Below are 115,343 nucleotides of genomic sequence, written 5' to 3'. Positions count from 1 at the left end.
TTTGGTCGATTACTTTTATTTCCAGTAATTCTTCTAACGATTTGCTGCAAATTAATTCTAGGCATCACAACGGACTTAATCTGTTTGTCAACTGCCATTGAAAGATCACCACGATATTGGCTATAAACATCCCTTAACAGACTATCAATTGATTTCTTTCTTTGGTCATAGCCTTGATTACTGATATTGCCATCCTCATTAAAGTATCGATGATTATCAACAATTCGTAGGTTGGCGTTATCCAATTTACCAACCCCATCTTGTTTATCCTGACTAAACAAATCATAAAGCTGCTTAGCATACTGACTAGAATCCAGATTAGGTTTCATATCAAGATTGTATTGGTAGTTAAGCTTATCTAAAGTCCATCCCTTGGAATAAACATCTGAGACGTATTGGTTAACCGCTACATCGGAGGCCACGTCGTTCAATTGGTTGTGATTGAAGTATCTGAGGGGATGCAACCAAATGATATGCATCGCTAGATGCTCCAAGATAGCAATCAAATCATTAGCATCTGCCAAGTCATCTTTTAAATGAGTAGGATTATATGCCAATTCCAATCGGTTATTTGACCACTTCAATGCTAGAAATGAATCAATCGTATCATCTGCATTCCTGTTTAAATGAAGCAAAATTTCGCCATAGAAGCTCTTATTACGAATTAAGGATAAAATCCCTTTAGAAATGATTCCATCTACCTCAGTTGGACTATTTTGCTGTGAATCGATATTAATTAGGTTGTAAATATCACTATTGAGTGTCATATTAATCACCTGTATGCATTAAAACTAATTTCGGTTAACTTATCATATAACTGTTTAGCAGCTAAACTGGTTTCGGCCATGTTGTAGATATCATCGATTAAACCACTGTCGTTAATCAATGTTCGAGCAATTGCGTATTGACCATCTGAACTTAATAAATCGATAAAATTTGTTAAACGGTGACAAACATCATCGCTTAATGTTGATACTGATTTTACATATTCACTGACTAATGATTGCTTAGTAATCTCATCTTTAGATGCTAGTTTATCAACAATATCCTGTAAGTCACCATTTAATTCAATCTTGTCATCGATAGATTGATGCATAAATTTAACAAAGGATTCTGCGATGGATGGACCGACATTTCCTGAGACGACCTCGATTAAAATGTCTTCATCATAATCGTCATTGTATTGATTAACGATATTGGACACACGGTGCCAAGATCTAGGCGTTGGTTTAATCTCATCATTCCCATGGTCTAAAAACTCTGGATTGTCGCTAATAAAATTAATGACTTGTTGATTAACTTTGTTATCTTTTGCCCACTTTAACCAGTCATTAACATCTGTTTGCATGTTAACTCGCACAGTTCTATCAGTAATGGCATCATCACTAGCATAAACATCATAATTAGCATTCATGTCATCTGGGTTTTCAGCAATGATGATGTGGACTTGTTTTGGTAACACCACCGAATTAATGCGGCGTTGTAAAACCAGATTCATTAACTCACTTTGGACATCAGAGGTTCCACGATTGAATTCATCTAGGAACCAATAAATTGGTGTATCAGGATTGGCCTCGGCATATTTGATAATTTCAATAATGGTGTGGGAGTATCCGAATTTAACATCCGCTAATGTCCCATAATTATCAGTCTCAATAAATGATTTGTCTGTTAATGGTGGCACCGGAATCGCCAAGTCACCTTTCTCGGATAAACTCACGACCGTAGTAAATAATCTGGCATGATTTTGTTCAGCTAATTGATTTACTAATGCCGACTTACCAATTCCGGCAAGACCAACAATATTTGCCACAGCACCACTTTTTTCAATCAAATTTACTGCTTGCATTGTTTTAATAAAACCTAATGCCATAAAAATCCCTCCTAAAAAAGACACAACTACCCAGGGTAATTATGCCTTTTCCATTATTTACGCTTCTTGTTACGTTTGCGCTTGTTTTTATTCATTTTCTTGCTAATTTTTCTGCTCATACGTTTCATTGCCATTTGTGAGATCTTGCCACCTAGGCCGCCACCCATTCCTGGCATTGAAGGCATTCCATCCATGCCCATGTTACCCATCATTTGTTCCATACCAGACATGTTACCGTTAGACATCTTATTCATCATGTCCTTCATTTGATTAAATTGCTTAATCATACGGTTAACTTCTTGAATTGGACGTCCACATCCACGTGAGATACGACGTCTTCTTGATGGATTTAATAAATCAGGGTTATTACGTTCTTCATAGGTCATTGAATAGATAATTGCCTTGATGTGTTCTAAATCCTTAGGATCCATGTTCACGTTCTTCAAGGCAGGATTATTAGCCATCCCTGGAATCATCTTCATGATTTCATCCAAAGGACCCATCTTTTGAATTTGTTCTAGTTGGTCTAAGAAGTCTTCAAATCCAAAAGTGTTATTTTGCATCTTTTCGGCTAATTCTTTTGCTTGCTTTTCATCATAATCGTTTTGAGTCTTTTCGATTAATGATAAGATATCACCCATTCCAAGGATACGAGAAGCCATTCGGTCTGGATGGAAGACATCAAGTGCTTCCATCTTTTCACCTTGTCCCACAAACTTAATTGGTTTTTGGGTTACTTCACGAATTGAAAGGGCAGCCCCACCACGAGTGTCACCATCTAACTTGGTTAGAACAACACCGGTAATATCTAGTGCATCGTTAAAACCTTCTGCGGTATTAACGGCATTTTGACCGGTCATGGCATCAACAACCAATAGAATTTCGTCTGGATGAGTCAATTCCTTAATGTTCTTTAATTCGTCCATTAAGGCTTCATCGATTTGTAGTCGACCAGCAGTATCAATTAATACATAGTCATTATGGTCTTCTTTGGCCTTAGCCATCCCATTTCTAACAATTTCAACTGGATCGACGTCAGTTCCTTGTTGGAAAACTGGAACATCAATTTGCTTACCGACTGTTTCCAATTGGTCAATGGCAGCTGGACGGTAAACGTCGGCTGCGATTAGTAATGGACGAGCATTTTCTTCTTTTTTAAGTTTTAAAGCTAATTTACCAACAGTGGTAGTTTTACCTGCCCCTTGTAAACCAGCCATCATGATAACAGTTGGAATCTTTTCAGACTTGTTCAATGGGACTGCTTCTTCACCCATTGTCTTTGTTAATTCTTCATTAACAATCTTTACGATTTGTTGAGCTGGATTCAATCCTTCCAATACTTCCGCTCCACGAGAACGTTCTTGGACACTCTTAACAAAATTTCTTACAACTGTGAAGTTAACATCGGCTTCAAGTAAAGCAAGTCTAATTTCACGCATTGTTTCTCTTAAGTCAGCTTCAGAAACTTTACCTTTACCACGTAAATTACGCATTGCTTTTTGAAGACGTTCTGTTAATCCTTCAAATGCCATTTATTTCACCACTTTCATTTTTCTTCAGTTATTTCTAAATCATCAACTAATTGATTTAGTTTATCGTCATTTGGATAGTTATCCTTAACGTAATTTCTAATTGCATCAGTTTGATCATTTCGTTTCACAAAATCTGCATACAAATGAAGTTGTTCTTCATATTTTTCCAGAATCACTTCTGTTCTTCTTATGTTATCATACACAGCCTGTCTACTGACATTAAACTCTTCAGAAATTTCTCCCAATGAGTAATCGTCAGCATAATAAAGTTGAATATAACTATCTTGCTTATTTGTTAATAATGGACGATAAAATTCGAATAAAGAGTTAATTCGATAATTTTTTTCCATTTCCAATTAAATCAAGTCCTTTCAGTTCAGACTATTTAATTAGACCCTTAAATAATCCATATACAAAATCATTTGCGTTAAATTCTCTTAAATCTTCTACCTTTTCACCTAAACCAACGTACTTAACTGGAACGTGAAGTTCGTTTCTAATTGCTAAAACAATTCCACCCTTGGCGGTACCGTCTAGCTTAGTTAGTACGATACCAGAGACATTGGTTGTTTCCTTGAATAGCTTAGCTTGGTTTAAGGCATTTTGACCTGTGGTTGAATCTAGAACTAATAAAACTTCATGAGGAGCGTCTGGGATTTCTCTAGTTAAGACCTTCTTCATCTTAGCAAGTTCGTTCATCAAGTTAACCTTGTTTTGAAGTCTACCAGCAGTATCTACGAATAAAATATCATAGTTTTCATCCTTGGCCTTATGAACTGCTTCATAAACAACTGCGGATGGGTCACTTTGTTCCGGCTTCTTGACAATATCAACGCCATCACGTTTTGCCCATTCATCTAATTGTTGAATAGCACCAGCTCTAAAGGTATCAGCCGCAGCTAATAATACCTTCTTGCCTTGTTGTTTATACATATTAGCCATCTTACCGATGGTAGTTGTCTTACCAACACCATTAACCCCAACGAATAAAATAACAGTTGGACCTTGGTCAGCAAAATGAATTTCTGTGTTTTCATCATTACCATTTTGATCGTAGATATCAATCATCTTTTGAATGATAACGTTTTGCACGTCGTCTTTGCTTTTGGCATTTTGTAACTTAACTTCATCTCTTAATTGGTCTGTTAAGTTAACGGCCATATCAAAACCAACGTCTGATTCAATTAAAGTATCTTCTAAATCTTCGAAGAAGTCTTCGTCAACACTTCTAAAGTTAGCAAACAAACGGTTTAGACGTTCACCAAATGTACTTCTGGATTTTTCTAGTCCTTCAGTAAACTTAGTTTGATCATCTTCAACAGGCTTTTCAAAAGCAGGTTGTTTCTCATCAGTTTGTTCTTCAAATTTTTCTTCGTCAGCGTTGTCATCAACGTCTGATTCTTTTGAAGATTCTTCTTGGTCAGATGATTGTTGTTCTTCTTCACTAGTTACAGTTTTTTGTTCACTAGCTTGGTCGACTTTATCATCTGTTTTTTGTTCATCATCAACAGCAGCATCAGTTTCATCGTTTTTTACTTCTTCAACTTTACTATTGTTGTTTTCTTCTTCGTTATTACGCTTTTTAAAAATATCAAATAATCCCATAGCTTATTCCTCCGCGGCATTAAATTTATTTAGGTTAGCTGTAACCACTTTAGAAACTCCGGAATTTTGCATGGTAACTCCATACAATGTATCGGCATAAACCATTGTTTCTTTTCTATGCGTGATAACGATGAATTGAGTTCCATCATCTAGTTTAGTCATGTATCGAGCGTATCTATCGACATTTTCTGCATCCAATGCGGATTCAGCTTCATCCAAGATACTAAAAGGTACCGGCTTAACTTTTAACACGGCGAAAAGTAATGCAATGGCTGTTAATGCTTTTTCTCCTCCTGATAATAGAGACATATGACGGTACTTCTTACCAGGTGGCTGTGCCATAATTTCAATTCCAGTAGTTAACAAATCATTTGGATCCGTAAGTAATAACTTCGCTTTTCCACCACCAAAAATTTCGTTATAAACTTTTGAGAATTGGGTAGCGATTGCATCGAAAGTATCCTTGAATTTCTTTTCAACGGTAACATCAATCTTGTTCATGGTATCAGTTAGTTGTTGGCTAGAATTCTTCAAATCATCTGATTGTTGTACTAGGAATTCGTATCGTTTTGATACTTCCTTGTACTCATCAATTGCGGATACATTGACAACCCCTAGATGGTCGATGGAACGACGTAAATCGTCGATATGAGCCTTAATGTTATCGATAGTATCGTCGACAACGATATCATCAATTTCATTTAGGTTAACCTCATACTTACCAATTAGTTGTTGTTTTAGACTAGCAAGTTGCTTTTCCAATTGATCAAACTTATTAATTTGTTTATTTAGATAATTTTGTTGGTTAACAGAATCCATTGTTTGCTTATCAATTTGGTCTTCGACTTTCTTGATTTCAGCTTGGTGTTTATCAATGGATTCTTTGCATTCTTGTAGATTACTTTGGATTGATTGAATTTGTTGGTTAACTAACTTAATTTCGTCATCTTGGTTTACTGAAAGCATATTATTACTAATTGCTTCGTTTAACCCATCAATGTTTTCTTTTTCGTCATCAATGTCAGCATCTAATCGGTCAAAATCTTCAATTAGATTTGCTTTTTGGTCACGGAAATTGGATAGTTTTTCCTTCAAGACAATCAACTTTTCACGAGTTGATTGTACCTTTGAAGAGTTATTATCCTTCATTGATTCCAAAGTTTCAATCTTTTCTTGAATATCTTTTGATTTAGTTTGATTATTGACCAAATCAATATTCAATTGTTCTTTTAGTTTCTTGTTTTGACGTTGTTTTTCATCAATATCATCATCAAACAATCCACCATTAGACATTCTGATTGCCTTTAGTTCACGTTGTTTTCTAACTAGGGATTCCTTGGCAAATGTCAATTTGTTATTGATTGAGTCTAATTGACCATCGTATTGACGCTTGTTGTCATAGAAAGAGTCTGACTTCGCATTTAACACTTTTAGTTGATCTTGTAATTCAACCAGCTTAGCCTCAGTTTGCTTAGCAACCTCTTGGCTTTCCTTAAATTGCTTTTCTAAATCTTCTAACTTATTCTTTTGGGTCAAGACACCATCATATTGACGTTTGTTAGAACCACCGGTGATTGAACCACCAGCATTAACGATTTCACCCCTTAGGGTCACAATTCGGTTAGAATGTCTAATCTTGTTACTAATATCAGTAGCAGTATGTAAATCTTTAACAATTAAAACATTACCTAGCAAATGACTAGTAACAGATTTAAGCTTGTCATTAATTTGGACCAATTCATTGGCTACACCAACGAATCCATCGCTATTTTGGCAGGTACTTAAAACGTTATTGTTAACGCTGCGTTGTGAAATCTCATTAACGGGCAAGAAAGTAGCTCTTCCCAAACGATTATCATTTAAAAACTTAACCGCTTGTCTAGCTGAAGCATTGTTAGTGACCACAATTTGTTGTAATTGATTACCTAAGGCAGTTTCAATTGCTGTGGTATATTCAGCAGGAACTTTGATAAAGTCGGATACTGAACCCAATACACCATTAAGATGGTCTTTATTGTTTAAGACACTTTGGGCACCACGATAAAAATTACTGTGATCGTTTTGCAAATTATTCAAACTATTGTATTTAATTTTTAGGTTTTGCGTATCTTCTAATTGCTTGTACCAAATGGCTTGTTGATCATCTACTTGTTTCTTTAGACCGTTCACCTGAGCTTGATAGTCGTTAAAATCGCTTTGCACCTTTTGAACTTCTTCGTTCTTCTTGTTATAAGCTTGATTTAACTCTTCAACTGATTGTTCTAATTGATTGATTTCATCGTTTACTCCAGAGATCTTTTGACGATTGGAATCATTTTGAACATCAGCTTGTTTTTGGGTCTTTTCTAGATAAGTAGATTCATTGTTAACATTAGCAATCTTTTGCATAATTGCTAAATATTCACCACGAACATCTTCATACTCTGCTTTTTTATCAGCAATCATTTTGTCAATCTTATCTTCATCGATTTCTTCAAGATATTGTTTATGCTTATCAATTTCTTGATTTAACTTGTCGATTTCAGAGTTGATTTCTTTTTCTTTTGCTTGTAAATCAGTAACTTGTGAATTTAACTTTTCTAGGTTGGACTTATGTTCCTTCAAGCTAGTCTTTTTAAATTCAATTTCTTGCTTAGAAAGATTTTGTTGACCAGATAACTGTTCAATCTTCTTAGAGTAGTTCAAAAGATTATCTTGTTGTTCTTCCTTCTTGGTTAGAAGCACCTCAAGTTGTTCATTCAATGACTTCTTTTGACCGGTAAGCTCATTTAAGTGTTTGTTAATATCTTCGGCGTTTTGCTTTTCTTCAGCAATAATCGCCTTGGTATTATTCCAGTCAGCCCCAACTTGATTTAATTCAAGCACAATTCTTGAAACATCGTATTTTTTCAATTCTTTTTTTAAATCTAAATACTTAATTGCTGTTTCACTTTGCTCTTTTAATTGGTCATTTCGATCTTTAAGTTCGAAAATAATGTCTTCAACACGATCAAGATTTTCATGAGTTTGTTGAAGCTTTAAGTTGGCATCATGTTTTTGTTGTTTATACTTAAAAACACCGGCTGCTGTTTCAATAATAGAACGACGATCTTCAGGTTTACTGTTAAAGATATCTTCAACACTACCTTGAGAAATGATTGAAAATGAACCAATTCCCATCCCTGTGTCCATAAATAAGTTATTGATATCTTTTAATCGACATTCAGAATTATTAATTAAGTATTGGCTTTCACCACTACGATACAAACGTCTTGTAATGATAATTTCTGAATATGAGCTATTAATGTATTGGTCGGTATTGTCCAAGGTTAACTTAACTTCGGCACGATTGACCGGTTTATGAGTACTAGAACCAGAAAAAATAACGTCGGACATCTTTGAACCACGTAAAGTCTTAGAAGATTGTTCCCCAAGTACCCATCTGATAGCTTCGATAACATTACTTTTACCACTACCATTAGGACCAACAATCGCAGTTAAACCATCTGTAAAGTTAATGGTTGTTTTGTTTGCAAAGGATTTAAATCCAGCAATCTCTAATGATTTTAACTTCAAAGCGATTTCCCCATCCTGTTTTTATTCTGTAAGGTTTTTAATTGCCTTCTTAGCAGCACCTTGTTCTGCATTCTTCTTGGAGTGACCTAGGCCAACACCTTTTTCAACACCATCGATGGTAACGGATACCTTAAAGCGACGGTCGTTTTCCGGACCATTTTCGTCTAATAAGTGATATTCAATATCGACTGGTCCATTTGATTGTGCTAATTCTTGTAATTCAGTTTTGTGATCAAAGAATTCGTCGAACCATCCCTCGTCTAATTTAGGGAAAATTACTTGATGACAAAACTTAACTACAGGTTCCATTCCTTGGTCAAGGTATACCGCACCAATGAATGATTCAAAAATATCACATAATAGTGAATCTCTAGTTCTAGCTTGAGCTTTTTCTTCACCCTTACCTAAACGAATGTATTTATCAAATTCACATTCTCTAGCAAAACTACTAAAGCTGTGTTCATTTACCATTGCGGCTCTTAATCTAGTTAAGCGGCCTTGTGGTAAATTTGGATAACGTTTGTAAATGTATTCTGATACTACTAGTTCGTATACAGCATCACCCAAAAATTCAATTCGTTCATAAAATTTTAAATTCTTACCTGGATGTTCATTAACGTATGAAGCTTGAGTAAAGGCTTCATCTAATAATGATTCATCCTTGAACTTAATGTTAAATCGTTTTTCTAATAAATCATCAAATTCTTTTTCCAAGTCTTTCCCTCCAGTGAATAATACAACAAAAGACGATTACTATTGAGTAATCGCCTTTTTAATTATTTGTTATCAGCGTTAGACATAACGTAGTCTACAGCTTCATCAATAGTCTTAATGTTTTCTGCATCTTCATCTGAGATATCAGTACCAAAAGTACTTTCTAGAGATAATACAAACTCAACAAAATCAATTGAATCAGCGTCTAAATCGTTTTGAAAGTTTAAATCACCTTTGATGGTATCTCTATCAATACTGAATTGATCAGCAACCATATCAGCAATTTTGTTAAATACTTCTTCTTTTGTCATAATCTATCTCCTTAAAATCGTAATTGATAATTCTAATTATAACAGATTTTTAGTTATTTTTGGCGTTTTGTTTGATTTGTTGCATATCATCAGCATGCTTATCAAAGTATTCAACAACGTCATCAATAGTCTTATTATCAATCATTGTCTTAATTTGGAAAATAGTGTTCTTGATTGTAACAGCTTCACTACTACCGTGAGCCTTAACAACAGGAGCCTTAGTACCCATTAATACGGCACCACCATATTGTGAGTAATCCATTTCCTTAGCAATCTTCTTAAATGTTGGTTTAAGCATTAAAGCACCAACTTTTGACTTCACGCCACCAGACATGATTTCACCCTTGATTAGAGTAAGTAATGAAAGTGCAGTTCCTTCGATTGCCTTCAATGCAGCGTTACCAGTGAAACCATCAGTAACAACAACATCAGCAGCACCATTTAATAATTCACGTGATTCAACGTTACCAATGAAGTTTAGGTTTTCATCCTTAGAAAGCATTTCGTTAGCTGCCTTATGTAATGAATCACCTTTATCTGCTTCAGTACCGTTGTTTAATAGACCGATACGTGGGTTTTCAATATGTCTAACAGTTTCAGCATAGTACTTACCCATGAATGCGTATTGGTATAGGTTGAATAGTTTTGATTCAGCATTAGCACCAACATCTAGCATAACAAAGTTATCATGATCTTCATCATTTACGATTGGTAAAGTAGTTGCAAGACCTGGACGGTCAATTCCCTTAATTCTACCAATAATAAATAGACCAGCAGCTAGGATAGCACCAGTGTTACCAGCTGAGAAGAATGCATCTGCTTCTTTGTCCTTAACAGCTTGAGCAGCCATGTCTAGACTTGAGTTTTTCTTCTTCATAACAGCCTTAACAGGTTCTTCACCCATTTCAATAACTTCGTCAGATTGAACTAGTTCAATTCTTTCTTCATTTTGAATTAATGGTTTAACTTTATCGATTTGACCGAATAACTTGAACTCAATATCAGGATATTGGTCTCTTGCCATTTCTACCCCTTTAACAACTTCTAGTGGGGCGTTGTCTCCACCCATGGCATCAATTGCGATTTTCATTTATAAAACTCCTTTAATCAAACATTTTCTTATTATTTTTTTGGTGAACGTAACTATATAATTTACTATACATTGGATTGTTTTGCCAATCATTTGTACTTACGATCTGAATTGCCTCTTGTTGAGCAACACTTAGCATCGTTAAATCTGCAACCGGATCTCCTACCTTAAAATCAGGAAGACCAGATTGTGCTTTCCCCATGATATCACCAGGTCCTCTAAGTTCTAGGTCCTTTTGCGATATAACGAAACCATCGTTACTTTCGACCATGACATTCATTCGTTTAACACCTGTCTCAGTTTTGGGATCAGATACTAATAAACAGTATGACTGACTACTTCCTCTTCCAACTCGACCTCGTAATTGATGTAACTGAGCCAATCCAAAATGATCAGCATTAAATACGATCATCATAGTGGCATTACTAACGTCCACACCTACTTCAATAACTGTCGTAGAGACCAAAATTTGAAACTCATTGTTTTTAAATTCTGTCATCACCAAATTTTTATCTTCATCTTTCATTCTACCATGAAGTAGACCAACTTTGAATTCTGGTTCAAACATATTCTTAAAATTGTCATAGATGTTGATGGCATTCTTCATGTCGACAGCTTCTGATTCTTCAACCAATGGTGTTACCACGTAAATCTGTTCTCCGGCATTCAATCTTTCTTTAATAAAACCAACAGAATTATTGAATTGACCTTCCTTTATCCACGCTGTTTTAACCGGTTGGCGACCATTAGGAAGTTCGTCAATAATTGAAACATCCATTTCTCCATAGGAAGTAATGGCTAAGGTTCTAGGAATTGGGGTTGCCGTCATTGCTAAAACATTAGTTCCATCGTTTTTCTGCCTTAACTTGGCACGTTGGTTTACACCAAAACGATGTTGTTCATCGATGATAGCTAAACCTAAATTCTTGTATTCAACGCTATCCTGAATCAAGGCATGAGTTCCAATAACCAAGTTAATTTCACCAGACTTAATTCTTGGTAAAAGTTCTTTTCTGGCAGCTTGTTTCGTATCTCCAGTTAACAACGCAACATTCACTTTTGTATCTTTAAAAAGTGTTGCTAGTTTATTGGCATGTTGTTCAGCCAATATTTCAGTCGGTGCCATTAAGGCTGCTTGATATCCGCCATCAATACATGCCAGGATTGCTAAAGCAGCCACAATTGTTTTACCAGATCCTACATCCCCTTGAAGCAAACGGTTCATCTGACGAGTAGATGATAAATCGTTTTGGATTTCATTTACCACACGCTGTTGCGCGTTTGTTAATGAAAATGGAAGTTGATTAATAAAAGTATCCATATCGTCTTGATTAAACTTAATGGCTAAACCAGCATCCTTTTGTTCTTCACTCTTTAATGCTTGCAAACGCATTTGAAATAAGAAGAATTCATTAAACTTTGCGGTTCTTCTAGCTAGGTATGCATCCTTAGTGTCATTAGGGAAATGCATATCCTGAATAACTTGCTTTTGTGATTCCAATTTATATTTTTCAATGATGTCTTCTGGAACGACATCATCAATTACATCCTTGTATTCATCAAACGCCAACTTCACCAAATCACTGATTGTCTTTTGACGAATATGCTTATTAGCCGGATAGATTGGATTCATTTCATTACCATCAACGGCTGATAAAATCTTGATTCCAGATAATGACGCTTTGGCCTTATCAAACCGACCGTATATAAGAACTTCTTTTCCAACAGGAAGCTGTTTCTTTAACCATGGTTGATTAAAAAATGTAACCTTTACGACATCGTTATTAACCAATAGTCTTATGTTCAATAGATTTCTTTTCCGACCGAAGTGTGCAACCACTGGATCAGCTGCAATCTTACCTTTAATCGTTACCTTTTCTTGGTCTTCAATTTGCGATAAGTCTTTTACTTGAAAATCATCGTATCTAAATGGGTAATATGTCAATAAATCATATATAGTATCGATACCCAATTCATCCAAAGCTTCGACCTTTTTAGGACCAACACCCTTTAAAACGGACACACTATCGTTTAAATCTTTCAACATATCACCTCATTTTACTTATGTAATAAAAAAATCGGAGAAAACTCCGACATTTTATTCAACAGAAATTAAGTATGGGTAGACTGGTTGTCCTCCCGGATGAACTTCAACTTCTAAGTCATCATCAATTGCTTCAACTTGTTCAGCTAATTCATCAGCTTGATTTTGTGTCATGCCTTCACCATAAATAATGGTTACGACTTCACTATCTTCATCAAGCATTTCCTTAATCATATCGATAGTAGTTTCATTTAAGTCGTCTTTAACAACCTTAATCTTACCATCGATAATTCCCATGTAATCGTCTTTCTTGATTTTAACACCATCAATTTCGGTGTCTCTAACAGCGTTAGTAACATCTCCACTAACTACAGTGTCTAACATATCTTCCATTTCAGATACGTTATAGTCTAGACTAGCATCAGGATTGAAAGAAAGCATTGTTGTTAAACCTTGTTGAATTGTCTTTGCGTGAACAATTTCAACAGGAATTTCGGCAACATCAGCAGCTTGTTGAGCAGCCATGAAGATATTACCGTTATTTGGAAGAATAATTGCTTTCTTAGCATTGCTATTATTAATAGCATCTAGAATGTCTTGAGTACTTGGGTTCATGGTTTGACCACCCTTGATAACATCAGTAACACCTAGACTGGTAAATAGTTCACCAATTCCGTCACCAGAAGCGACTGCAATAATTGCTGTTTCTTTTGGTTCTGACTTAGTTTCTTTCTTAGATTCATCGTCTTTTTCAATAATTGTTTCTTGTTGTAAACGCATATTATCAATCTTAACGTTGGCTAAGTCACCGAACTTTTGTCCCCATGAAATAACTTCACCAGGTTGTTCAGTATGAACATGGACCTTAACAATTTCATCATCATTAACAACTAATAATGAGTCACCTAAACCGGCTAAATGATCATAGAACTTATCGTAGTCAAAGTCGTATTCAACTTCCTTACCGCGACCAATTCTCACCATGATTTGGGTACAGTATCCAAACTTAATGTCGTCTGGGTTTAACTTACCTTGTGCACTTTCATGACTTTGTTCATGGCTTGCATCAATCATTTGATCCATTTCACCAGTATTTGGTTGATGGCTAGTTTCAATTTCTCGTCCATTTAAAACATCACTAAATGCTTTAACAACGAAAACTAAACCTTGTCCACCTGAATCAACAACACCAACTTGTTTCAATACTGGTAACAAATCAGGTGTTGATTGAAGAGCTTGTTCAGCAGCATCAGCTAAAATATCAAATAATTCAGCTAGGTCGCTTGTGGTTGCACTTTGACCTGCTTCAGAAATCCCTCTAATAACTGTTAGAATTGTTCCTTCAGTTGGTTTCATAACTGAACCATAAGCTGTTTTTTCACTGTTTTTAAAAGCTTCTACGATGTCTTGAGCAGAAAGGTTATCCTTTTCAGCAACAGACTTTGAAAAACCTCTAAATATTTGTGACAAGATAACTCCAGAGTTACCTCTTGCTCCCATCAATAGCCCTTTAGCTAATGATTGAGCTAATTCTCCAACAGATTCGCTAGTATCACGACTAACGTAATCAGCCCCACTTTGGAAAGACATACTCATATTAGTACCAGTATCACCATCTGGAACTGGGAAAACATTAAGTGAGTTTATAAATTCTGCATTATTATTAAGGGTAGTAGCAGCGGCTTGCACCATTTGATCAAATTTTGATCTATCTATATTTGAAATAGACACAAAAATGAACCTCCTTTTAGTCTAGAACTCTTACACCTTGAACAACGACATTAACAGAACTTGCACTAATGCCAAGCATAGATTCCAAATTGTACTTAACCTTGCTTTGAACATTTTTACATACTTCTGAAATTTTAGTACCGTAGCTAACAATAATATTTACTTCAATTGCAACATCATTGTCTTGTTGTGTTACCACAACTCCACGGGAATAGTTATCTTTTTTCAAAATATCGTTTACATTGTCTCGAATTTGATTTTTACTTGCCATACCAACAACTCCGTAGTTATCAGTAGCAGCTCCACCAACTACGGTGGCAATTACATTGTTATCAATATCAATTAATCCATAATCAGTTCTCATTTTTACGGCCATCACAATAGCCTCCTTAAAAGATAGATTTCTTAATATATTCGTAATATAATATTACCACATGTTTAAAAAAAGCTAAAGTATTGATATAATGAATATCGAAGGCTGTCAAGTATATTCACTTGAAAGAAAAGCATTGCAAAACAGGCTTCAATATGCTAAATTATTAGAGTGAGATGTAATAAAAGCAACGCTTTTGACTAGAAATCAATTAAAGGAGGAATTTACCAATGGCTAAAGATTTTATTAATGGTAAAAGAACTCATTATGGTAACAAACGTTCCCATGCTTTGAATTCTTCACGTCGTAGCTGGAAGCCAAATCTACAAAAGGTTCGTATCCTTGTAGATGGAAAGCCTAAGAAAGTTTGGGTTAGTGCCCGTACTCTAAAATCAGGTAAAGTTACTCGTGCCTAACAATATTTAAGTCTGACTCTTAATGTCAGACTTTTTTTATACCCTAAATAACAAAAAAGAGAACTGATATAATCAGTTCTCTTTTTTCTATGCATCTTTACTTTGGATTACACATAATACCCCATCATCAAAATCGAAGTGACATTTATCACCATCGAATTGATTGCTGGAATAAGCAAACGGTCTTTCAACATAGTAGTTAGCCAGTTTATATACCGCATCAAGAATTGATAAGTGCATTGCATTCATTGGAATAAACGCTAAGTAATGCATCATATCAATCTTTGTAATTTCATGTTCTCCCGGAGTAAAGTATTGAATTACATTTTGTTTATCAATAATTCTAATTTTTTCAACGATATCCCTAAATTTAGGTTCAGTCGCCAATAAGTAGTTAGAAATAAAGTGATCAATTCTACCACCAGTAGCACCAAAGATATTAATAACATCCGCCTTTAATTCATCAGAAGCAATTTTTAATGCTAGTTGGGTATCAGTATAGTCTTTATCAGGATTATAAGTTCGAATATCAGAAACGTTGTTTGAAATAATTTCAAATTCCGATTGATCCATTGAATCAAAATCACCAATTGAAATTAATGGTTTAATTCCCATTTGAACTAACCACACATTTCCTCGATCGACTCCAATCCAATCACCATTGATTTTGCCTTGTCTTAAACTATCAGGCCATAAATCAGTTGGCCCACCGACTAATAAATTGATCGTTTTCATAATTATTTAGTAGCGTCCTTAATTGCTTGAATTCTTTCAGCAGGATTTTCAGCACCGAATACGTATGAACCAGCAACTGCAACAGTTGCACCAGCTTTGGCAGCAGCTTGAACAGTTTCGTTGTTAACTCCACCATCAATTTCGATGTCAAAGTCGTATCCTTCAGCCTTCTTGATGTCGTCTAATTGCTTAATCTTCTTAACAGTTTCGTCTAGGAACTTTTGACCACCAAAACCAGGGTTAACAGTCATTACTAGAACTTGGTCAACCATGTATAGTACTGGTTTGATAGCTTCTACAGGAGTACCTGGGTTGATTACTACTTCAGCCTTAACACCCTTATTCTTAATCATTTGTAAAGCACGGTGAATGTGTGGAGTTGCTTCAACATGCACACCAATAATGTCCGCACCCTTGTCTGCAAATTCATCAACGAATCTTTCTGGGTTAACTACCATCAAGTGAACATCTAATACTAAGTTAGAAATCTTTCTGATTTGTGGAACCCAATTTGGACCGTATGAAATTGCTGGAACAAATGAGCCGTCCATTACATCAATATGTAATAGTTCTGCGTCCTTTTCAACTTTTTCAATATCTCTTTGTAGGTTTAAGTAATCTGCACTTAAGATTGATGGTGCTACTTTAATCATTATTAATTCCTCATTTCTTTTTATTATAAATTGGTTTTTTATTCTTTAATAAATCATATAACTGAACATAATCATGATAGCGTTCATGTGATAGTTCATCTTCATCTAACATTGCCTTGATTGCACAACCAGGTTCGTTGATGTGAACACATCCCCTGAATTTACACCTATCAGCATTTGCTCTGAATTCAGGGAAGTAATCCCTTAGTTCTTCAGGTCTGATGTCAAAAGCTTCGTAAGATGAGAAACCAGGTGTATCAGCTACTAATCCATTATTAATTTGAATAAAGCTAACTTTTCTAGTTGTATGTTTCCCACGGTTTAATGCCATGGAAATTTCACCAGTTGCTAAATTTAAATCTGGAGAGATTTGATTCAACAATGTTGATTTACCTGCCCCTGTTTGACCCATAAAGACAGTTTCTTTATTTTCAAACAATGATTTAATTTCATTAACTGATTCGACTTTATCCTCGCTGTTGCTAGGAAGGATAACCTTATATCCAGCTTGTTCATAAACCTCTTTAACACCCTTAAAGTACTCAAACTGTTTATCATCTAATAAATCAGTCTTAGTAAAGTAAATGATTGGTGTAATTTTGTTAATTTCAACCGCAACTAATTGACGGTCTAACAAATTATATGAAAAATCTGGCTGAACAGCGGAAGTAACAACTACGGCTTGATCAATGTTTGCAATTGGAGGTCTCACCAATGAATTTTTACGGTCAAAAATCTTTAGTAAGTATCCTTCTTTTTGTGAACTAGATTCAAACTCGACGTCATCACCAACTAAAGGAGTTATTTTTCTTTTTCTAAAGTTACCTCTAGCTCTTGTTCGGTATATCTTTCCGTCACTAATAATATCATAGAATCCACTTAGGGATTGGAAAATTTTTCCTTCAGCCAATGTATCACCTCGTTAATTTATTTACTATTTTTATTATACCTTGCATTACTTCATTATCAAATCACCATTTCGATAAATTCGATATTGTGGTTTTTGATTTTTCTTTAAACTGTAAGGAATGCTGATGGTAGTATCTTTATTTATATAGACGGTTCGATAAAATTTTTCGTTACCGCCATCCTTATTAGAGTAGATTGTGATCTTATTTAGTCCACTGCTATCAACCTTTTTATAAGGTAATTTTACCGATACGTTAACGCTTCTTCTTAGATTTTGGTTATCAGAGCTTCCCTTCGATATCCAAAGTTCTACCTCGTCTCCGTAACTTAACAATAAACCAGTTGATGGACTTTGTTGATAGACTTTTCCGGCAGGTTGACTCTTAGAATTTTCGTAGAAAACCTTAACATTTAAATGGTTTCCCTTCGCGTAGTTTCTTGCCTGTTCTTCGGTCTTACCAATTAAATTAACCATCTTAAAATTTCTAGTGTTAATTGCCACTACCAGGTTAATTGTTGTGTTATGTGGTTCCACCAAAGTTCCAGGGCGAATGCTTTGGCTAAGAATGGTGTCAGACTTAAATGAAGTATCATAACTGTATGATTTTTTAACCGTGAATCCCATTGTTGTCAATGAATGTTCAGCAGAATCGATTGAATCACCTAGGTAATTATCCATCTTGACCTTCTTATAACCACCCGAAACCTTCAAAACGATTCCAGAATGGTTAATCATCTTGGTTCCCTTGGCTGGATCAGTACCAATTACCTTATTCACAGCAACGTCAGTATTATAAGTGTATTTCACCTTGCTGACGATTAAGTGGGACTTCTTTAAAACCTTCGTAGCTTTACTAATTGACATGTTGGAAACGTTTGGTACCGTTACTCGGGTGAAGAAAGTGAAGTTAAAGAATAAGAATATTCCCGAAATAAACGCAAATAGTATCACAATTAATGTAAGTAATTTAAAGATACGATATTTATCCTTATATTCATGTTCTTCATCTACATGATGATCATGATATTTGTTTAAATCCTTTAGGTCCAAGACCTTGGTTTCACCATCATCGATTTCAGTCTTCGGAATCATAAAGTGTAATTTCGCTTCATCCATTCTTTCTTTGCTCATTGAAGTAAGAAGGTCTTCCTTCATGTCTAAAACAGAACTGTAACGATCCGATAATTTTTTGGCAGTTGCCTTAATCACAACATTTTCTAGCGCTTGTGTAACTAGACTGTTTTGTTCAATTATCGAAGGCAAGTTTTCCTTGGTATGCTTCATTGCAATGTTTACTGGTGAATCACCATCAAAAGGAACTTTCCCTGTAAGTAATTCGTACAAGATAATTCCCAATGAATAAACATCCGATTGGGTAGTAACCTTCTTGCCCAATGCTTGTTCAGGTGAAATATAGTGAATTGAACCAACAACTGCATTGGTTTGAGTTAATGCATTTTGACTTTCAATTAAGGCAATCCCAAAGTCTGTTACCTTAACGACACCCTTCTTATCAATTAACACGTTCTGTGGTTTTAAATCACGATGAATAATTCCATGACTATGCGCTTCATAAACCGCATCAATTAGTTGCGTCATGATTGCAATAACTTTATCAATACTGATTGGATAGTGCTTTTGAATGTAATTCTTTAAGTCCTGTCCATCAACGTATTCAGTTACCAAATACTGTAAATCACCTGATTGATTCAAGTCGTATACCTGAGCAATATGCTTACTATTTAATTTATTAATAGCTAGTTTTTCATACTTAAAATGACGTTTAGCTTTTTGACTACCTTGAAAATCAATTCGAATAATTTTAATTGTAACAAGACGGTTTTCCTTCATATCATATGAAAGATAGACATTAACCATCCCACCTTCACCAATCTTATCGATGATTTTATAGCGGTCATTTAAAACGTATCCTTTTTCCATAAACGATCACTCCTAACCCAAATCATCGATTAAAATAGCGGAAATATTATCTTTTCCACCGTTATCATTGGCAGTATCGATTAAACTATCAACCTTTTGTTTCCCACTTAATCGCATGTTTAAAATTTTTGAGATTGTCTCATCACTAACCATTTTGGTTAAACCATCACTACATAATAATAGTTGATCACCTGGTCTAAATTGAATGTTTGAGATGTCGACATCCGCATCTGAAGAAACTCCCAATCCCTTTACAATTACGTTTTGTAAATTGGAATCGATGCTTTCTCCATCTTTAACTTCGCCTTTTTCAATTAAAAAGTTAATGTATGAATGATCAACGGTAAGTTGCTTAAGTTGACTACTTCTTAATAGATAACAACGACTATCACCCAGATGGGTTAGTAGATATTGATTTCCAAAGAACAATGCGACAACAACAGTGGTTGCCATTTTACTTAAACTTTCATCCTTAATTCCCATTTCAACAATCTTATTATTTACATCGCTAATCGTTTGAGATAGCCATGATTTAGTATCAATAATTGAACTAATATGATGATTTTGAAAAGCTTGTCCAATAAAATCAACCGCTGTTGAAGCAGCAATTTCACCACCATTGCTTCCCCCAACTCCATCGGCTAGTATTGCAATTAAAGCGCCCTGTTGATTTTTAAAATAGCCAACATAATCTTCATTACTAATTCTTTGTTTACCAATAACAGAATTAGCAGCAACTTCCATTTCTATTCACCACCATTTTTTATTAAATTACATACGAAGAATCCGTCTGAATCGTAATCATCTGGGTAGATTCGAATGTAACCATCATTTAGCGGAATACCCATTTTGGAAACTGGATCAACACGTTTAAAATCAGGATTTTGCTTTAAGAATTCAGCAATCACGTCTGAATTTTCTTGATTTAGGATGGTACAAGTACTGTAGACTAGCTTACCACCTTTTTTAAGTTTTTTGGCCGCAGAAGTTAAGATGTCCAATTGGATGGATGCTAACTTTTTAACATCTTCCATCTTCTTTTCGTATCTAATTTCTGGTTTTCTTCTAATCAAACCAATTCCTGAACATGGTGCATCAATTAAAATTTGGTTGAATGTTTCATCATCATATAAATCATCAAGCTTTCTAGCATCACATGCTTGAGTGGATAAAACATCACTAACACCTAGTCGTTTAGCATTCTTTTGCACTTGTTTCAAACGATTATTGTGCAAGTCCAACGCTTCAACGTGGCCACCAGCTTCTTTGGATAGGTGTTCTGCAATTTGAGTGGTTTTTCCACCAGGTGCTGAACAAGCATCCAGAATTACATCGGACTCTTTAATGTCCATGGATTCCACTGGTAGCATTGCACTTTCATCTTGAATTGTCATTTGACCGTTCTTAAAAGTATCACTGTAACTAGCAGACTTCTTGGTTAAGATTAGTCCTGAATCAACCAGCTTACTGTTTTGTACACCATAACCATCAGCTTTTAGTTTATCTGATAATGATTGCTTACTAATTAACTTAGAATTAAAACGCACTGACTGCTTTGAAGGTTGATTAATACTCTTTAGGATGGAAAGTGTCTTCTCTTCACCCACTTGTTTATTCAATTCTTCAATCATCCATTCAGAAATACTGTATTCGATTGAAAGTTTCTTAATCGGATCATCAATGTCAGAAAAGTCCGGTAACCCTTTTCTTTCAATTTGATGGAGAACACCGGTAACTAAGCGTCTAATACCATCATGGCCCATTTTCTTCGCAATCTTGATGGTTTCATTAAAGACGGCTCTAGTAGGAATTTTATCCAAGTATTCCATTTGATAAATCGCTGAATACAATAATTCCTTGACCCAATCATCAACCTTATTGGCATTCTTTAGGAAGCGGTTTAACTGGTATTCTAATGTTAAACGATGTTGAATAACACCGTAAACAATGTTGGTAAGCAATGCGATATCACGACTGCTTAAGTCACTATTTTCAATGACTTGATTTAATTGTAGGTTGGAGTATGCTCCGTTTGAAATTTTACTAAGCGTCTTTACAGCCAGTAATCTAGGGTTACTTGACATCTTCTATCACCATATCTCCTTGTTGAATTGATTGACCTGCACCATTTAAGAAGGCGTTAATTGGTTGTTTTGGTTTACCTGAAGGTTGGATTTCCAAAAGTTGTAGAACAGTTCCATCTCCACAGGCAATCTTCAAGGCTTTCTTTGTCTTTTCGACCACTTGGCCAGGTTTTAAGTCAGTGGTTTCGTCTAAAGGTTTAGCACTCCAGAACTTAGTACGTTTGCCTAACATCATGGCAAATGCATTTGGTGATGGACGTAGCGCTCTAATCTTTCGATCGACTAGAAAGGCTGACTTAGAAAAGTCTAGTTCTTCTTGTTCTCTTGTGATGTTTGGTGAAAATACCACCTTGTCTTCATCTTGCGGAGTTGGGTTAACATCCCCAGCTGCCACCTTAGGTAAGGTTTCAAGAAGTAAATCTCGTCCAATGATACTTAACTTATCAAATAATGATTGGGTATCATCATCTGGTTGAATATCCAATGCCTGTTGAGATAATACATCCCCCGCATCCATCTTCTTAACCATGTACATGATTGAAATTCCTGTTTGCTTATCACCATTAATCAATGAATATTGAACTGGTGCACCACCGCGGTACTTTGGTAACAATGAACCGTGAACGTTAACTGCGGCAATCTTAGCAGCATTCAATAGCTTTTCCGGTAAGAATTGACCAAAAGCAGCAGTGATAATGAAATCAGGATTAATTTCTACAATCTTAGCCATTTCATCGCTACCACTAATTTTTTCAGGTTGTAGCACTGGAATCGATAATTCTTGTGCCGCTTCCTTTACCGGTGATGGTTTTAATACTCTTTTTCTTCCGAAAGGTCGATCTGGTTGGGTCACGACAGCTTGTACATCATAGTCGTTACTTTCCACTAACCCTTTTAATACAGGAACTGCAAACGATGGAGTTCCCATAAATACAACTTTTTTCATTTTATCTACATCCTTACATAAAGTTCAAAGGATCAGGGTCTATGTTTACATATAGTCCCTTTTGAGCATCCTTTTGATAATGATTTAATATATATTCCAAACATGGCTTCATATTTGGTTCGTTTTTATACTTAATAATAATTTGATAGTAGTACTTATTCTTTAATTTTAAGATTGAACTAGGAGATGGTCCTAACATAATTGCTTGGTCACTTAGCTTGGCCTTTAAAATCTTCGCAATTTCGTACATCTTTGCAGCTGCCTTAGCTTCGTTGACATCAGAAGCTGATATCTTAACAGTGAAATAATAAGGCGGATAGTTAGTCTGATGTCTAACATTCATTTCCTTACGATAGAACAATTCATAGTCCTGTCTTTGCGCTAGTCTAATTGCATAGTGATCCGGATTAAAGGTCTGAATATAAACCAATCCTTTTTTCTCTGCACGACCAGCACGTCCACTCACCTGAGTTAACAAATTAAATGTTCTTTCACTAGAACGAAAATCAGGTAAATCCAGTGAGGTATCAGCATTTAAAACACCGACAAGTGTAACGTTAGGAAAGTCTAGTCCCTTCGCAATCATTTGAGTTCCAAGTAAGATGTCGGCTTCACCGTTACCAAACTTTTGTAAGATTCGTTCGTGTGAACCTTTTCTTCTTGTGGTATCAACGTCCATTCTTAGAATCCGAGCGTTGGGTACCAATGATTGAAGTTTTTCTTGGACCTTTTGAGTTCCAGTACCGTAGTATCTGATTTTTTTACTACCACAGTTTTTACACTTATTAGGAATTGGTTCCTCGTGACCACAGTAGTGACACTTCATCGTTCTTGAATCCATGTGTAGAGTAAGTGAGATATCACAGTTTGGACAATGCAATACGAAACCACAACTACGACACATGACAAATGATGAGTATCCTCTGCGATTTAACATCAACACAATCTGTTCGTGTTTTTGTAAACGATTGTTAATCGCAGATAGCAATTCAGATGAAAAATCTTCTTGACCGCTATTTTTAACCTCTTCCTTCATGTCAATAACCCTAACCTCTGGTAGGGCTTGGTTATTTATTCTGTGTGGAAGTTTGATTAGTTGATATACGCCCTTGGTAGCTCTTGCTCTTGATTCCAATGAAGGAGTCGCACTACCTAAAACTAACGGACAGTTGTGAAAAGTTGCTCGCCATTTAGCAACGTCTCTTGTATGGTATCGAGGTGAATCATCCTGCTTATAACTAGCTTCATGTTCCTCATCCATGATGATGATACCGATATTATCTAACGGAGCAAAGATGGCAGAACGGGCTCCAACGACCACGTCAGCTTCACCATTATTGACTCTGCGCCATTCATCGTACTTTTCACCATTTGATAAACCACTATGTAACATCGCTACTCGATTACCAAATCGACCTTTAACTCTTTTTACCATCTGAGGAGTTAACGAGATTTCAGGGACTAGCATTAATGCCGTCTTTCCTAATTCAAGCGCCTTTTGGATTGATTGAAGATATACTTCAGTCTTTCCAGAACCAGTAACACCTTCTAGTAAAAAGACCGTATCCTGGTTCCGCTTAGTTGCTGCACTAATTCTATCGACAGCACTTTGTTGATCGGCGTTTAATTTTAACGGTTTGTTTGTGCCAACTTTACCTTGGTATGGATTACGGTATTCTTCTTGCAAGAACCTAGTAAACCATCCCTTGTCAACCGCACTTTTAATCGCAGCTTCAGGAATATCAAAGTCATGAACCAACTTACGTTGAGCAATCTCTTTATCATTATGATTGACGATAAAATCTAGAATTTTAATCAGGTTCTTTGAGTTCTTACGGACCTTAGTTAACTCTTTTTTTGCTTGTTCAGTTGTTAGACTTGGTTTAATGGCATAAATCTTTTTAGCCTTGGCACCATCTGAAACCTTGTATTCGACAGAAAGTTTATTTTCTTTACGATATTGAATAATCTTCTTTAATACTGCTGCTGGATATTCATCCACGTCAAAATCAACGACAGTATCATCACCAAAAATGGCTAAAATATCGTCGTCGATTTCACTTGAAGCATTTAACACTAGTTGTTTTTGATACTTCGCTCTCATTACACTTGGGAGCATTGTTAAAATACAACTAATTTGAAAGGAATAGGTGTTTTCTGCCATCCATTTAGACATGTCCAGTAATTCAGTATTCAATACCGGATCCAAATCCAATAGTCCTGAAATTTCCTTTAATTCACCGTCAAAGGTTCCATTATTATCGATATCCCAAACGATTCCCTGGATTTTGCGTCCACCATTTCCAAATGGAACAATGACACGCATCCCTTTTTGAAGCTTATCGCTTAACTCATCTGGCACTAAATAAGTATATGGTTCGTTAGTTTGCATTGTTGGCACATCAACAATTACTTTTGCTAAATTCAATCTAACTCCCCCTTTAATTTAATCGATTCTTTCACTAATGATATCAATCAATTCATTAGCAATTTTATCCTTACTTTCTACATCGCTTTTCTTAAATACCCCGTTTTCATCGATAAATGAAACTTGGTTATTATCACTGTTAAATCCGATTGCCTTGTTGCTAACATCATTAGCTAACAATAAGTCTAATTTTTTCTTGGCTAGTTTTTGTTTGGCGTTATCCAATAGGTTTTGAGTTTCTGCAGCAAAACCTACGACAAATTGATCATCCTTTATCTTTGATAATTCCTTTAAAATATCAGGTGTTTTTACCAAATGGATGTCTAATTCATCACCATTTTTCTTGATTTTTTGTTCTGAATATTTGGCTGGTGTGTAGTCAGAAACAGCTGCAGCCATTACTAAAACATCAGCATCATTGAAGTTATCTTCAATCGCACTCTTCATTTCACTGGCTGAACTAACATTGATAACGTTCACATTACCGTTGATATGTTGAGTTTCTGAAGATGAAATTAAAGTCACATTGGCGCCAGCATTCATGGCCGCTCTGGCAATCGCATATCCCATCTTACCTGATGAATTATTACTAATGTATCTAACCGGATCAATGGCTTCTCTTGTTCCACCAGCTGTGACAATCATCTTCTTACCATCTAATCGATTATCTTGTTCAACCATTAATTCTAGTCTTTCGATGATCTCTTCTGGTTCAATCATTCTACCCTTGGCTTCGTATCCTTCAGCTAAGAATCCTGAAGTTGGATAGATAATTTTACAACCATCAGCCTCGATTCGTTGAATATTTCTTTGGGTTGCAGGATTATCCCACATATTATTGTTCATTGCTGGAACAATCACTTTTGTAGAAGGTGTTGCAAGCAGTGTCGTAGTAACTGCTTCGTCACCAATCCCATTAGCCAACTTGGCAATAGTGTTTGCTGTGGCTGGGGCAACAATTGAAATATCAGCCCATGTTGCAATATCAATATGAGTGATTTCATTAGCATCCTTTTCGTCAAAAGTATCAGTGAAAACAAAGTTTTTAGTCAATGTTTGAAAAGCCAATGGTGTAACGAATTGTTGTGCACCACCGCTCATAACGACTCTGACATCGTTTCCATTTTTAACTAATAATCGCGCTAAGGTTAATGACTTATATGCGGCAATACTTCCGGTAACATATAGTGCTATTTTTTTATTATTCACCAATCAAACCTCCCATATCTTAAGAACTTATTACCTATATTGTATCAAAAAATCAAAATAAAAACCCTTGCATTGCTGCAAAGGGTTAATTTATTTATTATTTGTTATCTCTAGTTAGTTCAACCTTGCCGGCAACGATTTCTTCGAAAGCCTTACCAACAGATTTTCTAGATTTGTATGAGTCTAATAATAATGGTGATCCAGCATCAATATCATGAGCTCTCTTACTTGCTAGCATGATTAATGAGTATCTTGAATCAACTCTTTCAAGTAGTTTGTCAACAGATGGATATAATAGCATTAGTCTTCTTCTCCTAACATTGATAGATAATCCGGCATTACGCGGTTAACTTTTAGTCTTTCGCTGTTAACGATAGTCTTAATTCTATCTACAGCATTTTCAACTTTGTCGTTTAATACAGCATAGTCATAATTTCTCATCATCTTGATTTCAGAAACGGCTGTCTTGATACGCTTATCGATAACGTCCATGTCATCAGTTCCACGACCAATTAAACGATTCTTTAGCACAACTAAATCAGGTGGGGTTAGAAATACAAATACTGCTTCTGGGCAATTAGCTCTAACCTGCATTGCACCATTAACTTCGATTTCTAAGAATACGTCATGACCTTCATCCAAAGTCTTATTAACATAGTTCAATGGAGTTCCATAGTAATTGTCAACGTACTTTGCATATTCTAGCATTTCACCATTTTTGATATGGTCTTCGAATTCCTCTTTACTAACAAAGAAATAGTCTTTACCGTTTACTTCACCTTCACGAGGACTTCTAGTAGTCATTGAAATTGAGTACTTGAAATCAACGTCTGGTTCGTTAAACAATGCTTTTCTAACAGTACCTTTACCAACACCAGAAGGTCCTGAAAGAACAATTAGCATTCCTCTTTTTGCCATTTTAAAACCCCTCAAAATTTTATAATACTACCATTATGGCCTATTTTACTGATTTTTTCAAATTTATTTTTTAGTTTCATCAGCTAACTTTAATAATTCGTTAGCGTGTTGAAGTGTTAAATCAGTGACCGTTGTACCAGATAACATTCTAGCAAGTTCATCAACACGTTTTTGAACTGATAACTTGATGATACTTGTCTTGGTACGATTCTTATCAATCTTCTTTTCAATAAAGTAATGATGATCAGACATTGCAGCAACCTGTGGTAAATGCGTAATACATAGAACCTGAGATTTTTGCGCAATCTTGCTGATTTTTTCGGCGATTGCTTGAGCAACTCTACCGGAAACACCAGTATCTACTTCGTCGAAGATGATTGAAGTAACACCTTGCATATTAGTGAATAAAGTCTTTAATGCCAACATAATTCTAGATAGTTCACCACCGGAAGCAATCTTTGATAGTGGCAACATTGCTTCACCTGGATTGGTTCTCATATAGAATTCAACACGTTCTGTTCCGTATCTGTGAAATTCACCGATTGGTAACTTTTCAAAGTTAACTTTGAATTCGGTCTTAGCCATATATAAATCAGATAGTTGATCATGCACTGCTTCTTCAAGCTTGGTTGCGACAGCGTGACGCTCTGTGTTCAATTCATCAGCTAAATCACTCAACTTGTTTACGGTTGATTCATATTGTTCATTTAAATCTTCACCAGTAGTTTGGTCGGCTTGCATGGTTGAAAGTTCCTTAACCACATTATCGTAATGCTTTAGGATTTGTTCAATTGAATCACCATACTTACGTTTTAAACCGTAGATGACATTCAATCTTTCTTCGATTTCTTCTAAATGACCTTGGTCGAATTCTTGTAAGTCCATTTGATCAGAAATGTTGTCAGAAGCATCTTGTAGTAAGTAAAAAGCATTCTTGATGTTGTCAGAAATTTCTCTAAATTGAGGGTCAACTTCTTCAATTGATTCCATTGAATTCTTGGCTTCACCAATTACATCTAAAGGATTGAATGTTTCATCACCGTTAATGGAACTAAAACTCATGTTTAAGGCATCAACAATTTTTTGATAGTTAAGCAAATGGTCTCTTTGGCTAACTAGTTCTTCTTCTTCGCCAACTTCTAGATGAGCATTGTTAATTTCATTTTCCTGAAATTCCAACATATCAAGACGTTGTGACCATTCTTTTTCATTACCACGTTTTTCTTTGATTGATGCTTTCAATTGTTGGTAGTGATCAAAAGTTTCTTGGTACTTAGTTAAAGTATCGCCAATTTGTTTATGACCAAATTCATCAAGTAAATGAACGTGTCTTTCTGGTTGCATTAATTCTTGATGTTCATTTTGACCATGAATGTCAACGATTGTCTCACCAATTTTCTTTAGCATTGTGGTATTAACAAGCATCCCATTGACACGACAAATATTACGACCATTTCTATAGATTTCTCTTTGTAAAATGACGCTATTATCGCTATGATCAATTCCCATGTCATCTAACACTTTATAGGTTAGACCATCTTCAGGGAACACAAATAAACCTTGAATTAATAACTTGTTACTACCAGTTCTAATAAAGTTTTGTGAACCTCTGCCACCAGCTAATAGGCCAACGGCATCGATAATAATTGACTTACCAGCACCAGTTTCACCAGTTAAAACAGTCATTCCATTGGAAAAATCAATTTCCAAATGGTCGATAATCGCAAAATCGCTAATTGATAGGTTTTCAAGCAATCAAAAGACTCCCTCTCATTACTTTAGTTCGTCAGCTCGTTTGATAGTATCTTCAATCGAAATATCTGGATTAATTGAAGGATTATCAACAGACTTTAAGTCTACTAAGAATTCAATGTTTCCTTCGCCACCCTTGATTGGTGAGAAGTCTAATCCTTCAACTGAGTAACCAGCGCTAACGGCAAATTTTATAATATCTTCCAAAACTTCGGCATGAACAGCGTGATCTCTAACGATACCGTGTTTACCGATTTTATCTCTTCCGGCTTCAAATTGTGGCTTAATTAACGCCGCAACGTGGCCATTTTTTACAAGAATATCTTTTAGTGGTGGCAAAATCAAGTGAAGTGAAATGAAAGAAACGTCAATTGAAGCAAATTCTGGTTGACCTTCTGTAAAATCATCTAGCTTTGAGTATCTAAAGTTGGTGTGTTCCATCACAACAACTCGTGGATCTTCACGAAGCTTCCATACTAGTTGGTTACTACCAACATCCAAAGCGTAACTTTTTTTAGCACCATTTTGTAACATCACATCAGTAAATCCACCAGTGGATGATCCGATATCTAAAACAGTCTTATCTTTAACATCAAGATTAAATACCTTCAAGGCTTTTTCAAGCTTTAGACCACCTCGACTAACGTATGGCATTGGTTTTCCTTTTAAATGCAACTTTGTGTCTTCAGGAATCTTAACACCTGGTTTATCCAAACGTTCTTCGTTTTTACCTAAAACTTCTCCGGCCATTACGGCTCTCTTGGCTTTTTCTCTTGTATCAAAAATACCCTGTTGAACAAGTAGCACGTCTACTCTTTCTTTTTTCATGCGAACTACTCCTATTTTTCTATTTTAAAGTAATCTAAAAATGATGATAACAATTCTGTATCGACATCATTTTCATCTTTTAATTCGTCTAAAATTTGACGGCTATGACTAATCGTGTCTTCTAAGTAAGAATATGCCTTATCTAATCCTAAATGATTAGTATAAGTGTTTTTGACGCCATCTTGGTGCACTGGTTTTCCTAGTTCTTCTTGACTGGAGACAACATCTAAGATGTCATCGTAAATTTGAAAGGCCAAACCATAGTCGGCACCAAACTGATCTAACTTATCAATCACATCATGATTAGCATTTGCCAAAATACCACCAGAAATCATGGCATATCTAATCAATGCACCAGTTTTTCCTTCGTGTAATTTCTTAATTTCATGCAAGGAAAGCTGTTTGTTTTCATTCAAAATATCCATTGATTGACCGGCAACCATCCCTGATGGGCCAGCAAATTTAGATAGATAATAAACTAATTGAGCCTTTTTATGCTCATCTAGGTCATTATCGGTTAACCATTGAAAGGCTAATGTTAATAATCCGTCACCGGCTAATGTGGCTAAACCGGCACCATAAATAACATGATTAGTCTTCTTACCACGTCTTAAATCATCATCATCCATAGCGGGCAAGTCATCATGGATTAATGAATAAGTGTGTAGTAATTCAAGTGCACTAATCGCCTTTAAATCATCGTCTGTCATTTCGTGATTTAAAGTATTTAATGTCGCAATGCTCATTAGTGGTCTTAGTCTTTTTCCACCGGCCATCAATGAATATCTCATTGAATCAGCCAGTTGATCATTGCTAACATCTTTTTTTACTTGATTAGCTAGTTGACTTTCAATTTGTGGTTTATATTCATCAATAAAATCAGATAAAACTACAGATTGACTCATTACTTATCTTCACTTTCTTTTTCGAACGCAACTTCAGAATCCTCATCTGTCATTTCTTTAGCTAATGTCTTTTCAGCATTCTTCAAAGTACTTTGTAGTTCGCCACTTAGCTTAACACCTTTTTGGAATTCACTTAGTGCCTTTTCCAAAGGAATGTCACCTTGTTCTAATTCGGAAACGATTTGTTCTAGTTTGTTCATGTTATCTTCAAAACTTGCTTTTTCAGCCATTATTTACTCTCCTTTTTCACTTCGTTAACAGTTGCTTTCGCATATCCATCAATTAATTTTAGTTCAATATCATCATTTTGCTTAATGTCGTCAACTTTCTTTACGACCTTGCCTTCGCTGTTAGTTGTAAAAATAAATCCACGAGACATAACTTTTAATGGGCTTAGATGATCTAACGCATCAACTCTTTGTGTTAGTTGATTTTGTTTATTTTGAATCAACAACATAATGTTTCTCTTTAATTGGTCATCTTTTACCTGTAAAACTTGTTGTTGTTCTTTGATTAAGTTCTTTGGTGAATTGATTTTTAGATTATATACTAAGTCATTTAGCTTTCTATCGGACTGGTTGATTGTTTCCTTTAGGGCGTTCATCAATCTTTCGTTTAGCATGTCAATCTTTTGGACGTATGAATCATACAAGCGTTCAGGTTGCTTGAAAATGTATGATTGTTGGATTTTAGCTAAACGTTGTTGTAATTGACTTAATTTGTTTCTAAAAGCATTAAAAATTCGTACTTGGTCATTTTTAATATCAGTCATGACATCAGTCAATACTGGTACCGCTAGTTCGGCAGCGGCAGTTGGTGTCGCTGCTCTTACATCCGCGACTAAATCAGCAATTGTTGTGTCTGTTTCGTGTCCAACTGAAGAGATCACTGGAATCTTACTATCAAAGATTGCTCTGGCAACGATTTCCTCGTTAAATGGCCAAAGGTCTTCAATCGAACCTCCACCACGTCCAATAATCAATGTGTCAAAATCACCGCGTTCATTCACACGATTGATTTGTCTAACAATATCGGAAGCGGCTGCATCACCTTGCACTACGGCAGGATATAAAACGATTTGAGCAATTGGATATCTTCTTTTAGTAGTTGTAATAATATCTCTAATAACAGCCCCACTAGGTGAAGTAACTACCGCAATTCTCTTTGGATACTTTTCCAAGGCCTTTTTAGGGGCGTTGAATAATCCTTCAGCAGATAGCTTTTTCTTTAATTGTTCATATGCTTGATACAAGGCACCAACACCATCTGGTTCCATGTGATCAATATAAATTTGATAGTTACCGGTTGCTTCATAGACTGAAATTCTACCAGTAACTAATACTTTCATTCCTTCTTCGGGTTTAAACTTAACCTTATCGAAAGCGGATTTAAACATGATAGCGCTAATCTTGGCGTTATCATCCTTCAAGCTAAAGTATTGATGTGCCGGTCTCAATCTAAAGTTAGAAATTTCACCAGTTAAATAAACCTTATCTAGATAAGGATCACGATCAAACTTTTTCTTAATATAGCTTGTTAAATCGCTAACACTTAGGTAATCATTACCCATTAATATCACTCCACTTTGATAGTTCTACGGTTTGTCTCATCAATGTAGCGATGGTCATTGGACCAACACCACCAGGTACAGGAGTTATGTATGAGGCTTTTTTAGCAATACCATCATAATCAACGTCTCCAACTAATTTACCTTCATCATTCACGTTTTGACCAACGTCAATTACAACTACGCCATCTTTTACATCACTTTCTGTTACTGTATTAACCTTACCAGTAGCAGATACGATAATATCCGCGTCTAATGTGTATTCTTTAATATTTGCATAATGATTTAACACTGTTACTTCTGCACCAGCATTGATTAATAAAGCTGCCATTGGTCTACCAACGATGGTACTTCTACCAATTACAACTGCTTTTTTACCCTTCAAATCAATACCATATTCTTCAAACATAGTCATGACACCCTTTGGTGTACATGCCACGGGATAATTACTTTGTTCATTTAAGAATAATTTACCAGAATTAATCACTTGGAATCCATCCACGTCTTTATCTGGGTTAATTTGACTCATAACGTATTTTTCGTTGATGTGTTTTGGTAGTGGTGATTGAATCAAAATTGCATCAATATCATCGTCATGGTTGTAGTCGTTCAATATGTTCAATAATTCGTCTTCAGTGGTTTCTGCAGGAAGAGCCTTAACGATTGACTTAATTCCTAATTGTTGAGCTTTCTTATGCTTGCTTCTCACATAGCGGTGGCTAGCTTGATCATCGCCGACGATAATCACAGCTAGACAAGGGTTCTTACCTTGTTCGTTTAATTCTGAGACCATATCTGCAGTCTCTTGATTAACTTTCTTTGCTAAAGATCTTCCATCAATAATATTGCTCATCGTAAAACCTCCAAAGGATTATTTAATTCTCTTTTATTTTAGCATATAAAAAAATGTTTATGTATTAAAAAAAGACTCGCTTTTACGCGAATCATTTTTCTTAAGCAATTGTGTTTGATAAAACTCCATTAACAAATTTTCTCGAGTGATCATCACTGTATTTCTTTGTTAATTCCAACGCTTCATTGATTGCCACCTTTGTAGGGACATCGTCAACGTATTTAATTTCAAAAAACGCAAGTCTTAGAATTGCAAGGTCTGTCTTAGCAATTCTGTTAATGGACCAACCGGAAACAAGATATGAGATTATACTATCGTCTAAGCTATCCTTATTTTCGATAACTCCATCTACTAAAGTGTTGTAGTATGATGGAATTTCTGTTTCTTCATCGGTTCTTGAGATAGCATGAAAAAATAGTTCTTTATCGGTTGTATCATTTGCATTGATAGCAAACAATGTTTGAAATGCATACTCTCTTATTTTATGTCTAGTAAATTCCACTATTTTTCACCCTTATCGCTACTATTGCCGTTTAATAAACTTTTTGAATTAGCTCTTTTATCTTGTTTTTCATGAACGACACCTTCTACATGAACATTAACTTCACCTAAATCAAGTTCGGTCATGAATAGAAGTTGTTGTTTTACTTGTTCTTGAATTTCTAGAGCAACTTTAGGAACAGAAACCCCGTAATTTAGATATACGTAAACATCAACGATTAATTTTTCATCTTTAAAATTAAGTCTAATGCCCTTACCCATTTCTTTACGACCGAATAGTTCATTAACACTTGTTGCCAATGAGCCACGCATGCGCTTTACGCCCTTTACTTGGACAGAGGCAATACTTGCGATTACTTCCAATACGTTTGGTGATATTTGAATATCCCCAAACTTTGAACTAGCCTTTGGTAAAGAAATATTTGTTTGTTCTGCCATAAAAATTACCCTCCAATCAAAATAAAAGCATCAATTATTTATTAATTAAGCTCTTGAGATGTATGTTGCATCATTGGTGTTAATAACTAGCTTGTCACCAGCGTTAACAAAGAATGGTACTTGTACAATTAAACCAGTAGTCATAGTAGCTGGCTTGCTTCCACCTGAAGCAGTGTTACCTTTGATACTTGGTTCAGTTTCTGCAACTTCTAGAGTAACAGTGTTTGGTACTTCGATACCGATAACTTCATTTTCGTATTGAACGATACTTACGTCCATGTTTTCTTGTAAGTAGTTTAAAGCATCCTTGATCTTATCACCAGGTACAGTAATTTGTTCGTATGAATCCATATCCATGAATACGTAACCTGCACCATCTTCGTATAGGTATTGCATGTTTCTAGTGTCAATTTGTGCTTGTTCCATCTTAGCACCGGCACGGAAAGTCTTGTCTTGAACAGCACCTGTTCTTAGGTTCTTAAGTTTAGTACGTACGAACGCACCACCCTTACCTGGCTTTACGTGTTGGAAGTTGATGATACGCCAAATTGCGTTATCTACTTCAATAGTTAATCCTGTTTTAAATTGGGCAGTTGAAATTGTTGCCATGATTAAAACTCCTCCTAGTATTACTAATATGTTTTATATGATAGCAATGTTAGTGCAGCGATTGCAATCGTAATCGTTACTACCATTGTATCATGTTAGCTTTATTTAAATAAGTCTTTGGTAATAAAAAAAGCCTGAAAATAAATCAGGCTTTTTCTACATTATTCACTAATTACTTAGCAACTGCTTCAGATACTGGGTATACTGAAACTTGGCGCTTGCTGCGGCCCATACGTTCGAAACGTACAACACCATCAACTAAAGCAAATAAAGTATCATCACCGGCACGCTTAACGTTTTTACCTGGGTAAATGTGAGTACCACGTTGACGGTAAATGATTGAACCAGTAGTAACTTTTGATCCATCAGCAGCCTTTGTACCTAGACGACGACCTGCAGAGTCACGACCATTAGCTGTTGAACCTCCCCCTTTATGGTGAGAGAAGAATTGTAAATTCATTTCTAACATTGGATTACACCTCCGTACAATTTAATCTATTGTAATATCTAATTTAATATAATCAGCATAACTTTGAGAAATATCCCGCATTCCATTTTGGAATGTTGATAAAATTGCTTGAGCAGCAATCTCATCTTCGGAAGAATTAGCCTCAGGAACTGTAACTTCCATAAAACCACCTTCGATGTCATCACTGACAACTTTAGGTTCTAGGTTAGCAACTTCGGTTAACCCATTTACAGTAGAAATGGATAAAACAGAAACCGCAGCGCATACAATGTCCTTACCATACTCACCTGAATCAGCATGACCGGATAAACTAAAACTAGTAATTCGATCACTTTGCTTATCATGAATAATATTTGCTAATATCATTTTTAATCCTCTAATTAAGCCTTGATTGAGTCAATCATAACCTTAGTGTATGGTTGTCTATGACCCTTCTTAGAACGAGAACCCTTCTTAGGCTTGTAACGAAGAATAGTAATCTTCTTACCACGGCCTTGCTTTTCAACAGTACCTTCAACTGAAGCACCGTCTACAAGTGGAGTACCAACCTTAGCTGAGTCACCACCAACGAAAACTACTTGATCAAAAGTAACCTTTTCACCTTCGTTTGCGTTTAGCTTTTCAACGTAGATTGCTTCACCTTCAGCAACTTTGTATTGCTTTCCGCCTGTTACGATAATTGCGTACATAATGTGCACCTCCTTGAATAATATGCTTAGACTCGCCGAACATAAGCGCTTCAATAAGAAGACTTAATACTCAGTCCGTGCGGTTGTAGCTGTGAAAGTCCACAAATACAACAAAGTAAGTATACATATTTTGAATAATTTAGTCAAGAAAAAAAGCATATCATAAGTGATATGCTTCAACAATTTATTCAAATGTCGCGAGAGAGATTCGAACTCTCGACCTACGGTTTAGAAGACCGTTGCTCTATCCAGCTGAGCTATCGCGACATCAAAACTCAACAAAAAACATTATATCGGATAATCGACATGGTGTCAATATCATTTTTAAATCAATTAAAATTTTTATAATGAATTAATTTCACTAAATTGAGCTGACAATGATTTATCATCAACGCCAAGGTCTACTATACCAAATTTTAGGAACATTTTCCAGGAAAATTGGAAATCTTTTTTAGAATGATTATAAAAACCGTTAAACATCATTCGTTTAATTGATAAATATACTTGGTTAAAGTCACGATCAGCATCAATGTTTGTAATTTTGTTGTAATCTTCTTCATCAATAACGATTACGTCCAACCAGTTATGAACGCTAGCAAACAACAAGTAATACTTCATTACGTTGGCAACGTCTTTAGTAATCATTTCCTTATAGTTTTTTACATCAATATTTTCTTGATCTTTTTTGTATACAGAGAAACGCTTTGAATCCTCTGCTAATTTAGCTAAAGATAAATCCAATTGGATAAATAGCTTTTGTTGCTTATTATTGCCGTTTAAGAGCAATTGTTGCTTTTGCCCCATGTTATTGAACTTGGCAACAGCTTGTTGAATCATTTCGTCAAATTTTAGCAATCTAAACACCTCACATTCTATTTTATCATTATGACAAACGTTTGAAAAATAAAAAAGAGCCGGCAAAAAGCCGACTCTTTTTAAATTGTTATTAGTATTTTTCCATGTATTGGTTACGTTCCCAATCAGAAACTTGAGCACGGTAAGCATCGTATTCTAAATGCTTAGCAGCTAAGTAACTGTTGAAGATCTTTGAACCTAATGCATGTTTCATTGTTTCATCAGCAGATAATTCTTCTAGAGCATCTAGTAAGTCATCTGGTAAGTTAACAATTTCGTTTTCTTTTCTTTCTTGAGCATCCATTCTGTAGATGTTACGGTCAACACTCTTAGGAGGTACGATACCGTTCTTCAAACCATCTAGACCAGCTTCTAGAACAGAAGCAATTGCTAGATATGGGTTTGCTGAAGCATCAGCACTTCTTAATTCAAGACGTGTAGCTTGTCCACGAGCATTTGGTACTCGGATAAGTGGAGATCTGTTTGAACCAGACCAAGCAACGTAAACTGGTGCTTCGTATCCAGGAACAAGACGTTTGTATGAGTTTACTAATGGGTTACAAATTGCAGTGTAACTCTTAGCATGTTTGATTAAACCACCTAAGAAGTGGTAAGCAGTTTCTGATAACTTCAAGTCACCATTTTCGTCGTAGAATACATCACCACTGTCGTCAAATAATGACATGTTTAAATGCATTCCAGAACCATTGATACCACTTAGTGGTTTTGGCATAAATGTAGCGTATAAGCCGTATTTTCTTGCGATTGTTTTAACAACTAATTTAAATGTTTGAATATTATCAGCAGCGTTTAGAGCATCTGCATATTCGAAATCAATTTCATGTTGACCAGGAGCAACTTCGTGGTGAGCTGCTTCAACGTCAAATCCCATTTCTTCCAAAGTTAGAACGATTTCACGACGACAGTTACCACCTAAGTCAAGTGGTGCCATATCAAAGTAGCTACCTTCGTCATTTAATTTAACAGTTGGTTTGCCATCTTCATCCATCTTGAATAGGAAGAATTCAGGTTCAGGTCCAATGTTAAATGATGTAAATCCAGCATCCTTCATGTCCTTTAGAACACGGATTAAGTTATTTCTTGGATCACCTTCAAATGGTGTTCCATCAGTCTTGTAAACTTCACAAATAACTCGAGCAATCTTACCGCGTTCTGAACTCCATGGGAAAATCATCCAAGTTGATAAATCAGGATGTAAATACATGTCACTTTCTTCGATTCTTACGAATCCTTCGATTGATGATCCATCAAACATAATCTTGTCATTTAATAAATCATCTAATTGACTGATTGGAACTTCAACATTCTTTAAAGTTCCTAAAACATCAGTAAACATTAAACGTAAGAATTTTACGTCCTCTTCTTTAACAATACGACGAATGTCGTCTTTTGAATAATCATGCTTTGTAGCCATATACACCTACTCCTAACGTATTCAACATTAAATTAGTTAAAAAGAATTATTTGCAGCATCATGTGAATTTAATCCACCGATGTTCAAAAGTTCATCAGATAAAATTTTACGTGCTTCTTGATCAGTTAATTCCTTCGTATCGTTATTCTTGTTATCTTCTTTACGCTTCTTGTAGATTTCTTGAATCTTAGCAATATTTAAACCTTCGTCTAAATAATCCTTAATTTCTAAAATCACATCGATATCATTCAAAGAATACATACGGCGGTTACCATCATTTCTTTCAGGTGAAACCAATCCCTGTTCTTCGTAATATCTAATTTGTCTTGCGGTCAAGCTAGTTAACTTCATAACAGTTCCGATTGGAAGTACTGAAAGCGAACGTCTTAAATCCTTTTCTTTCATATCTAACTCCTTCTAACAACATTATAATAACATTATATTTTAATATGTCAATATTTAATGTAACAACTTCTAACATATTATGGCACTTTTTTATCATTTAGCCAATTAAATACATCTTTTTCGATGTTTTTTACAACTTCCATGTTAGATATTATGTCATACCAGTTAACTTTCATCTTATTTCTAAACCAAGTTAGCTGTCTTTTAGCATAATGTCTAGAATCTTTCTTAATTAATTCGGAAACATCCTCTAAGTCTAAATCACCATGGAAATAGTTGATGAATTCCCGGTAACCAATTCCCTTATATGCTGGTAAGGAAATGTCACCTTTTTGATTCAACCATTTCGCTTCGTCGATTAAACCTTCTTTAAACATAATATCAACACGTTTATTGATGCGATCATACAATACCTTTCTATCGGTATTAAGTGCAATAATATATGGATCAATTGATACGGCATTATTGGTTTGTTCTGAGAATTTAATACCTGTGTTGTGATAAACTTCTAGAGCTCTAATTACTCGGCGTTCATTTTCTTCACCAATCTTTTTGGCGGATACTTCATCAACGTTCTTTAATTTAAGCCACAATGCATGCTTGCCGTTTTCTTCGGCAAACGCATGCATTTGATTTCGATAGGCTTCATTATCATAGTGATCACCGCCAAGGTTCAATCCATCGACAAGTGATTGAATATAAAATCCAGTTCCTCCCACAATAATTGGAAGTTTTCCCCGTTTATGAATATCATCAATTAATTTATTAGCCGATTCAACAAAATCAGCCGCTGAATATCTTTTGTCGACATCAATAATATCGATTAAATGATGAACAATTCCCTCTGATTCTTCTTTTGTCACTTTGGCTGTTCCAATGTCTAAGTGTTTGTAAACCTGCATAGAATCACCAGAAATAACTTCACCATTTAATTTCTTAGCCAACTTAATTGATAAACTTGTTTTTCCGACCGCTGTTGGTCCGACAATTATTAGCACTTTTTGCATATTATCCCACCATTTCTGCCTATATAAGTTTAGCATATAAAATATTGAATTAAAATATACTTAAGACTGGATAAATAAATAAAAAAACATCATAATGGTAAGTGTAAAGCAAATTATTATATAGGAGGACTTAAAATGAAAAAATTCGCTAAAGGATTCTTTGTTGGTGCATTAGCAACTTCAAGCGCAGTTGCTGGAGCATTATTCTCTTTCAAGAAAAAAGTTGTAGACCCTGTTGAAGGTCAAGCTGATAAACTAGAAGAAAACAGAAAAAGAGTTGTTCGTAAACAACGTTCCGCTCATTTAAACTAATATGAAATAATAAAAAAAGCACTTTACGAATTGTAAAGTGCTTTTTTTATTTACTTCTTAGTCTTTCCATTCCAGTTTCTAAAACCTGATTTTAGGATATAAATATCTTTGTATCCATTCTTACCAAGTAAAATAGCTGTCTTAATACTCAAAGTCTTACCTTGGTCGTATAAGTACACTGGCATGTCTTTTCGAATGTTCTTATAAAACATCTTGATTGTTGAGTAAGGAATACTTCTGGCACCTAAAATGTGACCAGATTCAAAGTCTCTGTTTTCTCTTAAGTCAACAATTTGTCCCTTGTGACTACCTTGCTTGAATTCTTCTTCATCAACAAAAGTAGCAACACGGTTTGCTCTCATTCTAGTAATGCTGTTATAGATTAGGATTGCTAATAGAATAACAACAATTAAAAGCATGGATGGAATCATGTGTTATTACACCCCTAATGTTATTTGTTAATGTTTCTTAAAGCTAATGAACCAGCACCAATTACCCCAGCATCGTTACCTAATTGAGCTAGACGAATCTTGGTAGAATCTCTAACAGGTCTAAATGCATTTTCTTGGAAGTACTTAGTTGTTGGTTGTAATAATGTGTTTCCAGCGTTTGAAACACCACCACCGATAACAATGTTGTCAGGGTTCAATGTGTTACCAACGTTAGCTAATGCAAGACCTAAGTAGTAACATACGTGATCTACGACTTGGTTTGCAAAAATATCACCGTTGTCAGCTAGGAAGAAGACAACCTTTGAAGTTACTTCTTCACCTGAATTAATCATTTCCTTTAGTCTTGATTGACCAGTGAATTCGCTTGAAAGGTTCTTAGCAACCTTAACAACACCAGTAGCTGAAGCGTATTGTTCTAGACAACCGCGCTTACCACAAGTACATTCGAATCCACCTGGTTCAACAGTAATGTGACCAATTTCACCGGCACCACCGTTAACACCGTGAGCTAATTCACCGTTAACGATAACACCTCCACCAACACCAGTTCCTAGTGTTACGAATACAACGTCTGAGTCCTTACTTCCGGCACCCTTCCAGTATTCACCTAGTGAAGCAACGTTAGCATCGTTATCTAAAGCAAATGGTAGGCCCAATGCTTTTTCGATTTGATCCTTAATATGTTGGGTAGTCTTCCAGTTTAGGTTGTAAGCCCCAATTACAGTACCTTCCTCACGGTTTACTGAACCTGGAGTTCCCATTCCAATTCCAATAAAGTCGTCAATTTTATGATCAGAGTCCTCCATCTTTTTTGCGATAGAGTTAATGATATTTGGAACAATATTTTCTCCGTTAGCGCTTACATCGGTGGTAATAGCCCACTTATCTAAGATTTCACCGCTATCAGTTAGGAATGCCAACTTAGTTGTTGTACCTCCTAAATCGATTCCAATTAACTTACGTACCATTTTAGTTTCCTCCTAAAAATTGTATTATTTCTTTTCTTCGATTCCATGTTCATGTTTTAATACAAGCTTTGCCTGTATGAACTCTTCTTTAGTTACGAGTCCAGCATCATGTAGATGATCAAGCTCTAATGCCATAACCTCTATATCCCACAATCTTTTGCCAACGTAAACATAGATTCCAAATTTTTTTAAAAGTTGTTGAACATCGTACAACGTCTTCATTTTCCCACATCCTAACGAAAAATGCACTAATTAATTTGCAAAATAACCAGTTTTTAAGCAAAAATATGCAAATACTAGCAATACAATTAATGCTAATATTTTCTTTACCATTGGAATTTTAAACTCTGATGGTAGTCCTACTACGTAAGGCAATAAGAACCCAGCAATTAAACCACCAATATGACCTATTATATCAATATCTGGTGACATTAAGTCGAATCCAATGTTCAAGACGATTAGTAATAGAAAACTTTGTGACATTCTTCTGACATACATATTATCATGAAATGTTTCACCTAACATCAAAAATACACCGAACAATCCAAAGATAGCGGTACTTGCACCAGCACTTGCTCCATTTGAGAATGCAAATCCGGCAATGTTACCAAATATTCCTGACAACATGAAAATCACAAGAAATCTAATGTGTCCAAAAATCTTTTCAAGCTGAATCCCTACATAGTATAAACTAATTCCGTTCATTAAAATATGTAGAAATGATAGATGAATAAATATTGGTGTGATGAATCTCCACCATTGACCAAATTGGACTAGTGGACGATACATAGCACCATAATTAATAATTGCATCCGTTGAATTTGTAACGATACCAAATAAATATACGAATATAATTATTGCTAAAATTCCTTCAGTCATAAAAGGAACATCATCTATTTTTCGATATAAACGATTATTTGAAATTTGAGTGAATAATTGTTTCAACTTGTTGATCAAACTCATCTACTTTCCATATTGATTTTTCATACATTCTAATTCTATCAGCAAGTGCAATAGTATTTCCAGGATAATCAACTAAAACTCGGTCATAGTATCCACCACCATAGCCAAGTCGATTATTATTAGACATATCAAAAGCCATTCCCGGAACAATCAACAAATCAATATCATTGACGTCGACGCCTTGACCATCAACTGGTTCAGAAATCCCCATTTTATTAACAAACAACTTGGTTTCATGGTTGTACTCAATGAAATCCATATCGCTCTTATTAATCACCTTGGGAACATATACTCTTTTGTTATCACTTAGTGCTTTTTCAATGATTGGATCAGTATCAATCTCGATATCAGTACTAAGGGTTACTCCAATTGAAGTTGCCGCAATCCACTCATTAGTTTCAAACAACTGATTATATAAATATTGTACATCTTCTCTATTATCTAAATTTTTAAGTTTATTTAAAATTTCACTTCGAGCTGCTGATTTATCCATCTATTCACTTCCCAGAATATAAAAAAAGGATTTGGGCCTTTAAACCCGAATCCTTATTTTGTTTCACGATGTAATGTAACTTTTCTTTCACGTGGACAGTATTTCTTTAATTCCAAACGATCAGGGTTGTTACGACGACTCTTAGTTGATAAGTAATTACGTTCGTGACATTCTGTACATTCTAAAGTAATGTGTACTCTCATCTTAGTTACACCTCCAAGTTAGTTGTATTTTTAATTTTTATATAAACAACTTTCAACTCTTAATATATTATCATTTTTTCTTTGATTTGACCAGAGTTTATATAAATATTGTTAAGGAAAATTACTTAACAGCAATTATTTCAAGCCACTGTCGGATTGAACGTACTTCCAGTATGCTTGATAAATCTTTTGAGCTAAGTCAATATTATTGCTTTCTGCGTTACTTGGCAAGTTTGGAATTGCAACTACAACTACCACTTGTGGATTATCTGAAGGAGCAAATGATCCCAAACTCAAAGTAACAGTTTCAACTGGTTTTGAACCCTTCTTTCCACTTGAGTAGAATGTTTCGGCAGTACCAGTCTTAGCTGAAATTGAAGGTTTAACAGTATTTAAAGTAATACCGGTTCTGTATTCGTTAGTACCATGAACCACCTTGTAGAAACCATCAGTAACAACTTTTCTTTGTGCAGCTGTCATATCAATCTTGTTTAGTACAGTTGGTGTAACAGTGTATTTAACTCGACCTAACTTACCACTCTTATTTGAAGCACGGATGCTTTGAACGATGTGAGGTTCAATTCTGTATCCACCATTAGCAATTGTAGAAATGTATTGAGCAACTTGCATTGGTGTGTAAGCATCATAGTTACCGTAAGATAAATCAAGTGCCTTACCAATGTTTGCTGAACCACTAGGACCTTGAATACCCTTTGTTTCACCAGGTAAATCAATTCCAGTGTATACACCTAAACCAAATTGGTTGAAGTAACCTCTCATAATATTGAAGACAGCTGGATTCATTGTTAATGCTCCACCTTCAACGTAGTTGAACTTAGCTTCTTTCATTGCTAATTGCATCATGTAAGAGTTAGATGAAACTTCAAGCGCTGTTGAAGCATCGAGTGCAATATCATGATTACCATTTTGGTTAAACCATGATGCCTTTCTGATTCCACCAGTTAAAATTGGCTTATCAGTTAAAGTAGAGTTAGTTGGTGTAATAACCTTGTCCATTAAAGCACCAGAAATCATGGCACCTTTAACAACAGAACCCATAACGATTGAACTGTTAATTGTTCCAAGAGCATTTGGAGTTTCTTTTCCAGTTTCTGGATCACGACTAACCCCAGCTAAACCGATAATTCCACCAGTATTAGGGTTCATAACAACTGCGTATGCACCTGTTGAATTACCAGTACCTTGATCAGCTTCTTCAACTAGTGATTGAATCTTCTTTTCGAATTCAGAGTTAATAGTTAATTGAAGGTTATCACCCTTTTGACCACCATATTGTTTAACAGCTTTATCTAAGCTACCACCCTTGATTAAGGTTTGTGATTTTGAACCACGTAAAGTAGCTTCGTATTTTTCTTCTAGGTAACTTTGACCAACACTATCATTTCTGGAGTAACCTTCTGCTAATAGTGTATTGATTCTGTCACTTGGCAAACCAACTTTTTCAGAAGAAACAGTTCCAACAATACTTTGAATGGCGTTTCCATTTGGATATTCTCTTGTCCAACTATCACCAATTTGGACACCAGGCATTTCATCTAAATGTTCACCAATTTCGGCAATTTCCTTATTAGTAACATTGGTTGTCTTGATGTATGTAGTTGATAATTGGTAAGAACCACTCATCTTTTGGAAGATTGATGCAGCATTCTTAGTTGCTTTATCTGTGCTGTATAGCTTGTCATTCATAACTTTTTGAAGTTCTAGAGCGTATTCTTCACTAGTACTTGCGCCCTTAGGAAAAGTAATACTAGAGCTTACTTTCTTAAGGTTATCGGCATTAGCTAAGTAAAAATCAGCTTCTTGTCTAGGAGTTAATGCTGAAGTGTCAACAGTTAAGTATTTGCCTAATGTGTTGGCAATCTTATATAAGTCAGCACTAGTTACTGATAATCCCTTAGTGTATTGAATAGCTTGGTGGGCTTTATTTCCAACAAGTACACGACCGGTAGAATCGTAAATCATCCCTCTTTGCACATTTCCATACTTAACGGAATTATCAGATCGGCTAACTTCAGCCTTATATTGGTTTCCATTAATAACTTGTAAATAACCCAACTGGATTATTAGAATGGCAAATAAAACTCCGACAACTGTCAGAATAATATTTAATCTAAATGGTACCTTTGAATTTTCCCCACGATCACTGTGGTGGAATATTTTTTGCAAAAAACTATTCAAAACAATCTAACTCCTTAATTATTATATGTTAATCAGTCATTTAGTCTGGTTTATTGTATACTATAGTTGGTTACTTTATAAGTAACAATCAAAATACATAGGAAGTATTAACTATGATTAATTCAATTAAAAAAATCATAAAAAAACACCGCTTATACTTATTAAGCTTTTTTATTCCATTTATTATTATGTCATGTTATTTTGCTTACCGCAATATGTTTCCATTTGGAAATAGTAGCATTTTAACTGTGGATCTAGGTCAACAATATGTAGATTTATTCGCATATTTCCGTCGAACAATTCTATCTTTAGACCTACATAGCATATTATACTCATTTTCAAACGGATATGGTGGAGAAATGATTGGAATTTGGGGATATTACCTATTAAGTCCGCTTAATATCATTTTATTAATCATCCCTGCTAAGTTTATCAACTTTTCAATTCTTTTGATAACACTATTTAAATACGGTTTATCAGGATTAACTTTCAGCATTTTTCTAAAGCATAAGGGAATCAAAAAAGACCTAATTATTTTATCAATGGCAATTACCTATGCTCTTAATGGATGGATGATTGCTAACCAATTAAATGTAATGTGGTTGGATGGTGTTATCCTACTACCAATTATCATTATGGGTATTGATCGAATTTTTAAACACAACAAATATAGCCTATTCATTATTAGTTACACGGCAATGTTAGTCATTAACTACTACATTGCATACATGATTACGATTTTTTCTGTTATCTATGTAATTGGCAAGTTAATCAATGATGACCATTCGTTAAAAATGCGTCTTGGTAGATTAATCTCGATTGGTGTTAGCTATTTCGTATCATTACTGCTTTCAGCATTCATCTTTTTACCAAACCTAATCGAACTTAAAAACGGTAAAGGTGCATATACTCTATCAACATTTAAGTGGAAGGTTGAATATAGCCCATTGAAAATGATAAGTAAACTTTTCGATGGTAGCTTCAACTTTTCTCAAATGCCAAGCGGTTACCCTAACATCTTTATTGGTGCGATTGCCGTAATTGGTTTCATAATATTCTTCTGCAATAAACAAATTCAGTTAAAACGAAAAATCACTGCACTTGCCATCACAGTTATCCTAATTGTTTCGATGTTCTTTGAACCATTAGATTTACTATGGCACGCAATGCAGTTCCCAATTTGGTATCCATACCGTTTTTCATTCATTTTTTGCTTTTGGATTATTTATATCGCTGCAATTGGTTTGGATAAGCAAGCTGGACACATTAACATCAAAGAAATTATCATCTCCGGAGTTATTTTGATTGCTGGTTTAATTTATACAGCTCTAAACATTAATAGCTTTAACTACTTATCACTAACCAAGTATTTAATTTCATTGGCATTTGTTGCCATTAGTTTTATTGTCATTCATGTATCAAACAAAGATAATAAGTACTACCTACTCTGCTTGGTAGTTATTGCAATTGGTGATACGGGAATGAATGCATTTAACTCCTTAAACGCCATTAGTTATGTATCAAATGATGATTACATGAAGTACACAGCAACGTTAAATCGTCACGTGAATGATATTAAACAAAAGGATGATGGTTTCTATCGAATCAGTAAAGATTTCTATCGAACTAGAGATGATCCAATCGAATCAAACTTTTACGGTGGTTCGACATTCTCATCGACACTTAGAAAATCAACACCGGATTTCAACCAAAAGATTGGTAATGCATATACTACCGGATCAATTGATTATTCAAACGGAACCATCGTAACTGACTCATTACTTTCATTTAAGTACTTCATTAATACGATTAACTACAATAAGACATATCCGATGATTCAAAAGAGTAGCAATCGTTATGATATCGTCAATAATGATGTGCAAAAGATAGATATCTTCCAAACCTTTAAATCAAACAATGCATTCCCACTTGTTTACACAGCATCTGATAATGTATTTTCAAAAATCATTGCATCAGATCCTATTAAGTACCAAAACTCGATGGTTAAACAAGTCACTGGTAATAATAGCGACGTGTTCAATGAAAACATGCACTACACTATTCTTTCTGAAAACACTAATGCATTAACTGGCTTAAACAACCAAGTAATCGCTAAAAACAATCTTCTAAAAGATGGCGAAATCGTAATCAAGTATAAGCACCAAAATAACAAGGTGCCTTACATGATAGTTCCAGCTTCAATGAATCAACAAAAATGTAGCATTAAGGTTAATGGTGAAGAATTAAACCTTCCAAGCGAATTTCAAAGTACTTTCGTTGTAAGCTTGCCAAACAACAAGGATAATAAAATTACCATCAAGCTATTAAACGGCAAAGTATACACTAACGAGTTTAATATCGCTTCCTTAAACCTACCTAAATTCCTAAGTGAAACAAAGGCAATTAGAAAACAAAACAACAATATTAAACTTAACGGTAATACCGTTTCTGCTGATATTAACGTATCTACAAAGCGTCAAGCCGTTGCAACCTCAATTCCATACTCCAATGGATGGACGTTGACTGTCGATGGTAAGAAACACCCTATTAAGGTGATCAATGATGAATTCATTGGTTTTAATAATCTTTCAGTCGGCAAACACAAAATCAAGTTATCATTCTATCCTTCAGGATTAAACGCTGGAATAACAATCTCAGTACTAACCTTGCTGTTTGTAGTTGGATTTTATATTTACAAGAAAAAAAGATAATAAAAAAGGACTCGTCTAAACGAGTCCTTTTTATTTTATAAAATTATTCAACAGAAATAATCTTAACTTTCATGTCACCGGCAGGAATTTCGATAACTACTTCATCGTTAACCTTGTGGCCTAATAGCCCTTTAGCAATTGGTGAATCGTTTGAAATTTTACCTTCCAATGGATCTGCTTCAGCAGCACCAACGATTTGGTAAGTTTCTGGGTCTTCATCTGGTAGTTCTTTAAAAGTAACCTTCTTACCAACGTTTACCATATCACTTTCAACGTCATCGTTATCAACAACGTCAGCGTATTGTAGCATGTGTTCTACAGTTGTAATACGGCTTTCTAGCATACTTTGTTCGTTCTTAGCTGATTCATATTCAGAATTTTCTGATAAATCACCATAACTTCTGGCAATCTTGATTCTTTCAATGATTTGTGGACGTTGATTTAATCTTAAATCTTCCAATTCAGCTTCAAGTTTTTGTTTACCTTCGACTGTCATTGGGTAGCTTTCATCTTTAGCCATTATAAACTCTCCTTTAAATTAATTAGATTGTTGTATCAATATTATTGAAAACCTTGTTGTTACCGTGTTTTACCAAGATTGATTGAATCTTAGTTGTTAATAAATCAATCGCAACTTGGTTCTTACCACCTTCTGGAACGATGATATCTGCGTAACGCTTACTTGGTTCAACAAATTGGTTGTACATTGGGCGAACAGTTTCCAAGTATTGTTGGATAACTTCATCCAATGTTCTGCCACGTTCCTTGGTATCTCTTTGAATTCTTCTTAAAATACGAATGTCGTCGTCAGTATCAACGAACACCTTAATGTCCATTAAATCTCTAAGACGCTTGTCGTCTAGGATTAAGATTCCTTCTAGGATGATAACATCACGTGGTTCTTGAGTAACTGTTTCAGTACTACGATTTAATTTAGTGTAGTCATAAACCGGTTTTTCAATTGCTTCATAGTTTAGAAGCTTATTCAAATGTTCTAGTAATAAGTCACTATCAAAAGCTAATGGATGATCGTAGTTAGTTTCTTCTCTTTCAGCCATTGTCTTATGTGATTGATCCTTGTAGTAAGAATCTTGTTGCAAAATCATAATTGAATGACCCAATAGTTGGTTAAAGATGGCACGACTAACAGTAGTTTTACCACTACCTGAACCACCAGTAACACCAATAACAACGGGACGCTTTTTCTTTTCTACCATAATAATCTCTCCATAACCGATTTATCTCATAACACTATCATTGCCGATTAAGTCATCGACATCTTTATCTGAATTATAATACTTAACCTTCTTATCATTCATATTAACACTATATGCTAAATAAAAAGTAGTCATATCCTTTGGATTCAAAATTGAATCTAGTGACTTAACCGTTGGGTTATTAATTGCACTAGGTGGGAATCCAATATTCTTATATAAATTATAAGGGGTATTAGCATCATAATCTTTCTTTGAAAGTTTTTGTCCAGAAACTTTACCATTAGCATACCTAATAGAAGATTGCACTTCAAGAGGTAAATTACTATTTAGACGATTATATAATATTCCCGCAATCTTTTCTTGATCTTTTTTATCAACATGATTGTGTTCAATAAATGAAGCCAAAGTAATTGCTTCATCGACTGTTAGGTTTTGTTTCTTTATTTCCTTGAAATATGGACTAAATTCATAATTAGTCTTTGCAACCATTTGGTTAACAATTTGTTTCAAGGTGACGTTCTTTTGTGAATTGTATGTGGCTGGATATAGGTATCCTTCTAACACATACTTTCTATTCTTAGCCTTAAATGCTGAATCTAAAAGCTTAGGATATTTTTTCTTCAATTGATTCAAGAAATCAGTATCCTTCATTAGCTTTTTGAAGTCAGCACTTGAATATTGACTGCTTTGTTCTACTGATTGGGCAATTTCATCGATGTTATCACCTTCACGAACAAGCAAGCGACCATATTTACCTTGTAGCGGTTGAGCTGTTCCACCCTTTTTCAACTTGTCAGCAATCTTTTGTAAACTCATTGAAGGTGAAAGTTCATAATAACCCGCTTTTAGACCAGAATAGTTATGACTATTAACAAAATAGTCGAATACTAAACCACTTTTGACAATTTTACTTTCTTGTAAGATTGATCCAATTTTCTTATCGGAAGCACCCATTGGGATTTGAACTTGAATTAATTCTTTATCCTTAGGATTCAATGGTTTTAGTGATTCTTTAACGTATTGATGTCCAAGAATAAATATAAAAATTCCCAAAACTATTAAGATGGCGATAATACTTAGTGAAATCTTTTTGCCTAAATTAGTGTGCTTCTTTTCGAAATCATTGGAGTTCTTTTCTTCATTCAAATCCATTTCCTCCATTTAAAAATTAACGTATTTCTACATTGAATTCTTTTTCAAGATTTCTTTGCACTTTGTCCATTGCATTATTTACATCATCATCAACCAAAGTATCATGCTTGTTTTGGAATGTTAATGAATATGCTAATGACTTCTTGTCTTCAGGAACATGTTCACCTTCGTATAAGTCAAACAACTTAACATCTACTAAGTATGCTCCACCACGTTTTTCAATTACCTTAACGATTGAATCGTTTTCAACATCCTTATCGATTAACATTGCGATATCACGCTTGATTGAAGGATATTTTGAAACTAATTCGTAGCTTTGTTCTTTCTTAGGTAAGTCAATGATTGTTTGTAGGTTTAGGTCAAAGACATAAGTTTCATTAATCTTAAATTGCTTTGCAATCTTTGGATGAACTTGTCCCACAAAACCAACATAGTGACCGTGAACAAAGATATCAGCAGTTCTACCTGGGTGCATTTCTGGGTAAGATTCGTTAGCAACATAGCTAATTTCACCGTTTAGACCAATTGTTTCCAAGTATTCGTTAACAATTCCCTTAATTTGGAAGAAATCAACGTTCTTTGCAGGTTGGTTCCATGAATTATCAACTAGTGAACCAGTCATTGCACCAGCTAAATGTTCAATTTCATCTGGTTTAACAACATCTGCATTTTCCTTATGGAAAACACGGCCTTGTTCGTATAAGGCAACGTTATCAACTTTTCTAGCCTTGTTGTAAGCAATGTCATCTAAAAGTCCTGAAACTAGGTTCATTCTTAATGTAGTGTGATCACTGCTCATTGGGTAACTTAAATCAGTTTGTGCTGATTCACCCATCATGAACATCTTAGCTTTTTCTTCAGTAGTTAAAGCATATGAGATGGCATGAGTTAAACCTAAACCTTCTAGAATATGACGACTGTCTCTGATTAATTGTTGTTCAGCATTTAAACCACCAGTTGTCATAGTAGTTGTTGGTAAGGTGCTTGGTAGGTTATCGTATCCGTAAATTCTAGCAACTTCTTCAATTAAGTCAGCTTGAATATGGATATCACCACGTCTAGTTGGAATTGTAACAACTAAATCATCACCATTAGCCTTAACTTCGAAACCAAGTCTTTCAAAAATATCTGTCACATCAGCGGCACTTAATTCCATACCTAGGACATGGTTAATACGAGAAACTGAGATTTCAATAACAGCCTTCTTGGCATCGTACTTGCTACCAACTAAAACATCACTTGTAACTGAACCGTTGGCAATTTCTCTTGCCATTTCACTAGCTGAAGATAAAACATCTTCAACAGCCATTGGATCTACACCACGTTCGAAACGTTGAGATGCTTCAGTATGAATAACGTGTTTTCTAGCCATTTTTCTAACTTTAATTGGGTCAAAGATAGCACATTCGAACAATACGTTCTTAGTATCAGCAGTAATTGAACTATCCATACCACCAATTACACCAGCCATTGCGATTGGGCCGTTGTCATCAGCAACTACTAAATCGTTTGAATCTAATTCCACTTCGTTTTCATCTAAAGTAGTAATCTTTTCACCGTCATTAGCGTATCTAACTGATACATTGCCTGAAAGTTTATCTAGGTCATATGCGTGCATTGGTTGACCAAACTTAAGCATTGAGTAGTTTGTGATATCAACGATGTTATTTACTGGTTTAATTCCGGCATTCCAAAGTCTAACTTGCATCCATAGTGGACTTGGTTTTACTTCAACATCATTAACAACACGGTTTAGGTATGTCCAAGCAATTTCTTCGTTAACATCACTTTGGATTTGATCAGATGTTAATTTATCTGAAGTTTCGCTAACTTTATCTAAATCAAACTTGGCTGGCTTGTTGTAGATAGCAGCTAAATCATGAACAGTACCGTAAATGCTTAGCATGTCACCACGGTTAGGAGTTACATCTAAATCAATTAGTGCGTCATCCATACCAAGGTACTTGTAAACATCGTCACCCAAGGTAGCATCTTCTGGTAAGAAGTAAATACCGTCGGCCCATTCCTTTGGCACAACATCTTTAGGGTAACCAATTTCATCTAGTGCACAAAGCATCCCATTGGATTGAACTCCACGCATCTTTGATTTTTTAATCTTCATGTTATCAGCAACTCTGGCACCAGATAATGCTGTAATAACATTCTTGCCTACTTGAGCATTTGGAGCTCCACAGACAATTTGAACTGGTTCGTCTTCACCAACATCAACTTGGCAAATGTGTAAGTGATCTGAATCTGGATGGTTTTCCATTTCCACAATCTTACCTACAACGATTTTTTTAAGTCCATCGCTAGGTTTGATAACAGAGTCAACTTCGACTGATGAACGTTCAATTTTTTCGGCTAATTCGTCAGCAGGAATATCTAAGTCAATGTATTCCTTTAGCCAATTGTATGAAATTTTCATTAGTATCTCTCCTTAATTAAATTGCGATAAAAATCTAACATCGTTTAGGTAGAAATCACGAATATCTTCTACACCGTATTTCAACATTGCAAAACGATCTGGACCTAGTCCAAATGCGAAACCACCGTATACGTCAGCATCTACACCGGCCATCTTCAATACGTTTGGATGTACCATTCCGGCACCTAGGACTTCAATCCATCCTGAGTGCTTACATACATCACAACCCTTACCATCACACTTGAAACAAGTAACGTCTGCTTCAACTGATGGTTCAGTGAATGGGAAGTAACTTGGTCTCAAACGAATATCGTACTTGTTACCAAATAATTGGTGTAGTAAGTATTCAAGAGTTCCTTTTAAGTCACCCATTGTAATGTTCTTATCAATCACGATTCCTTCTACTTGGTGGAATTGGTGTGAATGAGTAGGATCATCTGTATCACGTCTGTATACGACACCTGGTGAAATCATCTTCAATGGACCATTACTGAAGTCGTGTTTTTCAAGAGTTCTTGCTTGCATAGGAGAGGTTTGAGTTCTCATCAAGATTTCTTTAGTAATGTAGAAAGTATCTTGCATATCTCTGGCTGGATGATCCTTTGGTAGGTTCATCATTTCAAAGTTATACTTGTCTTCTTCTACTTCTGGACCACTTTTAACTTCGTAACCCATACCGATGAACATGTCACAAATTTCATCAATAATTGATTGGATAACATGTGGATGTCCCTTAGCCACTGGAGTACTTGGAAGAGTAACATCGATTTTTTCAGCAACTAGTTGTGCTTCTAAGGCCTTGTTTTCTAATTCTGTTAACTTTGCATCCAAGGCATTTTGAATTTCATCTCTGATTTCGTTGGCATAACTACCAACTTCAGGTCTTTTTTCAACTGGTAAGTCCTTAATACCTCTTAGTGCCTGAGTAATTGGACCTTTTTTACCAAGTAAATTAACTTTAATTTCTTTAGTAATTTCGTTAACGTCGGTTGCTTGATTTATTTGAGCAATTCCATCATCACGCAACTTGGTTAAATCATCTTTTAATGACATAGTATTCTCCTCTCATTTCAACAAAAAAAGCCTCATCCCAAAAGGGACGAAGCTTCGCGGTACCACCCTAGTTTATAAATTGCGGTTCGCAATTCATACACTCTAAATCCATAACGGTGGAATACCGGATTATTTTTCGTTAATTGTAACTCCCAATATCAGTTCAGAAAATGAATTCAGCTGACTTGTGACTACTCTCATCAAATGCAGTCTTTCTGTATTGTTTGTCGCCTACTAATTTTTCTTCAACACATTTAATTAAATAATATCTTAAAAACATTAGTCGGTCAAGATTAATCGTTAATATCACACCATTGATCTGACCAGTCATGGATTTGTTCCATGATTGGACCCAATGCTTCTCCTTTTTCAGTTAATTCATATTGAATTAATGAAGAATCGCAAAATGTTTTACGAGTAATGATACCGTCTTCTTCAAGTTCCTTTAGTCTTTCAACTAATACACGATCACTGCACTTAGAAACTACGTTTGCGATACATTTGAAACGTTGTGGTCCATTGACCAATAGTGTTTCAATAATTAAACCATTCCATTTCTTACCTAGCATTTGAAAAGTTTGTTCAAACTTAGGACACAAATGAAAATCGATTGTGGTGCTCATTTGACTTTCTTTTGCCATGAACTAACCTCCTTTTTATAGTGTCTATTTTTAATTTTGTTTTTTAAATTTTGGTATTTTGGTGCGAAATATTCTCGAATAGCATCGTAATCATCGATAAGTGAAACGACCACACTCTCAGCATACTTGGGCTTGGTTAAAGTCAATCCCCACATATGCTTAGTGATAATATCTCTTTCCTTATCGTTTAGCTTAGTTATTTTTTCAGCATTTCTAAGCGCCACTCTTGGGTGCATATAAGCATGGGAACCCAAGCGGAACTTGCTTACTCGCCAATCGTAGAAAAACAGGTCATGCAGTAATCCTCCACGGGCTGTGGCTTTAGCATCTAAACCGAATTTCTTAGCGATTAAATAACTTTCATATGACACATGAATACAATGTTGTAAACGAGTTGATGAATGATGTTGGATATAGTTATCTAGTCTCAAGACTTCTGGACTGCTTAGTAAATCAGAAACATAGCTAACATATTCTTTATCATTTCGCCATGCATCTTCTTTCAATATACTATCTCCTAACTCAATAATTTATTTTTTAAGATGGAACATTGCGATTCCAGCAGCAATCGCTACATTAAGTGATTCTGCCTTTCCCTTGATAGGAATATATAAATTTTTAGTGGTTTGGTCAAGTATTTTATCTTGCATACCATTACCTTCATTTCCCATTACTAAGGCAAAAGCATCCTGTTTTTCAATCTGATCATAACTCACTGCTTGAGGATTTAATTCTGTTCCATAAACCGGCACATTGTTTTCCTTAAACTTGCCAATCCAATCAAGTAGGTCACCTTCCAGTAACTTCAAATGGAATTGACTGCCTTGCATTGAACGTAATACCTTTGGATTAAATTGACTGGATGTTCCTTCACCAAAGATAACGCCGTCGAAACCGGCAGCATCTGCAGTTCTAACCATTGTTCCGATGTTACCTGGATCTTGAATTTGGTCTAGCAATAGCCAAGAACCATTCATGTCTAATGAATCAAAATGATCCTCTTTTGGTAATTCAACAATTCCAAAGATTCCTTGTGGAGTTGATGTTGAACCCAATGCCCTTGAAACATCGTCGGTAATTTCAATTACTTCACCGTTAAAAGCATCAATTTCAGCTTGATGTAGTTCGTATTGCTTGTTTGTAGTTAATACAACTTCAACGTTTTGGTTAGCATTAATCGCTTCAGATACTAGATGCCAACTTTCCAAAATGTATTGGTTACTATTTAAACGGCCCTTTTTAGTTTTTAACTTTGACCATTTTTTTACTCGTTCATTTTTTGCAGAAACAATTTTTTCCATTACTGGATATGACCCCTTTAAATTATTTATCTTTCCTATTATTTTAGCATAATAATCGAATAAAACATATATGTTACTATTGTTTAGTAAGGAGGAATCAATATGACCAATAAAAATATTGAAATCATTGTTTTAGGAAGAGTTCAAGGTGTTGGTTTTAGATACAGTACCAAGAAAGTCGCAGATAGAATGAATCTAAATGGTTTTGTCCAAAACTTAAGAGATGGAAGCGTCTTGATTCACGTTAACGGCGAAACATCCATAGTTGATGAATTCGTTTCTAAAATTAAAGATTCACCTACACCTTATGGACGAGTAGATAATATGAAAATAACTAATATCAATGAAATTCACGATAAAGGGTTTATAATAAAATAATTCGGGTTTTTATCTGATATAATTCCAATTTTCTGGTATTATTGTAAATGAAATTTACAGGAAAGGTTTTTTGTAATGAAAAAATTAAAGAGATTCAGTGCCCTATCTTTGATTGGAGTAATGGCTTTAGTCTTATCAGGATGTGTACGTGTGGATTCAAACGGTAAACCATATGGTCTTACATATGAATACCTTGCTCTACCAGGTCAACACATTCTAGACTTTATTGCTAGATTCTTCGGTGGATATGGTTGGGCGATTATCATTTTAACTATCATTGTTAGAATGATCTTGCTTCCTGCAATGATTAGTCAAACTAAGAAGTCTACTATCATGCAAGAAAAAATGAGCTTCATCAAGCCTAAGATGCAAGAAATTCAAGAAAGACAAAAAAATGCTTCTTCAAAAGAAGAACAAATGAAGATTCAACAAGAAATGATGCAACTATATAAGGATAACAACATTAGCATGGCCGGTGGTATTGGTTGTCTACCATTAATCATTCAAATGCCAATTTACCTTGCCTTATATAACGGAATTCGTTTCTCACCAGAAGTTTCACACACTATGTTCTTAGGTGTAAAACTTGGTGACAAGAGTTTAATCTTGGTTGTATTGTCATTCTTAGCATACGTTCTTCAAGGATACTTGATGACTTTAGGTCTTCCAGAAGATCAAAAGAAACAAATGAAGATGATGGCATACTTCACACCAATCATGATTGTATTGGTAACATTCAGTGCTCCTGCCGGATTAGGTATTTACTTCTTCATTAGTGGTTTGTTTGCTTGTTTACAAACATTAATCATTAACATGTACCGTCCAAAGATTAGAGCAGAAGTTGCAGCACAAGCAGCTGCTCAAGCACAAAGCGATGAAAAAGTCATTCTACACGATGTAGAAGAAGAAGATTCATCAGATGAACCTGAACAAATCGAAACAGTTGATGAACATGATACTCATGACGATTTAAGAAAACGTAATTCAGGAAAACAAAATAGATAAAACAAAAAACACCTTTTAAAAAGGTGTTTTTTTGTTACATATTTTTTAGAAGAATAATAAATCATACTTAGCAGTGAACTTTTTGTCTGGGCTAATCTTATTAATGCCGACTTTATGTTCAATCTTTCCATCTGTATGAACATCGTCTGCAATTCCCCACCATGGTTCAAGACAAACGAATGGTGCGTCTTTTGCAGACCATAATCCACCGTATTCAATATCGTAGGCAGTCATAGATACTCCATGATCTGAAACGTCGTTAGATAGAATAGTGGTAAACTCTTTATTCTTAATTTCAACCACTTTAGCATCATCATAAAACAATTCATGCGATAGTTTAATTGGTTGATCTAATTGAATTTTTTCGACTTTTTCAAGGTTGGCATATGGAACATCAAATTGAATTTGATCATATGTTCCTTTGTTAGCGAACTTAACTGAATAATCGTCATATTGTTCACTTCCATCCTTCACCAATGGCACGTTGAATGCTGGATGGGCACCGACTGAAAAGTACATTTCTTTAGTGTCGGTATTAAACACGTTAATGTTAGTAGACAACTTATGATCATCCAATTGATAGTGAATAACTAATTTGAAAGCAAATGGATACATCTTCTTAGTTTCTTCGTTACTAACAAGTTGCAAGTCAATCCAATCACTACCTTGGTCTAAAACATCAAATTCCATATCCCTTGCGAATCCATGTTGACCCATTTCATAAGTCTTGCCGTCATATGTGTATTGATTATCCTTTAGACGTCCAACAATTGGAAACAAAATTGGCGCATGACGAGCCCAATACTTTTTTTCACCGGACCAAATGTATTCTAATCCATGAGTACTTTTAACGCTGTTAATTTCAGCACCATGCGTATTAATTTTCACTTTTAGGTATTCATTACTAATTGTTTTAATCATAGTCTCCCCCCTAACAAATTTATAACTATATTTTACAATAAAGCGCTTTCATTATGCAATTATTATGTTAAGATCTTGGAAAAAACTTATTATAATCACGCAATAAATGTTCATTAGAAACGTGAGTATAGATTTGTGTCGTTGACAAACTGCTATGTCCTAATAATTCTTGGACTGTTCTTAAATCAGCACCATTATTAAGCATTTCGGTAGCAAAAGTATGTCTTAACATATGCGGATGAATATTGGTTGTTAAAGATGTTTGTTTAACAATCTCATCTAAGATGTATTCTACTCCACGACTCGTTAATTCGTCTCCGTATTGGTTTACAAAAACATAATCATGGTGTTTGTGATACTTATTAACTAACAAATCACGACAGTTAGTTTGATATTGCTTTAACGCTTTAATCAAATAGTTACCAAATGGTAAGTATCTTTGTTTATTTCCCTTACCAATCACCTTAATAATCCGATTATCAAAGTCGATATCGCTAAACTGTAAGTTCACACATTCGCTTACACGCATCCCCGTATCGTATAGGATTTCAATAATTGCATAGTTTCTGTAACTAAGCATCTCATTTTTACCATGCTTGGCTGCTTCAAATAGCTCATATAGTTCCTTTTGATAAAAGAAACGAGGCAAATGATTAGGATGCTTTTTTAAGTTCACCTGATCAAACGGATTTTGTGAGACGACATCATTTCGTTCCAAAAAATGGAAGAAAGAACGAAGTGATGAAATCTTTCTGATGACAGTATTTCTACTTTCATCGCGTTTCTTCAAAATCGTAAGATAATTACTAACATCCAAATCATCGGTTTGCTGTAAGCTACGATCTTCTTCCTCTAATGTTTTTACAAATTCATTGATATCAGATTGATAAGCAATTGCTGTATTATCAGAATATTGACGTTCATTGATTAAATATTCCATGTACCATTCAATTAATTCTTCATCTTGATATTTTTTCATTGGCTATCTCTCTTATCTTATTAAACTAATAGCCCCTAAGAGTTTTAAATCTTTAGGGGCTATTAACTATTTTTGTACGGCTTCTTCGTAATCACCGTTAGGACATACCACTTGGGTACCACCTTTAATCTTCTTTTCTACCAAGAAGTTTCCATCCTTAGGACAGTCTCTTCCGATTGGTTTATCCCATGTAACAAAATCACATTCAGGGTATCTTGAACAACCATAGAAGATTCGATTCTTCTTTGATTTACGTTCAATAACATCGCCCTTCTTACATTTTGGACATGTAACGCCAATCTTTTTAACGATAGCTTGTGTGTTTCGACAATCTGGGAATCTGGAACAAGCATAGAACTTACCATATCTTCCCATCTTGATAACCATTGGAGCACCACAGACTTCACAGTTGTAACCAGCTGGTTCGTCTTTAATTTGAACATCTTCCATGTTCTTTTCGGCGTTCTTAACTTCTTTTTCAAATGGTCTGAAGTACTTATCGACCACTTCAACCCAGTTTTGCTTAGCTTCTTCGATTTCATCTAAGTTATTTTCAAGGTCGGCAGTAAATTCAATGTTAACGATGTCAGGGAAGTATTCTTCAATGATGTTATTAACGATTTCACCTAATTCAGTAGGTTCGAATCTTCTACCAACTAACTTAACATAGTATCTCTTTTGGATTGTACTCAAAGTTGGTGCAAAGGTAGATGGTCTACCTACACCGTTTTCTTCAAGTGTTCTGATTAGCTTAGCTTCACTGTATCTGGCAGGTGGTTGAGTGAAGTGTTGATCTGGATTGTTCTTAGCCATCTTCACTTCGTCACCCTTGGCTAGGTCAGGTAAGATATTGTCTTTTTCTTTTCCCTTGTTGTAAACCTTTAGGAAACCTTCGAACTTAAGCTTTGAACCGTTCGCTCTGAAATCAACACCGTTTTGTTCCATGTCTACTGTCATGGTGTCCATGATAGCAGGTGTCATTTGACTAGCCATGAATCTAGACCAAATCAAATTGTATAACTTGTATTGATCGTTGGTTAGGTATTGCTTTAGGCTTGCTGGAGTTCTCTTAACAGAAGTTGGACGAATTGCTTCATGGGCGTCTTGAGCACCTTCTGGCAACTTACCCTTAACTGGTTTAGTTGCAGCAAACTCTGCACCGTACTTATCATGAATAAATTCGGATGCTTCGTGCTTAGCTAAAGCAGAAATTCTAGTTGAATCAGTTCTCATGTAAGTAATCAAACCTTGGTTACCATCTTTACCAATATTGATACCTTCATACAATTGTTGAGCCGCCATCATTGTCTTACCAGTCTTGAAGTTCAACTTAACATTGGCGTCTTGTTGCATTGTACTGGTAGTAAATGGTGGTTGAGGTTGTCTCTTACGTTCCTTTTTAACAACGTTTTGAACCTCAAATGGTTTGCTCTTATCGAATTTAGCTAACACAGATTGAACTTCATCATTACTGTTTAATTCAGCCTTCTTAGCATTCACTCCGTAAAAACTGGCCTTGAATGCTTCTCGACCCTTCTTCATGTCGGCATCGATGGTCCAGTATTCCTTTGGAACGAATTCTTTGATTTCACGTTCTCTTTGGATGATCAACCATAAAGCGATTGATTGAACACGTCCAGCACTTAGACCCTTTTTAACCTTTTTCCATAGTAATGGAGAAATGGAATAACCAACTAAACGGTCTAAAACACGACGAGCTTGTTGAGCATCAACTAAGTTCATGTCAATTTCTCGAGGGTTCTTAAATGCTTCCTTAACGGCATCCTTGGTAATTTCATGGAAAGCAACACGATTCTTATCGTCTTCTTTCAAGCCAAGTAAGTGTGATAGATGCCATGCGATAGATTCTCCTTCTCTATCCGGGTCAGATGCAAGGTAAACATTTTTGGCTTTTTTAGCTTCAGCCTTTAGTTCCTTGATTGTTTCACCCTTACCACGAATAGAGATGTAGTGAGGTTCAAAATCGTTGTCGACGTCTACACCCATCTTACTCTTTGGTAAATCTCTAACGTGACCCTTACTAGCAATAACACGGTAGGTTCTACCTAGGTATTTTTGAATGGTTTTAGCCTTGGTTGGAGATTCGACAATCACTAGTTTCTTTTTTGCCGACTGTCTTTTTTTCTTTGTTGTTGATTTTGTAGTAGTCGCCATTTACATCCCTCGTCATTTTATTTCTTTTTTAATATCTCCCAAAGGCTAATTATTAATATTTATATTCTTCTAATATGTCTTTGGCAGTAATTACTGGTTTGGCACCAGCTTGAATTAAATCATTACAACCAACCGATAACGGACTATCAATCCTCCCTGGGACTGCTAAGACGTTTCGGTTATTTTGTAGTGCTAAATTAGCGGTGATTAAACTACCGGATCTATACTTGGCTTCCGTTACCAGTATAGAACGTACCAATCCAGCTATAATTCGATTTCTTTCCGGAAAATGGTACCTAGCTGGTCGACAGCCAACTGGATATTCGCTTAGCAACAAATGATTTTTGGCAATTGTTCGTTGTAGCGATTCATTTTCTCTTGGATAATATTGATCTAAACCGGTTCCAATCACAGCAATCGTTTTACCATGATTGGCAATTGCTGCCAAGTGAGAAAGTCTATCAACCCCCTTGGCTAGTCCAGAAACAATCGTTATTCCGTTACTAACAATCTCAGGCACTAATCGCCTAATGACCTCAACGGAATATTCAGTATTATTTCTAGAACCAACAATTGCTAATGCTTTATTTTCTAAAAGCCTTAAATCACCAAAATAAAATAACACAATTGGTGGCAAATATGCTTCTTTTAAATTCTCCGGATATAAGTCATCTATAATGGTTATCCATTTAACATGATTTATATGATGATCAAGTTCACTATTTAATTTATCACTATTATAGAAATTAATAAATGTTTTTGATTTATTTTTAGATAACATTAATGTTTCTGCAATCTCTTCAGCAGTCATATTTAACTCGTCAGGAATTACGTCATAAGCGCTTTTTAACCATCGATAAAATCGATATTCAGATTTAATACCGATGCCCTTAGCTAATTTTAGTTTTAATAATAATTCTCTTGTTTTCATATATACCTCCACTTTTACAAGGTATATACGATAAAAGTGACTACAATAAATCAGAAACTGGTTTAAAACTTCTTCGATGAATTGGGGTTGCGCCGTACTTGTGTAAAGCGTCTAAGTGCTTCTTGGTACCATAACCGGCATTGTTAGCAAAATCGTATTCTGGATATTGCTGATCGTATTCTTTCATTAAGTCATCACGATAGGTCTTAGCTAAGATGCTGGCAGCAGAAACACTAGCACTCTTTGCATCCCCCTTGATCAATTTAAGTTGATGGATATCAACATCAATTTGCATTGCATCAACGATGATTTCCTGTGGTAATGCCTTTAATCCTAATACCGCTTCTTTCATCGCTACTCTAGTTGCTTCATAGATATTAATATCATCAATTAACTTGTTATCAGCAATTCCATATGAATAATCAATGGCCTTAGCTTTAATTTGGTCAGCTAATTCATATCTTTTCTTTTCAGAAAGTTGCTTTGAATCATTAACTTCGTAGACATCAAAGTCATGGGGTAATACCACTGCACATGTAACAACCGGTCCAGCGAGTGGTCCTCTTCCAACTTCATCAACTCCCGCAATGACATTAATTCCTTCATTCCAAAATTCATGTTCATACTTTAAGCGTTGGTGAAATTCCTCTATCTCATGATTTCTTTTCTCAATCTGTTTAACACGCTGTGTGATTAATTTTTGAACGCCGATTCTACTATCATCTTGATATTTTTGCAGTAGTTTGGAGTTTACATCATCAACAGATTTTAAAATTTCTTTGATATCTTTGATTGATTCAGCCATATTTATTCTTCCTCTTCTGTAGATAGGTCGTTAACATCATCTAGAGTAAAACGGCCGATCTTACCTTTTCTGGAATCTAAAATAATTCTCATTGAAGCTCTTTCGTAGTCATCTTGCATGCCGACTTTTTTAGTAATCTTTAGTAGTAAATCAACATCAGATAATTCCATATCATCTTCTGATAGATGGTAACGATCGATTAACTCTTTTGGATTAGTGCTTCTAAAGAAATGAAGAGCAAACAAACCAACATCATCACTGTGGTAAATGCTATCCTTAATCGCTCCTGTCATCGCTAGCTTGTTAGCAATGTCGTCATTTTGGAACTTAGGCCATAAGATACCTGGGGTATCCAATAGTTCTAGCTCGTCACTAGATTTTAGCCATTGTTGACCCTTAGTAACTCCGGCACGGTTACCAACTTGAGCGGCACGTCTCTTAACAATTTGGTTCAATAATGTTGACTTACCAACGTTTGGCACCCCAACACAAATTGCACGAATAACCTTCTTATCGAATCCTCTTTCCTTAGCATCATCAATCTTATCGGCTAAAAGATCCTTAACAACCTTGGTGATGTACTTACCTGTGGTGTTTTTCTTTGAATCAATTGCGATTGCTGCATATCCTTGATTCTTAAAGTATGATAACCATTGGTTGGTAATGTTTGGGTTTGCCAAATCTGCCTTTGTAAGAATCATTAATCTAGGCTTACCTTGACTAATTCTTGCTACTTCCGGGTTGATTGAACTAAATGGGCATCTTGCATCCACCAGTTCAAATACAATATCTACTAAATGAATATTTTCTTCAAATTGACGAATTGCTTTCGCCATATGTCCTGGAAACCATTGAATCATATTTTATCCGCTCCTAACTTATATATATTAATTGTACTATATTAATCACCAAAAAATGAACCTAAATTCATAGGTTCATTTTTTTAGTGTTTACTATTTTGAAAATCCATCCAAGCATCATCAAAAATTGTCATACTTGGTAGATAACTAGCATTTTCTTCCAAGTATTCTGAAATTTCATCATAATCAGTCGATTGCTTGGGAAATGATTGATCGTAAAATGCGTTGTTTGCAAATTGAGCAACCGCTTCGGTACTCTTAGGATTACGTTCAGTCATTAAATACTGGTAAAAACTTTTCATAGTTGCTCCTTTATTGATTAGGAATTAAGACTTTAAATTCAAAGTCACCGTCACCATTCATATCAATTTTATTAGCTTGGTATGAAAGTTCTTTCTTACCACCTAATTTGTTGACATGTAAGATAATGCGACTGTTCTTACTATCTAATTCAACCCACTTTGGAATGTTGTAATGCTTACCAACATAACCAATTACAAAACGAGGTGGTACGTTTAACTTACCAACTTCAAGCTTACTTGCGGTTAGTTCTACATCACCGTTGCTTAATAGATGTGGATCCAAACTTAAAAGGTATCCAACTTTGGAACCCAAGATGGTAATCTTACCATAAACGTAGGCTTGTTTGTCTACCCAGAACTTGTAGTCCATGTTTTTTTCTTTCTTTTCGAACTTTTCTAGGTAGTAACTTGATAATGCGTTAATTTGTTTTTTATTCAAACTAACACTAATTGGTGTATTATTTTTTGACGCTGTTCCCATTTGTGGATTTACGGTTTCACTATTCATTTCTTTCCAAGCATAGAATGCACCACCAAGTAGTACGATGACTAATAAAATAAATAGGTACTTAAATAGTTTTTTCTCTTTTGCTTTTTCCATTACAATTGCCTCTAATTCCAGTCATTAAATCTAAATAATTGTGATACAAGTCTGTCGGTCATGTAGTTATATCCCTTATCATTTGGATGGAAATGATCATCTGGGGAAATATAATTATTTAACTCACCCTTTGTATCATCTAATTTTAAAATGTCCAACGGATCAAAAGTTACTTCATCACTTGATTCAACTAATTTTTCTTTTTGAGCCTTACTCTTATATTGTCCATATGATAACGGTGTGATGTCAACAAAATGTGCTTTTTTATTTCTTAGCACAACACCAGAAGTAATTTGATTATACTTCTTAACGTATTGATTAATCACATCAACGTTTGCAAAGTATACATAGATTGGATTATAGATACCAAACACATAGATTGGTGCTTTTTTATTTTCTTTTCGAATATCATTCATTAATCTATTCACTTTGGCTTGATAAGTGATAGAAGCTTGCTTCATCCTGCTATTAAACTTAGTTTTACCATCAACTAAAGCGTTACTTTGTAAGCTTTGTAGTAAGTCATTACCACCAACGGTTAGAACAATAATGTTGGCCTTTTTCAAACTACTTGAAAGACCTTTAACATTGTTTTGAACACGCTTATCGATTTGATCACTACGTTGTCCCGCAATTCCGTAGTTAACTGTTGTGACGTGCTTATACCCCTTTTTATTAAATGCCTGTTTAGTTCTTGAGACATACCCACCGGCCTTTTTAGGGTCACCAACTCCTTGTGTTAATGAATCACCTAAAGCAACGATTGATACTTTTTTGTTCTTGCTAACATTCGTAATTTTGGCCTTATGTCTAACGTTTGAATATACCTGGTAGCTCACACCGGCAATTCCAAATACTACAATCAAAAATAGTATGAATTTAAATATTTTTTTCATAATAATCACCCCATAAAAAAAGGTTATGCAGCAATCCATAACCTTTCTTTATTATTTTATTTACGTTCAAATATTTCAAAACGGTATGGATAAATGTTCTTATCATCAATGATTCCTTCTTTGGTTGATACCAAATCAAATTGACTGTAATCAATTTCTGGCATTTGAGTATCACCTTCAAAGTCGTGGTCGATTACTGTCTTGTATAAACGATCAACGTATGGAAGTAATTCAGCAAAAATCTTAGCACCACCAACAACGAAAATTTCCTTATCGCTAAACTTTTTAGCAAAAGCTAGAAATTCATCTAGAGTGTTAAAGACAACAACGTCGTTAGGATATTCACTTTTATCATGACTGGTTAATACTGTGTTTAAACGATTTGGTAGTGGTCGCTTAAAACTTTCGTATGTTGTTCTTCCTGCCATGATGATTTGATGTGTGGTAGTTTCCTTAAAGTACTTCATATCAGCTGGTAGATGCCATGGCAATCCACCATTTAAACCAATAATATGATGATCTGATTCAGCCCATAAAAATGAAATCATTAGTAATAGTCCCCTTTATTATTTATACAGCAACTGGTGCCTTGATTGGATCATGGTGCTTATAATCGATTACCTTAATGTCGTCCATATCGTAATCAAAAATACTTTCCTTGTCAGGGTTTAACCATAACTTAGGAGCTTCGTATGGTTCTCTACTCAATTGTTCTTCAATTTGAGAAACGTGGTTTGAGTAAATATGAGCATCCCCTAAAGTATGGATAAATTCACCAGGTTCTAATCCACATTCCTTAGCGATTAGTGAAGTTAATAATGCGTAACTTGCAATATTAAATGGTACTCCTAAGAAGATGTCACCAGAACGTTGGTATAATTGGCAGCTTAACTTACCGTCGTTCACGTAGAATTGGAACATTGTGTGGCAAGGTGGTAACGCTACAAATGGAATGTCTTCTGGATTCCATGCTGAAACAATTAATCTTCTTGAATCAGGATTTGTCTTGATTTGATCAATTACGTTTTGAATTTGGTCGATGGTGCCACCAGTAGTGGTCTTCCATTTACGCCATTGGCTACCGTAAACAAGTCCTAAATCACCGTATTTCTTGGCAAAGTCATCATCTTCAACGATTCTTTGACAGAACTTTTTCTTTTCAGCTAGGTATTGTTTCTTAAATTCTGCATCCTTTTCAGCTCTCAAACCGAAATCGGTCATGTCTGGGCCAGTGTATTCATCTGATTCAACCCAGTTTTTAAAAGCCCATTCATCCCAGATATGGTTCTTGTGCTTTAGTAAGAATTGAATATTAGTGTCCCCGCGTAAGAACCATAATAATTCACTCTTGATTAATCCAAAAGGAACCTTCTTGGTAGTTAATAAAGGAAATCCTTCTGATAGATCAAAACGCATTTGGTAGCCAAATGTACTAATTGTCCCTGTTCCTGTTCTATCTTCCTTACGATGGCCATTTTCTAAAACGTACTTGGCAAGATTTAAATAAGCATCTTCTAACATGTCATTACCCCTATTCAACATATTCGCTTAAATATTCCCAGCGACTAATCTTTTCGTCGGACTGTTTATTTAAGTCGTCAATCTTTAATTGTGTTTCAGCTAGTTTATCATAATCATTTCCCAAATGGGTCATTTCTTCTTTCAATTGACTGATTTGTTGATCTAAATCATCAATGTCTTTTTCTAACTGATCGTATTCCATTTGTTCAGCATAAGTTAGTTTCTTCTTGGTAGTCTTTTCTTCTGCTGGTTGTTGCTCTTCTTTTTTCTTTGCAGCATGTTCAACATGTGCTTGTTTCTTTTCTGTCTTGTTTTGTTCGGCTGCTTGCTTCAAGTAGTCAGTGAACAATCCGACATGACTTTCGATATCACCATCACCGTTAAAGATTAATAGACGGTTTGCAACCTTATCTAAGAAGTATCGGTCATGAGAAACAGTAATTACAGTTCCACTAAAGTGTGAAATATAGTCTTCTAGCACCGTTAATGTGGAGATATCCAAGTCATTGGTTGGTTCATCAAGTAGTAAAACGTTTGGTTGTTGCATCAATAGTTTTAATAAATACAAACGACGTTTTTCACCACCGGACAACTTACGAATCAATGTTCCGTGCATGAACTTTGGAAATAGGAATTGTTCCAATAAGTCGGTAACACTAATCTTATTTCCAGTGTTATCTGTAACGTGTTCACCAACATCTGTTAAATAGTTAATTACACGCTTGTCTTCTGGAATTGGTTCGGTTTGTTGTGTATAGTAAGCCATCTTAACGGTTTCACCAATTTCAATGGTTCCACTGTCTAGTGGTAACTTCCCGGTAATTACGTTTAGTAGTGATGATTTACCAGCACCATTTTCACCTGAAATACCGATTCTTTCGTTTCGTTGAACCAAATCACTGAAGTTCTTCAAAATCGTCTTATTGTTTAGGGTTAGGTTAGCATCCTTAATTTCGATAACCTTTTTCCCTAGTCGTTGTTGGCCTAGGTTGATGTCGATATCTTCTTCTGTTTGTAGGTTACCAACATTTTCCTTTAGGTCATTAAAACGATTAATTCTGGCTTGTTGCTTGGTGGTTCTGGCCTTAGCACCCTTTTTCATCCAAGCTAATTCTTGTTTGTAAAGCTTTTGCTTTTTATGTTCGGCAGCAACTTCTAGGTCAACTCGTTCGGCCTTTTGTTCCAAGTAATCTTGGTAGTTACCTGTGTATTCGTAAAGACTTCCAAATGATAGTTCCCAAATCTTGTTAGCAATTTGATCTAAGAAGTATCTATCATGGGTTACGAATAGTAAAGCACCCTTATACTTAGCTAGGTATTCTTGTAACCATTCGATTGAGTCAAAATCTAAATGGTTGGTAGGTTCGTCTAAGATTAACAAATCAGGTGATTGAATTAATACTTGGGCTAAACCAACACGTCTCTTTTGACCCCCTGATAGTGTGCTAACCACTTGGTTAACGTCATCAATCTTTAGTTGGGTCAAGATGGTCTTAACGTCGTTTTCAGCATTCCATGCATCTTCTTCGTTCATCTTGGCTTCGGCATCAAGATATTGTCTTTCTGCCTTTGGATCATCTGGATGATTGGAATAGTTTTGTAAGGTTTGTTCATATCTTCTGATGGTGTTAAAAATATCCTGACTTCCGGCAAACACAGCTTCTAAAATGGTTAATGATTCGTCCAACCTAGGTTGTTGTTTTAAGTAACCAATTGTGTATGTCTTTGAGGTAATAATTTCACCAGTAGAATCAATATCTTCCTGTGATAAAACATTTAAAAGTGATGACTTACCACTACCATTGGTCCCAATTAAACCAATTCGATCTTGTTCGTTGATGATGAAATCTAGATCCTTGAATAAGGTCTTTTCACCATATGTTTTAGTTAAGCCTTCCGCTCTTAACGTTTGCATGTAATCACTCTTTCACAATTTTTTTCGCAGCTTCAATTAATTCAGCTTTTTCGTTTTGGAATTCTCCGTTCACGATTCCAGTTTCAATTGCATATAATATTTTACCCAATGCTGGACCCGGTTTGACAATACCGCTCTTAATTAAGTCGCCACCATTGACTGCAATTTCTTTTTTGTTTTTGATTGGTAAAGCATCGTATTGAGATACTAAATCTTCTTCGGATTCGGCAAAACCATACATTTTAGCAATGTGGTTAGCCAAAATTAGAAGTTCCTTACCAGTTTCATACATCGCCCATTTGTCTAAAGAATCATCCCTTAGCTTTTCTACGGCCTTTGTACAAATTTCTGTATTCTTAATGATGTCATTAGAAGCCTTCCATGACTTTAGAAAACTGGTAATACCAGTTCTATCAAGGCCAAATTCAAAAGATAGCAATGACCATACTGAAACTTCATCGGATAAGTCTAAATCATCAATCTTAGCAATTGCTTCTAATTCGTTTTGATGACTAGCAAATCCGGGAACGTATTTATACATGTCTGTATTAAGCATGTCTGAGATACCTTGCTTAGGTCTTTTGGCCATCATCATCTTAACAAATTCGGTATAAATTCGTTCTACCGCAATTTTTTCTAACAACGCACTGTTTGATTTGATTGCCGCTAGCGTTTCTGATTCGATATCAAAATCTAGTTTGCTGGCAAATCTCACCGCACGCATCATTCTTAATGCATCTTCATGGAAACGTTCATTGGGGTTGCCAACCGCTCTAATTAGATGATTTTTTAAGTCGGTTAAACCATCGAATAAATCAGTAACATCCCCGTTTTCTCTCATCGCGAATGCATTAATTGTGAAGTCACGACGCTTTAAGTCTTCCGCTAGTGATCTTACAAATTCAACTTTGTCCGGGCGTCTATAGTCTTGGTATCCTGACTCAGTTCTAAAGGTTGTAATTTCATAACCATTTTTTTCATGAATTACCATTACAGTACCGTGTTCAATTCCGGTATCCACAGTTTTTTTGAATATCTTTTTAATTTCTTCTGGGTAAGCACTCGTTGCGATATCAACATCATGAATGTCTAGTCCTAATATTGTGTCACGAACACTTCCGCCAACAAAATAAGCTTCAAAACCAGCATCTTCAATTTTTTGCATCACTGGACGAGCTTTTTTAAATTCGTTCGGTAAGTTTTCTATCTTCATCTTTATACCTACTCTCAATACAATCTATATTAAATATTAACAGATTAGCATTACAATTTACAGATTGAAGTTTGCTAACTTTAGTGCTGTAATAGGAATAAATAACTATTAGGAGTTGAACTAGCCAAATGTCTAATGATTATCCATATCAAGATACTTTTGAGATTGATTTACAGAATAAAGGATTAGCAAAAGTAACTATTAACGAATACACCAAAATCCTTTCTGACATGTTTGACTACCTATCCGATTTCAATAAGGGCTATCAAGAAAATCATAAAGTTAGTAACTTGTTTAATCGTGATATTGAAGAATACCTTCAAATGCTTTTAGACGAACGCAAAATCAACCATAACACCTATAACAAGGTCCTATCACACATTAATGTCTATTTTAACTACCTGTTCACCCATCAATTGAATAATAATTTACCGACAATTGATATTAAGGGCTTAAAACACGAACCTAAGAGTGAATTAGATACTTCCTGGTTAGATAAGCTAAATGACATTCTAACTGACGCAAACGTCCATTTTTACGCTAGAATGACCGTTTTATTAATTAGTAAGGGATTCAAATCTGAGGAGTTCCTCCAACCTGGTTTTTATCGATTATTTAATCAGATTACATTCTCTGATGAAGAAAAAGTGTTCATCAACTTATTTGATAAGTTCATTGAGCCAATTCAGTTAAAGCAAAACAGTCAAGATATCTTTTTAAAACAACGACTTACTAAGGATCCACACATCACTTCTGCTGGATTGCATAAATACCTAACCCCTAGTGAACAATATCTAGGATTTTCACTTAGCCCATCTGAACTATTCAAGAGTTATGTCGTTGATTTTATCAAAAAAAATCCAGACCTAAGTGACTCAAAACTATCAAGTCAATTAAATCTGGATTTATCATCGATTAATTACTACAAAGGATTAATCAAAAAAGACTAATCATCCATGTATTCATCAAGCATAAATGCAGCTTCATCATCATTTGGTTGAAGTTGAACATACTTTTTAAGAAGTTCATACGAATTATCGCGATCACCATATTCACGGAAGAATAATGCTGCTTGTTTTAAGAAACTAGCATTATCATAGAAATATGGCTTGGCTGCTAGGTAATTCTTGTGAGCTTCTTTTAGTTTATCTAACTTGTCGTATGAAACGGCTAGGTTCCAGTAGAATTGTGGATCCAATTCGTGGTTTTCAATGTAACTATTCAACAATTTAATGTTTTCTTCATAGTCTTCCTTGGCAACCAATAGGTTAGACATTTCCAAGACAATTTCAATATCGTCTGGATCAATTTCGTTTCCTTGTTGTAGGTATCCCAATGCTTCATCGTTTTCGGAAAGCTTAAGTGCTTCACGGGCTGTCGCTAAGAATAGCTTTTCGTTGTATTGGTCAACGCTTAGCCCTTCTTGCAATACACGATATGCTTCTTCTTGTTTATTTACGGCATCTAATGCTTGTCCCAAGTATGGGTAAAGTGTTGCGTATTGAGGATCTGAATCACGAAGTTCTTCAAATAAATCAATTGCTTCGTCGTATTCCTTTAGTTGTAGGTAAGTGAACGCTGTTTCGAACTTAACGTCTGAAGACATATCAATTGTCTTAATTTGCTTTAGGTATCCAATTGCATTTTCAAAGTTACTGTCATTAGCGTATGAAATCCCAATTCTTTCAACAATGTTAACAGCTGATAGATTGGTAATTCCCTCTTTGATCAAACTTAAATACAAAGGAATAGCCTTATTGTATTCACCAATTGTGTAATACAATTCCGCCAACGCAAATGTGATTACTTCCTCGTCAGGTGCTAATTTTTTAGCTTCTAGCAGCTTTTCACGGCTAACTTCAAATAACTCCTGAGTTTGGTATAAGTCGGCTTGAACCATCAAAGATTGAAGATAAGCAGGTGAATCTTTGCTAATCTTGCTTAATTGTTCCAAAGCTTCATCAGTATTACCTTCACTGATTAAAATATCAGCGATGTCGGTTCTTAGTTCGTCTTCATCAGGGAACTTCTTCAATAGCTTTTCATATAGTTCCTTGGCTTGGTTGGTGAAACCATATGAGTATAGTTCTTCAGCAAGTGAGTACACCATTTCATCGCTATCATGGTGTAATGCTAGATTATATTGTTTATTAAATTCATCGATTTTTCCTTCTTCAAGGAATTCTAGTGCTTTTTGTGAGTAGCTCAAAAATCTCGCTCCTATCATTTAAAACATATGAAAAAAGGCCAGCCCGTAAAACGGACTAGCCTAATTATAGCATACTGTTATTATTTAACAGCATCCTTTAAAGCCTTACCTGGTTTGAATGCAGGTACTTTGCTTGCAGGAATTTGAATTTCTGCACCAGTTTGAGGGTTACGACCCTTACGAGCAGCACGTTCACGTACTTCGAAGTTACCGAAGCCGATTAATTGTACCTTTTCGCCCTTAGCCAAACTACCTTGGATTGAATCAAATACAGCATCAACTGCTGCAGTTGCATCCTTCTTAGTTAAACCAGTTTTAGTAGCAACACTACTTACTAATTCTGCCTTGTTAGCCATGTGTGTTTCACCTCCCACAATGTTCGGAAAACAATCTATGCTTTTCGACTTATGTAATCACAACAAATTAATGTCATTACATTTATTCAAGATATCACATAAATGCCCGCAATTCAACGATTTTTAATATTTTTTAGCATAAAACATTAAAATTTTTTGCTAAATAACCTTTATTACTTACGTTTTCTAGAAATGATTTTAATCGGAGTCCCAGAAAAGTCAAAGTGTTCTCTAATTTGATTTTCGATATATCTTCTATATGAGAAATGCATTAGTTCTTCATCATTTACAAAGATAACAATGGTAGGTGGTTCACTGGTAACTTGGGTTGCGTAGTAAATACGTAACTTTCTACCATTGATACTTGGTGTTGGTGTCATGGCAATTGCATCCATCAATACATCATTTAGCATTGATGAAGAAATACGCTTAGCGTGGTTGTCATAGACACGTTTGATCAAGTCAGGAATTTGGCTTAGACGTTGCTTAGTCTTAGCTGAAACAAACAAGATTGGAGCATATGATAGGTATTGGAATTGACTTCTAATCCCTGCTTCAAATTCTTGTTGCGTCTTACTGGTCTTCTTCAAAGTATCCCATTTGTTAACAATGATAATGACACCTTTCCCACCTTCGTGGGCATAACCAGCAATACGCTTGTCTTGTTCACGAATACCTTCTTCAGCATTTAAAACGATTAAGGCAACATCACTATTATCGATGGCTTTCATCGCTCTCATTACTGAGTATCTTTCAGTATTTTCGTAAACCTTACCACGTTTTCTTAATCCGGCAGTATCCACCATGGTGAATTCTTGACCGTCTTGTTCAAATTCAGTATTAATGGCATCTCTAGTTGTTCCGGCAACGTTTGAAACGATTACTCTATCTTCACCTAAAATGGCGTTAACAAGTGAAGATTTACCAACATTAGGACGTCCAATCAAACTAAACTTGATGTTGTCGTCATTTTCTTCTTCTGTTTTTTCATCGAAGTTCTTAATAACTTCGTCCAATAAGTCACCTAGACCTAATCCATGGGCACCAGAAATTGGATATGGATCGCCAAATCCTAAGGAATAGAAGTCATAGATGTTAGCGCGACTTTCAAAGTTATCAACTTTGTTAACTGCTAAAACGATTGGCTTATTGGTTCTGTATAAAATTCTGGCAATATTATCATCAGCGTTAGTAATTCCTTCTTTTCCATTAACCATGAAGATAATTACATCAGCTTCATCAATTGCGATTTCTGCTTGTGCAGTGATTTGTTTAACGAATGGTTGATCACCGATTTCAATACCACCGGTATCAATCATACTAAATTCGTGTCCTAACCATTCACCGTGAGAATAAATTCTATCTCTGGTAACACCAGGAGTATCTTCAACGATAGAGATTCGTTCCCCAGCAATACGGTTAAAAATTGTTGACTTTCCAACGTTTGGTTTTCCAACAATTGCAACTGTAGGTAAACTCATTTAATATTCACCCTTTCTTTCATAATGAAAAAAATATCCTTCACCAAAAAATGAAGGATATTTTTAAAGATTATAATATATTATTGATTATCTTCGTCTAATCCTTTACCAACAATGTCACCTAAAGTGAATCCATTTTCTTCTTCAGGAGCATTTTCAGTAGCATTATCAGTAGCTTCGACATGTTCACTTGAATCTTGAGCATTTTCTGGTTCAGGTTCAAGAGCACGTAATGATAAAGCTAAACGATGTTCACTTGGGTTAACATCTAAAACTTTAGCATCAACAGTTTGACCAACCTTTAATACATCAGAAGGTGTATTAACATGTTTGTGTGAAATTTGAGAAATGTGAATTAACCCTTCAACACCAGGAATTACTTCAGCAAAAGCACCAAAATCAACTAATCTCTTGATAGTTGCCTTTACAGTACTACCTTGAGGAGCTTTTTCTTCAATTTCATCCCATGGTTGTGGCTTAGTTTGCTTGATTGAAAGTGAAATTCTTCCACGTTCCTCGTCCATAGCAATAACCTTAACTTTAACGTCTTGGCCATTTTCTAGAACGTCAGCAGGCTTGTTTACACGTTCGTATGAAATTTCTGAAACGTGAACTAGTCCGTCGATACCACCAAGGTCAACGAAAGCACCGAAATCAGTCATACGTGCAACTTTACCTTCAACAACATCACCAACATTTAGCTTGTCCATAACTTCTGAACGAGCTTCTTCTTGGTTCTTAGCTACAACATCACTGTGTGAAAGAACTAATCGGTTCTTTTCAGGAACGATTTCAACAATCTTACATTCGAATTGTTGACCGTTGTATTGGTTTAAGTTTCTTACAAAGTGGTTAGTAATCATTGATGCAGGGATAAATCCACGTACACCAGCGTCTACTACTAAACCACCACGTACTGCGTTTTGAACAGTAACAGTAATAGTTTCATTGTTTTCAGCTTTTGCCTTTAATTCGTCCCAAACCTTACGTTCTTCTAAACGACGAATTGATAGAAGGAAGCTTCCACCTTCTTTATCATCACCGATACGTGAAATTACAACAAATTTACCTTTGTCGCCAACTTTAAATTTGCTTTCAACGTCATCAACAGGTTGTGAGGATAGTTCACGACGAGGAACAACTCCTTCAACCCCGGTGTTGTCAATACCAATAATTAATTGATGATCCTTGTCAAAGGCCAAAATTTCACCACTGACAACATCGTTAATATTAACTTGGTCCACACTATCCAAGGCTTCTAATAAATCTTTGTTTGTTTGTTCATCTGATTCACTCATCTGATATTTCCTCCTTGAGACTACTATAACTTACATTCTAGACTATGTTATTAATAAAATCTAGTTTAATGATTAAATTATAGTGTTTGTTTTTTTGTTATTTCATCAGAGATGGCATCAACCACTTGATCAATTGACATCGAAGTAGTGTCAATTTCTTTTGCATCAGCAGCTTTTGTCAATGGAGACACGGCTCTATGAGAGTCTTTGTAGTCTCTTTCTTCAATTTCTTTTTTCAATTGTTCTAGTGGAACATGAATACCCTTTTCGGCATTATCTTTAAAACGACGATCAGCTCTTTCATCAACACTAGCAATCAAGAAAATTTTAACTTCAGCATCTGGTAAAACTGTTGTTCCGATATCTCTACCGTCCATAACAATACCACCCTTAGCTGCAATATCTTGTTGTCTTTGAACAAGTTCTTTTCTAACTGCACCTAGACTAGCAACAGTTGATACGTTATTAGTAACATCTTCTTGTCTAATATCGTTAGTAACTTCTTGTCCATCAAGGAAAACCTTTTGTTGTTTTTCCCCAGGTTCAAAAGTAATTTCAGTATCATTTAACATGTCTAAAATCACTTTTTCGTCATCCAAAGGATATCCTAATCGTAAGGCCTTTAGAGTAGTTGATCTATACATTGCACCAGTATCACAGTAAATGTATGAAAATCTTGCTGCAACTAATTTGGCAACTGTACTTTTTCCAGCAGATGCTGGTCCGTCAATCGCTACTTGTAACTTACTATTATTCATAAACTTAAACACCACTTAATTTTATTTTACTAGAATCTTTTGGCCGTTTCTAACCTTGTTAGAATCAGCAATACCGTTAATTCTCATTAGACTTTGAACACTTGTACCGTACTTCTTAGCAACACGGTATAAATCAGTCATACCATCTTGGCCAATAACAGCGTATCCACTGTTGTTAGCAGTTGTTGATTGGTTGGTAGTTGTTGTTTGATTTTGTGTGTTATTGCCATTAGTTTGACCTTGAGTATTATTGTTTGAGTTATTCATTGTGTTGTTCATGCTTGATGAACTGCTCATTGCTGAAGAACTACTCATTGAACTTGAGCTAGACATCATTGAACTTGAACTTTCTTTATCATTATCACTTGATTTCTTCTTTGAAGACATTGAAGAAGATGATGAAGAATTAGTTGTTGTAGAGTCAACATTGTTGCTACCACTTGGACTACTAATCATTCCGTATACTAGAGCAAATAATCCAATTACTACTAGGATTGTGATTAAAACGATTGCAACTGTCTTATGTCCTCTATGTTTTCTTCTACTTTCTACTCTTGAAAAATTACTGTAATCGTCGTTATTATTCAAAATAATGACCTCCTAATAATATCTTATGTCTTAATTATACATGAATTTTACTATTTAGAAAAAAGAGTTTGAATAATACTTTGCCATTTGACATTCTGTGGCCGCGAATTCAAGCTTTTGCTTTCTTGAACTAAATCCATCTGTTCTAATTGTAATTGGGTGTCTTCTCCATTACAACAATTTTCATCGTGTTCAGAAAAAATTTCGTTAAAGTATCTAAGTAAAAATGCACGCTTACATCCCTTTGTTTTCACATAACCCAACATTTGGTTTAAGGATGTTACTAATTCGTTTCTTCTTCCCTCAAATATATTAATTACTTCGTTTTTCGTAAAACCACTTTGAAAATAATAGTTAATGAGATTGGCTTTTTCGTCCAATTCATTGTTTTTCAGTTGTTGATAATGATCATAAAAGAAGTTAATCATATCCTCACTTGGAATTGTGTCATCAATAAATCGATATTGTAAAATTTCGTCTTTTTCTTTATACAAAATAACTGAGATGCTTTGTTTACCATCCCTACCAGCTCTTCCCATCTCTTGGACGTATGATTCCAAATTAGCGGGCATGTGGTAATGAATGACAAATCTGATGTTATCCTTATCGATTCCCATTCCAAATGCACTTGTGGCACAAATTATATCAATTTGGTCACTAATAAACTGATGTTGAATTCGATATCGACTATCAGCATCTAAATCAGCATGGTAAACCTCAACGTTTAATTTGGTTTTTTCTTTTAACCACTCACAAACTGCGTTAGCAACCTTCTTACTAGAGAAGTAAATAATCCCTGGCTTCATCAATTTATTCACTAGGTATAGCAAGTGATCATTTTTATCCTCATTACTAGTAAACGTATCAACGGCCAATGCAATGTTAGGTCGATTCGTCGAGTACTTAATCGTTTCTACGTTTGGTAAACCAATTTTTTCTTTAATGTCTGAAACGACATCATTAGATGCGGTAGCAGTCAGCATTAAGGCAGTCGGATGATTTAAACTGATGATTATCTCCTTTAAGTTTAGATACTCAGGTCTAAAATCTGGTCCCCATTGATTAATACAGTGCGCCTCATCTACCACAAATAAAGAAATTTTGTGCTGCTTAAAAGCATCTAATACATCTGAATTAGACAACATCTCTGGTGAAACGTAAACGTACTTGTAGTTATTTAAATTATTGATGACTCTTTTGCGATCAACCCAAGAAAGATTAGATGTTATCGCGACCGTTTGTTTTTCACCCAGGTACCTCATTCTATCAACTTGATCTTGCATTAATGAAATAAGCGGAGATACCACGATTACCATCCCATTAACCATCTTACCAACGTATTGATAAATAAGGGTCTTACCCGTACCTGTTGGCAACACGCCTAATGTATCCTTACCATCTAGGATTGATTGGATAACCTCTTTTTGCCCAGAACGAAAGTCATCAAAGCCAAACCATTTCTTTAGATGTTTCTTTAATTCTTCATCACTTAACATCTTGTTTGCTCCTTAATATTTGATAGATTCTGAACTCAAAAAAATTGATATCTGTGCTTTCACTGATCTGACGATATTGCCAATCATCAATTGGCAGGTTATCAAAAGATCGGCGTAATGTTCTTTCATCTTCAGCACTAACGATTTTAGTGTAAGGAAACTTACTTTCCGGTAACCAAATTGCCATCTCTAATAGATGTTCTCTCACAGTTGATAACTTTACGCTTAGGTTATTAGCGATTTGATCTAGCGTATTACCACTAACAAATTGTTTATACGTTTGAATCGCATGATGGTTCATCTTTAAAGTTCGCACGTCGTTTATCAATGGTAATAATAACTGATCATCATCATTAATAATATAGTTAATAAAATCGACCCAACCATCGTATTCCATGAAGAATGCTTCAACATTTGAAATGCCCAGGCTATCCGCCAATTGACAGTTTGTCATTCCATAAACATCATGGCCAATCATTTGTTGAGCAATGATATTAGCCTTCTTCTCATCGACTTGTGATAAGTACTTGGTTAAATAATCTTCTAGTCGACTTACGATTTCTGCCTTATTTTGAATAAACCATCTTTTAACAATCATCGCGCTCTTCATATCTGTTTTAACTGGATAATAGTTCTTATTTTGATAGCTATATTCTGAAACAGATTGAATGGCCAATAATATTCTTGCCTTAAACTCATTTACATCATAATCATATTGATACGATGTGTTCTGTAATATGTAAAAGGATTCCTTTACAGAATCCTTTTTAATTTGACCCTTTGTGGTCAATTGATACTGAAATTCATCAACTTGTTTTGCTAGACCGTCAATGATTAACTTTTTGAGTGATCCGTTGATAGAATTTAGATCATATGTTTTTAGAATTGCTGAGTATTGTAAGATACCGTAACGCATTGCCCAGAAAAGTGTTGAAACGGTTCTTTTCCCGTTTAGCAAGTTTTGAATTAGTTTAATTCTTCTTGGTTGCGTCGATGATAGAAGCAATAACAGCAAATCTTTGTTCATTGTTTATCTCTTTTCTTTATATTTTTCCCATGCATTGCTTCTGTTATATACAATCACGAAGACAATACCAATGAATAATCCCTTGATAATGTTAAATGGTGCGACTGTGTATAATACAGAATCCAATAGGCTAAAGCTCAATTTAAACCCAGTTAAATTGATGTATAGTGGTGTAATCACAAAATAGTTCAATACACTCATAACTAGAGCTAACATGACTGTTTCAAACAGAACCATAATAACGTATTTAGCGTGGTTTTGAACTAATTTATTAACCAATGTAACTGATAACACGATTGTTAAACTAGCGACTAATAACGCTGAAATTCCAATCAGATTAATCAAAGAAACACCGGTAAAGACGAAGTATAGTACCGCTCTTAGCAATGCTACGATCAAACCACTACGAGTTGATAATAACACAGTTGCTAAAAGAATTGGGATATCACCAAAATCTAACTTCATGTATGGTGCCATTGGTAAGATAGGCACTGAAAGATAGGTCAATAGATATGCCAATCCTCCTAAAATAGAAACCTGAACCAGGTTCTTCAAACTAAAACGACTACTTAACATAATAAATCCTCCATATGAGGAATATCTTCAAAAAAAGCCCATTGATCCATCGAAGACCAATGAGCTTTTTGCGTACTCAAAAAGAGATCTTCTTTATACCAGACTGTACTGTCGGCTTTGGAATTTCACCAAATCAACTATCAAACGATAGGTAGCGGGCTGTAACCGCCGGTCGGGAATCTAACCCTGCCCTGAAGATAAACCAATTTTTATTTTTTCAAGAACGATTATAGCAAAAAAGGCCTGTTTTAAACAAGCCTTTTATCTCTTTTCAGTCATTTCGTATAGCTTTTCAACTTCGAATTTCTTTAATGGACGGTAATCACCTGGTTGTAATCCCTTTAAGTTTAGGAAAGCAAATGATTCACGTTTCAACTTTTTAACCGGATGACCGATTGCCTTGAACATGTTCTTAACCTCATGGTTTTTACCTTCATGAATTGTTAATTGTACAACAGCGGTCTTCTTACCATTATCGGTTTCTAAGACGTTTGTCTTGGCAGGTGCGGTCTTCTTACCGTTAATCTTAACACCTAGTCTTAGTTGCTTTAATTCGTCGTTAGTTGGAATTCCTTCAACCTTAGCTACATAAGTCTTTTCAACTTCGTACTTAGGATGAGTTAAACGGTTATCCAAGTCCCCATCATTAGTCATTAGTAAAAGACCGGATGTATCGTAGTCCAATCGACCAACTGGATAAATTCTTTGTTCAACATCTTCGAAAAAGTCTAGAACAGTCTTTCGATCCTTTTCATCAGACACTGAAGTGATAATTCTTCTTGGTTTGTATAACAAGTAATATACCGGTGCTTCCTTGTTGATTGGCAAACCATCAACTTGCACTTCATCAGAAACTTTAACCTTTGTTCCTAGTTCAGTAACAACTTGACCGTTTACCTTTACGCGACCGGCTAAAATAATTTCTTCTGATTTACGTCTTGAAGCTACCCCGGCTTTAGCCATTATCTTCTGTAGTCGTTCCGCCATTTTCTTCCTCCTGAAGTAAAATTTCATTATCAATTTTTGGTAATTCGTTTAAGCTCTTAATTCCAAACAACTTCAAAAAGTTATCAGTTGTTGTATAAAGCTTTGGATGACCCGGTACCTTCTTGTAACCGGCAGTGGCAATTAGACTTTGTCTCAACAATCTTTGGACTGTCTTACTGCTGTTCACACCTCTAATGTCATCCACTTCAACCCTCGTAATTGGTTGATTATAAGCAATAATCGTAAGTGTTTCTAGCGCTGTTTGAGTTAAAGAAATGCTTTCATCACTTTGTAAATATCCCTTAATTAGATCGTTTAGTTCTTCCTTTGTGGCAAGTTGAACCTTATCAGAATATTCCATCAACGTAAATGGTGAGTCTTCGTGTTCAAAAGACTCCTTTAGTTGATTCATTAATGTTTCTAGCTCACTAGTACTTAGTTTCAATAATGTGCTTAGATTGTCGTATGTTATTCCATCTTCACCAGATATATATATTAGGCTCTCTAGCTGCGCTAACTTACTAACCAATTACTCTTCACCTTGCTTTACGATTTTTTCTAAATATAGTTTGTCGTCGATTTGTCCGACCTTGACCTTTTGTTCCTTAACAAGTTCTAGTAGTGATAAAAATGTAGTAACTACAAATTCAACGTTACTAGTCTTATCAAATAAGGAATCAAACTCAACTGATTGCTGTTTGGATAATCTATCCATAACATATGTTGATTGGCCTTTGACAGTGTATTCCCATTCTATCACTGAGTGTACATATGGTTCATTTGATTTAATCTTTTCGATAATTCGATCAAACGCTTGTTGAATTAAATCGATACTGAATTTTTCGTTATCGTTAAAATCAATCATCTCATCGACACTTGGTAAAACGGGATCAACGCTGTGATATTGACTAGTCTTAGTCTCCATCTTTTTCAACACTTTTGATACTTCTTTATATTCTTGATAAATCAAAAGTTGATTTACTAATTCATCCCTTGGATCTTCGTAATCATCATCTTCGTTAATTTCATCATTTCTAGGCAACAATAGCTTAGACTTGATTGCCATCAAATTGGATGCCATTACAAAGTATTCACCTGCGATATTAACATTTAGGTTTTTCATCTCAGTCAAATATTCAACGTATTGTCTGGTAATCTTTTCAATTTGGATGTCATATATGTCCATTTCAGATTGCTTGATTAGATGTAATAGTAATTCTAAGGGGCCATCAAAATCATCAATGTGAATATTTATGTTGTTAGAGTTATTGAACTCTGGTTCCATTACGTTTCTCCCAAATTTCACAGATTGAAGTGGTATCCATTGTTCCGACAATCTTTTTACCCATGTATAGGTTATTTAAATCATCAATCATTGAACAGCAGTTATTAATGTTCCAAGAATCGGGTGTTAAGACTACTCTTCTTAGAACTAATAAATCATTTTTTTGTTCAATTGCGACTAATCCAGCCCAATTGTCATCTTGATTTTTCCATAAGTAAATAACACGGTTATCACTATCTTCATACCAGTTCATTTCATCTTCTAAATGATTACCCTTATTCATGTCTGGTAATAAAGAAAGCATATCCATAGCGATTTTTTTATATTCTGTTCTATATTTTAGTAGCATCCCAAATTCCTCCAATCTGTGCTTTAGGCGTGTGGATGAAAATCATCAAACGCCTTATTTAGATGTTCATGGGAAACATGTGTATAGATTTGAGTCGTCGATATATCCGAGTGCCCCAATAGCTCTTGTACAACTCTCAAATCCGCTCCATTTTCTAGTATATGAGTAGCAAATGAATGACGTAAAGTATGTGGCGTAACCTTTTTCTTAATACCAGCTAAACCAACATAACGTTTAAGCTTTTGCCAAATACTTTGTCTACTTAAACCAGATCCATGAGCATTTAAGAATAGATAATCACAATGTCTTCTTTTTAGCAAAAGATTGCGACTGTTTTCCATATAAGTATATATCCACTTGATGGCCTGAGAGCCAATCGGAATAATTCTTTCCTTGTCTCCCTTACCAATAGTTTGAATAATTCCCATATCCAAATGTAAATTATCCATCTTCAAATTAACTACTTCGCTAACACGCAATCCTGTGGCATACATAACTTCTAATATCGCCCTATCTCTAATGCCATATTTGTCGTTTGTATCAGGAACTGCCAGCAACTTATCAATTTCCTTCATCGTCAATACATCTGGTAAATGATTGGCCGATTTAGGAGTATCTACATTGACCATCGGATCTTCGATGATGAAGTGATATCTTTGTAGGTACTTAAAAAACTTTTTCATCGTTGAAACAAAACGGATTATGGAATTTCTTGCCTTTCCACAATCCTTCATGTACTTCATATAATCTAAAATTATCTTTGAATCGACTTTTTTAAATTCACTAATATGATTGTCTTTTAAGTAATTGATAAATCCTTTAATGTCTTGATGATAGCTCTTAATCGTATTATCTGATAATCCGCGTTCAATCACCAAATAATGTAAGTAGTCCTTAACTTCGGAGTCCATAATATCACCCGATTTTATTCAATATCAGTTTCTTTACCCTTTTCAGTTAACAACATTTCGCCATCTTTTTGTTCAATCAGACGGTTCTTCAAAAGATTACCTACCGCACGTTTGAATTGTCCCTTACTGATACCAAAGAAAGCCTTGATGTCTTCAGGAGTACTCTTGTCGGTATAAGCAATCTTTCCATCTTCTGCTCGCTTCAAAACAGCAAAAATCATTTTTGAATCGTCACTAATTGCTTCGTATGCACGAGGCTTCATTGAAAGGTTCAATGTTCCATCTCGTAAAATTCCGATTACTCTTACGTCAACTTGTTGACCTAAGCGTGGTTCCATTTCACGTTCGCTCGGATGGATAAATCCTAGTCGATAGTCATCTGTGATAACACGAGTTCCGGCTAGCTTTAATCTGTAAGTTGTCGCCTTCATGTTACGGTTCTTTAGCTTGGGATTAGCTGGGATCGAAATACTCTTGAAGATTTCTTCGTCAGCTAATTCACCCCAAATTCGATCTTTTTTATCGATTTTCAAGGCAATCATGACTTTATCACCATGTTGAGGCCATAACTTTGTTAATTCAGGAAGATCATCGATTGATACGGCGATGTCCTTGTTAGGTAATCCGATATCAACAAAAATTCCCAATCCATACTTGCTTTGGACAACCGTTCCAAATGCATAGTGATCCACTTGGACATCTGGAATGTTTCTTGTTATTTGCATCTTGTGATTTTCATTTTCATATGCAAATCCCTTAAAGTTACTACCAATCTTTAGTGGCTTTAATATTTCGTCCTTATCCAATAGGAATGTTGTTCCTTCAATTTGAACAAAATAGTTTTTGTCATTTTCGTCAGTTACTTTACCAGAAACAACACGGCCTAAAAAGTTATTCATTAATATTCCTCATTTCGAATCGTTATATGTCAATTCTACACTAATTTACATAATATTTCGATAAAAAAAGAGGATGCATTTAAAATGCATCCTCTTTTTTTATCTAAATATTATAGTGAGTTAGCAGCGCCTGCGTAAACAATTCCGCGACGTGCATCTACTGTAATAGTTTGACCGTCTGAGATGTTTTCAGTAGCACCCTTAGCGCTAACAATAACAGGAATTCCTAGTGAAATACCTAATACTGCAGCATGTGATGTCATACCACCATCTTCAACGATAATTGCGCTTGCCTTCTTAATAGCTGGCAAGAAGTCTTTGTTGGTATTCTTAGCTACCAACACGCCACCGTCAACAGCCTTGCTGTTTGCATCGGCAGCGTTACTTGCTAAAAAAGCTTTACCGATAACAGTCTTGTCGCCAACACCTTGTCCTTGAGCAAGTTCTGAACCGATCAACTTAACGCTCATTACGTTAGTTGTACCCTTTTCGCCAACAGGTAAACCTGCAACTACAAGGATTAAGTCGCCTTCCTTAGCTAAGCCAGTTTCAACTGCCTTCTTAGCTGCAAAGTCGAACATACCATCACTGTTTTCTGGCTTGTCAACAACGATTGGTTGAACACCCCAGTTAACCATTAGACCACGACGTACACGGTCATCAAAAGTTAATGCTAAGATATCAGCATTTGGATGGTACTTAGAAATCATACGAGCTGAGTAACCAGTTGAAGTAGTAGTTACGATAGTCTTGATGTCAAGATCCTTAACCATTTCAGCAACTTGCTTACCGAATGCTTCAGTAACGTCACCGTTGTTGAATGCAGGACGAGCGTCACCGTATTCAGCGTAGTGGTTTTCAGCCTTAACGTCTAACTTAGCCATAGTAGCAACTGCTTCTGCTGGGTAGTCACCGTTAGCACTTTCACCTGAAAGCATAGTAGCATCAGTACCGCTTAATACAGCGTATTCAACGTCTGAAGCTTCAGCACGTGTAGGACGTGGGTTTTCAATCATTGAGTCCAACATTTGAGTTGCAGTAATAACTGGTTTACCCATTTCGTTACATCTGTGGATTAAGTGTTTTTGAACGATTGGAACATTTTCTGCTGGAATTTCAACAGCCATGTCACCACGAGCAATCATCAAACCATCAGAAACCTTCATGATTTCTTCAAAGTTGTCGATACCTTCTTGTGATTCAATCTTAGGGAAGATTTGAACGTCTTCTTTATGTTCGTCTTCAAGTAATTTACGGATGTCTAAAACATCTTCTGGTTTTCTTACAAATGAAGCGGCGATGAAGTTAATGTGCATTTCTGAAAGGCCAAAACGAATGTCGCTTGAATCCTTTTCAGTAATACCTGGTAAGTTAATTGAAACACCAGGTGCAGTAACAGTTTTACGTGAACCTAGAGTAGCGTTGTTTTGAGCAACAACAACTAGTTCTTTGTTAGCTTCATCGATTTCTTTGATAACTGAGTCTAGGATACCGTCATCAAATAAGATGTGGCCACCAACGTGAACGTCAGCTAATAAGCCAGGGTAAGTAACGGCGATCTTTTCTTTAGTACCTTCAATAGATTCGTCCATTGAAATTCTAAATTCGTCGTTAGTGTGGAATTCAATCTTACCATCTTTTTGGATAGTAGTACGGATTTCAGCACCCTTAGTATCAAGCATAAGACCAACAGTCTTACCAGTTCTCTTTTCGGCTTCATGAACTTTGTTTAAACGATCAAAGTGTTCTTCATGGTCACCATGTGAGAAGTTAAATCTGAAAACATTAGCGCCAGATTCGATTAATTTGACAATAGTGTCAACATCGGTACTAGCAGGTCCTAATGTACTTACGATTTTTGTTTTCTTCATAAGTAAAAATCTCTCCTTTTATTTTGTATGATAAATCATCCCTAAAAGATGACTATCATGCATAACTAGGTTTCATCTAGAATTGTATCACTTTTTAAAATTTATGTCTTTTATTTTTGCGCAATTTTTTAATAATTCAAAATTATTTATAAACTACATTGCCATTGCCTAATAATTGAATAAGTTTATCGTGCAATTCCTTGCTATTATTCAAATTATTGTCCGTACTTAACAGCTTTTTGGTACCGTTTTGTGAATTATATATAACGACTTGATGATTTCCATGATTTTGTTTCATCAATGCATAAACATTTCTCAATACTTGATTGGAATTGTGGGCCTCATCAATCTTCAAATACCATTTTTCACTAGGCATTTGCTTTTTGATTTTACTCAAAACGTTTGCTGCAGGATACATCTTATCGGCAATCAGTTGATACTGACCGTTTCTCTTTTCGGGTTTACCACTTACCATAATTACCATGGATGTTCTAATCCAATTAGCAATAAGTTTGTAAGTTGATGGGAAGACTGTCACGTTAATATCTCCGGCAACATCTGTTCCATCAACGAACGCCATATTGTCACCCTTTTTGGTCCTAATGGTCTTAACTCTTTGCACAAACAATAGACAGTTAATTGGTTCATCATAACTACCCAATTCGTCTGAAGAAACAATCTTCATTGCACTTTGTAGTCTTTGATATTGTTCTACTGGATGTCCTGATAAATAAACACCAACGTATTTATTTTCCAATTCCAGTTTATCAACTAGACTAAGTTCTTCGGCAACTCGCTTTTTAGGCTTTAGTGTCTTGAATAAGTCCTGAGATCCGCCGCTTAAGTTAACTGATTCAACGTATTCATCAATCGAATTAGCTAATTCGGAGCGATTATCACTAAAACTATCAAAAGCACCCACGTAAATAAGTGGTTTTAATAAGTCGTTTTTTCTAAACTGTGGTGAAATTCTGGAAATGAACTCTTCTAGTCCCTTGTATGGACCATTTTGTTCACGTTCTTCAACAATTTCACGAATAAAATCACTACGGATTCCCTTGATGCATCTTAGACCAAAGATAATGTTTTGCCCGTCATCAATAAACTCTTCAAATGACTTATTGATATCAGGTGCCAATACATTAATATTACGTTTCTTAGCCTCCACAACATAAACATTAATCTTGTCGTGATTTCCCATTACGGAGTTCAACAATCCGGTAAAGAATTGACGACTAAAATGGGCTTTCAAATAAGCTAATTCAAATGCCATCTTACTGTAAGCCACAGCATGAGACTTATTGAAACCGTAACTAGCAAATCGTTCAATATATTCGAAGGTTTGACTAGCAGATTGCTTTGAGTAACCCTTCTTTTCGGCTCCAGTAATAAACTTATCTCTCATTGATTCCATTACGCCTTGCTTTTTCTTACTCATTGCACGACGTAACAAGTCGGCTTCACCAAGTGTGAAGCCACCCATGATTGATGCCACTTGCATTACCTGTTCTTGATAAACAATGATTCCATACGTTGGCCCTAACACATCAACAAGGGTTGCATCGATTCCTTCAACCTTTTCCTTGCCCTTCTTTCGAGCAATGAAGGTGTCGATATTTTCCATTGGACCAGGACGGTACAAGGCATCAACGGCCGCAACCTCATTGAATTTATCCGGATGTAATGATTTCAAAACACGTTTAATCCCGTCAGATTCAAATTGGAAGATTCCATTTGTATCACCCTGTTGGAATAATTCCAATGTTTTGGGATCGTTTAAATTAATCTTTCTGATATCAAAATTACTGTTAAAATCTTTTCTAACTAGTTGAATGATGTCGTTTAAAATTGAAAGGTTCTTTAAACCAAGAAAATCAATCTTCAACAAACCGATTTCTTCTACGTAGTTCTTAGAATATTGAGTAATCAATAGCTCTTCATTTCCTGATTGAAGCGGTGAAGTCTCAACAATTTTGTTTTGACTTAACACCAATCCGGCAGCATGCGTCGATGAATGTCTAGGGTTACCTTCTAGTTTAGTAGCCGTTTCATACATCAACTTATTCAAGGCATTGTCGTTAACGAGGTTCCTAAGTTTTAGTGAGTTATCGTAAGATTCCTTAAGCGTAATCTTTAACTTGTTTGGAATGGATTTACTCCACTCGTCTTGTTCAAACTTAGATAAACCAAATGTTCTACCCACATCCCTTAATACTTGTTTGGTCGACATTGTATCAAAAGTAACGATTTGAGCAACGTTTTGATGCCCATACTTATCATGGACATAGTTTAAAATCACTTCACGTTTATCGTCTGGAATATCCAAATCAATATCCGGCATTTGAGCACGTTGGTCATTTAAGAAACGTTCAAACAATAGGTCGTATTCAATCGGATCAACATCTGTAATGTACAAACAAAACGAAACAAGTGATCCGGCTGCTGAACCACGTCCGGGTCCAGTCATGATATTTTGTTGATGAGCGTAGTTAATAACGTCCCACACGATTAGGAAATAATCGTTGAAGCCCATGCCATCAATCACTTGTAACTCATGTCTTAAACGGTCACGATAAACTAGCCATTTACCTTTCGGAACTGCTAATTCCACTAAACGGTGCTTTAAACCAGTTATACATAACTCGGCTAGGAAATCCTTGGATGACATGTTCTTACCATTATCATAATGTGGTAAAACCGGTTGTTTTTTACTAATTTCGGCATGACAGCTTTTTGCTACCTTTTCGTTATTAGTTAAGCATTCTTCAAGTCCCTTTAGCTGGTAGTCATTAATTACGTCAGAACTTGGTTTTAACCAGTTCTGGGTTTCTTCGTGACTTTCACCCAGTGGATTGGTTAGACGGCGATTATCATCTCGAATGCATTGCATTACTTTTAGAGCGAATGCATCATCGCTATTTAGATTTTGGACTCTAGATGATGCAATTAGGCCAACCCCTAATTGTTCTGATAATGGTTTTACTTGTTCAATGTAGTCATTATCTTCTAGTTTTTCTTCACTAATCGCCAAGAAGATATCTCCACCTTCATGACCATTCTTTAGATCACCTATAAAATCGCTCACTGTATCGACTTGGTGTTGTTTAATCAACGCTGCTACCTCGCCATAATCAGGAACAATGATAAAAGTATCTTTGGTAAAACTAAGTACATCATCTATCGAAAGATTTTCGTTTTCCCTTGTTTTAGCTAGAGTTGATAATTTCATGATGTTTTTGTATCCATCATTATTCTTTGCTAAAACAATCAATTGATTTGACTCCTCATCCGCTGAGACATTCTCAACGGAAAAAGTAAGTCCGATAATTGGATGAATATTATTTTTTATACACTTATCATAGAATTCAACTGCACCATACATAACTTTGTCATCAGTCAACGCCAGGTTAGTATACCCACGTTTAATTGCTGTTGAAATTAATTCATCTATTGAGATTGTACTATTCAACAAACTGTATGAACTCATTACGTTTAACGGTGTATAATCCATAAAAATCATCCCTTTCCTTCAACAATTATAACAAAAATATCAATTGGTTGGATTATTTATAACTGTTTTTTACTTCTTAACTGTGGTAAAATTTCTATGAAATGTGAGGTGGATATGATGAAATTCATTATTTCAAATCTATTAGTTATTTTCTGGGCTGTTATCTTCGGTGAAATCATCGGATACATTGCCAGTCAATTAACTGGACTAACCTATAACTTAACTGAAATTGGTGTCGTATCAGCCGTTGTTGTATTAATCGCTGTTAACGCTTTAACACTTATTTCAAAACACTCAGTCAAATAATAAAAGCTCAAGTTAATCAACTTGAGCTTTTTTTGTTTATTCAAATGTTAATTCGTTGTTTGCTAATCCAATCTTAACTGTAGACTTGGCTTTTACCTTATCTGCAATGATTAACTTAGCTAATGGGGTTTCGACATTTCTTGTCACAAATCTTTGTAATGGTCTTCCACCATATTGTGGGTCGTATCCATTATCAGTAATCCAGTCTAGTGCTTCATCACTGACTTCAATCTTGATTTGTTGATCATTTAAACGTTGACCTAATTGGTCGATTAAATGTTTAACAATTTGTCTTACATCCTTCTTGGATAGTGGCTTGAATGTGATGATGTCATCAATTCGGTTTAGGAATTCTGGTTTGAAGCTCTTCTTCAACAAGTCATTGACTTGTTTCTTAGCCTTATCAGAAATGTTTCCGTCCTTATCCAAACCATTCAATAAGATATCAGAACCTAGATTTGATGTCATAATCAATAGCGTATTCTTGAAATCAACTGTGTGGCCTTGGCCATCGGTTAATCTTCCATCGTCTAATACTTGTAGTAAGACGTTGAAGACATCAGGATGCGCTTTTTCTATTTCATCAAACAAAACAATGGTGTATGGATCTCTTCTAACGGCTTCAGTTAATTGGCCACCTTCTTCGTAACCAACGTATCCTGGAGCAGCACCGACAAGTCTAGAAACGGATTCTTTTTCCATGTATTCTGACATGTCAATTCTTACCATGTGTTCTTCTGAATCGAATAGGTTTTCAGCTAATGATTTAGCAAGTTCGGTCTTACCAACACCGGTAGGTCCTAGGAATAGGAATGATCCTAGCGGTTTACTTGGGTCTTGTAGACCAGCTCTAGAACGTAGTACCGCATCGGAAACAGCTTCAACGGCTTCATCTTGACCAACTACTCGCTTATGCAAGTTGTCGTCTAAATGAAGTAGTTTTTCTCTTTCACCTTGCATCAAACGGGCAACAGGAATCTTAGTTTCACGACTTAATACTTCTGCAATACCGTCTTCTGTAACTGATTCACTAACCAACCAGTCGTCTTCATGATCTTGATTTTCCATCTTAGCAAGTTCTTCTTCCAGCTTTGGAATCGTACCATGTTTTAGAATTGCAGCCTTATTTAGGTCGTATGAACTTTCGGCTTGTTGCAAGTCGTTCTTAGCTTGGTCTAATTCAGCCTTCTTGTCACCTAATGTCTTAATGGATGACTTTTCTTGTTGCCATCTAGCGTTTAACTTATTAACAGTTTCCTTTAAGTTAGCTAGTTCTGGTTCTAGTTTGGCCAAACGAACCTTTGATTCGTCATCTTCTTCGTTCTTTAATGCGGCCTCTTCGACTTCGGCACGCATTAACTTACGGTTGGCTTGATCCAATTCAGTTGGATTGGAGTTCATTTCAACTTCGATTGTTGAAGATGCTTCATCAACTAAATCAATCGCCTTATCAGGTAAGAAACGATCTGGAATGTAACGGTCAGCCAACTTTGCAGCAGCAACTAAGGCATTGTCGTGAATTCTTACTCCGTGGTGAATTTCTAGTCGTTCTTTAATTCCACGAAGAATTGTGATGGTATCGTCAACACTTGGTTCATCAACGCTAACCTTTTGGAAACGTCTTTCAAGCGCCTTATCCTTTTGCATGTACTTTCTGTATTCGTCAACAGTAGTTGCACCAATCAAATGGAGTTCACCACGAGCTAACATTGGTTTTAAGATATTTCCGGCATCCATACTACCTTCTGATTTACCAGCACCAACGATGTTGTGAATTTCATCAATGAACATGATAATTTGGCCTTCAGACTTTTTAACAGCCTTTAAAACCGCCTTCAAGCGTTCTTCGAATTCACCACGGTACTTGGCACCAGCAATCAATGAACTCATGTCTAATTCAAACAATGACTTGTCCTTTAGGTTTTCAGGAACATCGTTTACGGCAATACGTTTGGCTAAGCCTTCCACAATAGCGGTCTTACCAACACCGGGATCACCAATCAAAACAGGGTTGTTCTTAGTCATTCTGGAAAGAATTCTAATTACATCTAGAATTTCTTCGTCTCTACCGATAATAGGGCCTAACTTACCTGCTCTGGCTTCGGCAACCAAGTCGACACCATATTTCTTAAGTGCTTGATAATTATCTTCTTGATTCTTTGAAGTCACCTTTTCGCCCCCTCTGATATTTTGTACTACTTCTTCAATCTTTTGTTTTGTAATTCCTTGGTCTTTTACATAGTCGACAACTTTGTTCCCTGTTGTATCCATTAATGCGATTACTAATGTATCAACGGCGACATAGCCATCACCCAAGTTTGTTTTTTCTTTTTCTGCATTTTGTAATAGTTCTAGCATACTGGATGAAATATTTTGTCCATAGGACACGCCTTGGCCATCTACTGTTGCAATTTCATCTAGTTGTTGATCCAATTGCTTTTCGAAATCATCAACGTTCATCCCTGCTTCAGCAAAAATTTGTCTTGCCAATTCACCTGGTTGAACCAATACCTTGAATAAATGGGTAATTGTGATTTCTTGATGTTTGCGATTAGCAGCCACCTTTTGTGCTTCAGCTAACGCTTGTGATACTGCTTCTGTTAATTCATCTGGATTCAATTATTTCACCTACTTAATAAAAAATACCTATGAGAAATCCATCTCATAGGTAAATTTTACCAAAAGGTCACATTAAATCAAATTATTTTGACCTTTTTTGACTAATTATTTTTCTGCGTTTAACTTAGCGATTTCAATGATGACATCACATGCTTTTTCCATTGTTTGAACAGATACATATTCAAAACGACCGTGCATGTTTTCGCCACCGGCAAACAAGTTTGGTGTTGGTAATCCCTTAAATGAGATTGTTGAACCATCAGTTCCCCCACGAACTGGGAAAATGTCTGGTTTAACGTCAACATTATTCATTGCTTCCTTGGCTAAATCAACGACTTCCATGTTCTTTTCGATCACTTCGGCCATGTTGTAGTATTGGTCTTTAACTTCGACGTGAACACGGTCATAATCAAAGCGTTTATTCATTTCATCAGCAATCTTTTTGAAGTATTCTTTTCTTTCTTCAAAACGGTTTCTGTCATGATCTCTGATGATGTAAGACATCTTGGTGTTGTCCGGAGTACCATTGATTTCAAGTAAGAAGTAGAATCCTTCCTTGCCATCAGTGTATTCAGGTCTTTCGTATACAGGTAGTTTAGCATTGAACTCCATTGCTAATAGAGCGGCATTGACCATGACATCCTTGGCTTCACCAGGATGGACATCGGTTCCTTTAATTTCAACGGTTGCACCAGCGGCATTAAAGGTTTCGTATTGTAATTGACCCTTAGCTCCACCATCAACGGTGTAAGCCATGTCAGCACCGAAATCATCAACATCAAACTTCAATGAACCAGTTCCGATTTCTTCGTCCGGACCAAAACCAATTTCGATTTCACCGTGCTTAATTTCAGGATGGTCAATTAAGTACTTCATGGATGAAATGATTTCGGAAACTCCTGACTTATCGTCAGCCCCTAATAAAGTGGTCCCATCAGTTGTGATAAGAGTATCACCATAATACTTATGTAGACTTTCAAATACGTTTGGATCTAAGTTGTATTCACCGTTACCTAATTTGATGTTTGATTTTCCATCATAGTTTTCTACAAATTGTGGGTTCACATTTTCTGAATTAAAATCAGCAGTATCAATATGTGAAATGAAACCAATCTTCTTAACATCTTTGTCGATGTTTGAAGGTAGGGTTGCAAATACATATGCACTTTCTTCATTTGTTCTTACGTTAGATAAACCAATTTCTTTTAGTTCTTCCTTTAATTGGTTTAAAAATACTGTTTCACGGTTTGCTGATGGAATGGTAGTGCTGCTTTCATCAGAACGCGTGTTAATCTTAACGTATCTCAAAAAACGAGGTACTAAGTCTTCATACTTACTCATGGTGTTTCCCCCTAAATAAATTGATATGGATCAGTGTTTATAGAAGATTCTATCACATCTATTGGCCAATCATAATCTTTTGCCCACTCTTTGAACATTTCTGCCAAATATGGTTTGCAAATGCTTTCGATGTGATGGCCGGGATCAACAACTGACATATGGTCAGCAATCATATCATGCCCGACGTGATAATAAACATCCCCGGTAACATAAACGTCTGCACCTTTATCCTTAGCAATGTTATAGAACTTACCACCATCGCCACCTAAAACGGCAACTTTTTTAACTGGCTTATTCAATTCATGACTAATTAGGCGTAGACCGGAAACGTTGAAGTATTGCTTACAATTATGAGCAAATTTTTCGACTGTTGTGGTTTCCTTTAGTTCACCAATTCGACCCATGAAGTATTCAACTCCATTATAATCTCCTTGACTTACTAGTCCTTCAACGTTTCTTAGGTCCATTACTTCAGCTAACCAATCGTTCATACCACCATCAGCGTTATCCAAATTGGTGTGTGCAGAATAAACAACGATGTTGTTCTTAATGATGTCGGCATACATCTTATTTTGTGGGACATCTAAGTCCATGTTTTTAACAGGTCTAAACATCGCTGGATGGTGAGAAAAAATCATATCACAGTCGTTTTCAATCGCTTCTTCAACCACTTCTGGTCTAACGTCTAAGGTTACTAACACCTTATGAATTTCTTGATTAATCGATCCAATTTGCAAACCGATTGGGTCGTGTTCAACCGCAATCTCCTTTGGTGCAAATTTTTCAAACTGGTTAATTAAGTCGAATGCTTTCATTTATAACACCTCTTTAATTTCCTCAATTTCCTTCTTCATTGAATTAATCTTATCAACTGGTTTATCATGCTTGGCCAAGTTCATTTGGTCAATTACCATTTCAATTCTTTCAATTTCGTTTTCCCACTTCTCAACGAAAACATCTGAGTGTTGTTTTAGTAAAAATGGGCCAAACTTAATTTCTTGTTCTGTGTATTTTACTGGTTCGTCGGTCTTTTTCGCAACGATAATTTCATAGGTGTGACCGTCTTCTCTTAAGATGGTTTCATCACTAATTTCATATTGGTTATTCATTAACCATGTTCTCAAACGATCTTCACCAACGTTTGGTTGAAGAATCAATAGTTCGTCGCCTGATAAGTGTGACTTACCGTTTTCTAGGATATTCTTGATTAAAGTTCCACCCATTCCGGCAATGGTAACACAATCAATTTTATCCTCTGGTTGTACTGATAATAATCCATCTGCTAGTCTAGTGTCGATTCGATCACTTAAACCTTCAGCTTTAATTTCTTGAATTGCGTTGTCTAGAGGTCCCTTAGCAACCTCACTAGCAATTCCAAATTCAATTTGTTTTTGTTTCATCAAATAAACTGGCAAGTATGCATGATCAGATCCGATGTCTGCTACTCGACTATTTTGCGGAACAAAATCTGCAACTACTTTCAATCTTTGAGATAACTTATTTGCGTCCATAAAAACACCTTTTCTACTTTGTTATTAGTTATATTATAACCGCTATAGAAAATAAAAAACAGATAGCAAATGCTATCTGTTTTAATTATTATTCAAGGAAATCCTTTAGTTGTTTACTTCTGGATGGGTGGCGTAACTTTCTCAAAGCCTTAGCTTCAATTTGTCTAATTCTTTCACGAGTAACACCAAAGACCTTACCAACTTCTTCAAGGGTTCTAGTACGACCATCGTCTAGACCGAAACGTAATCTTAAAACGTTTTCTTCACGGTCAGTTAGAGTATCTAAGACACCTTCAAGTTGTTCCTTTAGTAATTCGTATGCAGCGTGGTCGGCTGGACTAGTTGCATCTTGGTCTTCGATAAAGTCACCTAAGTGAGAGTCATCTTCTTCACCAATTGGTGTTTCTAGAGAAACTGGTTCTTGAGAAATCTTTAGAATGCTTCTAACCTTTTGAGTTGGCATATCCATTTCAGCACCAATTTCTTCGGGTGTAGGTTCACGACCTAAATCTTGAAGTAATTGTCTTTGAATACGGATTAATTTGTTGATTGTTTCAACCATGTGAACTGGAATTCTGATAGTTCTAGCTTGGTCAGCAATCGCACGTGTAATAGCTTGTCTAATCCACCAAGTAGCGTAAGTTGAGAACTTGAAACCTTTTCTGTAATCAAACTTTTCTACAGCCTTCATTAGACCCATGTTACCTTCTTGGATTAAGTCCAAGAATTGCATACCACGACCAACGTAACGCTTAGCAATTGAAACAACCAAACGAAGGTTAGCTTCAGCTAGTTCTTGTTTAGCTTCTTCGTCGCCTTCTTCGATACGAAGAGCCAAGTCAACTTCTTGGTCAGCAGTTAGAAGCGGAACACGTCCAATTTCTTTTAGGTACATTCTAACTGGGTCGTTAATCTTAACACCAGTAGGAGCTGAAGCTGAGTTCTTCAATTCAGCTTGAGTAACCTTTTTAGCTGCTTCTAGGGCACGTGGATCTGGATCACCATTTTTATCAACAACACTAATACCAGCGTCTTCAATTTTTTCTAGTAATTCGTACATTTCCGTCTTAGCTAGCTTGAATGGCACAGCAATTGTGTCATTAACATCGTCATAAGTAACGTGTCCAACTTTCTTTTGCTTCTTAATTAAAGCGTTGGTTGATTCTTTTAGTTCTTTCTTGTTTAACTTCTTTTCAGCCATTAAAGTGCCTCCTAAATTACGATCTGTCGTTCAACTGTTTTTGTCTTTGTAACTTGATGATTTCCATCGCTAGTTCGGTTTGTTTATCAACATCCCCTAGCTTCTTGGCATCATTCAATTCAGCCTGTTTGTTCTTAAGCTGAACATCGATCGGCGCCTCATTCATTATTATATTAACATAATCGTCAACCTCTTCTTTATTTGGCGCATCGCTTAACGGTAACATTTCGATATTAATCAACATGTTTTGTAACTTTTCTTCTTTAATGAAGTCTTGAAACTCAGCTGATTTATATTCGTCATGTGTTGCCATGTATCCTTGTGCCAATGTATATAGAAGTTGAAAATCATCATCCACAAATGAAAAACCATCTTTACTCATCAAGTGTTGCCACATTTCACGTGACATCAAAATGCGATTAAATAAATATAGTTCCGCCAACTCAACCTTGCTGTGTGATCTGACATTATCAATTGGTTGGATGACTGGATGACCTTGCTGTGGTTCATCCCTTGATTTTTGAATCGACTTGTTAACATTATTCTTTTGAATATAGGTATTCATTCGATTAGTCAAATCTAACTTGTTCAAGTTAAATTGATCAGATAATTGGTTAACATAAATGTCTCTTTCCAATGGATCGGAAATCTTAGCAACTTCCTGTAAGACATCGTTAATATAACTAATCTGGTCAGTTTCATTATCCAAGTTACGGTTCAACTTGAAGTATCTCATCTTAAACGAAAGTGGTGATTCATAGGCGGAATGCATATAACTAGCAAACTTTTCCTCACCATATTGTTTACGATATTCATCGGGATCAATTCCCTCAGGCATTTGAATAACACCTAGAGATAAATCTGTATTACCTAATAATGACAATGCTCGATTAATCGCATTTTGCCCCGGTGCATCACCATCATAACAAACGCTAACGCTTGGTGTTAAACGTTTAATCGTAGCAATTTGTTCGGTGGTAAGACTAGTTCCCATTGAAGCAATTCCGTTGGTCACACCTGATTGATAAGCAGATATAACATCCATGAATCCTTCAAACAAGATAACATTTTTTTGCTTTTGAATGGTTGTCTTGGCATCAGATAGGTTGAATAAGACTTTTCGTTTGTTGAAAATGTCAGTTTCAGGACTGTTTAGGTATTTTGCCGTTGAGGCATTTTTATCCATTACACGTCCTGAGAAACCAATCAGATTACCAAATTCATTTTTAATTGGGAACATGATACGGTCAAAGAAACGATCACGAAGTTTACCATCATCAGTTTCAATAAATAGACCAGATTTTCTCATATCATCATATTGAACTTTCTTGTTTTCCAAAAACTTATTTAAGATTTGTTCCTTAGGTGCAAATCCCAAACGGTAGAACTTGATGGTGTCATCAGTCAATCCACGTTCGTGCAAGTAATCTAATGCCGGTTGTCCCACTTCAGTATTCATCAAAATATGACTATACAATTCTGTGGCTAGCTCATGCATATCGATTAACTTTTTCTCAACCGGATTGATGTTTGATTTAGCTTTATTGGAATGCTTATATTGGTCTGGAATTTCAATTCCTTGCATATCAGCAACTCTCATTACCGCTTCCGGATATGAAAGATTTTCCAATTCCATCATGAACTTAAAGACGTTCCCACCTCTTCCACAACTGAAACAGTGAAAGATTTGTTTTTGTTCATTAACAGAAAATGATGCAGTGTTTTCATTATGAAATGGACATATACCAAATAGATTACTACCAGATTTTTTCAATGAAACAAACTGACCAACCACATCGGCAATGTTGGTTTCATTTCTAATCTGATCAATTACTTCTTCAGGAATCATTGTCAGCATATCTCCTTTCACTGATAAAAGTCGCACCGATTTTTAGTGCGACTTTTGTTAAAAATACGAATAAATATTATACAGTATTTTATCAACCCATCATATGTTTGTCTATCAATTCTATTTTACGATTAGTTGGTTTAAATCAGCAAACCAGTTAATCATGTTTGATAACTTAGTTAGTTCACGTAAGTGATTGTTCTTAACGTTTTCATCTTTAGCCATAACCATTGTTTGGTCAAAGTAGTCGTTAATTGAATCCTTCAAGTCGAATAATTTGTTGTATTCTTCGTTTGCACTTAGTGAGAAGAAATCACCTGAGATTGATTCAACATTTGAATGAAGGTTCTTTTCAGAATCGTTTTCAAATAATGATTCATCAACATTTAAGTCGTCTGCGGCAAAGTCTTGCTTTTCTGAAATTCTTAGAACACGAGTTAATGCTTCAACAGATTCCTTGAAGTTATCATCTTCCTTGTGTTCGTTTAGAATATCGGCAACGTTAAAGATAAATTCAATATTATCGTTGTTTGAGTTACCTGCAGCATCGATAATATCATGTCTAATCTTGTCAGCCTTTAGTTGCTTAACAATTCTATCCTTGATGAATGAAACGATTTCGCTAATTTCCTTGTTTTGATCCAAGTCAGGAGCAACGTTTGCATCCTTTTCAGCGTTGATAAATGCTTCCATCATTTCAGTTAAGTTGAAGTTTAATTCTTCGTTCTTAACAATTCTAACGATACCGTTAGCTTGTCTTCTCAATGCGTATGGGTCATTTGAACCGCTTGGAATCATACCAGCGGCAAAGAAAGTTAGGATACTGTCAAACTTATCAGCTAGGGAAAGAACTGAACCAACCTTGGTTGCTGGTAGTTCACCTGTTGCTGAGATTGGCATGTAGTGTTCACGAATAGCAGTAGCAACAGCTTCATTTTCACCCTTTAATAGAGCGTACTTTTCACCCATTACACCTTGTAGTTCTGAGAATTCACCAACCATACCGGTTACTAAATCGAACTTGTAAATTTGAGCAGCACGTTTAACATCTTTTAGTTCTTGGTCGCTTAGTTTAGCATGTTGACCAATTACTTCGGCAATCTTTTCAACACGTTGCATCTTTTCAAAAATAGTTGAAATCTTGTCGTGGAAGCTTACCTTCTTTAGCTTGTTTACGTAGAAGTCGATATCCTTAGCTTGATCTTCTTGGTAGAAGAACATTGCATCTTCTAGACGTGCAGTAAGCACTTTTTCGTTACCAGCAATCACGTTTTCGATGTATTCGCTGTTACCGTTTCTAACTGAGATAAAGAATGGTAAGATGTTACCATTTTGATCGTTAACGTAGAAGAATCTTTGGTTATCCTTCATTGAAGTAATTAGAACTTCTGAAGGTAGTTGTAGGTATTTTTCATCGAACTTACCAAAGAATGCAGTTGGCCATTCAACCAAGTTGTTAACTTCTTCAAGTAGACCTGGGTTGATGTTAATTACCCAGTTGTTTTCATCTTGAATTTCTTTAATTTGTTTTACGATTAAGTCTTTACGTTTTTGAGCATCAACAATTACAAATTGTTCTTTTAGCTTTTCTTCGTATTCATCAGCTGAGTTAATGGTTGTGTCTTGACCTAAGAATCTGTGGCCACGACTAACGTTTGAAGCAGTAACGTCTAGAATTTGAATTGGTAATACTTCGTCATCTAATAGAGCTACCATCCATCTAATTGGACGAATGAAGTCTAAACGGTAAACGTTCCACTTCATTAGTGTTGGGAATGTCATGCTTGTGATAACATCCTTTAGTCCCATTAGAACTTCTTTAACAGGCTTTCCGGCGATGTGTTTTTCAACAAAAACATATTCAGTACCCTTAACTTCTTTAAAGGTAATATCGTCTGTGCTTAAGCCTTGTCCCTTAGTGAAACCAATGGCTGCTTTTGACCAGTTGCCTTCGTCATCTAAAGCAATCTTCTTAGCAGGACCCTTTACAGTTTCGTTTACGTCAGGTTGTTTGTCAGCTAAACCTTCAATTTGGATAGTTAAACGACGAGGAGTTGAGAATGGCTTAACAGCATCAAAATCGATTCTTTGATCTTTTAAGTAATCTTCAGTCTTCTTAACTAATTGTTTGATACTAGGAGTTACCACATGAGCTGGCATTTCTTCTAGTCCAATTTCAAGTAAAAATGTGTGAGCCATTATTTTTCCTCCTTGTTTTCATCATCTTTTAGAAGAGATTGTCTTAATTTTTCATCTTTGATAAGTGGGAAACCACGTTTCTTTCTTTCAGCAATGAAGGCCTTAGCGATTTCTCTAGCCATTCTTCTGATTCTTGAAAGATATCCGGCACGTTCAGTAACTGAAACGGCACCTCTAGCATCTAATAAGTTAAATGTGTGGCTACATTTTAGAACGTAGTCGTATGCGGGGTGAACTAAGCCGTTTGCGATTTGTTTTTTAGCTTCTGTTTCGAAGTCATCAAACATCTTTAATAACATTTCTTGGTTACTTTCTTCGAAACTGTATTTTGAGTGTTCGTATTCTGGTTCCTTGAAGATGTCACCGTACTTAACACCATCACTCCATTCTAGTTCAAAAACATTGTTAACGTCTTGAACGTATGAAGCAAGTCTTTCTAGACCATAAGTGATTTCTGAAGCAACTGGGTTCATTTCTTGACCACCAACGATTTGGAAGTAAGTAAATTGAGTAACTTCCATTCCGTCTAGCCAGATTTCCCAACCAACACCGGCACAACCCATTGATGGGTTTTCCCAGTTATCTTCAACGAAACGAATATCGTGTTCTTCTGGGTTAATGCCAAGTTCTTTTAAACTATCCAAGTATAGTTCTTGGATGTTTTCAGGAGATGGTTTCATGATTACTTGGAATTGGTGATGTTGGTATAAACGGTTAGGGTTTTCACCATATCTACCATCAGCAGGTCTTCTAGAAGGTTCAACGTATGCTGCGTTCCATGGTTCAGGTCCAATTGCACGTAAGAATGTGTATGGACTCATAGTTCCGGCACCCTTTTCAGTATCGTATGCTTGCATTAACATACAACCTTGTGATGACCAGTATTGTTGTAATTTTAAAATGATGTCTTGCATTGACAACTTTTCTGTCATGTTACTTCCTCCTAATAAACGAATGGCATAAAAAAAACCTATGCAAAAAGTATACTTAAATACAGTTTACATAGGGACGATTATTCGCGGTTCCACCCTACTTCTGACTTTCGTCAGCAGCTTGATTTCTTTGGTTCAAAAAGTGCCAATCATTGAAAAATGCAAGTAGCTCACACTATCCTACTATCGCTGGATATCATTTTATTCAATGACCCTCTTTTGTCATTACCATTCGTATTTATTTAACTTAATTATAGTTTACAATTGCTAAAAAATCAATTCTATAATCTTAGGTCATTCATTTGATCTAAGAAACTTTTACTCTTTAAATGAATCCCTACAGAATCCGAGTAAATCTTATCGAGTAACATTCTTAAATTTTGCTTTGTATTGTCATTTACGTTAACGTTACCCAATTTATTTAAATCAATAATTGAAAAACGACGTAAATAATAAATGGTCTTTTGATCTAAGTGCAAACGATTAGCATCTAAATGAAAGTGATTTTGGCAAATCAATCCACCATAGGCTTCAGAATAGTCAAAGTTAAGATCAGTACGACCACAAATGGCGCATCCCCTTAGTTCAGGTTGTACCCCAAACTCACCTAAAAGTTGGATTTCACAGATGTTGGTAATCACCTCAGGGTCAACCCCGTTATCGATCAATCGTAACGCTGCAAACAACTGGTTGAACCAATGCGGAATTGGTGTTGAGTCAGGAAATGCAACGTCGACTAAAGACATAATGTAAGTAGCATAGGCATTTAAGAAAATATCCTCGCTAATGTTTTCATAATGGTCAGTATCTAATCCACTATAAATATAAGATAAGTTTTCAGCATTTATCTTTCCAGAATACGTACCATAGGTAAAAGGCAAGATATCCGCCATCATCTTAAAGCCCCTTTTTCGAGCGCCTCGAATGAAAAACATCTTCTTGCCTGCCTCGGCCGTTAAAAACTTAACTAACATATCATTTTCTTTAAAGTTCTTTCGGTATAGTAAAATACCGTGAAAATTCATATATGTTTGTGAATCCATTTTTATTCACCGACCATTTTTAAAATTTTAGTAATTATCTTTCTTGTATCCTAATGACTTAAGAACGGATGATTCATTACGCCATCCAGGATGAACCTTAACCCAAAGTTTTAGATAAACCTTGCTACCTAATAAGTCTTCGATATCTTGTCTTGCAAGTGTTCCAATCTTCTTTAGCATTGATCCTTGCTTACCAATTAAGATTCCCTTTTGTCCAGGACGGTCTACTAAGATATCAGCTTGGATATCTACATTGCCGTTTTCCTTGGTCTTCATGCTTAAGATATCAATCGCAATTGAGTAAGGGATTTCGTCTCTTGCTAACATTAAGATTTTTTCTCTGATTAATTCAGCAACGATAAAACGTTCTGGGTGATCAGTTACTTCGTCTTCTGGGTAGTATTGTGGACCCGCTGGTAATAATTGTTTTAAGTTGTCCATCAATTCATCAACGTTGTTACCTTGTAGTGCTGAAATTGGGAAAACTTCTTTCCAATCAAGCGCTTTCTTGTAAATATCCATGATACTTAGAAGTTTATTTGGATTAATTTCATCAATCTTGTTGATGATTAAGTAAACTGGTTTATCAATATCCTTTAAACGGTTAATGATAAAGTTATCTCCCGCACCTCTTGTTTCAGTGGCACTTACCATGAATAAAACAGCATCAACTTCTTTTAAAGCTGAAAAAGCTGATTTTTCCATGAAATCATCTAATTTATTATTTGGTTTGTGAATTCCTGGGGTATCCAAGAAGACAATTTGTGATTCATCATCGGTGTATACACCTTGAATCTTGTTTCTAGTTGTTTGTGCTTTATCACTCATAATGGCAATTTTTTGACCGATAATACGGTTCAAGAATGTTGATTTACCAACATTTGGTCTACCAACGATTGCTACAAATCCTGAATGAAAGTTTGGATCAAATTCCATAATAATTCCTCCGTGCTGTTAAAGTCCAAATATAATTGGAACATATACCAATAATCCGATGATTGCTGCAAAGATTGACGCAATGACCACACCTGCGGCAGCGACGTCTTTGGCCTTCTTGGCAATTTCATCGTACTTATTACCAACAATTAAATTAACAATTGATTCACATAACGTATTTACAACTTCAGCGATTAAAACAATAAATATTGCTAACAAAATCCAAACCCATTGGCTCAAATCAATCTTAAGAATAAAAGAAATAATCACTACGACTAAAGATGCAATTAGATGAAATCTAAAGTTACGTTCTGTCTTGCATAATATTACTAAACCATCAAAAGCGTGCTTAAAGGATTCAGCAAAACTACGATTTTTTCTGACTACTTTTTTATCTCTTAAGCCCATAGTCATCCATAATCTTTCTTTGCAATGGGAACATAACATCTTCATCTTCTTGCTTCATGTGATCATAACCATTTAAGTGTAGGAATCCATGAACAACAAGGAAACCTAATTCACGTTCATATGAGTGGTCTAAAAATTCTGCTTGTTCAGCAACCTTATCGATTGAAACAAAGATGTCACCAATGTTTTCTGGGATTTCTGCGGCCATTTCATCATCCATAATTAATGGAAAATCGTCATCACCGTCTTCAATCGCAAAACTAATAACATCAGTTGCGCGGTCAACACCACGATACTTACTGTTAATCTCCTTAATTTCGTCATTATTAACGAATGTTACTGACATTTCAGTATTATCCTTAAGGTCTAATGCCTTGCTAGCAAATTGCAATACATCTTCCACTAAATCGATGTGTTTTTTGTCTACACCGTCTTTTGTCTTATCGTAAATTTCTAAATCCATTCTGGTACTCCTGTTATAAAATTTCTAGTTTTGTTGATATTCTTCGTAGGCATCGATAATTCTAGCAACCACTGGATGTCTAACAACATCCTTAGAATCAAACTTAACAAAACGAATTTTTTCAACATTTTGTAAGATTGATTGGGCTTGAACTAGTCCACTACTTGCATGTTTAGGCAAATCAATTTGAGAAATATCACCGTTAACAATCATCTTTGAACCAAAGCCAAGACGAGTTAAAAACATCTTCATTTGAGCAGTTGTGGTGTTTTGGGCTTCGTCTAAGATAACGAAAGCAGAGTCCAATGTTCTACCACGCATATATGCTAATGGAGCAATTTCAATAACTCCTCTTTCCATCAATCTAGCAGTGTGTTCACGACCTAGAATTGAATGAAGTGCATCGTAAATTGGTCTCAAGTATGGATCAACTTTTTCTTTTAAATCACCTGGTAGAAAACCTAGGCTTTCACCGGCTTCAACGGCAGGTCTTGTCAAAATAATCTTTTCGACATCACCGTGCTTTAATGCTGCGATTGCCATAACCACAGCTAAGTATGTTTTACCAGTACCGGCTGGTCCAATTCCGAAAGTAATATCATTACGTTTTACGGATTGAACGTATTGGCGTTGACCAAAGTTCTTAACACGGACTGGTTTACCTTTAAAGTCTTTGATTAATATTTGATTGTATAGCTCTTTAAAATAGCTTAACGTATCATTTTTGGCCATATTCATAGCAGAAACAAAGTCACTGCTATTCAATGTGACACCATTTTGAATTAAGTCCATTAAGTTCTTAAAAATTGAAATAACTTTATTAACATTATCTTCACTTCCGGATACCTTTACATTGGTTCCAAAAGCATTAATTGATACTTCCATACCCTCTTCAAGAATTGTAACGTATTTATTTTGTGCCCCTAACAACTTAGGTTCAAAATCTAAATTATGAATAATAAATTCTTTGGTTACTTCAGTTTGTTCTGTCAATATAGCGACCCCTTTTTTATTGATAATCAAATATTAGCACAGATTTAGACTTTAAAAAAGTTATTAATATGTACTAACAAAGCATGATTGTGGCATAACACGATCATACTTTATAAATAATTAGCTTAAGTGAGCTTTTACAGATTGGTTAACTTCGTTTCCGTCAGCTTTACCCTTAACCTTAGGCATGATAGCACCCATTACTTTACCAAAATCAGACATTGCTGAAGCACCAACTTCACTGATAGTTTCTTCAACTACCTTGTCAATTTCTTCTTTTGACATTTGTTTTGGAGCGTACTTGCTTAGCACAGCCAATTGTTCTTCTTGTTCGGCAACTAAATCATCTCTACCACCATCTTTGAATTCAGCAATAGATTCCTTAACTTGCTTAACTTCACGACTGATAACAGTTAGTTCTTCGTCATCACTTAAATCATGACCTAAAGCAACTTTTTCGTTAGTTAGGGCTGATTTTAGAGAACGAATAACGTTCAAAGCAGTTTTGTTGTGTTCCTTCATTGCATTTTTAAGATCTTCATTAAGACTTGTAGCGATACTCATTATAGTTTCCCTCTTTCAAAATATTCATCTTAGTTTTAGCAAAAAAAACGTCCCTGAAATAACAGGAACGTTTTTAGTAATTAAAAGCGACGGCTTTTTTTCTTGTTGTTGCGCTTTCTTGCTGCTTCAGATTTTAATTTACGTTTAACACTTGGTTTTTCGTAGAATTCTCGTTTACGGTATTCACGTAAAGTACCGTTCTTGGAAACTGTACGTTTGAAACGACGAAGAGCATCATCAAGAGATTCGTTTTTACGAACGACTGTTTTTGACATATGAAAATTCCCTCCCTCCGAGCTCGAAATACAACAGTTACTTTTTTTATTTATTAAAACTGTTCTTAATAATTATACAAAACAATATTTATAACGTCAATATTACATTTCAATTTAAAACTACTTTTATGACAGTTTTTTAGATATAATAAAGTCGTAAAAAAAGGAGTGATTTTGATGAAACATATTAATATCTTTGCCATCTCAGATTCTAGTGGTGAAACAGCGATGCAAGTAGCTAAAACCGCTGGTGCACAATTTGAAAGTGCCGATATTTCATACGAACGATACCCATTTATCACTACCGAATCAATGTTAAGTGGTATCTTAAAAATTGCTAAACAAAAAGAAGCTGTCATTTTTCATACCCTAGTGAACGCCGATTTAAGTAAACTAATTGAAGATTTTGCAATGGCCAATAATTTACAAAACGTTGACTGTGTTCAAAAACCCATGAAGGCCATTAGTAACCAATTAGGTTTTAACCCTGAACGTGTCAGCGGTCTTGTTCATGACTTAAATGACGACTACTTTAAGCGCATTGAAGCGATGGAATTTTCCGTTGAAAATGATGATGGAAGCAATCCTCAAAACCTAACAAAAGCAGATGTCGTGATCCTAGGAATTTCTCGAACATCAAAGACACCGCTATCACTTTACCTTGCAAACAAGCAAGTGAAGGTTTCAAACGTACCAATTGGTCCTACCATCCAATTACCTAAAGAAGTCTTTGATGTTGATCCAAAGAAGATTATTGGTCTTACCAGCGTAACTAAAGATATTCAAAAAATTAGAAAAGCCAGAATGGCATCATATGGTATCGATGAAGATACACCATATTCAAACTCAAAGAACATTGACGAAGAATTAGAATATGCTAACAACTTATACCATAAACTGGGTTGTCTCATTATCGACGTCCACGATAAATCAATCGAAGAAACTGCTACCGTAATTATGGAAAGTCTTGATTTAGATTCATACCAATAAAAAAAGAGCTTAACAGCTCTTTTTTATTTTTATTGATTTAAAATATCATCCATCAAATTGTTATTGAATTGTTGTTCCTTTAACATTTTAACTTCGAAGTAATGTGGAGACAACTTCTTCTTGGTTCCTTCAACAGCAACAGCTGGTGTTTCCATAATCTTTGGAACATCAACTAAAGATTCGTGGTGAGCAATGTAGTTCAAAGCATCGAACCCGATTGTTCCCAGACCGATAATTTCGTGTCTATCCTTGTGACTACCGAAATCATTCTTAGAATCATTTAAATGAACAACTTTTAATCGATCTAAACCAATTACATGGTCAAATTCATTTAAAACGCCGTCAAAGTCTTCTTTAACGTTGTAACCAGCATCATTAGTATGACAAGTGTCGAAAGTAACGGATACTTTATCGTTATCCTTAACACCATCAATGATTTGAGCAATTTCTTCGAAGGTACGACCAACTTCTGTTCCCTTACCTGCCATGGTTTCCAAAGCAATTTGAACCTTTTGATCTGGTTCAATGACTTCATTTAAACCTTTGGCAATTTGAGCAATTGCTTTATCTGCACCTTCACCAACATGAGAACCAGGATGTAACACAATTTGTGTTGCTCCAATGGCTTCAGCACGTTTAACTTCTTCGTGTAAGAAATCAACACCAAACTTAAAGTTTTGTGGCTTGGTAACATTTCCTAAATTAATGATGTATGGAGCATGAACAACGGTTTCCAAAATACCATGTTCTTTCATGTATTCCTTACCGTCTTCGGCTCTTAATTCATCAATTGGCTTTCTTCTGGTGTTTTGAGGAGCACCAGTGTAAACCATAAATGCATTTTCACCATAGCTGTCAGCTTCTTTAGCAGAACCCAAAAACATGGTTGAGCCATTCATGCTAACGTGAGATCCGATTAAAAACTTACTTGTCATTACTAATCATCCTCATTTCATCAACAAATTTTTCTGAAGAGTCTGCAGATTCCCATCCACAGTACTTTTCATAGAATTCTTCATACTTCTTATCGTAATCAGAATACTTCTTTTCCTTGTTAAATGCATCAATTTGCTTGTAAAAATCATCTTCAACTTCAACAACAGGTCCAGGTAATTCTGTTCTGTAGTCAAAGTAGAAACCACGAATATCATCTTCATAATGTTTTAAATCATATGCATAGAACAACATTGGTCGTTTCAAGTTAGCATAGTCAAACATTACTGATGAGTAGTCTGTGATTAACAGATCAGACATTAGGTATAAATCACTGATGTCTTCTTCAACCATGATGTAAACACGGTCTTCAAAGCCCTTAATATCAATGAAGTCTTTTACAAGGTAATGTGGTCTGATAATTAATACAGCGTTGTCGTCAACTTGTTCAAAGAAAGTCTTTAAACTAAATGGCAATTCAAAGTTGTAAACACCCTTACGTTTGTAATTATCATCACGCCAAGTTGGTGCATAGGTGATTACGTTTAAATCATCTCTACCAAGGTATTTTTTCTTAAGTCTACTAATGTTATCTTGATTGTCACCATAGTATAAGACGTCATTTCTTGGGTATCCAATATCTAAGAAGTGGTTATTAAAATCAAATGCTCTAGCAAAGATATCCTTAGAGTATTGATTTGGTGCAATTAAGTAATCCCAACGATGGGCTTCATTAGTAAAGTTTTGCTTGTACTTTTCAGTATTAGTACCTGGCATCATAACGTTTTCGATATCAGTACCTAGTTTTTTCAAAGGAGTACCATGCCATGTTTGCATGTATACAGTACCCTTATTCTTATTCCACCATTTTGGTGTTCTAGAATTAAATACCCAGAAGTTAGCTCTGGCCATCACCCATACCCATTTAGGCATGAACTTTCTGACCATCTTAATATTAGGATATAATTCCTTGAAAGTATTATATTGAGCCTTTCTAACAGTAAAGTATGCTTTTGATTTATCTTCTGGATACTTTTCAATCCATTTTTCGTAAATAGCTGCCGGGTTATCATTGATATCCTTACCCTGGAAACTTTCAAAAACAACTAAATTCTTCCTTACTGGTAAAGTAATCAAAATATTATTAAGCATAATCAATACGCGACGAATTGACTTCTTAATAAATCTAATTACTTTTTTCTTCAATTTCATCATACGACAATTTCAATCCTTTTAACTTTTAACTAAATGTAATCCACGAAACGAGCTCTGAACTTGTAGTGTAGATGTGATCCAACCAATAGGAAGAATAGCACTGTTAGCCAGAAGATTAACATCAACATTGGTTTTTGCCAGAACCAAGCTTCACCTAACATTGATTCTCTAAATCCAGAAACAATGTAGAAGAATGGGTTCAATTGTAAGAATCTTACAAAGAATGCTGGGAAAGCATTTGTTTCAAAGTTAAATAGAACTCCAGACATGTAGAACAATACTCTCATGATTGATTGTAAGAAGATACGGTAATCACGAACAAGAATTGTTACAGTTGAGTTGAAAATACCGAATGCTAATAGCCAACAAATCATTGCAAAGAAGTAGTATAGCCATTGAATCCAGTATAGGTTAGGTAGTACTCCACCCTTTAGGTAACCTAAGATAATTGAACATGCTAGCATAGCCCAGAATGAACTTAAGTTAGTTAGAATCTTAATTGATGGTAGAACACTAACTGGGAACTTCATTTTTGAAACCATACCAACTTGTTGGTAGATACTCTTTGAAGCATCTAAAGTAACACTGTTCATGTAGAACCATGGTGTGATACCGATAACCATCCAAGTTAGGTAATCAACACTTCCAGATGTACCCTTCTTCAAACCAACACCGAATACTAACCAGTAAATTAAGATTTGAATAATTGGGTATAGGTATGCCCAAACAATACCTAGATAATGACTTTGATAATCTGACTTATCTTGGTACTTTGAGACTCTAAACATTATTGGTAAATTTTGAATTTGCTCTTTGATTAATGTAATGACTTCCTTCAAGTCGATCACACTTCCTTTACTTTAAAGTTTTAATATATCTGTCGATTACTCGACTTGTTGCAAAACCATCATTGTACTTGTTCCAATGGTGATTGAAATTGGTAAAATCTGTTTGTTTATCTTCACTAATTGCTTTTCTTAAATCATCCAAGGATGTAATTGGGTTTGTAGGTAACCAATTCAATAAATCATCTTGAATCCCTGGATTTTGTTTATATTGGTCTAAATCAAACATAAAGAACAATAGAGAATGTGCATTAGGCAGTAGTGAATAATCAAAAGCAACTGATGAATAGTCAGTTACCAAGGTATCAGTTACAGCCAACAAATCTGTGGTTGATAATTGATTTGAAAACATCACGTTTGGATTCTTTGATTCCTTTTGCAATTTTTCTTCTAAGTCCTTTAGAAGTGGGTGTAGTTTTACGACTACCATTGCATTAGGATCATTTGATAAGGCCTTAATAACACCCTTAGGTGGATTAAATGACCTTCCCTCATCACGATATGTTGGTGCGTATAGGATTACTCGTTTGTCCTTTAATTGGGGAGCAAAACTATAAACACGTCTTCTGGCAATATTCTGCCATTTTTCCTTAAATAATCTATCAGATCTTGGATAACCAATCATCTTCATTTTATCAAAGGAAACATGATAACTGTTCTCAAACACATGCCCCATTGTTTCGGAAGCAACAACGTATTCATCAAAACTGTTATAAACCTTTTGAAAACGACGTTTGTCGGAAGCACTTCTATCCTTAGTAGAAGCATCTTCCCAGCCAAACTTCTTAATTGCTCCGTTGGCATGCCATAATTGAACAACCTTTAAATCCTTTGGATGGGCAATGCCCCCCATGAATGGAAAGTAATTGTCACAAAAGACAACGTTACTTGCCATTATCTTTGGAATTAAATCAAATATTAATTTGAAACCATCCCTAAATAAGACGGTCTTAATTCCATATGCAGCTAAATCAGTCGCAGCTGCTTCGCTTGATGATTCATAATATACATATAGCCTTTTATTTTTTGGCAATCGACGAGCCATCGATTTAATTAATCCAAGATTATTATCAAAGCTCATTATGTAAATTACATTCTCTTTTTTTCTGAAATAAAATAGTAAAGATACTATCTTAATTAAAAATATATACATAACCTTCAAAACAGATCCCACCATATTTAAAAACTATCACACAATCCAGTATTATATCACACTTAATGTATAAAAATTATTACATTTAACTATTCAACCTTGTGTTCATAGAAATGCCCCATAATAGTAGATGCTTCAGTCACACTTGCAAATGCGTGTTCATCCGATTCATCTAAAGCTTCCTGTAACTCAGATAGTTCATATCTTGAAATGGTCGTAAATAGAATTGTTTTTTCATCATGCTTGTACGCACCCTCAGCACCGTGAATGATGGTAATTCCACGTGGAATGTGGTTTTGAATACTATCAATCACCGTCTTTGGATGATCGGTTACAACCAACACCTGCATTCTTTGTTGACGGGTGTAGGCAAAGTCGATTGCCTTAGCATTTACCACGATACCAATTGCTGAGTAGAATGCATATGGCCATCCATACGTAAATCCAGCCGCGGTAATAATGAAGATATTGAAAGCAATGTTAATCGTTCCAATACTCCTCCCCGTCTTTCTTCTGATAACGATTCCTAAAATGTCCAATCCACCTGTAGAAATCTCGTTTTTCAAACTCATCCCAGTTCCAAAACCATTAACTACACCACCAAAGATGGCACAAATCATTGGATCATTGGTTAAATACACCGGATGCAATGACTTAATCATAAAACTGGCTAGAAAGACAGTTAAGATGGTAAAGCAAGTAAATTGATGACCGATTTGTTTCCAGGCCAGTATAAAAAATGGAATATTTAATACAAATAAACCAATCGAAGGAGAAATGGAGAATGGTAAAAATCTCCCGGATAAAGTATTAATCAACTGTGATAAACCAGTGAATCCAGATGAGTAGATTTTACCTGGTGTCCAGAAAAAATTCATGGCAATTGATACCATGATTCCGTACATAAAAGCAGTTGATGCTTTCGCTAAGTATTGATGTCGTCTTAAAATCCTTTGAACATCGTCCATAAGTTTCATAACCTCTCATTTAATATGAAAATAGTATAACATAAATACGGATTAAAAAAAGACTTCCATAATGGAAGTCTTTCTTTATTATTAAGATTCTGGTTCGTCTTCAGCTTCTAGTCCTAAGTCATCTAATTGTTTCTTAGAAACAGGTGCTGGAGCGTTAGTCATTGGTTCAGTAGCCTTTGAATTCTTAGGGAATGCAATAACATCTCTAATGTTTTCAGTTTGTGCTAATAATCTAGCAAAACGGTCTAAACCGATAGCTAAACCACCATGAGGTGGGAAACCGTAGTCTAAGGCGTCTAGGAAGTAACCAAATTGTTCTTGGGCACTTTCTCTAGTAAAGCCTAAGGCCTTTAACATCTTCAATTGTAGTTCCTTAGTATGGATACGGATTGATCCACCACCAAGTTCAAGACCATTCAAGATAATGTCGTAACTTTGAGCGTGAGCCTTGTGAGGATCTTCGCCGTCGTTTAGGTAATGTTCATCACCTTCGTTAGGCATTGTGAATGGATGGTGAGCTGGAACCCATCTGTCGATACCTTCGTCGTAGTCAAATAATGGCCAGTCAACAACCCATAAGAAGTCAAAGACGTCAGATGGAATCATGTCTTGTTCCTTAGCGATTGCACATCTTAGGTACCCTAATGTGTCAGCAACAACCTTGTCTCTGTCAGCAGCGAATAGTAATAAGTCGCCTGACTTAGCTTCAGTAGCTGCAAGCATTTGGTCAACAACATTTTGGTCATCAAAGAACTTAGCGATTGGTCCAGTTAAACCATCATCAGTAACCTTCATCCAAGCAAGGCCCTTGGCACCAAATCTTTCTACGTATTCAGCATACTTATCAATGTCTTTTCTTGAGTACTTGTCAGCACCGCCAGGAACGGCAATTGCTTTTACCTTACCGCCGTTTTCGATTGCGCCACTAAATACCTTGAAGTTAACATCTTTAACGATGTCTGATAGATCCTTTAGCTCCATACCAAATCTAACATCTGGTTGGTCGGTACCAAAGCGATCCATTGATTCTTGCCAAGTAATGCGCTTGAATGGAGCCTTGATATCGATGTTTAAAGTATCCTTCATTACCTTAACGATTAAACCTTCAGTTAGGTCTTGGATATCTTCAGCATTTAAGAATGAAGTTTCCATATCGATTTGGGTAAATTCTGGTTGTCTGTCACCACGTAGGTCTTCATCACGGAAACAACGAGCAATTTGGTAGTAACGGTCAAAACCTGAACCCATCAATAATTGCTTAAATAATTGTGGTGATTGTGGTAGTGCGTAGAATGAACCATGGTAAAGTCTTGAAGGAACAAGGTAATCACGAGCACCTTCTGGAGTTGAAACTGTTAAGTTAGGAGTTTCAATGTCGATAAAGCCATTGTTGTTAAAGTATTCGTGAACTGCTTGAGTAATCTTACTTCTTAAGATAATTCCACGTTGTACTTCTGGACGTCTTAAGTCTAAGTATCTGTACTTCAACTTAGTTTCTTCTGAAGCTGTGATGTTGTCCTTAATATCAAATGGAGGGTTTTCAGACTTATTTAAGATTTTTACTTCTGAAACAGCAATTTCAATCTTACCAGTGTTAATGTCTGGGTTAACTTCCTTTTCACTTCTGGCAACTACAGTTCCCTTTACTTCGATTACATATTCATTTCTTAATTGATCAGCGATTGCCAATGCATCAGCACTGTTCTTGTCACTAAATACTAGTTGGACAATTCCTTTACGGTCTCTTAAGTCAACGAAGATTAATTTACCTAAGTCACGACGTTTGGCAACCCATCCGTCTAAGCATACTTCTAGGTTTAAGTAGCTTTCGTCTACTAAACCACAATAAGTTGTTCGGTTCATAATATCTCTCCTAATCTTATTCTTTATTTAAAGTTCTTTGAAATTAATTCTGCAAAGTTATCTTTTACTTCATTAATATCTACAGCAACTTCGTTTCCATCAGCCATGTTCTTAACATGAATGGTGCTTGATTCTAGTTCTTTATCACCTAATGTTAAGGTAAACTTAGCATCTAGCTTATCGGCACTCTTGAATTGTGCCTTTGGCTTACGTGCTAAGTAATCTTTATCAGCCTTAAAGTCTTGCTTTCTTAAAGCTTGAACAACCTTAAGTGCTTCAACACTAGCATCGTCACCAATTCCAACTACATAGGCGTCTAAACCAAATGTATCTGGGAATTGGAAGTTCTTTGAATCCATAAGTAGTAGTAATCTTTCTACCCCTAGACCAAATCCAACACCTGGCATTTGAGGACCACCTAGTTCTTCAACTAAGCCATCGTATCTACCACCGGCACAAATTGTAGTGTAGCCTTCACCTAATTCCTTAGCGTTGGCCATGATTTCAAAGATTGTGTGGTTGTAGTAGTCCAATCCACGAACCATAGTGTGATCAACATCGTATTTGATGCCTAAATCATCCAATAGTCTAGTTACCTTATCGAAATGCTTTTGAGCATCATCAGTTAGGTAATCTAGAATTGATGGAGCACCATCAACGATTAGTTGGTCTTCTGGTGCCTTACTATCTAGAACACGTAATGGATTCTTGTGTAGACGTTCCTTAGAATCATCACTTAGTTCTTCAAAGTGTGGTTCCAAGTAGTCAATCAATGCTTGACGGTAGTCAGCACGAGTTTGCTTATCACCTAAAGTGTTAATAGCCACTCTTAAGTCATCAATTCCTAGATTTTGTAGGTAGTTAACGGCCATTGAAATAACTTCAACATCTAATTCTGGTGATTCACTACCGAATGCTTCAACACCGATTTGGTGGAATTGACGTTGACGACCAGATTGAGGACGTTCGTATCTAAACATAGGTCCCATGTAATACATCTTAACTGGCTTAGGTGTGTCTGGACCGTATAGTTTATTTTCAACAAACGCTCTAACTACCCCAGCAGTTCCTTCTGGTCTTAAGGTAATATGACGATCTCCCTTATCGTGAAAGTCATACATTTCTTTTGTAACAATATCTGAAGTTTCC

114 protein-coding genes, 1 tRNA gene, 1 riboswitch and 2 other annotated features (2 of these 118 only partly in view) are annotated in these 115,343 nt (G+C 35.6%); of the genes, 8 read left to right on the top strand and 107 right to left on the bottom strand.

All coding sequences use genetic code 11. From position 1 onward, the window contains the following. From ACOMA7_RS01605 to ACOMA7_RS01550, 12 genes are all read right to left on the bottom strand, one after another. Positions 1–767, bottom strand: partial view of a vWA domain-containing protein gene (locus tag ACOMA7_RS01605; protein ID WP_421391541.1) — the 5' portion only. Its footprint begins 463 nt before the window's first position; the window shows 767 of its 1,230 coding nt (coding positions 1–767); its start codon is at positions 765–767; its stop codon lies beyond the left edge, outside the window. 5 nt (positions 768–772) lie between these two features. Beyond that, complete coding sequence (locus ACOMA7_RS01600; RefSeq protein ID WP_301945468.1) at positions 773–1,873, bottom strand: ATP-binding protein; 1,101 nt, start codon at positions 1,871–1,873, stop codon at positions 773–775. Between the two features lie 53 nt (positions 1,874–1,926). Next, positions 1,927–3,405: a signal recognition particle protein gene (gene ffh, locus ACOMA7_RS01595; protein WP_421391538.1), complete on the bottom strand. Its 1,479-nt coding sequence runs from the start codon at positions 3,403–3,405 to the stop codon at positions 1,927–1,929. Between the two features lie 14 nt (positions 3,406–3,419). After that, positions 3,420–3,761 carry a putative DNA-binding protein gene (locus tag ACOMA7_RS01590; RefSeq protein ID WP_034531089.1) on the bottom strand — a complete coding sequence of 114 codons (342 nt, stop codon included), beginning with the start codon at positions 3,759–3,761 and terminating at the stop codon, positions 3,420–3,422. A 25-nt stretch (positions 3,762–3,786) separates the two neighbouring features. After that, positions 3,787–5,010: a signal recognition particle-docking protein FtsY gene (gene ftsY / locus ACOMA7_RS01585; protein ID WP_301945470.1), complete on the bottom strand. Its 1,224-nt coding sequence runs from the start codon at positions 5,008–5,010 to the stop codon at positions 3,787–3,789. 3 nt (positions 5,011–5,013) lie between these two features. Further along, positions 5,014–8,565, bottom strand: coding sequence for a chromosome segregation protein SMC (smc, locus tag ACOMA7_RS01580; RefSeq protein WP_421391535.1), 3,552 nt, complete (start codon positions 8,563–8,565; stop codon positions 5,014–5,016). Positions 8,566–8,586: 21 nt separating this feature from the next. Beyond that, the gene (gene rnc, locus ACOMA7_RS01575; protein ID WP_034531086.1) at positions 8,587–9,279 is read right to left on the bottom strand and encodes a ribonuclease III; all 693 of its coding nucleotides are present in this window, start codon (positions 9,277–9,279) and stop codon (positions 8,587–8,589) included. Between the two features lie 62 nt (positions 9,280–9,341). Beyond that, positions 9,342–9,590, bottom strand: coding sequence for an acyl carrier protein (gene acpP, locus ACOMA7_RS01570; protein ID WP_034531085.1), 249 nt, complete (start codon positions 9,588–9,590; stop codon positions 9,342–9,344). Between the two features lie 49 nt (positions 9,591–9,639). Continuing rightward, a complete protein-coding gene (gene plsX / locus ACOMA7_RS01565; RefSeq protein WP_053791758.1) occupies positions 9,640–10,680 on the bottom strand; it encodes a phosphate acyltransferase PlsX in 1,041 nt (346 codons plus the stop codon). 13 nt (positions 10,681–10,693) lie between these two features. Then, entirely contained in the window at positions 10,694–12,727 is a 2,034-nt protein-coding gene (gene recG, locus ACOMA7_RS01560; RefSeq protein WP_301945472.1) for an ATP-dependent DNA helicase RecG, read from the bottom strand. A 51-nt stretch (positions 12,728–12,778) separates the two neighbouring features. Next, positions 12,779–14,455: a DAK2 domain-containing protein gene (locus ACOMA7_RS01555; RefSeq protein WP_421391531.1), complete on the bottom strand. Its 1,677-nt coding sequence runs from the start codon at positions 14,453–14,455 to the stop codon at positions 12,779–12,781. Positions 14,456–14,471: 16 nt separating this feature from the next. After that, positions 14,472–14,831 (bottom strand): Asp23/Gls24 family envelope stress response protein, encoded by a 360-nt coding sequence (locus ACOMA7_RS01550; RefSeq protein WP_034531081.1) that lies wholly within the window; start codon positions 14,829–14,831, stop codon positions 14,472–14,474. A 227-nt stretch (positions 14,832–15,058) separates the two neighbouring features. Between ACOMA7_RS01550 and rpmB the strand changes: the two genes are divergently transcribed. After that, on the top strand, positions 15,059–15,244 hold the full coding sequence (gene rpmB / locus ACOMA7_RS01545; RefSeq protein WP_034531080.1) for a 50S ribosomal protein L28: 186 nt from the start codon (positions 15,059–15,061) through the stop codon (positions 15,242–15,244). 87 nt (positions 15,245–15,331) lie between these two features. On the opposite strand, the gene ACOMA7_RS01540 is transcribed toward rpmB, so the two are convergent. The 28 genes from ACOMA7_RS01540 to miaA all read right to left on the bottom strand — a co-directional run bounded on the left by ACOMA7_RS01540 (position 15,332) and on the right by miaA (position 39,381). Then, positions 15,332–15,979 carry a thiamine diphosphokinase gene (locus ACOMA7_RS01540; RefSeq protein WP_301945473.1) on the bottom strand — a complete coding sequence of 216 codons (648 nt, stop codon included), beginning with the start codon at positions 15,977–15,979 and terminating at the stop codon, positions 15,332–15,334. Positions 15,980–15,981: 2 nt separating this feature from the next. Further along, a complete protein-coding gene (gene rpe, locus ACOMA7_RS01535) occupies positions 15,982–16,632 on the bottom strand; it encodes a ribulose-phosphate 3-epimerase (RefSeq protein ID WP_053791762.1) in 651 nt (216 codons plus the stop codon). 10 nt (positions 16,633–16,642) lie between these two features. Next, the gene (gene rsgA, locus ACOMA7_RS01530) at positions 16,643–17,542 is read right to left on the bottom strand and encodes a ribosome small subunit-dependent GTPase A (RefSeq protein ID WP_414826913.1); all 900 of its coding nucleotides are present in this window, start codon (positions 17,540–17,542) and stop codon (positions 16,643–16,645) included. 45 nt (positions 17,543–17,587) lie between these two features. After that, positions 17,588–19,483 carry a Stk1 family PASTA domain-containing Ser/Thr kinase gene (gene pknB / locus ACOMA7_RS01525; protein WP_054608165.1) on the bottom strand — a complete coding sequence of 632 codons (1,896 nt, stop codon included), beginning with the start codon at positions 19,481–19,483 and terminating at the stop codon, positions 17,588–17,590. Between the two features lie 12 nt (positions 19,484–19,495). Next, positions 19,496–20,227 (bottom strand): Stp1/IreP family PP2C-type Ser/Thr phosphatase, encoded by a 732-nt coding sequence (locus ACOMA7_RS01520; RefSeq protein ID WP_301945475.1) that lies wholly within the window; start codon positions 20,225–20,227, stop codon positions 19,496–19,498. A 2-nt stretch (positions 20,228–20,229) separates the two neighbouring features. Further along, on the bottom strand, positions 20,230–21,567 hold the full coding sequence (gene rsmB / locus ACOMA7_RS01515) for a 16S rRNA (cytosine(967)-C(5))-methyltransferase RsmB (protein ID WP_414826916.1): 1,338 nt from the start codon (positions 21,565–21,567) through the stop codon (positions 20,230–20,232). Then, a complete protein-coding gene (gene fmt / locus ACOMA7_RS01510) occupies positions 21,557–22,513 on the bottom strand; it encodes a methionyl-tRNA formyltransferase (RefSeq protein ID WP_054608168.1) in 957 nt (318 codons plus the stop codon). The genes rsmB and fmt overlap by 11 nt, the downstream gene beginning before the upstream one ends. A gap of 13 nt (positions 22,514–22,526) precedes the next feature. Then, complete coding sequence (gene priA / locus ACOMA7_RS01505) at positions 22,527–24,941, bottom strand: primosomal protein N' (protein ID WP_301945477.1); 2,415 nt, start codon at positions 24,939–24,941, stop codon at positions 22,527–22,529. 18 nt (positions 24,942–24,959) lie between these two features. Then, the gene (gene coaBC, locus ACOMA7_RS01500) at positions 24,960–26,150 is read right to left on the bottom strand and encodes a bifunctional phosphopantothenoylcysteine decarboxylase/phosphopantothenate--cysteine ligase CoaBC (RefSeq protein WP_421391525.1); all 1,191 of its coding nucleotides are present in this window, start codon (positions 26,148–26,150) and stop codon (positions 24,960–24,962) included. A 97-nt stretch (positions 26,151–26,247) separates the two neighbouring features. After that, the gene (gene rpoZ / locus ACOMA7_RS01495) at positions 26,248–26,451 is read right to left on the bottom strand and encodes a DNA-directed RNA polymerase subunit omega (RefSeq protein WP_041152297.1); all 204 of its coding nucleotides are present in this window, start codon (positions 26,449–26,451) and stop codon (positions 26,248–26,250) included. After that, positions 26,451–27,068: a guanylate kinase gene (gene gmk / locus ACOMA7_RS01490; protein ID WP_034531069.1), complete on the bottom strand. Its 618-nt coding sequence runs from the start codon at positions 27,066–27,068 to the stop codon at positions 26,451–26,453. The genes rpoZ and gmk overlap by 1 nt, the downstream gene beginning before the upstream one ends. Positions 27,069–27,131: 63 nt before the next feature. After that, positions 27,132–28,823: a DNA repair protein RecN gene (gene recN, locus ACOMA7_RS01485; protein WP_421391522.1), complete on the bottom strand. Its 1,692-nt coding sequence runs from the start codon at positions 28,821–28,823 to the stop codon at positions 27,132–27,134. A gap of 18 nt (positions 28,824–28,841) precedes the next feature. Next, positions 28,842–29,648, bottom strand: coding sequence for a TlyA family RNA methyltransferase (locus ACOMA7_RS01480; protein ID WP_034531067.1), 807 nt, complete (start codon positions 29,646–29,648; stop codon positions 28,842–28,844). Between the two features lie 11 nt (positions 29,649–29,659). Next, positions 29,660–30,553, bottom strand: a complete 894-nt coding sequence (locus ACOMA7_RS01475; RefSeq protein WP_421391520.1) for a polyprenyl synthetase family protein — start codon at positions 30,551–30,553, stop codon at positions 29,660–29,662. After that, a complete protein-coding gene (locus ACOMA7_RS01470; RefSeq protein ID WP_414826919.1) occupies positions 30,553–30,783 on the bottom strand; it encodes an exodeoxyribonuclease VII small subunit in 231 nt (76 codons plus the stop codon). Before ACOMA7_RS01470 ends, ACOMA7_RS01475 begins: the two co-directional genes overlap by 1 nt. After that, positions 30,783–32,123 (bottom strand): exodeoxyribonuclease VII large subunit, encoded by a 1,341-nt coding sequence (gene xseA / locus ACOMA7_RS01465; protein WP_421391517.1) that lies wholly within the window; start codon positions 32,121–32,123, stop codon positions 30,783–30,785. Before xseA ends, ACOMA7_RS01470 begins: the two co-directional genes overlap by 1 nt. Next, a complete protein-coding gene (locus ACOMA7_RS01460) occupies positions 32,116–32,973 on the bottom strand; it encodes a bifunctional 5,10-methylenetetrahydrofolate dehydrogenase/5,10-methenyltetrahydrofolate cyclohydrolase (RefSeq protein WP_053791772.1) in 858 nt (285 codons plus the stop codon). The genes xseA and ACOMA7_RS01460 overlap by 8 nt, the downstream gene beginning before the upstream one ends. Positions 32,974–33,073: 100 nt before the next feature. Continuing rightward, entirely contained in the window at positions 33,074–33,475 is a 402-nt protein-coding gene (gene nusB, locus ACOMA7_RS01455; protein ID WP_034531062.1) for a transcription antitermination factor NusB, read from the bottom strand. Then, positions 33,475–33,912, bottom strand: coding sequence for an Asp23/Gls24 family envelope stress response protein (locus tag ACOMA7_RS01450; protein ID WP_034531061.1), 438 nt, complete (start codon positions 33,910–33,912; stop codon positions 33,475–33,477). Before ACOMA7_RS01450 ends, nusB begins: the two co-directional genes overlap by 1 nt. Before the next feature lie 45 nt (positions 33,913–33,957). After that, the gene (gene efp / locus ACOMA7_RS01445) at positions 33,958–34,521 is read right to left on the bottom strand and encodes an elongation factor P (RefSeq protein ID WP_034531060.1); all 564 of its coding nucleotides are present in this window, start codon (positions 34,519–34,521) and stop codon (positions 33,958–33,960) included. 172 nt (positions 34,522–34,693) lie between these two features. Further along, positions 34,694–34,990, bottom strand: a complete 297-nt coding sequence (gene rpmA, locus ACOMA7_RS01440) for a 50S ribosomal protein L27 (protein ID WP_034531059.1) — start codon at positions 34,988–34,990, stop codon at positions 34,694–34,696. Between the two features lie 21 nt (positions 34,991–35,011). Next, complete coding sequence (locus ACOMA7_RS01435) at positions 35,012–35,356, bottom strand: ribosomal-processing cysteine protease Prp (protein WP_053791773.1); 345 nt, start codon at positions 35,354–35,356, stop codon at positions 35,012–35,014. Positions 35,357–35,370: 14 nt separating this feature from the next. Then, entirely contained in the window at positions 35,371–35,679 is a 309-nt protein-coding gene (rplU, locus tag ACOMA7_RS01430; protein WP_034531057.1) for a 50S ribosomal protein L21, read from the bottom strand. 18 nt (positions 35,680–35,697) lie between these two features. Next, positions 35,698–35,774, bottom strand: a sequence feature (ribosomal protein L21 leader region). Positions 35,775–35,872: 98 nt separating this feature from the next. Next, positions 35,873–35,946: transfer RNA gene (locus ACOMA7_RS01425), tRNA-Arg, on the bottom strand. A 75-nt stretch (positions 35,947–36,021) separates the two neighbouring features. Next, a complete protein-coding gene (locus ACOMA7_RS01420) occupies positions 36,022–36,534 on the bottom strand; it encodes a hypothetical protein (protein WP_054608173.1) in 513 nt (170 codons plus the stop codon). A gap of 91 nt (positions 36,535–36,625) precedes the next feature. Next, positions 36,626–37,969: a type I glutamate--ammonia ligase gene (gene glnA, locus ACOMA7_RS01415; protein WP_034531055.1), complete on the bottom strand. Its 1,344-nt coding sequence runs from the start codon at positions 37,967–37,969 to the stop codon at positions 36,626–36,628. A gap of 36 nt (positions 37,970–38,005) precedes the next feature. Beyond that, on the bottom strand, positions 38,006–38,374 hold the full coding sequence (locus ACOMA7_RS01410) for a MerR family transcriptional regulator (protein ID WP_053791775.1): 369 nt from the start codon (positions 38,372–38,374) through the stop codon (positions 38,006–38,008). Between the two features lie 77 nt (positions 38,375–38,451). After that, positions 38,452–39,381 carry a tRNA (adenosine(37)-N6)-dimethylallyltransferase MiaA gene (gene miaA / locus ACOMA7_RS01405; protein WP_301945482.1) on the bottom strand — a complete coding sequence of 310 codons (930 nt, stop codon included), beginning with the start codon at positions 39,379–39,381 and terminating at the stop codon, positions 38,452–38,454. A 135-nt stretch (positions 39,382–39,516) separates the two neighbouring features. On the opposite strand from miaA, the gene ACOMA7_RS01400 reads away from it, so the two are divergent. Then, the gene (locus ACOMA7_RS01400; RefSeq protein ID WP_034531052.1) at positions 39,517–39,693 is read left to right on the top strand and encodes a DUF3042 family protein; all 177 of its coding nucleotides are present in this window, start codon (positions 39,517–39,519) and stop codon (positions 39,691–39,693) included. A 50-nt stretch (positions 39,694–39,743) separates the two neighbouring features. Here the strand turns inward: ACOMA7_RS01400 and ACOMA7_RS01395 are convergent, their stop codons facing one another. The 7 genes from ACOMA7_RS01395 to ACOMA7_RS01365 all read right to left on the bottom strand — a co-directional run bounded on the left by ACOMA7_RS01395 (position 39,744) and on the right by ACOMA7_RS01365 (position 44,971). Next, on the bottom strand, positions 39,744–40,124 hold the full coding sequence (locus ACOMA7_RS01395) for a rhodanese-like domain-containing protein (RefSeq protein WP_220729633.1): 381 nt from the start codon (positions 40,122–40,124) through the stop codon (positions 39,744–39,746). A 20-nt stretch (positions 40,125–40,144) separates the two neighbouring features. Next, positions 40,145–41,113, bottom strand: a complete 969-nt coding sequence (locus tag ACOMA7_RS01390) for an ROK family glucokinase (protein WP_034530854.1) — start codon at positions 41,111–41,113, stop codon at positions 40,145–40,147. A 24-nt stretch (positions 41,114–41,137) separates the two neighbouring features. Next, positions 41,138–41,335, bottom strand: coding sequence for a YqgQ family protein (locus tag ACOMA7_RS01385; protein WP_034530853.1), 198 nt, complete (start codon positions 41,333–41,335; stop codon positions 41,138–41,140). Positions 41,336–41,365: 30 nt separating this feature from the next. After that, positions 41,366–41,992, bottom strand: coding sequence for a rhomboid family intramembrane serine protease (locus tag ACOMA7_RS01380; protein ID WP_054608283.1), 627 nt, complete (start codon positions 41,990–41,992; stop codon positions 41,366–41,368). Positions 41,993–42,026: 34 nt separating this feature from the next. Next, entirely contained in the window at positions 42,027–42,569 is a 543-nt protein-coding gene (locus ACOMA7_RS01375; protein WP_081006894.1) for a 5-formyltetrahydrofolate cyclo-ligase, read from the bottom strand. Positions 42,570–42,622: 53 nt separating this feature from the next. After that, positions 42,623–42,772: a 50S ribosomal protein L33 gene (gene rpmG, locus ACOMA7_RS01370; RefSeq protein ID WP_034530852.1), complete on the bottom strand. Its 150-nt coding sequence runs from the start codon at positions 42,770–42,772 to the stop codon at positions 42,623–42,625. A gap of 135 nt (positions 42,773–42,907) precedes the next feature. Further along, the gene (locus ACOMA7_RS01365; RefSeq protein ID WP_421391506.1) at positions 42,908–44,971 is read right to left on the bottom strand and encodes a peptidoglycan D,D-transpeptidase FtsI family protein; all 2,064 of its coding nucleotides are present in this window, start codon (positions 44,969–44,971) and stop codon (positions 42,908–42,910) included. Positions 44,972–45,084: 113 nt separating this feature from the next. On the opposite strand from ACOMA7_RS01365, the gene ACOMA7_RS01360 reads away from it, so the two are divergent. Continuing rightward, a complete protein-coding gene (locus ACOMA7_RS01360; RefSeq protein ID WP_421391504.1) occupies positions 45,085–47,682 on the top strand; it encodes a YfhO family protein in 2,598 nt (865 codons plus the stop codon). 43 nt (positions 47,683–47,725) lie between these two features. Here the strand turns inward: ACOMA7_RS01360 and greA are convergent, their stop codons facing one another. From greA to ACOMA7_RS01320, 8 genes are all read right to left on the bottom strand, one after another. Then, positions 47,726–48,202, bottom strand: coding sequence for a transcription elongation factor GreA (gene greA / locus ACOMA7_RS01355; protein WP_034530847.1), 477 nt, complete (start codon positions 48,200–48,202; stop codon positions 47,726–47,728). A gap of 22 nt (positions 48,203–48,224) precedes the next feature. Further along, positions 48,225–48,899, bottom strand: coding sequence for a uridine kinase (gene udk / locus ACOMA7_RS01350; protein ID WP_034530846.1), 675 nt, complete (start codon positions 48,897–48,899; stop codon positions 48,225–48,227). Positions 48,900–48,920: 21 nt separating this feature from the next. Further along, complete coding sequence (gene mltG, locus ACOMA7_RS01345; RefSeq protein ID WP_054608178.1) at positions 48,921–50,045, bottom strand: endolytic transglycosylase MltG; 1,125 nt, start codon at positions 50,043–50,045, stop codon at positions 48,921–48,923. Positions 50,046–50,067: 22 nt separating this feature from the next. Further along, a complete protein-coding gene (gene pheT / locus ACOMA7_RS01340; protein WP_301945484.1) occupies positions 50,068–52,479 on the bottom strand; it encodes a phenylalanine--tRNA ligase subunit beta in 2,412 nt (803 codons plus the stop codon). 12 nt (positions 52,480–52,491) lie between these two features. Beyond that, complete coding sequence (pheS, locus tag ACOMA7_RS01335; protein WP_054608180.1) at positions 52,492–53,532, bottom strand: phenylalanine--tRNA ligase subunit alpha; 1,041 nt, start codon at positions 53,530–53,532, stop codon at positions 52,492–52,494. Positions 53,533–53,571: 39 nt separating this feature from the next. Further along, positions 53,572–53,790, bottom strand: a binding site (T-box leader). Between the two features lie 35 nt (positions 53,791–53,825). After that, positions 53,826–54,173: a winged helix-turn-helix transcriptional regulator gene (locus ACOMA7_RS01330; RefSeq protein WP_034530839.1), complete on the bottom strand. Its 348-nt coding sequence runs from the start codon at positions 54,171–54,173 to the stop codon at positions 53,826–53,828. Next, on the bottom strand, positions 54,152–54,679 hold the full coding sequence (locus tag ACOMA7_RS01325; protein WP_034535299.1) for an HD domain-containing protein: 528 nt from the start codon (positions 54,677–54,679) through the stop codon (positions 54,152–54,154). The genes ACOMA7_RS01330 and ACOMA7_RS01325 overlap by 22 nt, the downstream gene beginning before the upstream one ends. Before the next feature lie 24 nt (positions 54,680–54,703). Further along, the gene (locus ACOMA7_RS01320) at positions 54,704–55,474 is read right to left on the bottom strand and encodes a TrmH family RNA methyltransferase (RefSeq protein WP_421391499.1); all 771 of its coding nucleotides are present in this window, start codon (positions 55,472–55,474) and stop codon (positions 54,704–54,706) included. Between the two features lie 102 nt (positions 55,475–55,576). Between ACOMA7_RS01320 and ACOMA7_RS01315 the strand changes: the two genes are divergently transcribed. Together ACOMA7_RS01315 and yidC are read left to right on the top strand one after the other, a co-directional pair. Continuing rightward, positions 55,577–55,852, top strand: a complete 276-nt coding sequence (locus ACOMA7_RS01315) for an acylphosphatase (RefSeq protein ID WP_054608182.1) — start codon at positions 55,577–55,579, stop codon at positions 55,850–55,852. A gap of 75 nt (positions 55,853–55,927) precedes the next feature. Then, positions 55,928–56,857: a membrane protein insertase YidC gene (gene yidC, locus ACOMA7_RS01310; RefSeq protein ID WP_054608183.1), complete on the top strand. Its 930-nt coding sequence runs from the start codon at positions 55,928–55,930 to the stop codon at positions 56,855–56,857. Positions 56,858–56,902: 45 nt separating this feature from the next. Here the strand turns inward: yidC and ACOMA7_RS01305 are convergent, their stop codons facing one another. The 13 genes from ACOMA7_RS01305 to ACOMA7_RS01245 all read right to left on the bottom strand — a co-directional run bounded on the left by ACOMA7_RS01305 (position 56,903) and on the right by ACOMA7_RS01245 (position 69,976). Then, positions 56,903–57,778: an aldose 1-epimerase family protein gene (locus ACOMA7_RS01305; protein WP_237756980.1), complete on the bottom strand. Its 876-nt coding sequence runs from the start codon at positions 57,776–57,778 to the stop codon at positions 56,903–56,905. A gap of 67 nt (positions 57,779–57,845) precedes the next feature. Then, complete coding sequence (gene xerC / locus ACOMA7_RS01300; protein WP_034533896.1) at positions 57,846–58,757, bottom strand: tyrosine recombinase XerC; 912 nt, start codon at positions 58,755–58,757, stop codon at positions 57,846–57,848. Positions 58,758–58,823: 66 nt separating this feature from the next. Then, a complete protein-coding gene (gene topA, locus ACOMA7_RS01295; protein ID WP_414826924.1) occupies positions 58,824–60,932 on the bottom strand; it encodes a type I DNA topoisomerase in 2,109 nt (702 codons plus the stop codon). Positions 60,933–60,984: 52 nt separating this feature from the next. After that, the gene (gene dprA, locus ACOMA7_RS01290) at positions 60,985–61,863 is read right to left on the bottom strand and encodes a DNA-processing protein DprA (protein ID WP_301945486.1); all 879 of its coding nucleotides are present in this window, start codon (positions 61,861–61,863) and stop codon (positions 60,985–60,987) included. A 40-nt stretch (positions 61,864–61,903) separates the two neighbouring features. After that, positions 61,904–62,668: a ribonuclease HII gene (locus ACOMA7_RS01285; RefSeq protein WP_301945487.1), complete on the bottom strand. Its 765-nt coding sequence runs from the start codon at positions 62,666–62,668 to the stop codon at positions 61,904–61,906. Between the two features lie 2 nt (positions 62,669–62,670). Beyond that, positions 62,671–63,528 carry a ribosome biogenesis GTPase YlqF gene (ylqF, locus tag ACOMA7_RS01280; RefSeq protein WP_421391494.1) on the bottom strand — a complete coding sequence of 286 codons (858 nt, stop codon included), beginning with the start codon at positions 63,526–63,528 and terminating at the stop codon, positions 62,671–62,673. 83 nt (positions 63,529–63,611) lie between these two features. Continuing rightward, a complete protein-coding gene (locus ACOMA7_RS01275; protein WP_034530821.1) occupies positions 63,612–63,830 on the bottom strand; it encodes a YozE family protein in 219 nt (72 codons plus the stop codon). A 10-nt stretch (positions 63,831–63,840) separates the two neighbouring features. Next, positions 63,841–64,431 (bottom strand): YpmS family protein, encoded by a 591-nt coding sequence (locus ACOMA7_RS01270; RefSeq protein WP_301945489.1) that lies wholly within the window; start codon positions 64,429–64,431, stop codon positions 63,841–63,843. Between the two features lie 11 nt (positions 64,432–64,442). After that, positions 64,443–65,327, bottom strand: coding sequence for a GDSL-type esterase/lipase family protein (locus ACOMA7_RS01265; RefSeq protein ID WP_301945490.1), 885 nt, complete (start codon positions 65,325–65,327; stop codon positions 64,443–64,445). 56 nt (positions 65,328–65,383) lie between these two features. Then, complete coding sequence (locus ACOMA7_RS01260) at positions 65,384–65,875, bottom strand: dihydrofolate reductase (RefSeq protein WP_053791792.1); 492 nt, start codon at positions 65,873–65,875, stop codon at positions 65,384–65,386. Between the two features lie 22 nt (positions 65,876–65,897). Next, a complete protein-coding gene (locus ACOMA7_RS01255) occupies positions 65,898–66,848 on the bottom strand; it encodes a thymidylate synthase (protein WP_263504911.1) in 951 nt (316 codons plus the stop codon). A gap of 10 nt (positions 66,849–66,858) precedes the next feature. Next, positions 66,859–68,763, bottom strand: a complete 1,905-nt coding sequence (locus ACOMA7_RS01250) for an ABC-F family ATP-binding cassette domain-containing protein (protein ID WP_263504912.1) — start codon at positions 68,761–68,763, stop codon at positions 66,859–66,861. 4 nt (positions 68,764–68,767) lie between these two features. Continuing rightward, complete coding sequence (locus tag ACOMA7_RS01245; RefSeq protein ID WP_421391489.1) at positions 68,768–69,976, bottom strand: CCA tRNA nucleotidyltransferase; 1,209 nt, start codon at positions 69,974–69,976, stop codon at positions 68,768–68,770. Between the two features lie 128 nt (positions 69,977–70,104). On the opposite strand from ACOMA7_RS01245, the gene ACOMA7_RS01240 reads away from it, so the two are divergent. After that, positions 70,105–70,926: a phage integrase N-terminal SAM-like domain-containing protein gene (locus tag ACOMA7_RS01240; protein ID WP_421391487.1), complete on the top strand. Its 822-nt coding sequence runs from the start codon at positions 70,105–70,107 to the stop codon at positions 70,924–70,926. On the opposite strand, the gene ACOMA7_RS01235 is transcribed toward ACOMA7_RS01240, so the two are convergent. From ACOMA7_RS01235 to dnaE, 17 genes are all read right to left on the bottom strand, one after another. After that, positions 70,923–72,185, bottom strand: coding sequence for a tetratricopeptide repeat protein (locus tag ACOMA7_RS01235; RefSeq protein ID WP_421391485.1), 1,263 nt, complete (start codon positions 72,183–72,185; stop codon positions 70,923–70,925). The genes ACOMA7_RS01240 and ACOMA7_RS01235 overlap by 4 nt on opposite strands. Before the next feature lie 80 nt (positions 72,186–72,265). After that, the gene (locus ACOMA7_RS01230) at positions 72,266–72,541 is read right to left on the bottom strand and encodes an HU family DNA-binding protein (protein WP_034530808.1); all 276 of its coding nucleotides are present in this window, start codon (positions 72,539–72,541) and stop codon (positions 72,266–72,268) included. 173 nt (positions 72,542–72,714) lie between these two features. Beyond that, positions 72,715–74,022: a ribosome biogenesis GTPase Der gene (der, locus tag ACOMA7_RS01225; protein WP_034530806.1), complete on the bottom strand. Its 1,308-nt coding sequence runs from the start codon at positions 74,020–74,022 to the stop codon at positions 72,715–72,717. A gap of 80 nt (positions 74,023–74,102) precedes the next feature. Then, on the bottom strand, positions 74,103–75,320 hold the full coding sequence (gene rpsA, locus ACOMA7_RS01220; protein WP_034533923.1) for a 30S ribosomal protein S1: 1,218 nt from the start codon (positions 75,318–75,320) through the stop codon (positions 74,103–74,105). A 77-nt stretch (positions 75,321–75,397) separates the two neighbouring features. Continuing rightward, positions 75,398–76,078, bottom strand: coding sequence for a (d)CMP kinase (gene cmk / locus ACOMA7_RS01215; protein WP_034530802.1), 681 nt, complete (start codon positions 76,076–76,078; stop codon positions 75,398–75,400). Positions 76,079–76,099: 21 nt separating this feature from the next. After that, positions 76,100–76,666 (bottom strand): LysM peptidoglycan-binding domain-containing protein, encoded by a 567-nt coding sequence (locus ACOMA7_RS01210; protein WP_054608195.1) that lies wholly within the window; start codon positions 76,664–76,666, stop codon positions 76,100–76,102. A gap of 50 nt (positions 76,667–76,716) precedes the next feature. Continuing rightward, the gene (locus ACOMA7_RS01205) at positions 76,717–78,162 is read right to left on the bottom strand and encodes a RecQ family ATP-dependent DNA helicase (protein ID WP_054608196.1); all 1,446 of its coding nucleotides are present in this window, start codon (positions 78,160–78,162) and stop codon (positions 76,717–76,719) included. Beyond that, a complete protein-coding gene (locus ACOMA7_RS01200; RefSeq protein ID WP_054608197.1) occupies positions 78,152–79,189 on the bottom strand; it encodes a helix-turn-helix domain-containing protein in 1,038 nt (345 codons plus the stop codon). The genes ACOMA7_RS01205 and ACOMA7_RS01200 overlap by 11 nt, the downstream gene beginning before the upstream one ends. A gap of 3 nt (positions 79,190–79,192) precedes the next feature. Then, the gene (locus ACOMA7_RS01195) at positions 79,193–79,765 is read right to left on the bottom strand and encodes an ECF transporter S component (protein WP_421391479.1); all 573 of its coding nucleotides are present in this window, start codon (positions 79,763–79,765) and stop codon (positions 79,193–79,195) included. 82 nt (positions 79,766–79,847) lie between these two features. After that, positions 79,848–79,968, bottom strand: a riboswitch (FMN riboswitch). A gap of 58 nt (positions 79,969–80,026) precedes the next feature. Then, on the bottom strand, positions 80,027–80,752 hold the full coding sequence (locus tag ACOMA7_RS01190; RefSeq protein WP_034530795.1) for a pseudouridine synthase: 726 nt from the start codon (positions 80,750–80,752) through the stop codon (positions 80,027–80,029). Further along, a complete protein-coding gene (scpB, locus tag ACOMA7_RS01185) occupies positions 80,721–81,281 on the bottom strand; it encodes an SMC-Scp complex subunit ScpB (RefSeq protein WP_034530792.1) in 561 nt (186 codons plus the stop codon). Before scpB ends, ACOMA7_RS01190 begins: the two co-directional genes overlap by 32 nt. Next, positions 81,282–82,037, bottom strand: a complete 756-nt coding sequence (locus tag ACOMA7_RS01180; RefSeq protein WP_054608199.1) for a segregation and condensation protein A — start codon at positions 82,035–82,037, stop codon at positions 81,282–81,284. It lies immediately after the preceding gene. Then, entirely contained in the window at positions 82,018–82,386 is a 369-nt protein-coding gene (locus ACOMA7_RS01175) for a hypothetical protein (protein WP_034530791.1), read from the bottom strand. Before ACOMA7_RS01175 ends, ACOMA7_RS01180 begins: the two co-directional genes overlap by 20 nt. Before the next feature lie 23 nt (positions 82,387–82,409). Continuing rightward, entirely contained in the window at positions 82,410–83,297 is an 888-nt protein-coding gene (gene xerD, locus ACOMA7_RS01170) for a site-specific tyrosine recombinase XerD (RefSeq protein ID WP_054608200.1), read from the bottom strand. Between the two features lie 14 nt (positions 83,298–83,311). Then, positions 83,312–84,196: a CvfB family protein gene (locus ACOMA7_RS01165; RefSeq protein WP_054608201.1), complete on the bottom strand. Its 885-nt coding sequence runs from the start codon at positions 84,194–84,196 to the stop codon at positions 83,312–83,314. A 110-nt stretch (positions 84,197–84,306) separates the two neighbouring features. Next, the gene (gene pyk / locus ACOMA7_RS01160; RefSeq protein ID WP_053796641.1) at positions 84,307–86,067 is read right to left on the bottom strand and encodes a pyruvate kinase; all 1,761 of its coding nucleotides are present in this window, start codon (positions 86,065–86,067) and stop codon (positions 84,307–84,309) included. 142 nt (positions 86,068–86,209) lie between these two features. Continuing rightward, the gene (gene dnaE / locus ACOMA7_RS01155; protein ID WP_421391474.1) at positions 86,210–89,578 is read right to left on the bottom strand and encodes a DNA polymerase III subunit alpha; all 3,369 of its coding nucleotides are present in this window, start codon (positions 89,576–89,578) and stop codon (positions 86,210–86,212) included. Positions 89,579–89,692: 114 nt separating this feature from the next. On the opposite strand from dnaE, the gene ACOMA7_RS01150 reads away from it, so the two are divergent. After that, positions 89,693–89,884 carry a DUF2929 family protein gene (locus ACOMA7_RS01150; RefSeq protein ID WP_225349239.1) on the top strand — a complete coding sequence of 64 codons (192 nt, stop codon included), beginning with the start codon at positions 89,693–89,695 and terminating at the stop codon, positions 89,882–89,884. Between the two features lie 36 nt (positions 89,885–89,920). Here ACOMA7_RS01150 and clpB read toward each other — a convergent pair whose 3' ends face one another. The 15 genes from clpB to rpsU all read right to left on the bottom strand — a co-directional run bounded on the left by clpB (position 89,921) and on the right by rpsU (position 106,218). Beyond that, positions 89,921–92,503, bottom strand: a complete 2,583-nt coding sequence (clpB, locus tag ACOMA7_RS01145; protein WP_421391471.1) for an ATP-dependent chaperone ClpB — start codon at positions 92,501–92,503, stop codon at positions 89,921–89,923. A gap of 105 nt (positions 92,504–92,608) precedes the next feature. Next, a complete protein-coding gene (gene pepT / locus ACOMA7_RS01140; protein WP_421391469.1) occupies positions 92,609–93,844 on the bottom strand; it encodes a peptidase T in 1,236 nt (411 codons plus the stop codon). Between the two features lie 11 nt (positions 93,845–93,855). Continuing rightward, the gene (locus tag ACOMA7_RS01135; protein WP_421391467.1) at positions 93,856–94,659 is read right to left on the bottom strand and encodes a Nif3-like dinuclear metal center hexameric protein; all 804 of its coding nucleotides are present in this window, start codon (positions 94,657–94,659) and stop codon (positions 93,856–93,858) included. Then, on the bottom strand, positions 94,660–95,355 hold the full coding sequence (locus tag ACOMA7_RS01130) for a tRNA (adenine(22)-N(1))-methyltransferase (RefSeq protein WP_034533938.1): 696 nt from the start codon (positions 95,353–95,355) through the stop codon (positions 94,660–94,662). It lies immediately after the preceding gene. An 88-nt stretch (positions 95,356–95,443) separates the two neighbouring features. Continuing rightward, a complete protein-coding gene (gene rpoD, locus ACOMA7_RS01125) occupies positions 95,444–96,556 on the bottom strand; it encodes an RNA polymerase sigma factor RpoD (protein ID WP_421391464.1) in 1,113 nt (370 codons plus the stop codon). A 16-nt stretch (positions 96,557–96,572) separates the two neighbouring features. Continuing rightward, positions 96,573–98,414, bottom strand: coding sequence for a DNA primase (gene dnaG, locus ACOMA7_RS01120; RefSeq protein ID WP_237756981.1), 1,842 nt, complete (start codon positions 98,412–98,414; stop codon positions 96,573–96,575). Positions 98,415–98,525: 111 nt separating this feature from the next. Continuing rightward, entirely contained in the window at positions 98,526–100,604 is a 2,079-nt protein-coding gene (gene glyS, locus ACOMA7_RS01115) for a glycine--tRNA ligase subunit beta (protein WP_421391462.1), read from the bottom strand. Then, positions 100,604–101,536, bottom strand: a complete 933-nt coding sequence (glyQ, locus tag ACOMA7_RS01110; RefSeq protein WP_034530772.1) for a glycine--tRNA ligase subunit alpha — start codon at positions 101,534–101,536, stop codon at positions 100,604–100,606. The genes glyS and glyQ overlap by 1 nt, the downstream gene beginning before the upstream one ends. 281 nt (positions 101,537–101,817) lie before the next feature. Beyond that, entirely contained in the window at positions 101,818–102,579 is a 762-nt protein-coding gene (gene recO / locus ACOMA7_RS01105; protein WP_034533945.1) for a DNA repair protein RecO, read from the bottom strand. Between the two features lie 27 nt (positions 102,580–102,606). Further along, positions 102,607–103,518: a GTPase Era gene (era, locus tag ACOMA7_RS01100; protein WP_371416538.1), complete on the bottom strand. Its 912-nt coding sequence runs from the start codon at positions 103,516–103,518 to the stop codon at positions 102,607–102,609. Between the two features lie 15 nt (positions 103,519–103,533). Continuing rightward, positions 103,534–103,929 (bottom strand): diacylglycerol kinase family protein, encoded by a 396-nt coding sequence (locus tag ACOMA7_RS01095; RefSeq protein WP_081006898.1) that lies wholly within the window; start codon positions 103,927–103,929, stop codon positions 103,534–103,536. Next, entirely contained in the window at positions 103,907–104,386 is a 480-nt protein-coding gene (gene ybeY / locus ACOMA7_RS01090; protein WP_421391459.1) for an rRNA maturation RNase YbeY, read from the bottom strand. Before ybeY ends, ACOMA7_RS01095 begins: the two co-directional genes overlap by 23 nt. A 24-nt stretch (positions 104,387–104,410) precedes the next feature. Continuing rightward, positions 104,411–105,379: a PhoH family protein gene (locus ACOMA7_RS01085; RefSeq protein WP_034530763.1), complete on the bottom strand. Its 969-nt coding sequence runs from the start codon at positions 105,377–105,379 to the stop codon at positions 104,411–104,413. Between the two features lie 120 nt (positions 105,380–105,499). Beyond that, positions 105,500–105,943, bottom strand: coding sequence for a GatB/YqeY domain-containing protein (locus ACOMA7_RS01080; RefSeq protein ID WP_034530760.1), 444 nt, complete (start codon positions 105,941–105,943; stop codon positions 105,500–105,502). Positions 105,944–106,023: 80 nt separating this feature from the next. Continuing rightward, on the bottom strand, positions 106,024–106,218 hold the full coding sequence (gene rpsU, locus ACOMA7_RS01075; RefSeq protein ID WP_034530758.1) for a 30S ribosomal protein S21: 195 nt from the start codon (positions 106,216–106,218) through the stop codon (positions 106,024–106,026). A 177-nt stretch (positions 106,219–106,395) separates the two neighbouring features. On the opposite strand from rpsU, the gene ACOMA7_RS01070 reads away from it, so the two are divergent. Continuing rightward, the gene (locus ACOMA7_RS01070) at positions 106,396–107,208 is read left to right on the top strand and encodes a pyruvate, water dikinase regulatory protein (RefSeq protein WP_054608208.1); all 813 of its coding nucleotides are present in this window, start codon (positions 106,396–106,398) and stop codon (positions 107,206–107,208) included. Positions 107,209–107,237: 29 nt separating this feature from the next. On the opposite strand, the gene ACOMA7_RS01065 is transcribed toward ACOMA7_RS01070, so the two are convergent. The 7 genes from ACOMA7_RS01065 to hisS all read right to left on the bottom strand — a co-directional run. After that, positions 107,238–108,143, bottom strand: coding sequence for a deoxyribonuclease IV (locus ACOMA7_RS01065; RefSeq protein ID WP_080695508.1), 906 nt, complete (start codon positions 108,141–108,143; stop codon positions 107,238–107,240). Continuing rightward, positions 108,133–109,347 carry a CDP-glycerol glycerophosphotransferase family protein gene (locus ACOMA7_RS01060; protein WP_421391656.1) on the bottom strand — a complete coding sequence of 405 codons (1,215 nt, stop codon included), beginning with the start codon at positions 109,345–109,347 and terminating at the stop codon, positions 108,133–108,135. Before ACOMA7_RS01060 ends, ACOMA7_RS01065 begins: the two co-directional genes overlap by 11 nt. A 38-nt stretch (positions 109,348–109,385) precedes the next feature. Next, the gene (locus tag ACOMA7_RS01055; RefSeq protein ID WP_034530755.1) at positions 109,386–110,195 is read right to left on the bottom strand and encodes an ABC transporter permease; all 810 of its coding nucleotides are present in this window, start codon (positions 110,193–110,195) and stop codon (positions 109,386–109,388) included. Between the two features lie 16 nt (positions 110,196–110,211). Continuing rightward, positions 110,212–111,378: a CDP-glycerol glycerophosphotransferase family protein gene (locus tag ACOMA7_RS01050; RefSeq protein ID WP_191978839.1), complete on the bottom strand. Its 1,167-nt coding sequence runs from the start codon at positions 111,376–111,378 to the stop codon at positions 110,212–110,214. Between the two features lie 65 nt (positions 111,379–111,443). After that, positions 111,444–112,322, bottom strand: a complete 879-nt coding sequence (locus tag ACOMA7_RS01045; protein ID WP_034530752.1) for a YitT family protein — start codon at positions 112,320–112,322, stop codon at positions 111,444–111,446. A gap of 90 nt (positions 112,323–112,412) precedes the next feature. Continuing rightward, entirely contained in the window at positions 112,413–114,194 is a 1,782-nt protein-coding gene (gene aspS, locus ACOMA7_RS01040) for an aspartate--tRNA ligase (protein WP_421391453.1), read from the bottom strand. A 23-nt stretch (positions 114,195–114,217) separates the two neighbouring features. Next, positions 114,218–115,343, bottom strand: partial view of a histidine--tRNA ligase gene (gene hisS, locus ACOMA7_RS01035; RefSeq protein WP_421391451.1) — the 3' portion only. It continues 164 nt past the right edge of the window; the window shows 1,126 of its 1,290 coding nt (coding positions 165–1,290); its start codon lies off the right edge, out of view — the gene reads right to left on this strand; its stop codon occupies positions 114,218–114,220.

Origin of the sequence: Apilactobacillus intestinapis (assembly GCF_049166695.1) — a bacterium.
Lineage (GTDB): Bacteria > Bacillota > Bacilli > Lactobacillales > Lactobacillaceae > Apilactobacillus > Apilactobacillus kunkeei_C.
This window is presented reverse-complemented; position numbering and strand designations above follow the sequence as displayed.

Bases quoted from the DNA above. Each gene is read 5' to 3' on its own strand.
- xseA (WP_421391517.1), bottom strand. From the start codon at position 32,123: ATGGGTAATGATTACCTAAGTGTTAGCGATTTAACAAGCTATATTAAG.
- ACOMA7_RS01400 (WP_034531052.1), top strand. From the start codon at position 39,517: ATGAAAAAATTCGCTAAAGGATTCTTTGTTGGTGCATTAGCAACTTCA.
- ylqF (WP_421391494.1), bottom strand. From the start codon at position 63,528: ATGATTCAATGGTTTCCAGGACATATGGCGAAAGCAATTCGTCAATTT.
- ACOMA7_RS01470 (WP_414826919.1), bottom strand. From the start codon at position 30,783: ATGGCTGAAAAAGCAAGTTTTGAAGATAACATGAACAAACTAGAACAA.
- rsmB (WP_414826916.1), bottom strand. From the start codon at position 21,567: ATGTCAAGTAACCCTAGATTACTGGCTGTAAAGACGCTTAGTAAAATT.
- fmt (WP_054608168.1), bottom strand. From the start codon at position 22,513: ATGAAAAAAGTTGTATTTATGGGAACTCCATCGTTTGCAGTTCCTGTA.
- yidC (WP_054608183.1), top strand. From the start codon at position 55,928: ATGAAAAAATTAAAGAGATTCAGTGCCCTATCTTTGATTGGAGTAATG.
- plsX (WP_053791758.1), bottom strand. From the start codon at position 10,680: ATGAAAATCGCAATTGATGCCATGGGTGGAGACAACGCCCCACTAGAA.
- ACOMA7_RS01435 (WP_053791773.1), bottom strand. From the start codon at position 35,356: ATGATATTAGCAAATATTATTCATGATAAGCAAAGTGATCGAATTACT.
- rpoZ (WP_041152297.1), bottom strand. From the start codon at position 26,451: ATGCTATTATATCCATCTGTTGACAAACTACTTGAAAGAGTTGATTCA.
- ACOMA7_RS01410 (WP_053791775.1), bottom strand. From the start codon at position 38,374: ATGAAAGAAAAGGATTTAAGACGTTCGCTTTCAGTACTTCCAATCGGA.
- rpmG (WP_034530852.1), bottom strand. From the start codon at position 42,772: ATGAGAGTACACATTACTTTAGAATGTACAGAATGTCACGAACGTAAT.
- ACOMA7_RS01195 (WP_421391479.1), bottom strand. From the start codon at position 79,765: ATGTTAAGTAGTCGTTTTAGTTTGAAGAACCTGGTTCAGGTTTCTATT.
- ACOMA7_RS01265 (WP_301945490.1), bottom strand. From the start codon at position 65,327: ATGAAAAAAATATTTAAATTCATACTATTTTTGATTGTAGTATTTGGA.
- ACOMA7_RS01190 (WP_034530795.1), bottom strand. From the start codon at position 80,752: ATGGCGGAACGACTACAGAAGATAATGGCTAAAGCCGGGGTAGCTTCA.
- dprA (WP_301945486.1), bottom strand. From the start codon at position 61,863: ATGAAAACAAGAGAATTATTATTAAAACTAAAATTAGCTAAGGGCATC.
- dnaG (WP_237756981.1), bottom strand. From the start codon at position 98,414: ATGCTGACAATGATTCCTGAAGAAGTAATTGATCAGATTAGAAATGAA.
- gmk (WP_034531069.1), bottom strand. From the start codon at position 27,068: ATGGCAAAAAGAGGAATGCTAATTGTTCTTTCAGGACCTTCTGGTGTT.
- ACOMA7_RS01095 (WP_081006898.1), bottom strand. From the start codon at position 103,929: ATGACTATGGGCTTAAGAGATAAAAAAGTAGTCAGAAAAAATCGTAGT.
- xerD (WP_054608200.1), bottom strand. From the start codon at position 83,297: ATGGACTCCGAAGTTAAGGACTACTTACATTATTTGGTGATTGAACGC.
- ACOMA7_RS01080 (WP_034530760.1), bottom strand. From the start codon at position 105,943: ATGAGTATCGCTACAAGTCTTAATGAAGATCTTAAAAATGCAATGAAG.
- ffh (WP_421391538.1), bottom strand. From the start codon at position 3,405: ATGGCATTTGAAGGATTAACAGAACGTCTTCAAAAAGCAATGCGTAAT.
- ACOMA7_RS01285 (WP_301945487.1), bottom strand. From the start codon at position 62,668: ATGGCTGAATCAATCAAAGATATCAAAGAAATTTTAAAATCTGTTGAT.
- ACOMA7_RS01520 (WP_301945475.1), bottom strand. From the start codon at position 20,227: ATGGAAGTTGCTGCTAATTCTGTTATTGGTAAACAAAGAATTAGTAAT.
- ACOMA7_RS01550 (WP_034531081.1), bottom strand. From the start codon at position 14,831: ATGGCCGTAAAAATGAGAACTGATTATGGATTAATTGATATTGATAAC.
- efp (WP_034531060.1), bottom strand. From the start codon at position 34,521: ATGGCAACAATTTCAACTGCCCAATTTAAAACAGGATTAACTATTGAA.
- glyS (WP_421391462.1), bottom strand. From the start codon at position 100,604: ATGGCTCACACATTTTTACTTGAAATTGGACTAGAAGAAATGCCAGCT.
- topA (WP_414826924.1), bottom strand. From the start codon at position 60,932: ATGGCGACTACTACAAAATCAACAACAAAGAAAAAAAGACAGTCGGCA.
- ACOMA7_RS01245 (WP_421391489.1), bottom strand. From the start codon at position 69,976: ATGAAGATAGAAAACTTACCGAACGAATTTAAAAAAGCTCGTCCAGTG.
- rpmB (WP_034531080.1), top strand. From the start codon at position 15,059: ATGGCTAAAGATTTTATTAATGGTAAAAGAACTCATTATGGTAACAAA.
- ACOMA7_RS01395 (WP_220729633.1), bottom strand. From the start codon at position 40,124: ATGATTCCATCCATGCTTTTAATTGTTGTTATTCTATTAGCAATCCTA.
- ACOMA7_RS01270 (WP_301945489.1), bottom strand. From the start codon at position 64,431: ATGGAAAAAGCAAAAGAGAAAAAACTATTTAAGTACCTATTTATTTTA.
- der (WP_034530806.1), bottom strand. From the start codon at position 74,022: ATGAGTTTACCTACAGTTGCAATTGTTGGAAAACCAAACGTTGGAAAG.
- ACOMA7_RS01250 (WP_263504912.1), bottom strand. From the start codon at position 68,763: ATGCAAACGTTAAGAGCGGAAGGCTTAACTAAAACATATGGTGAAAAG.
- pepT (WP_421391469.1), bottom strand. From the start codon at position 93,844: ATGAGTAAGTATGAAGACTTAGTACCTCGTTTTTTGAGATACGTTAAG.
- ACOMA7_RS01165 (WP_054608201.1), bottom strand. From the start codon at position 84,196: ATGAATAACTTTTTAGGCCGTGTTGTTTCTGGTAAAGTAACTGACGAA.
- ftsY (WP_301945470.1), bottom strand. From the start codon at position 5,010: ATGGGATTATTTGATATTTTTAAAAAGCGTAATAACGAAGAAGAAAAC.
- ACOMA7_RS01260 (WP_053791792.1), bottom strand. From the start codon at position 65,875: ATGATTTCATTTTTATGGGCTGAATCAGATCATCATATTATTGGTTTA.
- ACOMA7_RS01230 (WP_034530808.1), bottom strand. From the start codon at position 72,541: ATGGCTAACAAGGCAGAATTAGTAAGTAGTGTTGCTACTAAAACTGGT.
- ACOMA7_RS01330 (WP_034530839.1), bottom strand. From the start codon at position 54,173: ATGGCAAAAGAAAGTCAAATGAGCACCACAATCGATTTTCATTTGTGT.
- greA (WP_034530847.1), bottom strand. From the start codon at position 48,202: ATGGCTAAAGATGAAAGCTACCCAATGACAGTCGAAGGTAAACAAAAA.
- cmk (WP_034530802.1), bottom strand. From the start codon at position 76,078: ATGAATAATAGTAAGTTACAAGTAGCGATTGACGGACCAGCATCTGCT.
- ACOMA7_RS01275 (WP_034530821.1), bottom strand. From the start codon at position 63,830: ATGAAAAGTTTTTACCAGTATTTAATGACTGAACGTAATCCTAAGAGT.
- acpP (WP_034531085.1), bottom strand. From the start codon at position 9,590: ATGACAAAAGAAGAAGTATTTAACAAAATTGCTGATATGGTTGCTGAT.
- pheS (WP_054608180.1), bottom strand. From the start codon at position 53,532: ATGTCATTAAAAGATGATTTAACCAAGTTGCGTGATGATGGAATTGCT.
- dnaE (WP_421391474.1), bottom strand. From the start codon at position 89,578: ATGGATTATACACCGTTAAACGTAATGAGTTCATACAGTTTGTTGAAT.
- ACOMA7_RS01320 (WP_421391499.1), bottom strand. From the start codon at position 55,474: ATGGAAAAAATTGTTTCTGCAAAAAATGAACGAGTAAAAAAATGGTCA.
- rpe (WP_053791762.1), bottom strand. From the start codon at position 16,632: ATGATTAAAGTAGCACCATCAATCTTAAGTGCAGATTACTTAAACCTA.
- ACOMA7_RS01050 (WP_191978839.1), bottom strand. From the start codon at position 111,378: ATGGTGGGATCTGTTTTGAAGGTTATGTATATATTTTTAATTAAGATA.
- ACOMA7_RS01200 (WP_054608197.1), bottom strand. From the start codon at position 79,189: ATGAACAAAGATTTGCTGTTATTGCTTCTATCATCGACGCAACCAAGA.
- rpsA (WP_034533923.1), bottom strand. From the start codon at position 75,320: ATGAGTGAATCAGATGAACAAACAAACAAAGATTTATTAGAAGCCTTG.
- recO (WP_034533945.1), bottom strand. From the start codon at position 102,579: ATGGATTCACAAACATATATGAATTTTCACGGTATTTTACTATACCGA.
- pknB (WP_054608165.1), bottom strand. From the start codon at position 19,483: ATGGAAAAAGGATACGTTTTAAATGACCGCTATAAAATCATCGATAAG.
- ACOMA7_RS01450 (WP_034531061.1), bottom strand. From the start codon at position 33,912: ATGGCAGAACAAACAAATATTTCTTTACCAAAGGCTAGTTCAAAGTTT.
- ACOMA7_RS01150 (WP_225349239.1), top strand. From the start codon at position 89,693: ATGATGAAATTCATTATTTCAAATCTATTAGTTATTTTCTGGGCTGTT.
- ACOMA7_RS01205 (WP_054608196.1), bottom strand. From the start codon at position 78,162: ATGTTAAGTGATGAAGAATTAAAGAAACATCTAAAGAAATGGTTTGGC.
- ACOMA7_RS01305 (WP_237756980.1), bottom strand. From the start codon at position 57,778: ATGATTAAAACAATTAGTAATGAATACCTAAAAGTGAAAATTAATACG.
- glnA (WP_034531055.1), bottom strand. From the start codon at position 37,969: ATGGCTACAAAGCATGATTATTCAAAAGACGACATTCGTCGTATTGTT.
- ACOMA7_RS01385 (WP_034530853.1), bottom strand. From the start codon at position 41,335: ATGAAGACGTTGTACGATGTTCAACAACTTTTAAAAAAATTTGGAATC.
- ACOMA7_RS01380 (WP_054608283.1), bottom strand. From the start codon at position 41,992: ATGACTGAAGGAATTTTAGCAATAATTATATTCGTATATTTATTTGGT.
- ACOMA7_RS01240 (WP_421391487.1), top strand. From the start codon at position 70,105: ATGTCTAATGATTATCCATATCAAGATACTTTTGAGATTGATTTACAG.
- ACOMA7_RS01175 (WP_034530791.1), bottom strand. From the start codon at position 82,386: ATGCTACTAAAATATAGAACAGAATATAAAAAAATCGCTATGGATATG.
- ACOMA7_RS01375 (WP_081006894.1), bottom strand. From the start codon at position 42,569: ATGGATAAATCAGCAGCTCGAAGTGAAATTTTAAATAAACTTAAAAAT.
- ACOMA7_RS01045 (WP_034530752.1), bottom strand. From the start codon at position 112,322: ATGGACGATGTTCAAAGGATTTTAAGACGACATCAATACTTAGCGAAA.
- rpsU (WP_034530758.1), bottom strand. From the start codon at position 106,218: ATGTCAAAAACAGTCGTTCGTAAAAACGAATCTCTTGATGATGCTCTT.
- xerC (WP_034533896.1), bottom strand. From the start codon at position 58,757: ATGAAAAAATATCAAGATGAAGAATTAATTGAATGGTACATGGAATAT.
- udk (WP_034530846.1), bottom strand. From the start codon at position 48,899: ATGGTAGAAAAGAAAAAGCGTCCCGTTGTTATTGGTGTTACTGGTGGT.
- rplU (WP_034531057.1), bottom strand. From the start codon at position 35,679: ATGTACGCAATTATCGTAACAGGCGGAAAGCAATACAAAGTTGCTGAA.
- ACOMA7_RS01065 (WP_080695508.1), bottom strand. From the start codon at position 108,143: ATGACAAGTAAGTTTTTAATCGGATCTCACGTTAGCATGAATGGCTCA.
- ACOMA7_RS01460 (WP_053791772.1), bottom strand. From the start codon at position 32,973: ATGAGCAATATTATTGATGGAAGATCTTTAGCAAAGAAAGTTAATCAA.
- ACOMA7_RS01255 (WP_263504911.1), bottom strand. From the start codon at position 66,848: ATGTTAGAAGATGCTTATTTAAATCTTGCCAAGTACGTTTTAGAAAAT.
- miaA (WP_301945482.1), bottom strand. From the start codon at position 39,381: ATGCAAAAAGTGCTAATAATTGTCGGACCAACAGCGGTCGGAAAAACA.
- aspS (WP_421391453.1), bottom strand. From the start codon at position 114,194: ATGAACCGAACAACTTATTGTGGTTTAGTAGACGAAAGCTACTTAAAC.
- ACOMA7_RS01130 (WP_034533938.1), bottom strand. From the start codon at position 95,355: ATGGACGCAAATAAGTTATCTCAAAGATTGAAAGTAGTTGCAGATTTT.
- recG (WP_301945472.1), bottom strand. From the start codon at position 12,727: ATGTTGAAAGATTTAAACGATAGTGTGTCCGTTTTAAAGGGTGTTGGT.
- rpmA (WP_034531059.1), bottom strand. From the start codon at position 34,990: ATGTTAGAAATGAATTTACAATTCTTCTCTCACCATAAAGGGGGAGGT.
- ACOMA7_RS01600 (WP_301945468.1), bottom strand. From the start codon at position 1,873: ATGGCATTAGGTTTTATTAAAACAATGCAAGCAGTAAATTTGATTGAA.
- ybeY (WP_421391459.1), bottom strand. From the start codon at position 104,386: ATGGATTTAGAAATTTACGATAAGACAAAAGACGGTGTAGACAAAAAA.
- ACOMA7_RS01135 (WP_421391467.1), bottom strand. From the start codon at position 94,659: ATGAAAGCATTCGACTTAATTAACCAGTTTGAAAAATTTGCACCAAAG.
- ACOMA7_RS01540 (WP_301945473.1), bottom strand. From the start codon at position 15,979: ATGAAAACGATCAATTTATTAGTCGGTGGGCCAACTGATTTATGGCCT.
- glyQ (WP_034530772.1), bottom strand. From the start codon at position 101,536: ATGACAGAAAAGTTGTCAATGCAAGACATCATTTTAAAATTACAACAA.
- rpoD (WP_421391464.1), bottom strand. From the start codon at position 96,556: ATGGCTGAAAAGAAGTTAAACAAGAAAGAACTAAAAGAATCAACCAAC.
- ACOMA7_RS01315 (WP_054608182.1), top strand. From the start codon at position 55,577: ATGACCAATAAAAATATTGAAATCATTGTTTTAGGAAGAGTTCAAGGT.
- ACOMA7_RS01180 (WP_054608199.1), bottom strand. From the start codon at position 82,037: ATGGAACCAGAGTTCAATAACTCTAACAACATAAATATTCACATTGAT.
- ACOMA7_RS01480 (WP_034531067.1), bottom strand. From the start codon at position 29,648: ATGAAAAAAGAAAGAGTAGACGTGCTACTTGTTCAACAGGGTATTTTT.
- pheT (WP_301945484.1), bottom strand. From the start codon at position 52,479: ATGAAAATTTCATACAATTGGCTAAAGGAATACATTGACTTAGATATT.
- ACOMA7_RS01390 (WP_034530854.1), bottom strand. From the start codon at position 41,113: ATGGTACGTAAGTTAATTGGAATCGATTTAGGAGGTACAACAACTAAG.
- ACOMA7_RS01360 (WP_421391504.1), top strand. From the start codon at position 45,085: ATGATTAATTCAATTAAAAAAATCATAAAAAAACACCGCTTATACTTA.
- pyk (WP_053796641.1), bottom strand. From the start codon at position 86,067: ATGAAGAAAACAAAAATCGTAAGTACATTAGGACCTGCTAGTACCGAT.
- ACOMA7_RS01475 (WP_421391520.1), bottom strand. From the start codon at position 30,553: ATGAGTCAATCTGTAGTTTTATCTGATTTTATTGATGAATATAAACCA.
- ACOMA7_RS01070 (WP_054608208.1), top strand. From the start codon at position 106,396: ATGAAACATATTAATATCTTTGCCATCTCAGATTCTAGTGGTGAAACA.